The sequence below is a fragment of the Desulfovibrio faecalis genome, from assembly GCF_053570625.1.
The window spans coordinates 977126-1091257 of record NZ_JBRBQR010000001.1 but is presented as its reverse complement, the minus strand read 5'-3'; the positions used below and the strand labels follow the sequence as shown (position 1 = coordinate 1091257).

104 protein-coding genes, 3 tRNA genes and 1 pseudogene (1 of these 108 running past the window's edge) are annotated in these 114132 nt (G+C 55.5%); 33 read left to right on the top strand and 75 right to left on the bottom strand.

The window, feature by feature from the left end; all coding sequences use genetic code 11:
- Positions 1–227 precede the first annotated feature (227 nt).
- The 5 genes from ACUZ79_RS04835 to ACUZ79_RS04815 form a co-directional block, all read right to left on the bottom strand.
- The gene (locus ACUZ79_RS04835; protein ID WP_240823862.1) at positions 228–755 is read right to left on the bottom strand and encodes a serine/threonine protein phosphatase; all 528 of its coding nucleotides are present in this window, start codon (positions 753–755) and stop codon (positions 228–230) included.
- Entirely contained in the window at positions 756–1739 is a 984-nt protein-coding gene (glpX, locus tag ACUZ79_RS04830) for a class II fructose-bisphosphatase (protein WP_449250866.1), read from the bottom strand. It abuts the gene before it with no gap.
- Positions 1740–1889: 150 nt separating this feature from the next.
- Entirely contained in the window at positions 1890–3569 is a 1680-nt protein-coding gene (locus ACUZ79_RS04825; RefSeq protein ID WP_240823860.1) for an NAD+ synthase, read from the bottom strand.
- 18 nt (positions 3570–3587) lie between these two features.
- Complete coding sequence (locus ACUZ79_RS04820; protein ID WP_240823859.1) at positions 3588–5462, bottom strand: UbiD family decarboxylase; 1875 nt, start codon at positions 5460–5462, stop codon at positions 3588–3590.
- Positions 5459–5989 (bottom strand): NUDIX domain-containing protein, encoded by a 531-nt coding sequence (locus ACUZ79_RS04815; protein ID WP_240823858.1) that lies wholly within the window; start codon positions 5987–5989, stop codon positions 5459–5461. Before ACUZ79_RS04815 ends, ACUZ79_RS04820 begins: the two co-directional genes overlap by 4 nt.
- Before the next feature lie 156 nt (positions 5990–6145).
- Between ACUZ79_RS04815 and ACUZ79_RS04810 the strand changes: the two genes are divergently transcribed.
- A complete protein-coding gene (locus ACUZ79_RS04810; RefSeq protein ID WP_449250865.1) occupies positions 6146–6685 on the top strand; it encodes a MarR family winged helix-turn-helix transcriptional regulator in 540 nt (179 codons plus the stop codon).
- A gap of 75 nt (positions 6686–6760) precedes the next feature.
- Positions 6761–7408, top strand: coding sequence for a class I SAM-dependent methyltransferase (locus ACUZ79_RS04805; protein ID WP_449250864.1), 648 nt, complete (start codon positions 6761–6763; stop codon positions 7406–7408).
- 12 nt (positions 7409–7420) lie between these two features.
- Here ACUZ79_RS04805 and ACUZ79_RS04800 read toward each other — a convergent pair whose 3' ends face one another.
- Positions 7421–8173 (bottom strand): L-threonylcarbamoyladenylate synthase, encoded by a 753-nt coding sequence (locus ACUZ79_RS04800; protein ID WP_449250863.1) that lies wholly within the window; start codon positions 8171–8173, stop codon positions 7421–7423.
- Here ACUZ79_RS04800 and ACUZ79_RS04795 point away from each other — a divergent pair.
- Positions 8172–8645 carry a 23S rRNA (pseudouridine(1915)-N(3))-methyltransferase RlmH gene (locus ACUZ79_RS04795; protein ID WP_240823854.1) on the top strand — a complete coding sequence of 158 codons (474 nt, stop codon included), beginning with the start codon at positions 8172–8174 and terminating at the stop codon, positions 8643–8645. The two genes, ACUZ79_RS04800 and ACUZ79_RS04795, sit on opposite strands and share 2 nt — an antisense overlap.
- Before the next feature lie 182 nt (positions 8646–8827).
- Here the strand turns inward: ACUZ79_RS04795 and ACUZ79_RS04790 are convergent, their stop codons facing one another.
- Both ACUZ79_RS04790 and ACUZ79_RS04785 read right to left on the bottom strand, forming a co-directional pair.
- On the bottom strand, positions 8828–11317 hold the full coding sequence (locus tag ACUZ79_RS04790) for an STT3 domain-containing protein (protein ID WP_449250862.1): 2490 nt from the start codon (positions 11315–11317) through the stop codon (positions 8828–8830).
- Positions 11318–11460: 143 nt separating this feature from the next.
- Entirely contained in the window at positions 11461–12156 is a 696-nt protein-coding gene (locus ACUZ79_RS04785) for a 16S rRNA (guanine(527)-N(7))-methyltransferase RsmG (protein ID WP_449252164.1), read from the bottom strand.
- 205 nt (positions 12157–12361) lie between these two features.
- On the opposite strand from ACUZ79_RS04785, the gene ACUZ79_RS04780 reads away from it, so the two are divergent.
- The 5 genes from ACUZ79_RS04780 to ruvC all read left to right on the top strand — a co-directional run bounded on the left by ACUZ79_RS04780 (position 12362) and on the right by ruvC (position 17572).
- Complete coding sequence (locus ACUZ79_RS04780) at positions 12362–13303, top strand: ACP S-malonyltransferase (RefSeq protein ID WP_449250861.1); 942 nt, start codon at positions 12362–12364, stop codon at positions 13301–13303.
- Positions 13304–13495: 192 nt separating this feature from the next.
- Positions 13496–15151, top strand: coding sequence for an arginine--tRNA ligase (gene argS, locus ACUZ79_RS04775; RefSeq protein ID WP_449250860.1), 1656 nt, complete (start codon positions 13496–13498; stop codon positions 15149–15151).
- A gap of 235 nt (positions 15152–15386) precedes the next feature.
- Positions 15387–16250, top strand: a complete 864-nt coding sequence (locus tag ACUZ79_RS04770) for an SPOR domain-containing protein (RefSeq protein WP_449250859.1) — start codon at positions 15387–15389, stop codon at positions 16248–16250.
- Between the two features lie 8 nt (positions 16251–16258).
- Positions 16259–17062: an MlaE family ABC transporter permease gene (locus ACUZ79_RS04765; RefSeq protein WP_276612824.1), complete on the top strand. Its 804-nt coding sequence runs from the start codon at positions 16259–16261 to the stop codon at positions 17060–17062.
- Between the two features lie 6 nt (positions 17063–17068).
- On the top strand, positions 17069–17572 hold the full coding sequence (ruvC, locus tag ACUZ79_RS04760; protein ID WP_240823848.1) for a crossover junction endodeoxyribonuclease RuvC: 504 nt from the start codon (positions 17069–17071) through the stop codon (positions 17570–17572).
- 75 nt (positions 17573–17647) lie between these two features.
- On the opposite strand, the gene ACUZ79_RS04755 is transcribed toward ruvC, so the two are convergent.
- Positions 17648–18247, bottom strand: coding sequence for a flavodoxin family protein (locus tag ACUZ79_RS04755; protein ID WP_449250858.1), 600 nt, complete (start codon positions 18245–18247; stop codon positions 17648–17650).
- Positions 18248–18381: 134 nt separating this feature from the next.
- On the opposite strand from ACUZ79_RS04755, the gene ACUZ79_RS04750 reads away from it, so the two are divergent.
- Positions 18382–18777, top strand: a complete 396-nt coding sequence (locus ACUZ79_RS04750) for a winged helix-turn-helix transcriptional regulator (RefSeq protein WP_449250857.1) — start codon at positions 18382–18384, stop codon at positions 18775–18777.
- Positions 18778–18850: 73 nt separating this feature from the next.
- Here ACUZ79_RS04750 and ACUZ79_RS04745 read toward each other — a convergent pair whose 3' ends face one another.
- On the bottom strand, positions 18851–19447 hold the full coding sequence (locus tag ACUZ79_RS04745; RefSeq protein WP_449250856.1) for a peptidylprolyl isomerase: 597 nt from the start codon (positions 19445–19447) through the stop codon (positions 18851–18853).
- A 348-nt stretch (positions 19448–19795) separates the two neighbouring features.
- Between ACUZ79_RS04745 and ACUZ79_RS04740 the strand changes: the two genes are divergently transcribed.
- The 3 genes from ACUZ79_RS04740 to murJ all read left to right on the top strand — a co-directional run bounded on the left by ACUZ79_RS04740 (position 19796) and on the right by murJ (position 24732).
- Positions 19796–20500 (top strand): Bax inhibitor-1/YccA family protein, encoded by a 705-nt coding sequence (locus tag ACUZ79_RS04740; protein ID WP_240823845.1) that lies wholly within the window; start codon positions 19796–19798, stop codon positions 20498–20500.
- A 90-nt stretch (positions 20501–20590) separates the two neighbouring features.
- Entirely contained in the window at positions 20591–23116 is a 2526-nt protein-coding gene (gene rnr, locus ACUZ79_RS04735) for a ribonuclease R (protein WP_449250855.1), read from the top strand.
- On the top strand, positions 23116–24732 hold the full coding sequence (gene murJ / locus ACUZ79_RS04730; RefSeq protein WP_449250854.1) for a murein biosynthesis integral membrane protein MurJ: 1617 nt from the start codon (positions 23116–23118) through the stop codon (positions 24730–24732). Before rnr ends, murJ begins: the two co-directional genes overlap by 1 nt.
- Before the next feature lie 158 nt (positions 24733–24890).
- Here the strand turns inward: murJ and ACUZ79_RS04725 are convergent, their stop codons facing one another.
- The 5 genes from ACUZ79_RS04725 to ACUZ79_RS04705 form a co-directional block, all read right to left on the bottom strand.
- On the bottom strand, positions 24891–25688 hold the full coding sequence (locus ACUZ79_RS04725; RefSeq protein WP_449250853.1) for a hypothetical protein: 798 nt from the start codon (positions 25686–25688) through the stop codon (positions 24891–24893).
- A 49-nt stretch (positions 25689–25737) separates the two neighbouring features.
- Positions 25738–26244: a metal-dependent hydrolase gene (locus tag ACUZ79_RS04720; protein ID WP_240823841.1), complete on the bottom strand. Its 507-nt coding sequence runs from the start codon at positions 26242–26244 to the stop codon at positions 25738–25740.
- Positions 26245–26446: 202 nt separating this feature from the next.
- Complete coding sequence (locus ACUZ79_RS04715) at positions 26447–28732, bottom strand: vitamin B12-dependent ribonucleotide reductase (protein ID WP_449250852.1); 2286 nt, start codon at positions 28730–28732, stop codon at positions 26447–26449.
- Positions 28733–29250: 518 nt separating this feature from the next.
- A complete protein-coding gene (locus ACUZ79_RS04710) occupies positions 29251–31716 on the bottom strand; it encodes a small ribosomal subunit Rsm22 family protein (protein WP_449250851.1) in 2466 nt (821 codons plus the stop codon).
- Positions 31717–33540, bottom strand: coding sequence for an ASKHA domain-containing protein (locus ACUZ79_RS04705; protein WP_449250850.1), 1824 nt, complete (start codon positions 33538–33540; stop codon positions 31717–31719). It lies immediately after the preceding gene.
- A gap of 187 nt (positions 33541–33727) precedes the next feature.
- Between ACUZ79_RS04705 and fliM the strand changes: the two genes are divergently transcribed.
- Complete coding sequence (gene fliM, locus ACUZ79_RS04700) at positions 33728–34708, top strand: flagellar motor switch protein FliM (RefSeq protein WP_022657872.1); 981 nt, start codon at positions 33728–33730, stop codon at positions 34706–34708.
- A 192-nt stretch (positions 34709–34900) separates the two neighbouring features.
- Here fliM and gmhB read toward each other — a convergent pair whose 3' ends face one another.
- From gmhB to ACUZ79_RS04685, 3 genes are all read right to left on the bottom strand, one after another.
- Positions 34901–35593: a D-glycero-beta-D-manno-heptose 1,7-bisphosphate 7-phosphatase gene (gene gmhB / locus ACUZ79_RS04695; protein ID WP_449250849.1), complete on the bottom strand. Its 693-nt coding sequence runs from the start codon at positions 35591–35593 to the stop codon at positions 34901–34903.
- Between the two features lie 210 nt (positions 35594–35803).
- The gene (locus ACUZ79_RS04690; protein WP_240823836.1) at positions 35804–36205 is read right to left on the bottom strand and encodes a MucR family transcriptional regulator; all 402 of its coding nucleotides are present in this window, start codon (positions 36203–36205) and stop codon (positions 35804–35806) included.
- Between the two features lie 59 nt (positions 36206–36264).
- Entirely contained in the window at positions 36265–37500 is a 1236-nt protein-coding gene (locus ACUZ79_RS04685; protein WP_096152604.1) for an ISL3 family transposase, read from the bottom strand.
- Positions 37501–38522: 1022 nt separating this feature from the next.
- On the opposite strand from ACUZ79_RS04685, the pseudogene ACUZ79_RS04680 reads away from it, so the two are divergent.
- Both ACUZ79_RS04680 and ACUZ79_RS04675 read left to right on the top strand, forming a co-directional pair.
- Positions 38523–38822: pseudogene (locus tag ACUZ79_RS04680) on the top strand (potassium channel family protein); the annotation flags it as partial.
- 51 nt (positions 38823–38873) lie between these two features.
- Entirely contained in the window at positions 38874–39566 is a 693-nt protein-coding gene (locus ACUZ79_RS04675; RefSeq protein WP_240823835.1) for a potassium channel family protein, read from the top strand.
- A gap of 66 nt (positions 39567–39632) precedes the next feature.
- Here the strand turns inward: ACUZ79_RS04675 and ACUZ79_RS04670 are convergent, their stop codons facing one another.
- The gene (locus tag ACUZ79_RS04670) at positions 39633–40028 is read right to left on the bottom strand and encodes a methyl-accepting chemotaxis protein (RefSeq protein WP_449250848.1); all 396 of its coding nucleotides are present in this window, start codon (positions 40026–40028) and stop codon (positions 39633–39635) included.
- Between the two features lie 763 nt (positions 40029–40791).
- Here ACUZ79_RS04670 and ACUZ79_RS04665 point away from each other — a divergent pair.
- Complete coding sequence (locus ACUZ79_RS04665) at positions 40792–41403, top strand: RICIN domain-containing protein (RefSeq protein WP_449250847.1); 612 nt, start codon at positions 40792–40794, stop codon at positions 41401–41403.
- Between the two features lie 152 nt (positions 41404–41555).
- The gene (locus ACUZ79_RS04660) at positions 41556–42428 is read left to right on the top strand and encodes a radical SAM protein (protein ID WP_449250846.1); all 873 of its coding nucleotides are present in this window, start codon (positions 41556–41558) and stop codon (positions 42426–42428) included.
- 86 nt (positions 42429–42514) lie between these two features.
- Here ACUZ79_RS04660 and ACUZ79_RS04655 read toward each other — a convergent pair whose 3' ends face one another.
- Positions 42515–44281, bottom strand: coding sequence for a methyl-accepting chemotaxis protein (locus tag ACUZ79_RS04655; RefSeq protein WP_449250845.1), 1767 nt, complete (start codon positions 44279–44281; stop codon positions 42515–42517).
- 748 nt (positions 44282–45029) lie between these two features.
- On the opposite strand from ACUZ79_RS04655, the gene ACUZ79_RS04650 reads away from it, so the two are divergent.
- The 3 genes from ACUZ79_RS04650 (at position 45030) to ACUZ79_RS04640 (ending at position 46008) form a co-directional block, all read left to right on the top strand.
- Positions 45030–45203 (top strand): transposase, encoded by a 174-nt coding sequence (locus ACUZ79_RS04650; protein ID WP_449250844.1) that lies wholly within the window; start codon positions 45030–45032, stop codon positions 45201–45203.
- 116 nt (positions 45204–45319) lie between these two features.
- Positions 45320–45898: an IS3 family transposase gene (locus tag ACUZ79_RS04645; protein ID WP_449250843.1), complete on the top strand. Its 579-nt coding sequence runs from the start codon at positions 45320–45322 to the stop codon at positions 45896–45898.
- Positions 45862–46008, top strand: coding sequence for an integrase core domain-containing protein (locus ACUZ79_RS04640; protein WP_449252163.1), 147 nt, complete (start codon positions 45862–45864; stop codon positions 46006–46008). The genes ACUZ79_RS04645 and ACUZ79_RS04640 overlap by 37 nt, the downstream gene beginning before the upstream one ends.
- Positions 46009–46014: 6 nt before the next feature.
- Here the strand turns inward: ACUZ79_RS04640 and ACUZ79_RS04635 are convergent, their stop codons facing one another.
- Together ACUZ79_RS04635 and ACUZ79_RS04630 are read right to left on the bottom strand one after the other, a co-directional pair.
- Positions 46015–47250, bottom strand: a complete 1236-nt coding sequence (locus tag ACUZ79_RS04635) for an ISL3 family transposase (RefSeq protein ID WP_096152604.1) — start codon at positions 47248–47250, stop codon at positions 46015–46017.
- Positions 47251–47336: 86 nt separating this feature from the next.
- Positions 47337–47792, bottom strand: coding sequence for a hypothetical protein (locus tag ACUZ79_RS04630; protein WP_449250842.1), 456 nt, complete (start codon positions 47790–47792; stop codon positions 47337–47339).
- 182 nt (positions 47793–47974) lie between these two features.
- Between ACUZ79_RS04630 and ACUZ79_RS04625 the strand changes: the two genes are divergently transcribed.
- Both ACUZ79_RS04625 and ACUZ79_RS04620 read left to right on the top strand, forming a co-directional pair.
- Positions 47975–49210: an ISL3 family transposase gene (locus ACUZ79_RS04625; protein ID WP_096152604.1), complete on the top strand. Its 1236-nt coding sequence runs from the start codon at positions 47975–47977 to the stop codon at positions 49208–49210.
- Between the two features lie 43 nt (positions 49211–49253).
- Positions 49254–50474: a diguanylate cyclase domain-containing protein gene (locus ACUZ79_RS04620; protein WP_449252162.1), complete on the top strand. Its 1221-nt coding sequence runs from the start codon at positions 49254–49256 to the stop codon at positions 50472–50474.
- A 255-nt stretch (positions 50475–50729) separates the two neighbouring features.
- Here ACUZ79_RS04620 and ACUZ79_RS04615 read toward each other — a convergent pair whose 3' ends face one another.
- Together ACUZ79_RS04615 and ACUZ79_RS04610 are read right to left on the bottom strand one after the other, a co-directional pair.
- Entirely contained in the window at positions 50730–52808 is a 2079-nt protein-coding gene (locus tag ACUZ79_RS04615) for a methyl-accepting chemotaxis protein (RefSeq protein WP_449250841.1), read from the bottom strand.
- Positions 52809–52944: 136 nt separating this feature from the next.
- Positions 52945–54180: an ISL3 family transposase gene (locus tag ACUZ79_RS04610; protein ID WP_096152604.1), complete on the bottom strand. Its 1236-nt coding sequence runs from the start codon at positions 54178–54180 to the stop codon at positions 52945–52947.
- A 95-nt stretch (positions 54181–54275) separates the two neighbouring features.
- Between ACUZ79_RS04610 and ACUZ79_RS04605 the strand changes: the two genes are divergently transcribed.
- On the top strand, positions 54276–55133 hold the full coding sequence (locus ACUZ79_RS04605) for a GGDEF domain-containing protein (protein ID WP_449250840.1): 858 nt from the start codon (positions 54276–54278) through the stop codon (positions 55131–55133).
- Between the two features lie 330 nt (positions 55134–55463).
- On the opposite strand, the gene ACUZ79_RS04600 is transcribed toward ACUZ79_RS04605, so the two are convergent.
- The 11 genes from ACUZ79_RS04600 to ACUZ79_RS04550 form a co-directional block, all read right to left on the bottom strand.
- Positions 55464–55688, bottom strand: coding sequence for a hypothetical protein (locus ACUZ79_RS04600; protein WP_449250839.1), 225 nt, complete (start codon positions 55686–55688; stop codon positions 55464–55466).
- 17 nt (positions 55689–55705) lie between these two features.
- Positions 55706–56785, bottom strand: coding sequence for a tyrosine-type recombinase/integrase (locus ACUZ79_RS04595; protein WP_449250838.1), 1080 nt, complete (start codon positions 56783–56785; stop codon positions 55706–55708).
- Positions 56786–56986: 201 nt separating this feature from the next.
- The gene (locus tag ACUZ79_RS04590; RefSeq protein ID WP_449250837.1) at positions 56987–57547 is read right to left on the bottom strand and encodes a tyrosine-type recombinase/integrase; all 561 of its coding nucleotides are present in this window, start codon (positions 57545–57547) and stop codon (positions 56987–56989) included.
- Positions 57548–57782: 235 nt separating this feature from the next.
- A complete protein-coding gene (locus ACUZ79_RS04585) occupies positions 57783–58196 on the bottom strand; it encodes a hypothetical protein (protein WP_449250836.1) in 414 nt (137 codons plus the stop codon).
- Positions 58197–58856: 660 nt separating this feature from the next.
- Positions 58857–60593, bottom strand: a complete 1737-nt coding sequence (locus ACUZ79_RS04580) for a hypothetical protein (protein ID WP_449250835.1) — start codon at positions 60591–60593, stop codon at positions 58857–58859.
- Between the two features lie 226 nt (positions 60594–60819).
- The gene (locus tag ACUZ79_RS04575; RefSeq protein WP_449250834.1) at positions 60820–61722 is read right to left on the bottom strand and encodes a hypothetical protein; all 903 of its coding nucleotides are present in this window, start codon (positions 61720–61722) and stop codon (positions 60820–60822) included.
- Positions 61719–62507: a hypothetical protein gene (locus ACUZ79_RS04570; protein WP_449250833.1), complete on the bottom strand. Its 789-nt coding sequence runs from the start codon at positions 62505–62507 to the stop codon at positions 61719–61721. The genes ACUZ79_RS04575 and ACUZ79_RS04570 overlap by 4 nt, the downstream gene beginning before the upstream one ends.
- A gap of 270 nt (positions 62508–62777) precedes the next feature.
- Positions 62778–63716, bottom strand: a complete 939-nt coding sequence (locus ACUZ79_RS04565) for a hypothetical protein (RefSeq protein ID WP_449250832.1) — start codon at positions 63714–63716, stop codon at positions 62778–62780.
- Positions 63717–64305: 589 nt separating this feature from the next.
- Complete coding sequence (locus tag ACUZ79_RS04560; protein WP_449250831.1) at positions 64306–64701, bottom strand: DUF6573 family protein; 396 nt, start codon at positions 64699–64701, stop codon at positions 64306–64308.
- Between the two features lie 250 nt (positions 64702–64951).
- Complete coding sequence (locus ACUZ79_RS04555) at positions 64952–65344, bottom strand: DUF6573 family protein (protein ID WP_449250830.1); 393 nt, start codon at positions 65342–65344, stop codon at positions 64952–64954.
- Positions 65345–65655: 311 nt separating this feature from the next.
- The gene (locus ACUZ79_RS04550; RefSeq protein ID WP_449250829.1) at positions 65656–65868 is read right to left on the bottom strand and encodes a hypothetical protein; all 213 of its coding nucleotides are present in this window, start codon (positions 65866–65868) and stop codon (positions 65656–65658) included.
- Positions 65869–65972: 104 nt separating this feature from the next.
- On the opposite strand from ACUZ79_RS04550, the gene ACUZ79_RS04545 reads away from it, so the two are divergent.
- Positions 65973–66212 carry a hypothetical protein gene (locus ACUZ79_RS04545; protein WP_449250828.1) on the top strand — a complete coding sequence of 80 codons (240 nt, stop codon included), beginning with the start codon at positions 65973–65975 and terminating at the stop codon, positions 66210–66212.
- Positions 66213–66224: 12 nt separating this feature from the next.
- On the opposite strand, the gene ACUZ79_RS04540 is transcribed toward ACUZ79_RS04545, so the two are convergent.
- The 7 genes from ACUZ79_RS04540 to ACUZ79_RS04510 form a co-directional block, all read right to left on the bottom strand.
- Positions 66225–67004, bottom strand: a complete 780-nt coding sequence (locus ACUZ79_RS04540; RefSeq protein WP_449250827.1) for a hypothetical protein — start codon at positions 67002–67004, stop codon at positions 66225–66227.
- 113 nt (positions 67005–67117) lie between these two features.
- The gene (locus ACUZ79_RS04535; protein WP_449250826.1) at positions 67118–67465 is read right to left on the bottom strand and encodes a hypothetical protein; all 348 of its coding nucleotides are present in this window, start codon (positions 67463–67465) and stop codon (positions 67118–67120) included.
- Positions 67466–67535: 70 nt separating this feature from the next.
- A complete protein-coding gene (locus ACUZ79_RS04530; protein ID WP_449250825.1) occupies positions 67536–70634 on the bottom strand; it encodes an HsdR family type I site-specific deoxyribonuclease in 3099 nt (1032 codons plus the stop codon).
- 70 nt (positions 70635–70704) lie between these two features.
- On the bottom strand, positions 70705–71913 hold the full coding sequence (locus ACUZ79_RS04525) for a restriction endonuclease subunit S (protein ID WP_449250824.1): 1209 nt from the start codon (positions 71911–71913) through the stop codon (positions 70705–70707).
- Entirely contained in the window at positions 71910–73469 is a 1560-nt protein-coding gene (locus tag ACUZ79_RS04520; RefSeq protein ID WP_449250823.1) for a type I restriction-modification system subunit M, read from the bottom strand. The genes ACUZ79_RS04525 and ACUZ79_RS04520 overlap by 4 nt, the downstream gene beginning before the upstream one ends.
- A 447-nt stretch (positions 73470–73916) precedes the next feature.
- Positions 73917–73993 (bottom strand) — tRNA-Pro (locus ACUZ79_RS04515).
- A gap of 36 nt (positions 73994–74029) precedes the next feature.
- Positions 74030–74105, bottom strand: a tRNA-His gene (locus ACUZ79_RS04510).
- Between the two features lie 229 nt (positions 74106–74334).
- On the opposite strand from ACUZ79_RS04510, the gene murA reads away from it, so the two are divergent.
- Both murA and ACUZ79_RS04500 read left to right on the top strand, forming a co-directional pair.
- The gene (gene murA, locus ACUZ79_RS04505; protein WP_192112350.1) at positions 74335–75585 is read left to right on the top strand and encodes a UDP-N-acetylglucosamine 1-carboxyvinyltransferase; all 1251 of its coding nucleotides are present in this window, start codon (positions 74335–74337) and stop codon (positions 75583–75585) included.
- A 106-nt stretch (positions 75586–75691) separates the two neighbouring features.
- On the top strand, positions 75692–76384 hold the full coding sequence (locus ACUZ79_RS04500) for a BON domain-containing protein (protein ID WP_449250822.1): 693 nt from the start codon (positions 75692–75694) through the stop codon (positions 76382–76384).
- 140 nt (positions 76385–76524) lie between these two features.
- On the opposite strand, the gene ACUZ79_RS04495 is transcribed toward ACUZ79_RS04500, so the two are convergent.
- Genes ACUZ79_RS04495 through ACUZ79_RS04480 form a run of 4 tightly spaced genes read right to left on the bottom strand, consistent with a single transcriptional unit; the run spans position 76525 to position 79733 of the window.
- The gene (locus tag ACUZ79_RS04495; RefSeq protein ID WP_449250821.1) at positions 76525–77034 is read right to left on the bottom strand and encodes a translation initiation factor 2; all 510 of its coding nucleotides are present in this window, start codon (positions 77032–77034) and stop codon (positions 76525–76527) included.
- Between the two features lie 58 nt (positions 77035–77092).
- Positions 77093–77596 (bottom strand): cob(I)yrinic acid a,c-diamide adenosyltransferase, encoded by a 504-nt coding sequence (locus ACUZ79_RS04490; RefSeq protein WP_449250820.1) that lies wholly within the window; start codon positions 77594–77596, stop codon positions 77093–77095.
- Complete coding sequence (gene amrS / locus ACUZ79_RS04485) at positions 77596–78600, bottom strand: AmmeMemoRadiSam system radical SAM enzyme (RefSeq protein WP_240823762.1); 1005 nt, start codon at positions 78598–78600, stop codon at positions 77596–77598. The genes ACUZ79_RS04490 and amrS overlap by 1 nt, the downstream gene beginning before the upstream one ends.
- 2 nt (positions 78601–78602) lie before the next feature.
- On the bottom strand, positions 78603–79733 hold the full coding sequence (locus ACUZ79_RS04480; RefSeq protein WP_449250819.1) for a hypothetical protein: 1131 nt from the start codon (positions 79731–79733) through the stop codon (positions 78603–78605).
- A 143-nt stretch (positions 79734–79876) separates the two neighbouring features.
- On the opposite strand from ACUZ79_RS04480, the gene purM reads away from it, so the two are divergent.
- Both purM and ACUZ79_RS04470 read left to right on the top strand, forming a co-directional pair.
- Entirely contained in the window at positions 79877–80935 is a 1059-nt protein-coding gene (purM, locus tag ACUZ79_RS04475) for a phosphoribosylformylglycinamidine cyclo-ligase (protein ID WP_449250818.1), read from the top strand.
- 163 nt (positions 80936–81098) lie between these two features.
- Positions 81099–81563 (top strand): YccF domain-containing protein, encoded by a 465-nt coding sequence (locus tag ACUZ79_RS04470; protein ID WP_449250817.1) that lies wholly within the window; start codon positions 81099–81101, stop codon positions 81561–81563.
- A gap of 56 nt (positions 81564–81619) precedes the next feature.
- On the opposite strand, the gene ACUZ79_RS04465 is transcribed toward ACUZ79_RS04470, so the two are convergent.
- Positions 81620–82219 (bottom strand): TetR/AcrR family transcriptional regulator, encoded by a 600-nt coding sequence (locus tag ACUZ79_RS04465; protein WP_449250816.1) that lies wholly within the window; start codon positions 82217–82219, stop codon positions 81620–81622.
- A gap of 120 nt (positions 82220–82339) precedes the next feature.
- Here ACUZ79_RS04465 and ACUZ79_RS04460 point away from each other — a divergent pair, with 120 nt between their 5' ends.
- Entirely contained in the window at positions 82340–83116 is a 777-nt protein-coding gene (locus ACUZ79_RS04460; protein ID WP_240823757.1) for a MipA/OmpV family protein, read from the top strand.
- Positions 83117–83223: 107 nt separating this feature from the next.
- Here ACUZ79_RS04460 and ACUZ79_RS04455 read toward each other — a convergent pair whose 3' ends face one another.
- From ACUZ79_RS04455 to ACUZ79_RS04420, 8 genes are all read right to left on the bottom strand, one after another.
- Positions 83224–83940: a DUF134 domain-containing protein gene (locus tag ACUZ79_RS04455; RefSeq protein ID WP_240823756.1), complete on the bottom strand. Its 717-nt coding sequence runs from the start codon at positions 83938–83940 to the stop codon at positions 83224–83226.
- Positions 83941–84210: 270 nt separating this feature from the next.
- Complete coding sequence (locus ACUZ79_RS04450) at positions 84211–84576, bottom strand: response regulator receiver protein (RefSeq protein ID WP_449250815.1); 366 nt, start codon at positions 84574–84576, stop codon at positions 84211–84213.
- Positions 84577–84582: 6 nt separating this feature from the next.
- A complete protein-coding gene (locus ACUZ79_RS04445) occupies positions 84583–84960 on the bottom strand; it encodes a NifB/NifX family molybdenum-iron cluster-binding protein (protein WP_192112333.1) in 378 nt (125 codons plus the stop codon).
- A 12-nt stretch (positions 84961–84972) separates the two neighbouring features.
- Complete coding sequence (locus ACUZ79_RS04440) at positions 84973–85896, bottom strand: ATP-binding protein (protein ID WP_240823754.1); 924 nt, start codon at positions 85894–85896, stop codon at positions 84973–84975.
- Positions 85889–86794, bottom strand: coding sequence for a nucleotide-binding protein (locus tag ACUZ79_RS04435; protein WP_449250814.1), 906 nt, complete (start codon positions 86792–86794; stop codon positions 85889–85891). Before ACUZ79_RS04435 ends, ACUZ79_RS04440 begins: the two co-directional genes overlap by 8 nt.
- Positions 86795–86800: 6 nt before the next feature.
- Positions 86801–87151, bottom strand: a complete 351-nt coding sequence (locus tag ACUZ79_RS04430; RefSeq protein WP_215647979.1) for a NifB/NifX family molybdenum-iron cluster-binding protein — start codon at positions 87149–87151, stop codon at positions 86801–86803.
- A 144-nt stretch (positions 87152–87295) separates the two neighbouring features.
- Positions 87296–88372 carry an NAD(P)H-dependent amine dehydrogenase family protein gene (locus ACUZ79_RS04425; protein WP_449250813.1) on the bottom strand — a complete coding sequence of 359 codons (1077 nt, stop codon included), beginning with the start codon at positions 88370–88372 and terminating at the stop codon, positions 87296–87298.
- Positions 88373–88471: 99 nt separating this feature from the next.
- Positions 88472–89425 carry a DMT family transporter gene (locus ACUZ79_RS04420; protein WP_449250812.1) on the bottom strand — a complete coding sequence of 318 codons (954 nt, stop codon included), beginning with the start codon at positions 89423–89425 and terminating at the stop codon, positions 88472–88474.
- A 122-nt stretch (positions 89426–89547) separates the two neighbouring features.
- On the opposite strand from ACUZ79_RS04420, the gene ACUZ79_RS04415 reads away from it, so the two are divergent.
- Positions 89548–90453 carry a LysR family transcriptional regulator gene (locus tag ACUZ79_RS04415; RefSeq protein WP_449250811.1) on the top strand — a complete coding sequence of 302 codons (906 nt, stop codon included), beginning with the start codon at positions 89548–89550 and terminating at the stop codon, positions 90451–90453.
- Between the two features lie 228 nt (positions 90454–90681).
- On the opposite strand, the gene ACUZ79_RS04410 is transcribed toward ACUZ79_RS04415, so the two are convergent.
- From ACUZ79_RS04410 to ACUZ79_RS04345, 14 genes are all read right to left on the bottom strand, one after another.
- Positions 90682–91851 (bottom strand): phosphoglycerate kinase, encoded by a 1170-nt coding sequence (locus ACUZ79_RS04410; protein ID WP_449250809.1) that lies wholly within the window; start codon positions 91849–91851, stop codon positions 90682–90684.
- 44 nt (positions 91852–91895) lie between these two features.
- Positions 91896–93902, bottom strand: coding sequence for a transketolase (tkt, locus tag ACUZ79_RS04405; RefSeq protein ID WP_449250808.1), 2007 nt, complete (start codon positions 93900–93902; stop codon positions 91896–91898).
- A gap of 11 nt (positions 93903–93913) precedes the next feature.
- Entirely contained in the window at positions 93914–94633 is a 720-nt protein-coding gene (rpe, locus tag ACUZ79_RS04400; RefSeq protein ID WP_449250807.1) for a ribulose-phosphate 3-epimerase, read from the bottom strand.
- A gap of 105 nt (positions 94634–94738) precedes the next feature.
- Positions 94739–95092, bottom strand: coding sequence for a MerR family transcriptional regulator (locus ACUZ79_RS04395; RefSeq protein WP_192112323.1), 354 nt, complete (start codon positions 95090–95092; stop codon positions 94739–94741).
- Positions 95093–95170: 78 nt separating this feature from the next.
- On the bottom strand, positions 95171–97579 hold the full coding sequence (gene pheT / locus ACUZ79_RS04390; protein WP_240823745.1) for a phenylalanine--tRNA ligase subunit beta: 2409 nt from the start codon (positions 97577–97579) through the stop codon (positions 95171–95173).
- Between the two features lie 30 nt (positions 97580–97609).
- Complete coding sequence (locus ACUZ79_RS04385) at positions 97610–98047, bottom strand: translation initiation factor IF-2 (RefSeq protein ID WP_449250806.1); 438 nt, start codon at positions 98045–98047, stop codon at positions 97610–97612.
- A 6-nt stretch (positions 98048–98053) separates the two neighbouring features.
- The gene (gene pheS, locus ACUZ79_RS04380; RefSeq protein WP_298992093.1) at positions 98054–99091 is read right to left on the bottom strand and encodes a phenylalanine--tRNA ligase subunit alpha; all 1038 of its coding nucleotides are present in this window, start codon (positions 99089–99091) and stop codon (positions 98054–98056) included.
- Positions 99092–99418: 327 nt separating this feature from the next.
- Positions 99419–99772 carry a 50S ribosomal protein L20 gene (gene rplT / locus ACUZ79_RS04375; RefSeq protein WP_240823742.1) on the bottom strand — a complete coding sequence of 118 codons (354 nt, stop codon included), beginning with the start codon at positions 99770–99772 and terminating at the stop codon, positions 99419–99421.
- Positions 99773–100090: 318 nt separating this feature from the next.
- The gene (rpmI, locus tag ACUZ79_RS04370; protein ID WP_022657789.1) at positions 100091–100288 is read right to left on the bottom strand and encodes a 50S ribosomal protein L35; all 198 of its coding nucleotides are present in this window, start codon (positions 100286–100288) and stop codon (positions 100091–100093) included.
- Positions 100289–100409: 121 nt separating this feature from the next.
- Positions 100410–100946, bottom strand: a complete 537-nt coding sequence (gene infC, locus ACUZ79_RS04365) for a translation initiation factor IF-3 (protein ID WP_022657788.1) — start codon at positions 100944–100946, stop codon at positions 100410–100412.
- A gap of 1 nt (position 100947) precedes the next feature.
- Complete coding sequence (gene thrS, locus ACUZ79_RS04360) at positions 100948–102879, bottom strand: threonine--tRNA ligase (RefSeq protein WP_449250805.1); 1932 nt, start codon at positions 102877–102879, stop codon at positions 100948–100950.
- Between the two features lie 162 nt (positions 102880–103041).
- Positions 103042–103118: transfer RNA gene (locus ACUZ79_RS04355), tRNA-Val, on the bottom strand.
- A gap of 185 nt (positions 103119–103303) precedes the next feature.
- Positions 103304–104671 carry a methylenetetrahydrofolate--tRNA-(uracil(54)-C(5))-methyltransferase (FADH(2)-oxidizing) TrmFO gene (gene trmFO / locus ACUZ79_RS04350; protein ID WP_449250804.1) on the bottom strand — a complete coding sequence of 456 codons (1368 nt, stop codon included), beginning with the start codon at positions 104669–104671 and terminating at the stop codon, positions 103304–103306.
- Positions 104672–104844: 173 nt separating this feature from the next.
- Positions 104845–105111 carry a CD3324 family protein gene (locus tag ACUZ79_RS04345; RefSeq protein WP_240823739.1) on the bottom strand — a complete coding sequence of 89 codons (267 nt, stop codon included), beginning with the start codon at positions 105109–105111 and terminating at the stop codon, positions 104845–104847.
- 296 nt (positions 105112–105407) lie between these two features.
- On the opposite strand from ACUZ79_RS04345, the gene dut reads away from it, so the two are divergent.
- The 3 genes from dut (at position 105408) to ACUZ79_RS04330 (ending at position 107504) form a co-directional block, all read left to right on the top strand.
- A complete protein-coding gene (gene dut / locus ACUZ79_RS04340; RefSeq protein ID WP_449252161.1) occupies positions 105408–105878 on the top strand; it encodes a dUTP diphosphatase in 471 nt (156 codons plus the stop codon).
- Positions 105879–105952: 74 nt separating this feature from the next.
- Positions 105953–107152 (top strand): acetylornithine/succinylornithine family transaminase, encoded by a 1200-nt coding sequence (locus tag ACUZ79_RS04335; RefSeq protein ID WP_449250803.1) that lies wholly within the window; start codon positions 105953–105955, stop codon positions 107150–107152.
- A 130-nt stretch (positions 107153–107282) separates the two neighbouring features.
- Positions 107283–107504, top strand: coding sequence for a TraR/DksA family transcriptional regulator (locus ACUZ79_RS04330; protein ID WP_022657782.1), 222 nt, complete (start codon positions 107283–107285; stop codon positions 107502–107504).
- A gap of 408 nt (positions 107505–107912) precedes the next feature.
- On the opposite strand, the gene ACUZ79_RS04325 is transcribed toward ACUZ79_RS04330, so the two are convergent.
- The 6 genes from ACUZ79_RS04325 to mnmE form a co-directional block, all read right to left on the bottom strand.
- Positions 107913–108917, bottom strand: coding sequence for an inorganic phosphate transporter (locus tag ACUZ79_RS04325; protein ID WP_215647968.1), 1005 nt, complete (start codon positions 108915–108917; stop codon positions 107913–107915).
- Positions 108910–109539, bottom strand: coding sequence for a DUF47 domain-containing protein (locus tag ACUZ79_RS04320; protein WP_240823737.1), 630 nt, complete (start codon positions 109537–109539; stop codon positions 108910–108912). Before ACUZ79_RS04320 ends, ACUZ79_RS04325 begins: the two co-directional genes overlap by 8 nt.
- A gap of 374 nt (positions 109540–109913) precedes the next feature.
- Complete coding sequence (locus ACUZ79_RS04315; protein ID WP_449250802.1) at positions 109914–111020, bottom strand: pseudouridine synthase; 1107 nt, start codon at positions 111018–111020, stop codon at positions 109914–109916.
- The gene (locus tag ACUZ79_RS04310; RefSeq protein ID WP_449250801.1) at positions 111017–112216 is read right to left on the bottom strand and encodes a GAK system CofD-like protein; all 1200 of its coding nucleotides are present in this window, start codon (positions 112214–112216) and stop codon (positions 111017–111019) included. Before ACUZ79_RS04310 ends, ACUZ79_RS04315 begins: the two co-directional genes overlap by 4 nt.
- Entirely contained in the window at positions 112213–112872 is a 660-nt protein-coding gene (locus ACUZ79_RS04305) for a 3'-5' exonuclease (protein ID WP_240823734.1), read from the bottom strand. The genes ACUZ79_RS04310 and ACUZ79_RS04305 overlap by 4 nt, the downstream gene beginning before the upstream one ends.
- A 3-nt stretch (positions 112873–112875) precedes the next feature.
- On the bottom strand, positions 112876–114132 hold the 3' portion of the coding sequence (mnmE, locus tag ACUZ79_RS04300; protein WP_449250800.1) for a tRNA uridine-5-carboxymethylaminomethyl(34) synthesis GTPase MnmE. The gene runs 156 nt beyond the window's last position; 1257 of the gene's 1413 nt are visible here — the last part of the coding sequence; its start codon lies off the right edge, out of view; the stop codon is at positions 112876–112878.

The window sequence follows — 114132 nt, the reverse complement described above, 5'->3', positions numbered from 1 at the left end:
ACGAGGGGCCTTTTTCTTTGCATGATGGTTCAAACGCTCCCAATACGGGGGCATACACCAGCGAATGTCCCATCGTGCGGAACGTTTCAGCTTCGCCGCTTTGCCTTCGGTTACAGACAGTGAGGCTGCGGCTCTCAGCCGCAAATAAAAAAGGCCCCGGAATCAACCGGAGCCTTTCATCTATCATTTGTTTGCGCCCGCACAGCGGGCATGGCGCGGAACGCGCCCTATTTGTTTATGGGCGGCACATCGCCACCAGCTTTGAGCATGGTGCCAAGGTGACGCCGGGCAAGGGCAAGCTCGCCTTCTGAAACTTCGGGCATATCCTTGGAGCGCGCGCCGCTCATGTCGTTGCCTTCTTCCACGATGGAAAGAGCGGCTGCCATGCGGCCCATGACGCAGAAAAAGCGCACCGGGTTCCAGTTATGCGCCTGCACCCAGGCAGCGGCATTGGGCGAATAGAGAAAATCCGCCTTGTTGTTGCGCATGATGGGGTGGGCCTCTTCATTGTTGCCCTTGGCCCAGGCCCGGAACTGCGGCAGAAGTTCAAGAAAGTCCAGCAGTTCCTTGTCCGTTACTGGAGGCTGTTTTTCATACACATTAACGCTTGCGCTGGAACTTGGGGCAGGCTGCTCCGCCTTTTTCTTGGCAGCAGGAGCCTGTGCGGCCTCGGCCATGCCGGGGGCAACAACCGTCAGCGGCAGGGCCAGCACCAGTGCCGCAAAAACACCGCAAAGAGATGAAATTTTATTCATTCAATACCGAACCGCGCTAAATTTCGAGAGTCTGTCCATATTATGGTAAGACTCCACATATCGCAGGGTGCCGGTTTTGCCGCGCAAAACCAGCGAATGGGTAACAGCGTACTTGGCACTGTAACGCACGCCTCTCAAAAAATCACCGCCGGAGATACCCGTGGCGGCAAAGAAGCAGTCATCGCTGCGCACCAGATCATGCACCGTGAGCACCTCGCGCGCGTCAATGCCCGCTTCGGTGATGGCTTCTTTTTCCACATACGACTGGGGATCCAGACGGGCCAGAATCTGCCCGCCCATGCCCTTGATGGCGCAGGCAGACAACACGCCCTCGGGGGTGCCGCCCGTACCCATCATGATATCAACCTCGGAACGGGGATCAACAGCCATGAGCGCGCCAGCCACGTCGCCGTCGGTTTGCAGCTGAATGCGCGCGCCAGCCTGGCGGATTTCCGTAATAAGCTTTTCGTGCCGGGGCTTGTCGAGCACAAAGACCACAAGATCCTGAACGCTCTTGCCCATGGCCTTGGCCACGTTGGCCAGATTGACCTTTACCGGCGCATCAAGGTCAACCACATCGCGGGCCTCGCGGGGCACCACCAGCTTCTGCATGTAGTAGCTGGGGCCGGGGTTGAACATGCTGCCGCTCTGCGCAACACCCACCACCGAAATGGCGTTGGGGCGGCCATAGGCCAGCAGATTGGTGCCTTCCACAGGATCAACGGCCACGTCAAGGCTGGGGCCGCAGCCCTTGCCGACCTTTTCGCCGTTAAAGAGCATGGGGGCATTGTCTTTTTCGCCCTCGCCGATAATGACCTTGCCATCAATACTGAGGGTGGCGAAGCTGACGCGCATGGCGTCAACGGCGGCGCCGTCACCGGCTTCCTTGTCTCCCCGACCGAGCCAGCGGGCCGATGCAAGGGCCGCAGCCTCGGTAATGCGAACAATATCCAGAGCCAGATTTTTCTCCGGTGCTTCCGCCATGATATCCTCCACTCAGATCAGCGTTGTGCAACACACTGCTCTTACCCCAGTGCGTTGCGGGCTTCAAGAAAAAACCCCCGCCCTTCGGGGCGGGCCATACGGCAACTCTTTTGCCGCACAGCCCTTTCCCATACATCTTTTTTATACAGCCTATTTATTGGGCAGGCTGAAACGCCCGGCAACGGGCGTCTGCCAGCCGCCGCCAAAGGGCATGCGGCTCATGTAGAGCGACAAAGGCTCCTGACGGCGCTTGAATTCAGCCCTGAACAGCTTGTCGCGCACTTCCATACGCGCAGCCGAAAGCGGGCCGGATTCCGCCTCCGCAGGCTGCAACAGATCTTCAAGAATCGGATCCAGATCCTCATAGGGCAACAGGCTGTCCGAATCTTTCTGACCGGGACGCAGCTCCGCAGAAGGAGCCTTGGTGAAAATTTCATCGGGGATGATCTCTGCCCCGCGATGGGCGTTGTACCAGCGACCAACAGCGTACACCTGGGTCTTGGTTAGATCGCCGATCACGGCCAGCGCGCCCACGGAATCGCCGTACAGAGTGCAGTAGCCCATTGCCCCCTCGCTCTTGTTACCCGTATTGAGCACAAGGGCGTTGGCCCTGTTGGCCAGCGAGGTAATGAGCGTGCCGCGTATGCGGGCCTGCACGTTTTCAAAGGTCACGTCGCCGGGCTTTTCTTCAAAAAGGTCAAGGCCGGGCTTGAGCGCGGTGGCAAAAGCATCCATGAGCGGGCCGATGGGCAGGGTCACGGTGGTGATGCCCAGATTTTCCGCCAGCTTTGCGGCGTCCGTCAACGAACCCTCGCTGCTGTGGGGCGAGGGCAGGAGCACGCCGGTGACGTTTTGCGCGCCAAGGGCCTCCACCGCCACGCTGCACACCAGGGCGGAATCCATACCGCCGGAAATGGCTACGATGCCCTTCTCCACCCCGCACTTGCGCACAAAATCCCGTGTGCCGAGCACAAGGGCGCGCCAGTAATCTTGTTCAACGCAGGCGGCCAGCGGTTCCGGGGCTTTAACAGCACCCTGCCCGCGCGCGGTATCCACCACAAGCACGTCTTCCTCAAAGGCCTTGCCCCGGGCAAGCAGCTGCCCGGTGGGATCAAAAACAAGACTCTGCCCGTTGTACACGCGGCTGTCGTTGCCGCCCACCATGTTCACCGAAAACATATGCACATGATGCCGCGCCGCCACGTGCGAAAGCAGGTGTTCGTCCGTTTCCTGCGCGCCCACGCTGAAGGGCGCCGCCGCCATGTGCACAAGCGCGTCCACGCCGCGCTGCACCAGTTCCATCAGCGGATTATGACCGCTGGCGTAACGGGTTTTCCAGAACGAAGCGTCTTCGCTCTGGGCATCTTCGCACAAAACAACGCCGATGCGCCAGCCGCCCATGGTGACAATGCCGCACGAAATGCCACGGTCAAAATAGCGGGCGTCCTCATCTGTGGATTCGGCCACGCTGTTCTGCCCCTGATTCTGATACACCTTGCGCGAAACAACCTGCCAGCCGCCTTTTTCAACCAACACTGCCGCGTTGGAAAGCAGGCCCGAGGCATACACGCTGGGCACAGGCGCACCCACCAGCACGGCAGGGCCATCCTTGAGTTCAGCGGCCATGATATCCAGAGCCTTGAGGCAACCCGCCGCAAAACCCTGAGCGCAGAGGTAGTGGCCGGGGGCCACGCCGCAAAGCGCCAGCTCCGGCGTAACGCACAGGTTCGCCCCTGCTGCGCCTGCCTGACGGGCGGTGCTGATGATACGTTCCAGATTTCCGGCCACGTCGCCGGTAACGGTATTGCACTGCAATAGGGCGATTTTCATGCCGATGCCTCCCCCAGGTTACAAGTAGTTATGTAAGGGGCCGCCCGGCGCTGCCAGGGCTTCCACCTTGCGTATGACCGCCGGTTCCTCTTCCAGTGGGGGGGCATGGAAGGGCTTTAGGCGTGCGTCGATGACCAGCGGCGCTCCGCACGACCAGTGCCTGGCCCGTGTGGCGGCTTGAGCGCCATACACGTCTGTGGCCGGGTCTGACCGGGTGAAGGCCACCCACAAAAAATTATCCAGATTCACTGCGCAAAAGTCCGCATCATCCACCACTATCACAAGCGGGAATGCCTCGCGCCCCGGCCACTGGGCCAGAGCCTGCGCAAGCGCTTCCATCTGCGGGTCGGGCTGACTGCGGTCAAGGGCATGCCTCAGCCCGCCAATGGCAACAAGGCCGGGGCCGCACACGCGCACCGGGCCAAACCCATCCGGCAGGGTCGGCAGGTCTGCGGCGGGGCCGGAAAGTTCGCTGCCAAGCTCGCGCCTCTTTTTACCGGCAGAGGCCCACACAAGTTTGGAGCCTTCGTTAAGCGCGCTTCCCGTGTAGTCCAGTGTATCATTGGTGCTGCGAGTGATGAAGTGCAGATCGCGTGAAAAATCAGCCCGCTCCAGCAAATGCCGCAAAAATGCGGGCACATCGCGGGCGGTGAGGCCCGGCGCGTCTTCATGCGCCACAAGAAAAACATACTTTGCCAGAGCCGTCTGGGTGGTTCCAAGCAGGTGCAGGCCCGCAGTGATCAGCTCGCGCGGGCGACGCTCGTCCTCATAGGGCGTATAGCGTTCGCTGCCCACGGCCAGCAGCAGCGGATGCACCCCGGCTGCGTCCACGGCATGCACATCGCACACTCCCTGAAAAACCTGCGGCACCAGCGGCCCGGTGAGTTCGTGGATAAAGTCGCCAAAGACCGTATCTTCCTGCGGAGGGCGGCCCACGGCGGTAAAGGGCCAGATGGCCCCTTTGCGGTGGTGGACGGCATCGACCTTGAGCACCGGGAAATCATGCGCAAGGCTATAGTAACCCACATGATCGCCAAAGGGGCCTTCGGGCTTGCACTGGGGCATCACGTGCCCGCTGATGCAAAAATCCGCCTGCGCGAGCACTGGCAGGGGCAGACCGGGCACTGCGGCCATCTCTGTGCTCCTGCCGCCGAGCAATCCGGCAAAGCGCAGTTCAGAAAGCCCTTCGGGCAAGGGCATGACCGCAGCCACGGTGAGGCTGGGCGGCCCGCCCACATAAATATGCACAGGCAGAGGTTTGCCCATTTCCAGCGCACGGGCGTGGTGCGCCCCTATGCCCCGATGTATCTGGTAGTGCAGGCCTACTTCATCCGCCGCGTACTCGTTGCCGCCAAGCTGCACCCGGTACATGCCGAGGTTGGAGGCGTCCGCGCCGGGCTTGGCGGGGTCTTCGCTGTACACCAGAGGCAGGGTAATGAAGGGGCCGCCGTCCATGGGCCAGCAGACAAGCTGGGGCAGGTCGGCCAGCTTGCACTGGCATTCCAGCACCGGGGCCGCTGCCGCCGCCTGTTCCGCGCGCACCCGGCTCACGCTCGGCAGCATGTTCAGCAGGCCGGGCACAGCCTTGAGCGACTGCAAGGGGTGCTTCATGGCTGCTGCGGGGTCGGCCTTGGCGGTCAGCACAGCCTCCACCGCAGGCAGGCTGCGACGAAAAATAAAATGCAGGCGCTCACGCGTGCCAAAAAGATTGGAGAGCATGGGAAAGGGCGTGCCCTTGACCCGCGTAAACAGCAGGGCCGGAGCCTTGGCACGAAAGGCGCGCCGCTGGATGGCGGCCAGTTCCAGATGCGGATCTACCTCGGCCTCAATGCGCACCAGATGCCCATTGGCCTCAAGGTCGGCCACGCATTCCTGAAGATTGCGATAACTCATGAATGCGTCCCTTCCCCGCAGGTTCCGGCGGCTCCGTCAGCCGCGTCAAATGATGGTTGTATGCCGGCAAGCGAACGCTTGCCAGCCAGCATGGCCTTGAAATCTGCCAGAATCTGCGCATGGTCAAAGACCAGCGGCTGCGGCAGGGCATCCAGAGGATAATACGCCGCATGGGCCGCATCGTCCCCGGCGCACAAGGCTTCGGGATTGCGCGGCCTGCCTGTGAAAGCCACGGTCAGCGTGTGCTGGCGGGGGTCGCGGTCAGGCCTGGAATACACGCCCAAAAGCCCGGTCAGCTCCACATCCAGCCCGGTTTCTTCACGCATTTCGCGCACTGCGGCGGTTTCCGCGCATTCGCCCTCTTCAATAAAACCGCCCGGCAGGGCAAAGCCCACGGGTTCATTGGCGCGTCTGATGATGACCACCCCGCGATCTGGCGAATGGATAACCACATCCGCCGTGGGCGTGGGGTTTTTATAGCTGGAATACGACTTGCCGCAATGCGGGCAGACAACCTGGCGTTTCATGCGTTCTCCGTATGGTTCGCGCCATTGCGCGCAACTGCCGCATACTAAGCCAGCATGCCCCGCGCCGCAAGCGCGGGAAACAAATGCCGCTGTGCAGCGATTTGCCGCCTTCGAACGGCGATTGACAAAAAAGTATGGATGCCATACTAAAACCCCATGAAAAATGACTGCCATAAAAAAACCGCCGTTGAACTGCGTATCCAGAAATCCATGATCAAAACACTGGGGCATGCTGCCGCCCATTCTACGCGCAGCGCGTCAGTCAGCATCTCGCTGCTGGGCATAGTGACCAGGTTTTATGAGCTTGAGAGGCAGTGCAGCAAATTCGGCACCGATGTGGATATCCACCTGGCGGAAATCCACACGATCATGGCCATCCATAACAATGAAGGCATCCATGTGGGTGGATTGGCCGAGCAACTGGGCGTCACCAAGGGCAGCGTTTCTGAGTTGTTGCGCAGGCTGGAGCGCAAGGGACTGGCCTACAAGGCCAAGGATCCGCTGAAACTGACCCGCCTCAATGTGTTTTTGACGGAAAAGGGCAAGGCAGCACATAAACAGCACATGGATTTTCATTCTCAGCTTGATTGCATGGTGGACGATGCCATGGGGACACGCAAACAGGATGAAGTCGCCGATATTGCTGATTTTCTCGAAAAACTCCTTGCGAAGCTGAACTCGGTGGAGGTCAAATAGGCTTTTTCAGGTCGCCAATGTTTGGCATCCATACATTATACAGGTCGACCTAATTGGGGTCACATGCGAGGTATTATGAACACTGACAAGGGTACTGCTTTTAACGGTCTTGTTTCTGGACAGAGCTACGATATTTTTGCCCGATTGTTCGGGCTGAATGCGTCTTTTTATGAGGCGGCGGTCAAGGGTTTGGCGCTTGGCCCGGGAATGTCGGCTCTGGATCTTGGCTGCGGCACAGGTTCCCTGACTTTTGCGCTTGCCGCGCAATCCTCGCCCCAATGCCGCATCCATGGCCTTGACCTTGCCGAAAACCAGATCGCCCGCGCACAATATCGCCAGAAAGAGTATCCCAACAACATTCATTTCAGCGTAGCGTCCATGGACGAAGCGTGCTTTCCTGACGGCACGTTCAGCATCATCATGACCGCCATGGCGCTGCATGAGGCAAATCCCCAAGCGCGGCGCACTGCCATTGCCAATGCCGCGCGAATGCTTGCCCCTGATGGCATTTTTCTGCTGGTGGATATCGCCCGCCCACGGCTGCGGGGCCTGGGCCTCTTGCTCTATCCCTTTGTCATGACTTCGCCAAAACATAAGGACGCCCTGACTGAAGCTTATGCTGAAATCTGCGCCGCGTACGGCCTGTCCCGGCGTGAAGACGGGTATTTGAATTCTCTTGTGCGCAGACAGGTTTTTGTAAAAAACGCGGCCTCCGCCGCGTAGTCCGGCAGGAGGTCACTCCAGAGCAAAACCCGCAGCTTCAAGGGCTGCGGCGCTCACAGCACCGGCCCGCACTATCCGCAGCCGCCCTGCCCCGCCATCCCCGCCGCTCAGAGGCTCCACCACGGTGGACGGCAAGCCGCCAGCAGGCGGCGGCCCGCCAAGCGCCAAAGGCAGGGAAACGTCTGCTTTTATAGCCTGCGCCGCGCACCCCGCAGGGCAGGGCATGCCCTGCGCCATGCGGCGCAAGGCTTCCAGCAGGGCCGGATCAAGTTCGTCTGGGGAGCATACGGATGCACCGCCGCTGAGGTTGGCGCTGCTTGCCGTAAGCGCGCCGCCGGCCTGCTCCGCCAGTTGCGCAGCCAGTGGATGGGGTGTCACGCGCACCGCCGCAAGGCCTTGCCCGTTGACCAGCGCCGGGGGCAGACAGGAACGCGCGGGCAGCAAAACCGTGAGCGGGCCGGGCCAGAAGGCCAAAAGCCCCTTGGGCATGGCGGCAAGTTCCGCCACAGAGTCCACCTGCGCCGCATGCGCCGCCAGCAGGGGCAAGGGCTTGTGGACGGGCCGATGCTTCAACTGATACACCCTTGCCACGGCTTCCGCATTGGCGGCAAGGCAGCCCAGCCCGTAGAACGTCTCTGTTGGAAACACGAGCACGCCGCCGTTACGCAAAAAAAGCGCCGCAGCCGCAAGCTCCATTCCGGCATCCGGGCCGCTACCGCATTCAGACGCGCCATCCGCCATATTTAACGAAACATGAGAAGACATGACTGGCAAACCCTTGAAATACATAAGTGTGGGCAAACTGAAAACGCCGTTCTGGAAGGATGCCGCAGCCCACTACACCACGCGCATCACTCGCTGGCGCAAGCTGGACATAACCGAAGTGCGCGACGGCGATTCCGCCCTGCCGCAGGATCAGCGCAACGCCCTTGAAGGACGCCGCATCATTGAGGCCCTCGACCCGCAGGACATCGCGCTCGTTCTTGACGAACGCGGCCAGCACCTCACCTCGCCCCAACTGGCAGATATGCTGCGCCAGATGGATCACGAGGCCCGAGGCAGAGCCTGCTTTATCGTGGGTGGCGCATGGGGGCTGGATGAAGCTGTGCGTCAGCGCGCCAGCCGCTGCATCAGCCTTTCGCACATGACCCTGCCGCACGAGCTGGCCCGCGTGGTGCTGCTTGAGCAGCTTTACCGGGCTGAATGCATCTTGCGCAAGGTTCCGTACCACCACTAGAGGTCTGTCTCTAACTGCTTCTTTTGTCCAACTGGCTGCGTCAAAAGGTTATTTTTACTCCAGTCATGTACCGTAAGAGTACACTTCTTTCGCAAAAACAACCTTTTTCCTTGCCCTTGGCGCAAAATCATCCAGTTAGACTGCCCTTGATTGCACATGCGGCGGTCCGCAAGCGCAACCGCCTACAGAACCTCGTAAATTCTGGCAAACACGTTGTCGTACACCAGCTTGAAATAGGGCGAAACGCGCGGATCCTGCGGGTCGCCAACCAAAAGCTGCACCATCAGCGAATTGTACAAGCCCGCATCCATGGCAAGCTTTTCGTCCGTTACGCGGTTGAAAAGAAAGTTGATGTTGCGGCGCTTGGAAAGAAATTCGTGCTGCTCCTCGGGCGTTGCCGAGGGGTGCGCGTCAAACCAGTCCTGTATATAGTTGCGGCGCGTCACGCCAGTCTCTTCAAACACGCTGATGGACGAGGCATAAATGGCGCTGCTGTTGCCCTCAAGCCGCACCTCGCCCGAATCGAGCTTGTAGGCAAGGGCCTGCGGCACGATGGAAAGCGCCCCGCCTTCGCCAGTACGGGTAACAAAATTCCAGTTGCCGAAGTTGCTTATCCAGAAGCCAAGCCGCAGCATTTCAAAGCTCACCACCACATAGAGCCGCCCCTTGTTTTCAATGAGCGGGGTTTCGGGCGAGCGCAGCCTGTCCATGAGAGCCTGCGCGGCTTCACCATCCAGACCTTCAAACACGTTGCCCGGCTCGTTGCCGCACTGGGCCGTGTAGCGGATGATCTGGCGCGCAAAACGCGGATTGTCTGTGGCAAAAACAGCTGCGGGCAGATAGAGGGACGGCCCTGCATGCTGCGCGCCATCAGCGATGGTCTGCCGCTGGGCAAAGTGGTTGGCGGCATAGCCCCAATCCCACCACAGCCAGAGCATGGCGTCGGGCGGGGTCATGGCCTTGGCGCGAGAGAGGGCTTCTGCATGACGGCGGTTGATGATTGGCCCCTGCGACATGGCGGGGATCATATCTGCAAAGGGCGCTACCAGCAGAGCCAACAGCACGCCGCTGGTCAGGATGCCCGCCACAGCGCCGCGCAGATCCACGCGCAGCAGCCTTTGCAGCAGCCAGTAAAAAGGCAGGGTCAGGCCAATGGCCATGATGGGCGCGCCAAACATGACCATGCGCCCCCCCATCTTGACGCTCAGGATGCCCAGCCCTGCCAGCGGCAGCAAAAAGAGCGCGCCCGGCCTGCGTATGACCACCAGGGCAAAACCCAGCAGGCCAAGCACCGCAGCTTCCATCCAGGGATGGAAGTAGGGAAAAATCTCGATGATGCCCAAATCCTGCACTTCAATAATGGACTGCGCCACCGAGGGATATTCCAGCGAAAGCCCGCCGCCGGTGCTTTTCACATCGCCCGTATGTTTCACATAGGCATTGATGTGGTTCACAATGGACGTAAGAATTTCGCCCTGAAGCATCAAAAAGCCCACGCCCGCCAGCAGAAGAGCCAGCAGCCAGGGGCGGCACAGCAGACGGCGCAGGCGGTAGCCTGTCCTTGTGCCCGCAGCCAGCAGCAATAAACTGAAACTGAGGCCCCACGGCCCCGCCAGCGTAGGCAGGGCGTAGGCCATGCTGCCCAGAAGCAGCAGGGCGCGCCGCCCGCGCGGGGCCATCACCATGCTCATAAAGGCCAACAAGGCCACATTGTAGCGGATCAGGTACGGAAAAACAGAATGCCATTCCTGCGTCCACCACGAAACGACGCCGGAACAGCCAAGCAGCACAACCCATTGCCAGCGCAGGGGATTGCCCATGTGCTCCGCCTGTTTGAGGCGCGGCGTCCAGTGGCCCTCGGGCTGATTGCGGGAAAAAAGGCGGCGCAGATTCATCACGCCGGAAGTCATGGAAAGGCGGCGCAGCACCATGCCCGGCAGCAGCATATAGCGCATGGCCCAACTGGCCGGGGCAAGGGTCATGAGCAGGGGGAAGAACAGGGTTACGAGGTCGGTATCGTAAAATCCCAGCAGGGTGCGGGCCAGAAAGCCCGGCGCAATGGACGTGAGTATGCCTGCGGCAACGCCAGCTTCAATGCTGCCCAGCGCCCACACCCAGGCAAAGGCGATAACAGCCACAAAGCTTGCCAGCAATGCAGGGAACCAGAAGGCCACGGCAGCGGGGGAAGTGCCTACAAGGTCGGACATGGCCTTGAGCATCACAGCCATGGGATGCCCCACGGCAAGGCCGAAATCTTCCGCCCCGGCCACCCATGTATAGGCATCGTGCGTGGCCAGAAGCCACTCGTTGCCAAGGCGGTATTCCGGATTTTGCCAGCAGGGCCATTCCAGCATGCGCAGGGCAAAGGCAAGGGCAAGCGTCACCAGCCCCCAGAACAGCCCCCGCGCCCAATAACGCGCAGAAGGCAGCGAACGTTTGCCGTTGTGCAGCCCTGCGCCGCCAGTGGGCAACAGGGCTCCCCCATGTGTAGGATGGGAGGGGGCGTGCTGCTCCGTACAAGCGGGTTCCGCAGCAGGCAGCGTTTCCGATTCGGGGTGCGGCTGCTCGGTGCGCCGGGTTTCGTCTGCATCGTTTCCGGCAGGCGCGGTGCTGGCAGAGGCATGTGCTGCGGGGTGCATGGCGTTCTCCGTAAGGATCATGGTCCTGTTCATACTGGCATGCAGATGGCGGCAAAAGTCCTGTACGGCGGCTCTTTGGGCCAGTCACGCGCATAACAAGGTCTGCGCGGTTCGCCACAGAGCTTTCGGCAAGATTGGCGGGCCAATCCTCGCCAGAACATTCAGGTAAAAGTGCTCTAGCCAGCCCGATGCGTTGCGGCATCATAGGTCAGCCGCTCGGCCTCTGCGCTGGGGGCAAGCGCCCAGAACCAGCGCCCGTGCCCGCCAACAACATAGGAGAGCTGCTCCACCAGACGCCAGGGCGCTGGCAATTCGCTGGGGGCTGGCTCAAGCGCCAGCACGACCAGAACTCCGTTATCGTGCAGCCTGGGGCTGGCGAGGTCAAGCAGTTGCCGCCAGGGCATGAAGGCGCGGCTCAGGATGCAGTCCGCCTTATAATACTGACCCTGAAAAAAATGTTCCACCGGCCCTCTGAAAATATGGGTGGAGGGCAACTGAAGGCGAGAAAGTACACTGGAGATGAACAGGGCGCGTTTTTCGCGCACTTCTATCATATAGTATGCGCCGCGCGTCCAGGCCATGCGTAAGGGAATGCCCGGCAGGCCAGCGCCCGCGCCAAGATCCCAGCACAGGGGAGCTTCGGGCAGATTGAGCTTGTCCAGAAACCCGGCCAGATGAAAACTGTCCACCGCCAGCCGGGTAAGCATATCCTGCCATGTGTGCGGGCCGACCAGATTCATGGCCTTGTTCCACTGGCAGAGCATTTCAAGATATTCCGCCAGCGGCTCCAGAGCCGATTGCGGCACTTCCGCGCCCGAGGCCGCAGCCAGACGCGCCAATTCTTTTCTGTCAACCGATTGTCGCTGCATGATCCTTTCCTGCGCTTGTTCGCCCGTTGCGGGCCTTTCCGGCGTTTCTGCCGGGTTCACTGTCATATCCCCGCAGACCGGGACTTGCAAGCCCTGCGCCGATAACGTAAAAAAGAGGGCTTGCGCGCAATGCGCACCCTAAACGAACCCAAGGCCGCAAGGCCACGCCAATGCGCGCACGTGCGCGCCACTGGAGGATAAACCCCGCATGACACAAGCCGTTTTGCTCTTTCCCGGCCAGGGCTCGCAAGAGTCGGGCATGGGCCGCGATCTGGCCGAGGCTTCTTCTGACGCCATGAACCTCTGGAAGCAGGCCGAGCGCATCAGTGGCCTGCCCCTGCGCGAAATTTACTGGGAAGGCGATGATGCCGCCATGAGCGACACCCGCGCCCTTCAGCCCGCCCTCACCGTGGTGAACCTGAACCTCTGGAGCGCGGTTGCCGCGCGCGCCAACGTGTGCGGCGCAGCCGGGCACAGTCTTGGCGAGTTCAGCGCCATGGCCGCCGCTGGCGTGCTTTCTGCCGAGAGCGCTCTTGAGCTTACAGCCCTGCGCGGCCGCCTCATGGCCGAGGCCGATCCCGACGGCAAGGGCGGCATGGCCGCTCTGCTCAAGCTGGATCAGCCCGCCATTGAAGAAATTGTGGCAGAAACCGTTGCCCAGTGCGGCGAACTTTTACTGGTGGCCAACTACAACACCCCCGGCCAGCTTGTTATCAGCGGTGCCAAGGCCGCCGTGGCCCTGGCCTGCCAGAAGGCCAAGGAACGCAAGGGCCGTGGCCTCGAACTCAAGGTCAGCGGCGCGTTCCACAGCCCCATGATGGCCGAGGCCAACAAAGAACTCACCCCTCTGCTGCGCAAGGCCGTGTGGAGCAAGCCCAAGTTCCCCGTATATTGCAATGCCCACGGCAAAGCCGTGACAGATGGCGAAAGCGCCCGCGAAAGCCTGCTTGTGCAGATGACGTCCTCCGTGCAGTGGATAGACACAGTGCGCAACCAGTATGCCGACGGCGCGCGCCGCTGGCTGGAGCTTGGCCCCAAGGCCGTGCTCGGCAAGATGGTAGCCCCCTGCCTCGCAGGAACCGCCACAGCAGAAGATCTTGCCATTGAGCTCGTTAACAACGCCGAAACAGCGGCGGCCTTTGCAGGATAGATTTTTGCGGAGGAAGGCCTTTCATGCGGAAGGCCTTCCCCGCCTTGCCTGAAACTTTTTCTTCATGCGCCCCCGTGCGGTATTGCCGCAACCGGCCTGCGCATGAACCTGAAACGGGGTTCCCGGCGGCAGTGCCCCGGGCCGCCCGAGGCGTAAAGCCGCAACCGTTGCACAATAAAGGACACCAGCACTATGCGCGCCATTGACACCCTGCGCACGGCCCTCAAGGCCATTATTGAAGAAGAAGGCCTTGCCTGGCCCGTCAAAACCGTTATTGAACCGCCCCGCGACCCCAAGCACGGCGATCTTTCCGTCAACTCCGCCATGCTGCTCGCCAAGGAAGCCAAGGCCAATCCCCGCGAGCTGGCGCAGAAATTCGCCCAGAAGCTTGTGGAGCGTTGCCCAGAGGTGTCCCATGCCGAAGCCGCCGGCCCCGGATTCTGCAATGTGACCTTCACGCAGGATTTCTGGCGCGCCACCGTGGCCGACATTGAAGCTGCGGGCAAGGAATACGGCAAGAGCACGGGCGGCGCAGGTAAAAAGGTGCTGCTGGAATATGTTTCCGCCAACCCCACTGGTCCCCTGCATGTGGGGCATGGGCGCGGCGCTGCCGTGGGCGACAGCCTTGCCCGCCTGCTGCGCGTGGCTGGTTATGACGTTAACACCGAGTATTACATCAACGATGCCGGTCGTCAGATGCGCCTGCTGGGTCTTTCTGTGTGGCTGCGCGCCAAGGAACTGGCCGGAAAGCCCGTCACCTGGCCCGAAGACTACTACAAGGGCGACTATATTATCGACATCGCCCGCGAAATGCTGGATGCCAACCCCGCCCTCGTGGAGCTGCCCGATGCCGAAGGCCAGGACGTGTGCTACGACAAGGCCATGAACGACATTCTGAACGGCATCAAGGACGACCTCAACGAATTCCGCGTGGAGCACCAGCGCTGGTTCTCTGAAAAAACCCTTGTGGAAGGCGGAGCCGTTGCTGCGGCTTTTGACGCGCTGGATTCCGCCGGGTATACATATGAGAAAGACAATGCCTACTGGTTCGCCACCGAGAATCTGGGCGACGACAAAAACCGCGTGCTGCGCAAGTCGGACGGCAGCCTGACCTACTTTGCCTCCGACATCGCCTACCATCACGACAAATTCCAGCGCGGCTACGACTGGCTCATTGATATCTGGGGTGCGGATCACCACGGCTACATCCCCCGCATGCGCGCGGCCATCACGGCCATGGGCAAAACGCAGGACAGCTTTGACGTGGTGCTTATCCAGCTGGTGAACCTGCTGCGCGAGGGCCAGCCCGTGAGCATGTCCACCCGCGCGGGCACCTTTGAAACCCTGGCTGATGTCATCAAGGAAGTGGGCGTTGACGCGGCGCGCTTCATGTTTCTTTCGCGCAAGAGCGACAGCCCGCTGGACTTTGACCTTGAGCTTGCCAAGCAGCGCAGCCTCGACAACCCGGTGTACTATGTACAGTACGCCCACGCGCGCATCTGCGCCGTGCTGCGCCGGGCTGAGGAACGCGGCTTCGTGCTGCCCCCCAAGGCCGATGCAGAGCTGCTGCACGGGCTTGATACGCCCGAAGACATGGCCCTGCTGCGCAAGGCCGCCACGTTTGAAGACATGCTGGCCTCCGCCGCCAAATCGCTTGGCGTGCACCACGTGAGCACCTACCTCACGGAACTGGCCGGGCAGCTGCACAGCTACTATGCCAAGCATCAGGTGCTGCTGGCCGATGACGCGCCCCGCACCCTGGCCCGCCTTGCCCTGCTGCGTTCCATCGGTCAGGTGCTGCGCAATGGTCTGGACGTGCTTGGCGTGAGCGCCCCGGAAAGCATGTAACATTTGTATAAACTGGATTTTGAGTGGGATTACTCCTGCGGGGTCACTCCCACAGAAGCATCCCCGCTGCTCGCATAAACGTTGAATATTCGGCGTGCGACAAATCTGCTTTGTGCCTGTTGCCGTTAAGGCGCGTTTTGGACGAGGCATTGCGTGTGCTCTGCCTGCCCCGGACACGACGCGCCTTAACGGTCAAGCCAAGCCCCGCAGCTCAGCGCACGACGGAGGATAATGAATGGCCGCCCCCTTACGTAAACCCCGCAAATCCGTTGTTTCCCAGCCGTCGGGCGAGAAGCGCCGCTTTGTTATCCGCCTTTCGGGGCCAATGCTTACGCTGCTGGGCGTAATCCTCGCGGTTGCCGTGGGCTGGTCATTTTTTATGGGATTCATGGTCGGACGCGGGCAAAATCCTGAAACGCGCGTGGAGCAGATGACCAGCATGATCTCCAAGGACGCGCCCAAGGCCAAGCCCGCCCCGGAGGCCCCCGCGCCTGACGCGGCAGCTCCGGCGGCGCAGGCCGAAACCGCCGATGCCCAGAATCCGGCCACCGGCGCTGAGGTAAATCAGGCTACGCCCGCAGGCGCGCCCCAGCCCGGCAAACCGGGGCAGGATCAAAAGGGGCAAAAAGCAGCCGCCCAGGCCCCGCAGGGCAAACAGGGCCAGCAATCCCCGCAGGGAGCCTATCCCTTTGCGCAACCTTCGGGCAACAGTCTGGCGGCCTGGGGCATCAAGCCCGGCGCCAACCAGAATGCACAGGGCCAGAGCGCTCAAGCCAACGGACAGGCCAGCGCACAAACCGGCGCGCAGGCAGCAAAGCCCGCCCCAGCCAAGACAGGCCCGCAGTTTGATTATGTATATCAGGTAGCTGCATTCAAATCTGACGAAGATGCAGACAAGCTGCGCACACGTCTGGAAGGCAAGGGCCTGCGCACTCGCACCCAGAAAAACGGCAAGCTCGTGCTGGTTATGGTCAGCATTCGCGGCACGGAAGACGATGCCTTCAACCTGCGTGAAGACCTGCGCCACATGAAGCTGGGCGTCCCCATTCAGGTTTCGCAAAAACCTGTTTCAAGCAAACCGCAAAAATCAGGGCGGTGAGGCAAAAAATGACCGCAACCGAAACTTTCGGCGATTTTCTGCGCAAGATAGGCCGCCCCTGCCTGAACGGCATAGACGCTCTTGGCAACACGGCCCTGTTCATGCTTGAAGGGCTGGCCCAGATATTTACCAGCGCCAAGATTTTTCCGCGCACCATGCAGCAGCTCTTTGTCATCGGCTCCAAGTCGCTCTTTCTTATCATGCTGATCGGCGTGTTCTGCGGCATGGTGCTGGGGCTTCAGGGCTACTATACCCTGGTGAAATTCGGCTCGGTGGGCATGCTTGGCTCTGCCGTGTCGCTGACGCTCATTCGCGAGCTTGGGCCGGTACTCACGGCCATCATGCTCACGGGCCGGGCCGGGTCTTCCATGACGGCAGAAATCGGCGTCATGCGCATTACCGACCAGATCGACGCTCTGGACGTCATGGATATCAATTCCATGGGCTATCTGGTCAGCCCGCGCCTGCTGGCATCGCTCATCGCCTTTCCGCTGCTGACGGCGGTATTTGACGTTATCGGCATCATCGGCGGCTATCTTACGGGCGTGCTCATGCTGGGCATCAACGAGGGCGCGTATTTTTACCGCATCACAAGCTCAGTAACGGCAACGGATGTGAACGGCGGCTTTATCAAGGCCGTGCTCTTTGGCCTGCTTGTGACCACCATCTGCTGCCGCCAGGGCTATTACACCAACAAGAGGCGCGACAGCGTTGGCCCGGAGGCCGTGGGCAACGCCACCACCTCCGCCGTGGTTATTTCCTGCGTGCTGATTCTTGCGGCTGACTACATTGTTACCTCATTCTTGCTTTAACGGGCCATGCAGTCTGTAACAGTCATCGGCATCGACCCCGGCTCCCAGCGCACGGGCTGGGGCGTGGTGCGCGAGGTTTCGGGCGTGCTGCAACTGGTGGACTGCGGCGTTGTTCGCACGGCCTCGGCAGGAAAGGAATTTTCTGACCGCCTCGCCCGCATCTACCATGAGCTTTCGGGAATTTTGGCCCGCCTCAAGCCGGAAGAAGCCGCCATCGAGCAGGTCTTTACCGCCAAGAACGCGGCTTCGGCCCTCAAGCTTGGGCAGGCGCGGGGCGTTGCCGTGGCCGCCTGCGCGGCGCACGGCCTCACCATCAGCGATTACGAACCGACCCTTGTCAAAAAATCCCTTGTGGGAACGGGCCGGGCAGAGAAGGAGCAGGTGGCCTTTATGGTGCAGCGCCTGCTCAACGTCAAAAACGCCAACTGGGCGCTGGATACCTCCGACGCGCTGGCTGTGGCCGTATGCCACCTCACCGTGCGCCGCTTTGCCGCCCTGGCGGGCAAATAGAGACTGCCAAAATCGTATTTCAACATTTTTCTCTGCCCGCCTGATTTCCTCTCGCCCATGCGCTGGGCCTGCCGTCTACGCAGCGGGGTATTCCGCCATATGCGGGATTACTGCCTTGCCCAGCCAGTCAATGGCCCGGCCCAGATGCCGCATATTTTCAATGGCAAAGGCATCCTTTGCCGCATCCCCCTCCGCATGGCCGAAGCCCATGTTCCAGTAGGTTGAACCGGGAACCAGCATCTTGGACATCAAAAACATATGGTTGATGCTGTCATAGGCGTGGGTTGCTCCGGCACGACCGGCAGCTACAACAGCCGCGCCAATCTTGCCCTGAAAGAGCCCGCCGTTCACATAGGCCACGTAGCCTGCCCGGTCTACCAGCGCTTTCAGCTCCGCCGACATGTCCGTGAAATAACAGGGCGTACCCAGGATCATGGCGTCCGCTGCCTGCATTTTTTGCAGCAGCTCGTTGAGCATATCATTGTCAAAAACACAGCGTCCGTTTCTCAGCTCCGCGCATTTGCCGCAGCCACGACAGCCCTGAATCTTCTTGCCGCCCAACTGCACACTTTCCACGTCCCAGCCAGCCTCGCGCAGAGGCGCAAGCGCTTCATGCAGCAAAAGAGCCGTATTGCCGTTTTTTCTGGGGCTTCCGTTTATGGCCAGTACCTTCATGATGCTTCTCCTGAATGCCAGATTTTCACCTATACTATGCCTAATCTGCAAAAGTTGAAGTACTGACAAAAAATTCATATAATGACGTCAATAACAGGTACTAACAAATAGTATAGCTTTGAACAGGAAAGCGTATGGACACTCCCGACTCTTGCCCACCCGTACAGGGCAATTACCGTTGCCATTTTGAACTGACCTTGCAGCTCATTGGCGGCAAGTGGAAATTACTGGTTATTTATTTTCTTTCATTGCAGGAAGTTATCCGTTTCAGCCAGTTGCGGCGATCCCTGCCGGAAATCAGCGAGCGGATGCTGGTACGCCAGTTGCGCGAACTGGAAGAAGACGGCCTTGTGCACCGCAAGGTCTACGGCACGGTGCCGCCGCGTGTGGATTATTCGCTTACGCCGTTGGGCTTGTCGCTTGTGCCCATTATGGAATCGCTCAAGACCTGGGGCAACATGTATGAAAAAAGCCGCAGCCCGGCTGAACCAGACCACGGCGATGCCAAGAGTGCTGACGCTGATATATAAAAAACGGAGGGCTCAACGAACCCTCCGTCTGCACACGGGCGGCAGCGCCGCCGCATGATCATTCTTTTATGCTTTATTCCACGATCACGGCCTTCTTGATAATCACGCTTTCCATGGGCACGTCGTCGTAGTAGCCCTTTTTGCCGGTCTGCACGGCGGCGATCTTGTCCACCACTTCCTGGCCCTTGATGACCTTGCCAAACACGGCATAGCCCCAGCCCTGCGGCGTCTGGCTCTTGAAGTCGAGGAAGTCGTTATCCTTGGTATTGATAAAGAATTGCGAAGACGCCGAATGCGGCTCGCTGGTGCGGGCCATGGCGATGGTGTACTTTTTGTTCTTGAGGCCGTTGTCCGCTTCATTGCGGATGGAGGCGCGGGCAGATTTCTGCTTCAGGTCGGGGGTAAAGCCGCCACCCTGGATCATGAAGTTTTTGATAACGCGATGAAACACCGTGCCGTCATAAAAACCGGATTTGACGTACTGCACAAAGTTGGCCGTGCTGATGGGCGCTTTGCGGGCATCAAGGCGTACAACAATGTCGCCGAGGCTGGTTTCAAGCTTCACAGCCGGATCAGGATCGGCAGCCTGGGCCTGCCCTGCCAGAGCGAGCATGCCACCGAGGCAAAGAGTCAGCATAACTACACGAAAAAAAACACGAATTGATTTCATGGATTACTCCTCGCAATATGATGTGCCGGGTCAGCCCCGGCAGGCCGCAAGGTAGCACGCTGCTGTACACGCAGCAAGGGCGACTGACCAGGCGACAGCAGACCGGACTACATCAGACCGGAATGCGCGGGGCCAGACTACACCGGGCGCACGGCAACCGCCCCCTTGTCAGCACCACATGGCACAGCCCCAACGCCGAACTTTCCCCTTCCGGCCCTTGCTAAATGCCGCTGGCGTTATTATACTTGCAGGCAGAAGACAAACTTCAAGCCCGCCCGACGGCACTGCGGCACGGAGCCGTAGCCGCCGAACGGACTGAGCGCCTTCAACTGCTTTTCGGAGGATATAATGTCATACAGCCGCAGTGTTGCTCAAAGCTCCGCTACCAGCGTTGCTTCCCTTTACATGCGTCAGGTTTATCAGTGGATGACAGCCGGTCTGGCGGTGACCACTGTCGTGGCCTACGCCGTTGCCAGTTCGCCTGCCGTGCAGGCGGCCATCTTTGGCAACACCATAGTGCTTATTCTCATGCTGGTGGCCCAGTTCGGTCTTGTCATCGCCCTTTCGGCGGCGGTTCACAAAATGTCCGGCGGCACGGCCACGGGTCTGTTTCTGCTGTATTCCGCCGTTACGGGCGCGACGCTTTCGTCCATCTTTGTGGTGTACCCCATTGCGTCCATCGCCAACGCGTTTCTGGTAACCACCGGCACCTTCCTTGCCATGTCGGTCTACGGCACTGTCACCAAGCGCGACCTTACGTCCATGGGCAGCTTTTTGTTCATGGGCCTCATAGGCATTATCATTGCCTCGCTGGTGAACATCTTCCTCAAGAGCAGCATGATGGACTTCATCATCAGCTGCGTTGGCGTACTTATCTTCACGGGCCTGACCGCCTATGACACGCAGAAGCTGCGCCAGTTCGGCGAAAACGCCCCCATGGAAGACGGTACCGCCGTGCGCCGTGGCGCCATCCTTGGCGCGCTGACGCTCTACCTCGACTTCATCAACCTTTTCCTCATGATGCTGCGCCTGTTCGGCGGCAACCGCGAGTGATGCGGCACTGCGCCAACGCAGCCTGAAATTTGAGCGATCGGGGGCGAAAGGCCAGGCCTTTTGCCCCCTTCTTTCGCACTACGGAACCCTATGAAAAAGAAAAAATCCCAACGCGGAGCGCCCGGCGCTTCCGCCCATACCCCTGGCTTTCCCTCCCGCGAGGAACTGCTGGAGGCCTTTTCCGCCCAGTCGCGCCCCCTGCGCGTGGACGGCCTTTTGCGTGTGCTGGGCCTCGCCCGCCGCGCCAAGGGCGACCTTGAAGCCGCACTGACAACGCTGGCCGAGCAGGGCCGCCTGTTGCGCTTGCGCGGCGGCCTGTGGGCGCGCCCCGAAGCCCTCAAGCATATTACAGGCCGTTTCAGTTCGCTGCGCGACGGTGGGGGCTTTGTTACGCCCATGCGTCCGGTTGCCGAGGGAGAAAACAACCGAGACAGCCATCTGGAATTTACCGGCGCGCGCGATGTATATATCCCCGCTGCCCTGACCGGCGAAGCCTGGCATCAGGATATCGTGCGCGTGGCGCTCTCCCCCGGTGCATCGCGCGGTCCATCCCCCGAAGGGCGCATCACTGAGGTTGTGGAGCGCGGCCTCAAGGAAATCCCCGCCCATGCCGCCCACCGCACAGGGCATACACTTTTCTGCCGCCCGGCGGACGCGCGCCTCTCCGTCAATTTCAGCGTGGAGCTGGCTGCTGGCGAAACGCCTCCCGAGCCTGGCACGCTGGTATTGCTGGCCCCGGTGCAGCGCCTAGCCTCCGACCTGTGGACAGCCCGCATTGTGGGCGACTACGGACGCGAGGACGATGTGGCCGTACAGGAGGAACTGGTCAAGCTCAACCACGAAGTTCCACGCGACTTTCCTGCCGGGGTGCTGGCTGAAGTCCAGCACCTGCCCAGCGGCCCCACGCCTGAAGACATGCACGACCGCGAAGACCTGCGCGGCCTGCCGCTTGTGACCATTGACGGCGCGGATGCCCGTGATTTTGACGACGCCGTGGAAGTTGAAGACCGCCCCGGCGGCGGCTGGCTGCTGCGCGTGGCCATTGCCGATGTGAGCCACTATGTGCGCCCGCGCGGCAACGGCAGCACGGGGGCGCTGGATGCCGAGGCGCTCGCGCGCGGCAACTCATGGTATTTCCCCAAATCCGTGGAACCCATGCTGCCGGAGGCCCTTTCCAACGGACTGTGCAGCCTGCGCCCGGACGAAGACCGCCTCGCCATGCTGGCGGAAATTCCATTTTCCGCACAAGGCAAACCCGGCAAACCGCGCTTTGCGCAGGTTGTCATGCGCTCTGCGGCGCGGCTGACCTATGACCAGGTCAAGGCCTGCATGCTTGACAACGATGCTGCAGCCCTTGCCGCCCTGCGCGAAAACCCGCGCGGCGAAGAAGTCATCACCATGTTGCAGAGGGCCTTTGCCCTGTACGCGGCCCTGCGCGATGCCCGCCGCCAGCGTGGCAGCCTTGATTTTGATCTGCCCGAGGCAGACAGCCGCCTGGACGAAGCCGGGCGCGTGGTCTGGATGGGGCACCGCCAGCGGCACGATGCACACCGCCTCATTGAGGAATTCATGATCGCGGCTAACGAAGCCGTGGCGCGCCACCTGCGCGATGTGGGCATGCCCTTTCTCTACCGCGTGCATCCCCTGCCCGATCCGGAACGGCTGGAAAGCCTTTTTGACACCCTCGCAGGCGTAGGTATGGAAGACCTGCCCCCCCGCCCGGACGCAGCAGCCATGCAGGGCATTCTTGCCCGCGTGCAGGGTACGGATCAGGAATTTCTGGTCAACCGCCTCTGCCTGAGGGCCATGCCACAGGCGCGCTATCAGCCTTTCAACGAGGGGCATTTTGGCCTTGCCTCTCAGGCATACTGCCACTTTACCTCGCCCATCCGCCGCTATGCGGATCTGCTGACCCACCGGGCGCTCAAAACTGCGCTGGGCATCGGCGTGGGCGCGCTGCCCGCTGGGCAGAAGCTGCTGCGCATCAGCGACCAGATCAACAGGCGTGAACGCGCGGCCATGGCTTGCGAACGTGAAATGGATCGCCGCCTGGGTTGCCTTGCCCTGCTGCCCCGCGTGGGCGAACACTTCAAGGGCATGGTGGCAGGGGTCACGGACTTTGGCATTTTTGTGGAACTGGCCGACATGCCTGTGGAAGGTATGATCCGCATTGATGACCTCGGCGATGACTGGTACGACTTTGATCCCCGCACCATGAGCCTTGTGGGCCAGCGCTCCGGCGTCATGTGGCGCATGGGCCAGAGCCTTGAGGTCGCGCTGGCGGAAGTGAATCTGGGACGGCTTGAAATCCGCCTCATGCCGCTGGAACTGCCCAAGGCCGCGCAGGGCAACTGGCGCGGCAGGGGCAAAACATCCCGCAAGCCCGCTCACAAGGGCGGCGCAAAACCGGGGAGTGCAAGCCGCCCCGGCGGTTCGCGTTCTGGCTGGAAGATCACCTCGCCCGGTGACGAATCCAGCAAGGGCGGGGGCAAGGGACACCGCAACTCGGGCGGGCCAAAGCGTGGGCGCAAGGCTGGAGGCCAGGGCAAAGGCGGCAGCGGCTCGGGCGCGCGTGGGCGCACCACAGGCAACAACAGCAAAAAACGGGGCCGCTGATGGCCTTGCTTTCCGCACAGCAGCGTATGGGCGCAGCCGCGCTCATACTGGCGGCCAGCACTGTTCTTTCGCGCCTTATGGGTCTTGCGCGCGACAAGATCATTTCGTGGCAGTTCGGCGCAGGCGGCGAATCCGATATGTATTTTGCCGCCTTTGTGGTGCCGGACATCATCAATTATCTGCTGGCTGGCGGCTTTATGTCCATCACAATCATCCCCCTGCTGACCCGCAGGTTTCAGGAGGATGAGGCGGATGCATGGCGCTTTTTTTCCTGCGTTTTCTGTTGGATGGCGACTGCCTCCACCCTTCTGACCCTTGGCGGCATGGCCCTTGCGCCCTGGCTGGCGCAGGCGGTGGCCCCCGGCTTTACGCCGGAGCAGTGGGCGCGGCTGGCCTTTTTTATGCGCATCATTCTGCCCGCCCAGATATTCTTTCTATGTGGGGCATGCGTCACGGCCCTGCTGTTCATGCGGCGTCAGTTCCGCGTGCCAGCGCTGGCCCCGCTGATCTATAACGGGGCCATCATTGCCGTGGGCCTGCTGTTGCCCTGGCTGGCAACCACGCAGACTGTGCAGGCCGCTCTGCCAGCAGGCCTGCTGGCCCACATGGACGGCATGACCGGCTATTGCGTGGGCGTGACCCTTGGCGCGGCCCTTGGCACCTTTGTACTGCCTCTGCGGGTGGCGTCCCAGCAGGGCCTGCGCCTGCACATGGAATGGCGGCACCCACTCATGGGCAAATTTCTGCTCACGGCCCTGCCCCTCATGCTGGGGCAGACCATCATGATGCTGGACGAACAGTTTTTGCGGGTCTTTGGCAGTCTGGCGGGCGATGGCGCTGTGAGCCTGCTCAACTACGCACGGCGTATCACTCAGGTTCCTGTGGGGTTGGTAGGTCAGGCCGCAGCGGTGGCATCCTATCCCTTTTTGGTGGCGCTGCTGGCGCAGGGCGACACCGAGCGCTTCAACACCACCCTGCGCACGGCCCTTCGGGCCAGCGTTGCCCTTATCATTCCTTGCGCGTTCTGCATGGCGGCCACAAGCTGGCCAATCCTTGGCGTTATTTTTCAGGGCGGACGCTTCAGCCTCGCAGACACGCTGGCTACCCTGCCGCTCACGCGCATCATGCTGGCCGCCACGCCCTTCTGGATTATCTACATGGTGCTGGTGCGAGCCTACTACGCCCACGGCGACACCATCACCCCGGCTGTGACCGGCAGCATCATGACGGCGCTGTGCATACCCATGTATTACTGGTGGGCTGTTCCCAACGGGGCGTGGGCTATCGCGGCCCTTTCGGGCCTGAGCGTGAGCCTCTACGTGCTCTGGCTGGTAGGCATATGGATTCGCCGCCACGGCAGCGGGGCCTTTACTGGCCTGACAGGGCTGGCAGCGCGGGTAATTTTTTGCAGTCTGCCCGCCACGGCTGCGGGCTGGTGGGTCTCTGAGGTCTGCATGCGCTCGTTTACGCTGCCCCCCATACTCAAGGCCTGCGTGGTGCTGATGCTGGGCAGTTGCGCCTTTGCGGCCCTGTTTCTGCCCCTTGCATGGCAGACCGCGCCCGAAGCTCTGGAACCCGTACTGCAAAGGCTGCGGCGCAGACGCGGCACAGCCTGATTCTGCGGGATAAACCAAGCTTGAAATGTTCGGGGGAGAGCCATCACCCCCTAAACGTTTACTGGCTGCGCAAGCATTCTCGCGCAACTGACCTAGGCCAGAGTACGGTATCCTCAGCCACAGTAAAAGTTTCTTCCATTATCAGACTGCCCTCAGGCCTATGACCCTGCCGCTGTACCAGCGGCATGCCTTTGCTGCAACCTTTGCTCCAGCAGGGAAACCGACGCGCTCGCCAGCAGTGCCGCAACGGGCGCAAGGACGTAGCACAGCCACAGGGGCAGATGCTCAACCCCTGTCATCACCACCACCGCAAAGGCAATACAGCCAAACCACCCAGCCATGATGCCACGAAAAATACTTACCACGGCCCCAACCCCCAGCATAGCATGGGCAAAGGGCACGATGGAACAGATCATGACGGGGAAAAACATAAGTACGCCGCTCCAGCCAGGGCCAAGCCAGTGGGCGGCTTCCGTTACGGCAAAAACCAGCCCCGCCCCGCAGGCCATCTGCACGGGAATCCGCACATAGGCCGTCATGGCGTGGCCGGGCCTGCACGCCACCGCGACCTTCGGCAGACAGGCAAGTACCAGCAAGGGAGAGAGCAGAGAGAGCGCCACTGCCCAGAAATGCGTAAACGGCAGGTGCAGCACAACCCATCCCCCGCCGAAGAATCCGCACAGGGCTGCGGGCAGGCATACAAACCAGGGCATGCCCCAGACAGCCAGACGGGGATAGATGAGCGCGGTTGTCGTGCAGGCCAGCACTCCAAGCAGGGTATTGAATGATGCTGCTGCGGAAAAGGCCGCGCCCTGCTCCAGCGTGAGGAAAAAGGAAAGCGGGCCGGAGATGAGCGGCAAGCCAGCAATGACGCCGCCCACAAATGAACCCCAGCGGCGGGCCACCAGCAGGCACATGAGGATAAGCAGTGGTGTGAGAAAAATTTTGACCAGCATCTATGCCGCCCTGTGAATGCAAAGAGTCAGCGCCGTGGGAGCCGCCGGATCAGAACCAGCTTCCGTGCCCCAGTTTGCGGGTCAGGCGCAGCAGGTCTTCATGAAAGAACAGCCACGTTGCGCCCGCCACGCAGGCCAGAAAACAGTATTCACCAAGGCTGCCTGTGGAGCACAGCTTGAGCGACAGCTTGTTCTGGCGCGAAAAAGGCGTCAGCGGCACCCCTGAGGGGGTCAGCATATCCAGCAGCACATGGCTCAGCCCGCCAAAACCCAGGCCGAGCAGGGCATCTCTGCCCAAAGAACCAAGGCTGGCAGGCGACAGGGCAAAAGCCGCCACGCAAACCGCCATCCACCAGCCGAACCAGTGCGTTGTGCCCCGGTGGATGGCGTTGAATACTTTTTGTCGGCCCCTGCGGGTGGGGGCGAGGCCAGCAATGCGCTGATCCAGCACATCGGGCAGCACCGCGCCCGCGCAAGCCGCCGCCACGCCCTCCCAGGGAAGATGCAGCGCCAGCGCCGCCGCCACAGCCGTGGCCTGATGCGTAATCCATTTCATGGTGTAAACCGCTTATGAAATAACAGTGCGGGGAAGCGCCTCTTGTACAAAAGAGCGCCCTCCCCCGCAAGGATATTACTGATCTGTTTGCTGACCGCCCCGAGCCGCCGGGCGCAGTGGACGCGGATTTTTATGAAACCGCTCCGCCCCGCCTTGACCAGGAGACCCTGCAAAACATCTTGCCGTCAGTCAGTTCCAATCATTACCCGCAACGCGAAAAACCGCAGCCGGGGCAGATGAGGCAGCCTTCCTGAAATACCAGCGCTTCGCCGCATTCAGGGCAGTTCTGGGCTTGCAGGTCGTTGACGTCGCCGATGTGTTCGTCCTTGAGATAGCGCTTTTCCAGCACCCAGGCGATGGCATCGGGGATGGAAAGCAGCAGCCCCTTGCCCCGAAATACGGGGTGCTCGCCGCCGATACCCTTGATCTGGGCCACAACATCGCGCACGTGCACGCCGGAGCGCAAGGCCAGGGACACCAAACGGCCAATGGCCTCGGCCTTGGCCGTGATGGAGCGGCCAGATTTGCCGATTGTGGCAAAAACCTCAAAGGGCTGGCCGTCAACCTCATTGACGGTGAGGTACATCACGCCAAGCCCGGTGGGCACCTTCTGCGTGAAGCCCCACACAATGTCGGGCCGCTTGCGCACGCCAGCCCCGACCTGAACAGCTGACGGGCCAGACTGGGCAGCCTCGGCACCGCTTTCGCCGTCCATTTTCTTTTGCCCTTCGCCCGTGGCCAGCACCTGAATACTTTTGCAGCCGTCACGGTAGACAGTCACGCCCTTGCAGCCTTCCTGATAGGCCAGCCAGTAAATATCAAAAATATCCTGTTCCGTTGCGCTGTTGGTCAGGTTCACGGTTTTGGACACGGCATTATCGGTATGGCGCTGAAAGGCCGCCTGCATGCGCAAATGCCACACAGGGGCTATATCCATAGCCGTAACAAAGACCTTGCGCAGCTTGGCGGGCAGGTAGTCCATTTCCTGAATGGAACCCTTGGCAACCACCGCATCCATAAGCTCGTGGCTGAACAGCCCGGCATCGGCAAGGGCCGCCTCAAAGTGAGGGTTCACTTCCACAAGACGCTCGCCGTCAAGGATGTTGCGGGTAAAGCACAGGGCAAACAGAGGCTCCACGCCGGAGGAGCAGCCAGCGATGATGGAAAGCGTCCCCGTGGGCGCAATGGTGGTTACCGTGGCGTTGCGGTAGGGGCCAAGCTTCTTTTTGGCATACACGGACGTAGCGTAGGCAGGGAAGGCCCCGCGTTCCACAGCCAGCTGGGCCGAGGCCTTGTGCCCCTCCTCCTGAATAAAGGCCATGATGCGCTCGCCAAGTTCAAGGCCCTGCTGCGAATCATAGGCCATTTCAAGCTGATAGAGCAGGTCGGCAAAGCCCATGACGCCAAGGCCGATCTTGCGGTTCCTGCGCACGGTTTCGGTGATGCTGTCCAGCGGGAAGCGTGAGGCATCAATGACATTGTCGAGAAAGCGCACAGACAGATGCACCACGCGCTTAAGCTCGGCCCAGTCAATGCAATCGCGGGCAGGGTCAGCCGCATCGTTGTGACCGGGAATGTAAAAGCACGAAAGGTTGATGGAACCCAGATTGCAAGCTTCGTAGGGCAGCAGAGGCTGCTCGCCGCAGGGGTTGGTAGATTCTATCTCGCCCTGGTCGGGTGTGGGATTGTCCCGGTTGATGCGGTCAAGGAACACAATACCCGGATCGCCCGACTGCCAGGCCTTTTTGACCAGCAGCTCAAAAATCTCCCGCGCGCGCAGGCGGTTGATAACTTCGCCGGAATTGGGGGCCACAAGGTCGTAATGCTCGTCGTTTTCCACGGCGCGCATGAATACTTCTGTCAGGCCCACGGAAAGGTTGAAGTTATTGAATTCGCCCTCTTTTTCCTTGGCGCGGATAAATTCAAGAATGTCGGGGTGATCAACACGCAGAATGCCCATATTGGCCCCGCGCCGAGTGCCGCCCTGCTTCACCTGTTCTGTGGCAGTGTTGAAGATGCGCAGAAAGGACACCGGGCCGGAGGCAACGCCCCCGGTGGAGCCTACGCGGCTATCCTTGGGGCGCAGGCGCGAAAAAGAAAATCCCGTGCCGCCGCCAGACTTGTGGATCATGGCCGCGTATTTGACCGCATCAAAAATTTCTTCAATGGAGTCGCCCACCGGCAGCACAAAACAGGCCGAAAGCTGCCCCAGGTCAGTACCCGCATTCATGAGCGTGGGAGAATTGGGCAAAAATTTCCAGCTGGTCATGAGGTCATAAAAATCGCGCGCCAGCACGTCGTCCTTGCAGGTGGACTGGCTGTACTTGGCTTCTTCGGCGGCAATGGAGGATGCCACACGCCAGAAAAGGTCACGCGGGGTTTCTACCTGCTTGCCAGTCAGATCCTTGCGCAGATAGCGCTTTTGCAGAACAACTTCCGTGTTGGGCTTCAACTGTGGCTGCGGCAAATTCTTGGGCATTGTGAGCATGAAAAAACAGCCTCTTATTTAAGGTATGCAGCCGTCAGGGCGGCTCCGAAGTTTCCAGATAACTAACCGCAAAACAGAAGCCGCAGCATGGCGGCTCAGATACGGCGTTTTATGATTAAGAGTTGAGTATACACGGAACGGATGTAAATAAAAGCCCCCGGAAAGCCGCTTATCCCCATTAACACATTAAATTATTTGTATAAATTAATAATAAAAATAACCAATAGCAACAAAAAACTTTAGACGCATACACCCGCTCACCCGTTTTCTAGCCAGTGGCGCGGATATGCGGGGCAAGTTTTTTTAAGCAAAATATTGTGCGGGTAACCCAGCCGGAGGAGGTGGAAAAGGCCCAGAGCCTCAAGGGGAACCTACGAACAGTTCGGGCCAAAAATTTCGCGAAGGGTGTAGAGATAGTGGGTCATGCACAGAGGGGGGGGTAAAAGCCCCCCCTGAATTTTACAACTAAAAAAAGTGGTGCGGCACAGACAAAAACATCTGTGCCGAAGCCATATACCCTAGGGTTTGTTGCGACGCGGGCCTGAAGGCTTGCCTGCACGATTGTTGCCAGGTCGCTTGCCGCCCGAACGGTTGTCCGAAGAGCCTCCACGGTCCTTTCTGTCCTGCCCGCCCGGTCTTTCCTGACGGTTATTGCGATCTTGGCGCCTCTGCTGATTGGGCCGATCAGGCCTGTCCGAGCGCTCAGAGCGATCTGAACGATTTGAACGGTCTGGCTGACCCTGCCGATCCTGACGGCCTTTCCAGTCCGGACGGTCGTCCCGACCACGGCGGTCATCCCTGCCTGAACGGTCATCGCGGCGCGGCCTGTCGTCACGACCTGACCGGTCATCACGCTGAGGGCGGTCATTGCCCTGAGGCCGGGGCGGACGTCCGCCCTGCCCCCTGCGGTCGTCCCCCTGATTGCGGTCGCCCTGCGGAGCGCGGGGCGGACGGTCTGGATAGCCCTTTCCTGCGGGTCTGCCACCATCGCGGGTGCCATCACGGCTTCCATCCCTGCCGTCTTCCCTATTGTCCCTGCGGTATGGCGCGGGCCTGCGACCGTTTTCATCATCACCGGGGCGGCGTTCAGACCGGGGGGCTCCGCCCTGCTGCGCCGGGGGGCTCACCTGCAAGGCGCCACTTTTACGGTCGCGTGGTGCGCCAGCAGCAATGGAAACAGTCAGTTCATCACCAGAGGCCAGAGATTCGGCATTTTCCAGCAGCAGTATCCCCTTGCCAGAGCAGGCGTAGCGTGCCCTGCCCGCCAGACCCGGCACCATAAAGGGGGCAGAAAGCACCCTGGCGGCCAGAGAACCGGACATTTGCGCTTCTGCCTCGGGCATGGCGGCAAGCAACAGGGGGGAGAGGCTCAGGCCGCTTTTGCCAAGGCCCGAAGCCTGCGACAGGTCTTCAAGCCACAGCGGCGCGCCTTCGCTGCCAAAGGTAAAGTGGCACCATGTGCGCCCGCCCTGACCACGCAGCAGCGGGCAATCAGCCTGATGCGTACAGGGCGCAAGGGCAGTCAGCCCGCCGTCAACAGCAAGCTGGCGCAAGCGCATGATGGTGGAGCCGCCAAGGCGTGTGCCGGGTTCCACAAGCAGCAGGGAAGGCCCAACAGGGGCAGGGCCGCGCGAATCCGCATGGTCAAAGAGCGGCGACAGGGATTCAAGGAAGCTGTCGAGCCTATCCTCGCGGCAGCCTTCGGGCTTTTCGCCATCGGCCTCGCCCGCAGCGGGATTGCCGTCAATATCCATGCCCTCGGCATCCAGCGAATCAAATTCGTCCTCGTCTTCTATGGCGCTTGCGCCGCGTGAACGCTTTTTGCCAAAACGCAGTTCGTTGAGCACGTTGGCGGCGCTGACCAGCCACGGGCGGGCACGCCCGCCAGAAAGCAACGGGGTGGCCTGCCGCACGACCTGATCAAGAGGTGCGCGGGCCACGCGCACAGGCCATACGGGCTGGCCCGTCAGCTCGCCCAGAACTTCCATAAGGGTTTTGCCCAGTTCAAGCGGCTGCGACGAGGTATCCAGAGCCAGCACCCGCACAGGGGCGCTGCGCCATTCAGGCCTTGCCAGCCAGAGGGCCAGGGGCAGAGTCAGAGGGCCTGAGCCCACATCCACCAGCAGAGCCTCGCCACCCTCCGGAGCCACTGTGCGGGGGTCGGCCAGGGGCAGACTTGCCAGCAGACGCGTAAGGCGCACGAGATTCCAGGGCAGAAAATAATACAGATAGGCGCTGATGGAGGCCGGGGAACTCCAGTACGGACGCGCCAACCCGGCACGTTCTGTGGTCAGAAGGCGCGAGAGTTGGGCCACGTCGTCGGGCAACGAGCGCTTGTGCCCCGCATTGAGCGGCCACACCTTGGTCAGGGCTTCGGGCAGCATATCCAGAATACGCTGGGTTTCAGCCGAAAGCGGCGGAAACAGCGCCCTGGCGGCAGGCCATGCCCCCAATTCAAAAGAACGCGCTACAGGGCGCTGATTCTGGCGCTCGAAGTTGCGCTGCCCGGAAGGAGCAACGTCCCTGTCGCCCTCGCGCTTTTCAGGCCGGAATGCAGGTCTGCCGTAGCGGTCCCTGGGTGCATTGGGCGAACGTCCGTCCTGACGGCGATCGTCACGGCGATCTGCGGGGCGGTCAGTCGGACGCCGGTCATCACGGCGATTGTCGCGGGGGTCTTCTCTCCGCCCATCACGCCGTGCATCCTGCCCTCTGGAGGGGCGGCTGCCAGGCCGACTATTGGGACGACTGCCCGGCCTGTCGTCACGGCGGTCAGAAGCACGCCCGTCCCGGCGGTTATCACGGCGGTCGTCCTGACGGCCAGAGTTACGGTCATCGCGTCCGGCAAATCTGCCGTCCGCGCCATCGCGCCGCACGGGCCTGTCGCCAGCTCTGCGCGGTGTCTGGCGGCGAGGCTGACTGTTGCCCTCGCCGGAACGGCGGCTACGCCGATCGGAATCGTTAAAAGAATCGTCTTTCGCGGACATTTATACTCCAAAGCGCATACGGCGCAGATAATCGGTGTGAAAATTCGGTTCGTCTACAAGGGGAAGCACCACGGCCTCGCTGCACAAGCGGGCCAAAGGCGGAATTTTATTGTTGTGCAGCGCAAGCAGCGCGGCTCCGTCCAGCGCAGTATTGCCCACAGCGCGGATGCGCGGGGCAAGAGCAGCGGGAACAAAGCCCAGTGTTTCAAGGTCGTCCGGCCTGACATATTCGCCCAGCGTACCAGCCAGACACAATGCCGCGACCTTGCCGGCAGGAATATCCGCCGCCCGCAGCAACGCATCCAGCGCCAGCGCAAAGGCGGCCTTGACCTGCAGCAGGGCCTCCACATCAGCGGCGGCAAGCCACAGGCCATGCGGCAGGCGCAGGCGCGCGCCTGACTTGGCTAGGCCGGATTCCGTAGGAACTTCTGCCGCATTGGGCTGCTCCAGCCCGGCAGACAGCTTGCGCGCCAGCGGCATGACCGGATTTGCCACAAACTGTCCGTCATTGCGCAGGACACCCGCGCGCAGCAGCAAGGCCAGCAGGGACAAGTATCCTGTGGCGCTTATGCCGCACGCAACAGCTCCCGCAGAAGCAACTCCAGCGCCAGCCGCAGAACCTGCTGCAAGCCCCGCAGGGTTCTGCCCCGCGTTAACGCTCTGGCAGGCAGGGCACGGGCAAGCAGCGCCCGGAGCAACATAATGACGCGCCGCATCTGCGGTATCTTCTGCATCCGTGGACGCGCCTTCATAAAACTGCGCGGCAAGCCCCATGGGAGTGAGCGTAAAGCCCGTTACCACACCGGGGCCAGCAAGTTGGCCGCATTCAGGCCCAATACCTTCCAGAGCCGGGCCAAGGGGTACGCTGGTCAGCCACAACTGTCCAGTCTCGGTTACCAGGGCAAGTTCGCCGTTGGTGCCAAGATCTGCCAGCACAAAGGGCCGGGGAACGTCCGCCTCCAGCAGGGCGGCCAGCCCCGCGCTCACGTCGCCGCCCACAAAGGGCGCGGGCAGGGGCGGGACATAGAGAGGTGGAAAATCCGGCAGCGCAAGTGTTTCATCGCCGCTGTGCGTCAGCCTGTACGGCGCTGCGCACAGGCCCTCCACATCGCGATCAAGAAAAATATCGGTCATGGCAGTGTTGGCAGCCAGACACAACCGCACTACCCGCCCCGCGCCCGACTGCGCCAGCGAATCCATGATGTCCAGCAGTTGCCGCCGGGCAAGCCCGGCCAGCACAGCGCGCCCTTCTGGCGCGCGCGCCACGGCAAGGCGCGACATGACATCCGCCCCGGCTCCAGCCTGAGAATTGAGCGCGCGGCCCTCAGCCACTGCCCGGCCCTTCATATCAAGCGCCCGCCAGCAGAGGGATGTGGTGCCAAGATCAACAGCCAGCGCCAAATCCGGCGGCGTTATGCCGTGGCCGGGCAAATGCCCTGTCGCTTGCGCTCCCGTAGGCAGAACAAGATTCTCCGGCGGCAACTCAAGATCAAGCGCGGCAGCGCCCCCCGCCGCAGCCATTTCTGGGTCGGGCACCTGACGGCGGCAGGCCAGACGCCAGCCAGCCTCCAGTAGCGGGGCGGAAAAAACGTCCTGCTCCGCAGGCAGGCATGGCGGCGCATGGCGCACAAAACGCACGCGGCAGCGCCCGCAACGCCCAAGCCCGCCGCACAGGGGCAAGGGGCGCACCTGCCCAGAAAGCCAGATGGCCTGCGAAAGGCTTTGCCCCGGCCTTGCGGCAATGGTTACAACTGGCGCGGCTGGAGCAACGCCGTCCCTGTCTGCAAAGGCATGGTCACTGGCCGAAAAAAGACGTACAAACATCCTTTGAGATTGCCTGACAGGCCCTGGAAAGGCAAGCATGGCGCACTCCCTGCCGTGCGGCGGCTGATCTGGCAAAAGGTGCTGTACTGCTTGTCAAACTGGCCTTTATCTTGCATATTCCAACTGCGTGGTCGTGTGCGGAAAAACACGCCGCAACACACATTTTCACGACTGTTCCGAGGCTGGTATGAATAAAGTTCTGGCGCAAGACGAAGTTGATGCCCTGCTGCGCGGGCTTTCCGGCGGGGAAATCGAAAACGAAACGGAAACGCAGGAAGACGATTCCGGTATTGTGTCCTTTGACCTTGCCAATCAGGATCGTATCATCCGTGGGCGCATGCCCGTACTTGAAATCGTTAATGACCGCTTTTCACGGCTTTGCACCAACGCCCTTTCCAACTCTGTGCGCAAGCGCGTGGAGCTGAACCCCATATCCATTGATATGACCAAGTTCGGCGAGTTTATGCGCTCGCTGCCGGTACCCACCTCCATCAATATTTTCAAAATGGATCCCCTGCGCGGCAATGCCATCATGGTTGTTGATTCGCGTCTGGTATTTGCCCTGGTGGAAAACGTGTTTGGCGGCGCCGGCTCCCAGCCCAAGGTTGAGGGCCGCGAATTCACGCGCATTGAACAGGCCGTGGTGGACAAGATTGTCAAAATCGCGCTGGAAAACATGGAAGAATCCTGGCGGCCAGTGCATGACGTAAAGCTTGAGCTTGTGCGCAGCGAAATCAATCCGCAGTTCGCCGCCATTGTGCCCCCCAGCGATGTTGTGGTGGTCATCACCTTTGAAGTCGAGCTGGATACGGCGCTCGGCTCCATGATCATCTGCCTGCCCTACGCCACCATTGAACCCATTCGTTCCAAACTGCATGCAAGCTTTCAGACCGAACGCCTCGAAGTTGACCACGCATGGGTGGCGCGCCTTAAAGAGCGCCTGCTGGAAACTCCGGTGGAGATGAAGGTGCATTTTGGCCGCACCACCATCACGGGCAACCAGTTGCTGCGCATGCAGGTGGGCGACATTATCGTGCTGGATACCGATCACGAAGACATGCTCAACTGCACGGTCGCCGGAGTGACCAAGTATCAGGGCCTGCCCGGCACCATCAAGGCCATGAAGGCCTTTCAGATTATCAAGGAAAACGAGCCGCAATACACCTGATGCGATCAGCCGCACGGCAAAGGCGGGCGCACGGCTGCCTGTCACACTGACGCCGCTCCCCCCACGCATTAAAATTTCACGCAAAGCCCCCTGCCTGAAGGACCTGCACCTAACGCAGATTCTGTCAGACGGGGGGCTTGGGCATCTACAGGCACGGCAGGGCAAAATTTCAGACCTGCCTGCACATAAAAATTATCCTTTGCCAGCCCCGCCCTCACAGCCAGAACCGCAACTGCTGCCGAGGAGACCTGAGCCATCGGAACCCAGATTTCCTCCACAATGCGCGCCACAGCCGCCAGGCAGACGGGAGAGCCTGTGCGCCCGCATTTCAGGTGCCAAAATATGCACCCCGGCGGCGGGCAGATGCGGCACAACCTTGACGCCTTCCGGCACGGGAACGTTATCTTCGTACGCGCCCACCGGGGGGCGCAATAGCACGCAGCTGCACCCAGCGGCCAGCCCGGCCTGCATATCGCGCACACGGTCGCCAATCATCCAGGAGCGCGCAAGATCAATATTCAGATCGGCAGCGGCTTGCAGGATGAGGCCCGGCTCTGGCTTGCGGCAGTTGCAAGGGCCAGTAACCTCCGGCAGATGGGGGCAATAGTACCAAGCGTCGATAACGGCGTTGTGCGCCGCCAGATCTTCACTAACCCATGCTTCCAGAGCGTGCAGATCGTCCTCGCTGAACATGCCGCGCGCCAGCCCCGACTGGTTGCTCACTACCACAAGCAGATACCCTACGGCATGAAAGCGCCTGAGGGTTTCAACCACGCCAGGCAGCCACTGCCAGTCTTCTTTGCGGTGAATATAGCCAGTATCGTGGTTCAGGGTGCCGTCGCGATCCAGAAAAATGGCACGACGCGGCGCTTCTGCAGTGCTCATGAAAGCCCTTGCCCTTTCCGGGGTTACCCGGCAGTTTGGTATGATGCAATCCTTGGTAATTTTACGCCAAACCCAAAAAAATTGCAAAAAATGCCTGCAAAAACCAAGCGACGCCCCAAACAGAAGCGACCCACAAGTGGGCCGCTTCTTTCCCCTGCCCTGCAAGGCGGGGAATGCAAAAACAAGACTGCTGACAGACAGACCGCAGAATTACTTCTTGGCGGTCATCCTCCGTTCCCACAGCTTCATGTCGTTCATTTTCTTGCGGCGCTCGCGTTGCAAGGCCTTGCAGGCAAGAGGAGTACCCTTTTTAAAGCCCCACTTTTCAAGATATTCCTCTGTGGAGAGGCCGTGTGTAGCCAGGTGACGTTTAGTCAAAATCTTGAAGCTCTTACCACACTCAAGGCATGTGACGCTCTTTTCCTTGATCGACTTTCTGGCTTCAAGAACAGCCCCATCAAAGTCGGGCTCGCAAGTGGCTTCGCCCATGGCAACAGCCCTGATACTGCCAGCAACCTTTTGGACAAAGGCCGTAATTTCTTCCGCGCTCATAACCCTGACGCCAGCCTGAGCCTTGGAAATTTCCAAAGCACCCTTCAAAAAATCGTCCATCTTCACTCCGCGATATATTAAGTTAAAGGTTCTTCCGGGTTTTCCGTGGGTAACCCCTGTCAGGAACTGGCCGGGTAGAGGTTTAGACCGCCACAGAAGAAGTAGATGGCTGTCTTGAAATGCTCCCGGTTCCTATAACCGCAAGCCTTCCTCTTGATGGCCATGATCTTGCTGTTGAGGCCCTCGGCCACGCCGTTGGTGATCCTGTGGCGGCAGAAGGTCAGGATGTTCTCAAGATGTCTCTGAATCAGTCCGCCCACTTTGCGCATTGGGGCAAGATCTGACCTGTTCACCCAGACCAGCCATCGCTTCACAAAACGTCTGGCCCATCCCGTGCTCAGGTACTTCCAGACGTCGTTCAGGCTTTCCTTCATGGCCCAGGCCTTGGCCACCTTGAGGTTCGCTGTCTTCAAGGCCTCCAGGGCTGGCCGGTGTTTGTCCGGCAGATTCTCCTCCCGGTATAGCCAGAGGAATTTCGTGCCCTTGAGTCGATGGTCATCCTGACTTGTGAGTTCGCGGTGCTCTTGCTTGCGTACCCGGTCCACAGCCTCGCCTACGTGTTTCATGACGTGGAACCGATCGTGAACGATTTTCCCCGCCGCGTCCGGCACATGTTTGAGCGTAGCTTTAAAATAGGGCTCCCACATGTCCATGGCCACGGCCTTGATCCGCTCCAACTGCGCCTTGGTGAACTGAAGGTAGTACCCCTCAAGGCTTTCGGCCTTACGCTCGTCGGCCACATACTCCACCGTGCTGCCGATCAGATCACAAACCACGGTCACATAGTCGTGCCCCTTGCGGAATGCCTTCTCGTCAACGCCAAGATACCGCGAGGGATTCGATTGCTTGCGCTCCCGGCCCCGGCGCACCGCCCTTTCCATGACACCCCATGCTTCGTCCCAGGTGATGCGCAGGATGCGCCGCGCTCCTGTTACGGTGGCGCACTCGGTCAGCACGTCGATGATCAATCGCTCCATCAATATGGTGAAACGTGCCTTGGACTCGGCCCAAGGCACGTTGACCTGAAGGACGCCATGCTCGGGGCAGTCCACTCGGGGAATCCGAGCATGCAGGAACGTCTTGAACTGGCACGTGTCCAGATGGCGCCAGACACGAGGCTCGGCATGGTCGCGGCAAGCCAGCTCTCGACCACAAGTAGGGCAAAACCAGCGAACACCAGGACCATGCTCCACGCGGATGTCTACCCGACCTTCCGCCGTGTCCAGTTCAACAGCCTCAACAAACCAGGGCTCGGTCAGCCCGAGAATCCGAAAATATAGGTCCGTATCCTTCATTGGTGCCCTCCGGGAAGGACATTAGCAGATCAGCTACCCACGGAAAACCCGGAAGAGCCAAGTTAAAAAACTTTTGAACTATAAAGATTCAGCACCAACACTATTTCGATAAAGCAATTTGTGTCAACCCAATAAACGAAAAATGGCACCACAATCAAACCGGGGCGCTTGAAGCGTAAGGAGGGCAATATAAATAGCGTCTAGAGAATATGCCCATCCATATTTAGGGGTGCGCCCGAGCTTCAACCACCATTTATCGCACATTACTACTGTAAAAATAAAAAATAGCCCCAAATGGCTGCCATAACACAAATAAACTCCCATTTTTTTACAATCCATGACAAGCAAAGAAATGAATAAATTAAACAAAACTACATTAATGTACATAGATATAATATATAAACTAAAAATCACACCAAAAATCAGCCAGTTAAAAGCATGGTGCTCCCAATTGATATAATTCAATTTAATTTTTTTTAATAAAATAATTATCGTAAATAAATATAAAACAATTCAAAACAAAAATGTAACATGCAAAAATCGTATTTAATTATCCATTTTATTCACAAACTGGCAAACATCAAAGCCTTTAGATATTAAATCAAACTATTTCGCTATCTAATTCTACAGAGAACCGATTTGTCAAAAAAAATCACCCTCGAAAAAGTTTCAACAACTTTCTGGTTAACAGCCAAAAATATCAGCATATTAAATCTATTAGCGAAAAATCATCATTCTTTTTTTGCGTTATTAATCACAACAAAAGAGCTCACTATAAAAAAATTTCTATCCGCAAACCTAGCACTCCAAACAATTTTTCAGAAATACGCTATACTGGGCTTTTCCTGGACATTTCATGAAAGGATAAAAATATTTCAAATCTGCTCCATATTTTGTTGAATTCTGGAGGATTCGCTCGTAAATCACTTAGCACAACCAGCAAATCAAACATACTTGCCGCGATGGCGTGATTGCATTTGCGACAGCAAGCTGCTCAGCAAGATGCGCTTGGCTGCTCACCAATGGAGCAAGGATTGAAAAAGAAGCTCTACATAAGATTATTGCGCGCCAGACAGCGCATGGGCATATTCTGGCCGTTAATGATTAACGGCACCGTACTCTTTATTATATTTATACTTGGCAGCCTTGGGTATAAATATATTGAAGGATGGTCGCTATTTGACGGTTTTTACATGGTGCTTATCACCCTTTCAACAATTGGATTCGGCGAAATACACCCCCTGAGCGAGCAGGGAAAACTGCTTACCAGTGCTGTCATTATTTCTGGCGTAGTCTATTTTGCGCTTCTCATTGGTTATTTTGTACAATTGGCTTCAGAAGGGCGCGTTTTTCAAATGATGCGGAGGCGCAGAGTGGACAAGGCAATTGCGGCACTTTCGGGCCATTGCGTTTTGTGCGGTTTCGGTTTGGTGGGCCGGGTAGTGGCCGCTGAACTGGCAGCGGACGGCGTTGACGTGGTTGTGGTTGAAACCGATGACAAAAAGGCAGAAGAAATCGAGAGCGCGGGCTATTTTCTTGTGCTTGGCGATGCAACATCAGACAGCGTGATGATGCGTGTTGGGCTCGACAGGGCAAAGGCTCTTGTGGCTTCCATGTCCAACGACCCCGCCAACGTGTACGTGGTGCTCTCTGCCCGGGCCATGAACCCCGATCTCTACATTGTTTCACGCGCCAGCGACAACCGCCACATCAGCAAGCTCAAAACCGCAGGGGCCAACCGCGTCATACTGCCGCACATGATCGGCGGACAGTCCATCGCCCAGGCCATCCAGCGGCCCCTGGTGGAATCCTTCATGCACCGCAGCAACACAAACGATGAAGTGCTGCTCGATGAATTTCTGGTTTCGGACACATCGCCCCTTGTGGGCAAAAGCTTGGCGGAAGCCGCCCTGACCAGATCGCATGATGTTATCATCCTCGCCATAAAAGGCCAGGGCAGCCCCATTTTGCAAAAAACCAGGGCTGACACGGTAGTTCAGGCGGGTGATGTGCTGCTTGTGGCTGGATCAAAAATCCATCTGCAAGGTCTCAATGAAATGATGTAGCACCCCATATCCCGTGCAGGGGCAGAAGACCGCGCACGCTGAGCGGCCTTCTGCCAGAATATCTCACTATCCCTGACTTTTCATGTCGCGGATAAGCCCCTGAAGTACCTGCGACTGCTCCGCCAGATCCGCCACGGCCTTTGCCGCCTGCTCCATGGCCTGCGCTGTTTCTGACGAGATTGTGGCAACCTGTTCTACCGAATGATTGATTTCCTCGCTGGCTGCCGACTGCTGTTCGCTGGCCGTGGCTATGGACTGCACCTGATCGTTGACCATATGCACGTGCTCCAGAATCTGCTTCAGCGAGTCACCGGAACGGATTGAAAGTTGTGTGGCTTCTTCGATGGATTCTGCTGACTTATCCACATTATCAATATTCTTTTTTGTGCCTTCCTGAATACCGCTGATGGCCTGCCCCACTTCCTGGGTCGCGGACATGGTTTTTTCTGCAAGCTTGCGCACTTCGTCGGCATATTGTTGATAACACTCATGATCTGGCCGATACCTTCTGCCTGCTAGCCCAGAGCGTTTATGTCTTCCATTCCCTTGCTATGCGCACACGGCTCGACAGTTCATCCGCCCACGACTGGATTGCTTAATCTGGTCAGACAGCTCTTCAAATGCAGAGAAGACTATTTCAACAACGCCTTCGAATTGCCGGGCGGTCTGCAACATGTCTTGAGTCTTTGCGAGTTCCATCTGCTACCGTGCGGCTTCCGCCTCAGAGTGGCCTGATGGGCTCGTTCAGATTCTTCTCTGGATTCCTGACTCTTTTGATCGGCCTCTGCTAATTTTCTCCTGAGGGTTGCAATAATTTGCTTCATGGCGCCCAAAACAACATACAATTACACTTTATAACATGGCATCGTACCATGCCCTCATATTTATTATAAAGAATTTAACATTATCTAGACTATCCAACGACAAATTGACAAATATTTATTCTACAATTTTACATAATAAAAAGTAAACTATTTTTGATTAAAACAAAATTTTTAATCAAATTGATCATGGCATTACAAAATAACTTGTGCTGCCATCATCACAGACAGTACACTCTGTTTGTAGCTGCAACAAATAGCTAGACCCACCAATTAAAACTGAGTTAAAAACCCAATAGATATTTGCAGCCCCCACTGCTGGTCATTATATGATCTGCCCACTTGCCCTCTTCCCTGTCAAAGGCAGCCACACACAACAGCACCTTGCCCAGTAATGAGACCCTATGAAGAACACGCAGAAAGCCATAAAAAAAGCTTCAGGCATGGCCGCATACTCCAGGCTGATTATTCTACTGACCTTGTGCCTTATTATTCCGCAAACCGCCCTTGCCGCTATAATTGCGGATGGCGACTACCTTGTTCAGATGGCAGACAGCAATCTGGCAGTAGTTTCCAGCGGCATGACAGTGAGAGAGCGGGTTACACTTGGGCAGAACGAACAGGCGGGCATATGGCGCTTTGAGCACCTTGGCAACGACTTCTACAAAATTATTGCACCCAAGCTGGCAATGGTGTTGGATTCATCTGAAAGCAAAAAATACAATGGCGTTCCCATCATCATATTCCCTTGGCACGGCGGCAGAAATCAGCGTTGGAAGGTCATTGCAAAGGAAGAATTTTACACTCTCACCAATCAAGAAACCAGCCTCGCCCTTGACTTAAAAGGCAATGCGCAACGCGCGGGCACGGTTTTTCAGGGGTATGCCGAGACCACCTCGCGGGGACAACTTTTTCGTCTGACTCCAGTGGACAGACAGAACCCACCAGCAACGGTACGCGACAGCAATGAAAAACCGCTTGCCAAATCCTTCAGCAACGGCCCTGCGGGGCAATAGATGAGCCCAAAAGACGAACTCTGCGGCACTCGCCCGCCACACAAGCGAAGAAAAAGCCGACAGATGGGATAGCTGGCGCATATGGTAAGAACTGCGCGACGCGTCAAGACAATAACAGCTGCGTTGCACAGCAGTCAGACGGAAACAAACAGATGCATTTTGTGAAAGCAAAGGGAATTTTATCCGCTAAAAACGGCATGAATATCTATCGCGGATGTTCGCATGGATGTATTTACTGCGATTCGCGCAGCGCCTGCTATGGCATGGAGCATGAATTTGAAGATATAGAAGTAAAGGAAAACGCCATAGAGCTGCTTGATAACGCCCTTCAGCGCAAACGCAAAAAGTGCATGATTGGCACAGGCTCCATGACAGATCCATACATTCCGGCAGAAATGGAAATCGGAAATGTCAGAAAGGCCTTGTCGCTGATACATGAGCATGGCTTTGGCTTTACCGTGATCACAAAGTCAGATCGGATACTGCGCGATCTCGACCTGTTGCAAAAAATTCATGAAAAGACCAAATGCGTTGTTCAGATAACCCTGACCACACACAATGAAGATTTGTGCAAAAAACTGGAACCGAACGTAAGCACCACAAAGGAGCGCTTTAACGTGCTGCTTCGCTTGCGCGATGCAGGGATACCGACTGTGGTATGGCTTTGCCCCATACTCCCCTTCATCAATGATACAAAAGAAAATATCGCGGGGATTCTGGAGTACTGCGCCGAGGCAAATGTGCGCGGCATCATTAATTTTGGCATGGGAATGACCCTTCGCCAGGGGAACCGGCAATACTTCTATAGCCAGCTTGATCGGCACTTTCCCGGAATGAAGGAAAAATACATCCGGGCCTATGGCACGCAATACATACTGAGCAGTCCAAACAACAAATACCTGATGGACTTTTTCCGCCATTACTGTTTGCAGCATGGCATCATGCATGAGCCTGAGCCGATTTTTCAATACATGAATACTCTTGAAGAAAAGCAGGCCCACAGGCAACTGAGCCTCTTCGGGTGACGTAAAGTCCACATAGAACCAGATCATCAAACAAAAAGACCGCCCATTCCTGAGCGGCCTATTGAATACACGGGCTGAGGGGGGGGTTATCCCTTCTTCATTTCAACTATGAGGCGCTGTAATGCTTGGGACTGCTGCGCAAGGTCAGCCACAGCCCTTGATGCCTGATCCATTGCCTGAGCAGTTTCAGACGAAATGGTTGCTACCTGTTCCACAGAATGATTGATCTCTTCGCTTGCTGCGGATTGCTGCTCACTAGCCGTTGCAATGGACTGAACCTGGTCGTTGACCATGTTGACAAATTTCAGAATCTGCTTGAGCGATTCACCAGACGTGACTGAAAGCCTTGCGGCTTCTTCAATGGACACACCAGCCACCTCCACGTTGTGGATATTCTTGCGCGTACCTTCCTGAATACCTGTGATAGCCTGCCCCACCTCTTGGGTAGCGGTCATGGTCTTTTCAGCAAGCTTGCGCACTTCATCGGCAACCACAGCAAATCCACGCCCGGCATCACCTGCGCGAGCGGCTTCGATGGCGGCGTTCAGAGCCAGCAGGTTTGTTTGATCAGCAATATCGGCAATCACACCCATAATCTGCCCGATACCTTCGGCCTGCTTACCCAAAGCATCCATGTCTTCCTTAATGGCAATGGATTGGGAGTGAACAGATTCAATACTTTTAACGGCATCAGTGACAATTTTAGAGCCTTCCTGGGCCTGCTGCCGCGCCTGATGAGAAATGTCAGCAGCCTGTTGGGCATTGCGTGCAACTTCCAGAACTGTGGCGTTCATTTCTTCCATGGCGGTTGCAGTTTCGCGCACACGGCTAGACTGTTCATCTGCCCCACGACTGGATTGTTCAATTTGCGTGGAAAGTTCTTCTGAAGCAGAGGATACGACCTGAACAACCCCCTCAAGCTGCTGCGCAGCCTGAAGCATGCCCTCGGCCTTGGCGCGTTCAGCTTGCTTTCTGGCTTCTTCAGCTTCCACCGTCGCTTTTTGGGCTCGCTCTGATTCTTCCTTGGCCTCGAGGCTATTTTGATCGGCTTCGGCAATCTTTGACTTCAGCGTGGCAACCATCTGCTTCATGGCCCCAAACACGCCAATCTCTGACCGGCGGGGATTAAACTCCGCGTTCAAGTTTCCACCGGCAATATCAAGTGCAAGATCAGAAAGGGAAGCAGGCTCGTCGCCAAGCTGACGCAGCATATTTCGTGCGAGAAAATACCCTGCGCACAGCCCTACAAGCACCGACATGGCAATGCCTGCCACTGTAATCCAAAACGCCTGCTGGTACATGGCCGCACTGGAATCATTAAGACGTTTGGCAGTATTGATTTTGGACTCGACGGAGATCTGAATTGCTTGAGCGAGTATGCGCAGCTTGTCGTTACCAAGCGTTGAGGAAATTTTTTGCGCTTCCTTATTAGCATCGGGGTCAAGACTTTTACCAAGATCAACCACTCGATCATGAACTGTGCGCCATTCCTTTGCAGAAGTGGTGATGCTTCCAAGCAATTCATAGCCGCGCGGTGTAACGAAATAGTTTGGCAGATCCTGCAAAATACTGTCGAACTCTTTGCATTCCCCATTCAGTATTTGCAAATATTTTTCTATATCTTGTTGATCATCACTGATAATTAGATTTTTCTCATCACCTACAATGCGCAAAACTGTAATATTTAAAGCACGTACCTGATCTAAACCCTTCATATGCACATTGTATAACGTGTTTAAATCAAACGTAAGTTTTTGCAAACTTTTTACTGCGTATCCACCAATTGCAACTGGGAATAGCGAGAGCAGCAAACACAAACCAAAAAGTTTTTGCATTGTAGAAATTTTTCCCATAACATTCCCTCCGTCATGCTCATTAAAACATCTATTCAGAAATTTAGAACCATGCATATTTCATCAATAATATATCGGAGGATTTTAATAAATATTTATGCTGGTCATAAAATTTTTTCTCATAAAACATCATGATGAGATTCATACAAACAAACAGTTAACCATTAAAATTCGTGAACTTCATAGACACATTTAATTTAAAAAATATAATTTTACATTATTTACCACAAAATCATCAATCAAGGTCCAAAAAAATTGCACAACCTATCCAATATTCGCACACATCAGAAGGTTCGAATTTAAAAAAATTCTGCAAATCGCCACTTTGAGCGACCCAATTCAACGCAGAAAAGGGATAGTCAGACTTGCGTCTGACTATCCCTTTAACTTGGATAAATGGTCGGAGCGAAAGGATTCGAACCTTCGATTTCCTACTCCCAAAAAATCAACATAATTTATAATAATTACAAATACTTAGACATCATTTATACGCTCATACAAGTTCATGTGGCTCGCACCAATCACGCCACATACAGATTGGTGTTTTTGGCGTATCTTTTGGTTTTTTAGTGAATAGTTTGGTGTAGTTGGTGTACACTTTGGCGTTTTTGGCGTTCTTTTCATGGAACATCAACTGCATCATTTTGGGCGTTAAAAACTGCTAACCAGCGTTCATACAAAAAAATTGCCCCTCCCCCCGAAAAGTATGCCATTGAAAAGTTAGTGTTCCTGACATAGGAGCACAAAAATGAAACGTAGCAGATTCACCGAAGAGCAGATTATTGGGACCTTGCGGCAAGCCGTGGCTGGCGTTCGTGTTGTCGATTTTTGCCGTCAGCATGGCATTTCGGATGCGACCTTTTATAAATTGCGCAGCAAGTTCGGTGGGATGAACATCTCTGACGCCAAGCGGTTGCGCTAGTTGGAGGAAGAGAACGCTCGGCTGAAACGACTTGTAGGTGAACAAGCGCTTGATATCGTCGTCCTGAAGGACGTGATCTCAAAAAACTTTTGAAGCCCGAAGCCAACAGGGAAGCCGTGCATCACATTCAGACTGCGCATGGCTACTCAGAACGGCGGGCTTGCCGAGTGATTCAGTTTAATCGCTGTTCAGCCAGACGGGCACCATCTGAGGACCGTGATCTTCTTTTGCGGACTCGGATGCGAGAACTGGCAAATGACCGACGGCGTTTCGGTTCTCCGCGCTTGCATGAATTATTGCGCCGGGAAGAGCTGGTGCAGAACCACAAACGGACAGAAAGAATTTACCAGGAAGAAAATCTTTCACTGCGCACCCGCAAGAGAGTGAAGCGCCCAAGCCATGCCCGTATTGTCCAGGCTGGCCCTGATGGCCCAGATGAGCAATGGGCGATGGATTTTGTAAGTGACTCCCTTATGGGGGGACGGCGCATCCGGATTTTGGCAATTGCCGATCTATGGGATCGTTCAAGTCCCGCGCTCGAAGTGGACATGTCGTTGCCTGGAGTTCGAGTTGTGCGTGTTCTTGAAAGACTACGCCTTCAAGGTCGGCTGCCACAGCGTATCAAGGTTGATAATGGCCGGAATTTAGCGGTAACGCCCTGGATACATGGGCTTTTGAGCATGGAGTACAAATAGAGTTTACTCGTCCGGGGAAGCCTACGGATAATGGGCACATTGAAAGCTTTAACGGAAAATTCCGGGATGAGTGTTTAAATCAGAGGTTCTTCCGGGTTTTCCGTGGGTAACCCCTGTCAGGAACTGGCCGGGTAGAGGTTTAGACCGCCACAGAAGAAGTAGATGGCTGTCTTGAAATGCTCCCGGTTCCTATAACCGCAAGCCTTCCTCTTGATGGCCATGATCTTGCTGTTGAGGCCCTCGGCCACGCCGTTGGTGATCCTGTGGCGGCAGAAGGTCAGGATGTTCTCAAGATGTCTCTGAATCAGTCCGCCCACTTTGCGCATTGGGGCAAGATCTGACCTGTTCACCCAGACCAGCCATCGCTTCACAAAACGTCTGGCCCATCCCGTGCTCAGGTACTTCCAGACGTCGTTCAGGCTTTCCTTCATGGCCCAGGCCTTGGCCACCTTGAGGTTCGCTGTCTTCAAGGCCTCCAGGGCTGGCCGGTGTTTGTCCGGCAGATTCTCCTCCCGGTATAGCCAGAGGAATTTCGTGCCCTTGAGTCGATGGTCATCCTGACTTGTGAGTTCGCGGTGCTCTTGCTTGCGTACCCGGTCCACAGCCTCGCCTACGTGTTTCATGACGTGGAACCGATCGTGAACGATTTTCCCCGCCGCGTCCGGCACATGTTTGAGCGTAGCTTTAAAATAGGGCTCCCACATGTCCATGGCCACGGCCTTGATCCGCTCCAACTGCGCCTTGGTGAACTGAAGGTAGTACCCCTCAAGGCTTTCGGCCTTACGCTCGTCGGCCACATACTCCACCGTGCTGCCGATCAGATCACAAACCACGGTCACATAGTCGTGCCCCTTGCGGAATGCCTTCTCGTCAACGCCAAGATACCGCGAGGGATTCGATTGCTTGCGCTCCCGGCCCCGGCGCACCGCCCTTTCCATGACACCCCATGCTTCGTCCCAGGTGATGCGCAGGATGCGCCGCGCTCCTGTTACGGTGGCGCACTCGGTCAGCACGTCGATGATCAATCGCTCCATCAATATGGTGAAACGTGCCTTGGACTCGGCCCAAGGCACGTTGACCTGAAGGACGCCATGCTCGGGGCAGTCCACTCGGGGAATCCGAGCATGCAGGAACGTCTTGAACTGGCACGTGTCCAGATGGCGCCAGACACGAGGCTCGGCATGGTCGCGGCAAGCCAGCTCTCGACCACAAGTAGGGCAAAACCAGCGAACACCAGGACCATGCTCCACGCGGATGTCTACCCGACCTTCCGCCGTGTCCAGTTCAACAGCCTCAACAAACCAGGGCTCGGTCAGCCCGAGAATCCGAAAATATAGGTCCGTATCCTTCATTGGTGCCCTCCGGGAAGGACATTAGCAGATCAGCTACCCACGGAAAACCCGGAAGAGCCTAAAAAGTTAACATGAGGTGGAGCCTGCTAGTCGCATGTTTTTGCGATAGCTTCTCCTATCTTTCCTGAAACTTGCTGGAACTTTACAAAAAAATGTTCCTGAATCCAGTCCCATTGGGAATAAGATGCCAGTTTTTGTGTTACAGAATCATGAAGTGCACGCGCTTCAGAATGTTCCCCCCCCTCTGATAGGAGCGTGCATGTGCTGAGGCCGCACGCAAGCATGAAGTTTAAAACAGCTCTCCATTCACTCGCCTGTGCATCGAAGAGTGAGCAGCGCAATTTGTAACGAACACCGGAAAGAAGTCGCCATGTGTTCAGCCAAGTTGCTCGTGGGTCTGGCATGGCAGCATACAATAGAGCTATTCTCTGATGCCGTACGTCAGGAAAGTCTGAATGCTCACTGGTGTACACCCCTGCTTCGCTGAAAGAAATCAGTCGTTCAAAAAAAATTAAATATTCTTTCGCAGATGTTATAGTCAATTCGGATGTCCTCTCTATCAATGCTAGAAGTAATGTGATGTGGACATCAGCTTTTGCAGGGGATAGGATGCCAGTTTGGAAAAAAAAGGCAGCTTGAGCAATAGCGTCTTTATCGTCAATTCCGGCTCTTCCGGGTTTTCCGTGGGTAGCTGATCTGCTAATGTCCTTCCCGGAGGGCACCAATGAAGGATACGGACCTATATTTTCGGATTCTCGGGCTGACCGAGCCCTGGTTTGTTGAGGCTGTTGAACTGGACACGGCGGAAGGTCGGGTAGACATCCGCGTGGAGCATGGTCCTGGTGTTCGCTGGTTTTGCCCTACTTGTGGTCGAGAGCTGGCTTGCCGCGACCATGCCGAGCCTCGTGTCTGGCGCCATCTGGACACGTGCCAGTTCAAGACGTTCCTGCATGCTCGGATTCCCCGAGTGGACTGCCCCGAGCATGGCGTCCTTCAGGTCAACGTGCCTTGGGCCGAGTCCAAGGCACGTTTCACCATATTGATGGAGCGATTGATCATCGACGTGCTGACCGAGTGCGCCACCGTAACAGGAGCGCGGCGCATCCTGCGCATCACCTGGGACGAAGCATGGGGTGTCATGGAAAGGGCGGTGCGCCGGGGCCGGGAGCGCAAGCAATCGAATCCCTCGCGGTATCTTGGCGTTGACGAGAAGGCATTCCGCAAGGGGCACGACTATGTGACCGTGGTTTGTGATCTGATCGGCAGCACGGTGGAGTATGTGGCCGACGAGCGTAAGGCCGAAAGCCTTGAGGGGTACTACCTTCAGTTCACCAAGGCGCAGTTGGAGCGGATCAAGGCCGTGGCCATGGACATGTGGGAGCCCTATTTTAAAGCTACGCTCAAACATGTGCCGGACGCGGCGGGGAAAATCGTTCACGATCGGTTCCACGTCATGAAACACGTAGGCGAGGCTGTGGACCGGGTACGCAAGCAAGAGCACCGCGAACTCACAAGTCAGGATGACCATCGACTCAAGGGCACGAAATTCCTCTGGCTATACCGGGAGGAGAATCTGCCGGACAAACACCGGCCAGCCCTGGAGGCCTTGAAGACAGCGAACCTCAAGGTGGCCAAGGCCTGGGCCATGAAGGAAAGCCTGAACGACGTCTGGAAGTACCTGAGCACGGGATGGGCCAGACGTTTTGTGAAGCGATGGCTGGTCTGGGTGAACAGGTCAGATCTTGCCCCAATGCGCAAAGTGGGCGGACTGATTCAGAGACATCTTGAGAACATCCTGACCTTCTGCCGCCACAGGATCACCAACGGCGTGGCCGAGGGCCTCAACAGCAAGATCATGGCCATCAAGAGGAAGGCTTGCGGTTATAGGAACCGGGAGCATTTCAAGACAGCCATCTACTTCTTCTGTGGCGGTCTAAACCTCTACCCGGCCAGTTCCTGACAGGGGTTACCCACGGAAAACCCGGAAGAACCACCAAAAATATCTGGATACGTTAATAGACAATCTACCTGATCTGATTTGGTTCAAGGATGCGCGTGGCAGTCACCTAAAGGTTAATCATAGTTTCTGCCAGGCGGTAAATAAGACCAAGTCCCAGATTGAAGGTCGAGGACATTATTATGTTTGGGACCTCGATCCAGATGAATATGCAAATGGAGAATATGTTTGTCTGGAGTCTGAAGAAATTGTTCTCAATAAAAAGGAAACATGCCTTTTTGATGAAACAGTGAAATGTGGCACGGAACTTCGTAAGTTTAAAACCTTTAAATCGCCTATTTTTGATGCCGATGGCACAGTTATAGGCACAGTCGGATTCGCGCATGACGTTACTGACTTACAAAACTTGATAGTGGAATTGAATATTCTGATTGAAAGTTTGCCCTTTGCCGTTTTGGTGACTGACAAAAACAGAAACATCACTACTGCCAATCAGAGATTTGTTGATACCTTCATGCAGGATCGTGAAGAGCTAGTTGGGAAAAATGCTGATTTTCTTATGAATGTCACGAAAACTTTGTTCAAAAGTAAAAGGTGGATCATCGAAAGAGACGAAGAAGGAATTTTGCTTCTATCCGAAAAAAGTGTTTTGAGAGTTCACGAAGAAAAACTTTTAGATGTATTTCGCGTATTGGCTGGATACATCTATCTCTATATGGATATAACCTTAGAGCAACAACGCAAGAATACGTTGCTTATCGATGCAAACACCGATTACTTGACTAAGTTGAATAACAGGCGAAGTCTCCAGGACTTCATGCGAAAAACACCCTGTTTACCAAATACGGTGCTCTTTTTGGCTGATCTAGATAACTTTAAGGAGGTAAATGACCGGCTTGGCCATCCTGAGGGGGACAAGGTGCTCGTGGCTTTTTCAAATTTACTTAAGCAGCTATTTTCTTCTGAAAACCTGTTCCGCCTTGGTGGTGATGAGTTCGGTATACTTCTCCACCATATCGAAGACAAAAAAACTCTCAAAAATTATGCAGAACAACTTCTCTCTGATTTTAAAGAAAAGGTTGCAACTAGATTTTCAGATGTAAAAATTTCTTTAAGCATCGGTATTGCAATAAATTCTTGTCAGTCAAGCGACTTTGGCACGTTGTTTAAAAGAGCGGATATGGCCCTTTATGAATCAAAAAAATCTGGGAAGAATGCTTTTACTTTCTGGGATGGATATGGGGACATATCCTCAGAGGGCATATAACACGAACCTGAAATAAGTGGATCAACAACGCGATTTCTCCGAATGAATGTTCGACTCGGATAACCGTAATGGCGGCTTTGTTGATTATTTCCTGCATAATGACCTCCAAGATTAAGCAGATACACAGAACAAGTTGGCTCAAACATCCCCATACGTCTCTGGCGCTAGTTTTTTGAAGGTGGCTAGCCTAGCAGCAATAAATGAAAGGGCCGCCCATTTCTGAGCGGCCTTGTAAAAGAACGGGGATTGAGAGGGTTATCCGTTCTTCATCTCGACAATAAGTTTCTGCAATGTTTGGGACTGCTGCGCAAGCTCAGCTACTGCACTAGAGGCCTGCTCCATTGCCTGAGCCGTTTCAGCAGAAATAGTGGCTACCTGTTCCACAGAACGGTTGATTTCTTCGCTGACAGCTGATTGTTGTTCACTGGCTGTGGCAATCGATTGCACCTGATCATTTACCATATGGACAAATTCCAGAATGTGCTTGAGCGATTCGCCAGACTGAGCTGAAAGCTTTGCAGCCTCTTCAATAGATACACCAGCCTGCTCCACGTTTTGGATATTCTTGCGTGTGCCCTGCTGAATTCCTGTAATGGCTTGCCCCACTTCCTGGGTAGCCGTCATGGTCTTTTCAGCAAGCTTGCGCACCTCATCGGCAACCACAGCAAAACCACGTCCGGCATCACCTGCGCGGGCAGCTTCAATGGCTGCGTTCAGAGCCAGCAAGTTTGTTTGATCGGCGATATCGGCAATCACTCCCATGATCTGCCCAATACCTTCTGCCTGCTTGCCCAAGACATCCATGTCTTCCTTGATAGCAATAGACTGGGCGTGAACGGCCTCTATGCTCTTAACGGCATCTGTGACAATTTTAGAGCCTTCCTGTGCCTGCTGGCGGGCCTGATTTGAAATATCTGCGGCTTGCTGCGCGTTTTTGGCTACTTCCAGCACGGTGGCGTTCATTTCTTCCATAGCGGTGGCGGTTTCGCGTACACGACCCGATTGTTCATCGGCACCACGGCTGGATTGCTCAATCTGTGCTGAGAGTTCTTCAGATGCTGACGTTAGAATCTCTACAACACCTTCAATGTGGTTAGCAGCAGCAATCATTCCCTCTGCCTTAGCATTTTCAGCTCCCTGTCGTGCCTCTTCAGCCGCTTGCATTGCTAGAAAAGCTTTCTCAGATTGCTCAGCCGCTTTCGCGCTATTTTCTTCAGCTTCTTGTATCTTCGACTTCAAATTCTGAATCATGGACGCCAGCGAATCTTTAAGACTACCAAGTTCATGAGAAAATTTTTCTACAATCTTTGTGTTCAAATCACCGCCTGCAACGCTTTTAGCGTATGCAATCAAATGATTGATCGGGCTAGTTATCGAACGCGCCAAATAAATTGCAGAACTAAGAGCTAAAAGGAGTGCAAATCCGACCGACAAGTATACTTTCAGTAGCGTATTTGATATTTCTTCTTGAATAGTGTGTAAGTTGCCAACAGCAGACTCTACCTCTTTATTCCGAACAAGGTACATGTCATCAATTGTTTTTGTTATTGTAGCAAAGAAGTCTTTCCCATTTATTCCATAATTTCCTTCTTTTGATTTCGAAAGTACGGTGTTGAACCCCTGGTTGACTCTTGCCCAAGATTCTGACTTCCTGCTTTCATCAAGCAAGGATTTTGCTACAGGTTCAAGAACCATCGCCTTTGAGTCGAGGTTCGCGTCAATATTCGCCTTGAATGTAATCAAACGCGTGAAAAGTTCATCGTCAATCGGTTTATCCGCTGTCAGTATGCCAGACACTGTCGCCCGCAATTTGCCTGCGTTTTCCTTAGCAGTTTCTAGGATTATTATGCTGGTTAAGATCTTGCCAAAGCCGCGCGTGGTCTTCGAATTTGCGATGTACGTTTCGGATGTCATTAGTTGAGCAATTAATCTCCCGTAAGCGTCCACGACTTCTTTCGCTGAGCTTTTTTTGTTGGCAATCGATCGAATCTTTTCTATTTCAGAGGTTGACTCAGACAGGATATTTCTAATCTGATTGTCGACAGCAGCACTCTTAAGCGAATTTAATACAGGTTGAATTTTTAAGTCAGAAGATTTTCGTTGGACATTCATTTCGTCCTGTGAACCGCCCGACAGGAATACGGATGTCCTCCCGCGTTCTATTTGCAATTCATGTATCAAGTCAGAAATAGCTATCATCAATTTTGTGTTACCAGCCATATCGTCAACTATTTTCGATTCTTTGATGTTAACATTGATAAACATCATACTTAGTATAAAAAAGGCTAGCAAAGGAATGGTCACAAGGACGATCAGCTTGTGCGAGATTTTCATAAAAGCCCACTTCATTAACATTGTTCATAATTGGCAACGGGCCAAAATATCTGCTTTTTCCTATGTAGACACGATTCTTAGGGTTATCCGTTCTTCATTTCAACGGTTCTTCCGGGTTTTCCGTGGGTAACCCCTGTCAGGAACTGGCCGGGTAGAGGTTTAGACCGCCACAGAAGAAGTAGATGGCTGTCTTGAAATGCTCCCGGTTCCTATAACCGCAAGCCTTCCTCTTGATGGCCATGATCTTGCTGTTGAGGCCCTCGGCCACGCCGTTGGTGATCCTGTGGCGGCAGAAGGTCAGGATGTTCTCAAGATGTCTCTGAATCAGTCCGCCCACTTTGCGCATTGGGGCAAGATCTGACCTGTTCACCCAGACCAGCCATCGCTTCACAAAACGTCTGGCCCATCCCGTGCTCAGGTACTTCCAGACGTCGTTCAGGCTTTCCTTCATGGCCCAGGCCTTGGCCACCTTGAGGTTCGCTGTCTTCAAGGCCTCCAGGGCTGGCCGGTGTTTGTCCGGCAGATTCTCCTCCCGGTATAGCCAGAGGAATTTCGTGCCCTTGAGTCGATGGTCATCCTGACTTGTGAGTTCGCGGTGCTCTTGCTTGCGTACCCGGTCCACAGCCTCGCCTACGTGTTTCATGACGTGGAACCGATCGTGAACGATTTTCCCCGCCGCGTCCGGCACATGTTTGAGCGTAGCTTTAAAATAGGGCTCCCACATGTCCATGGCCACGGCCTTGATCCGCTCCAACTGCGCCTTGGTGAACTGAAGGTAGTACCCCTCAAGGCTTTCGGCCTTACGCTCGTCGGCCACATACTCCACCGTGCTGCCGATCAGATCACAAACCACGGTCACATAGTCGTGCCCCTTGCGGAATGCCTTCTCGTCAACGCCAAGATACCGCGAGGGATTCGATTGCTTGCGCTCCCGGCCCCGGCGCACCGCCCTTTCCATGACACCCCATGCTTCGTCCCAGGTGATGCGCAGGATGCGCCGCGCTCCTGTTACGGTGGCGCACTCGGTCAGCACGTCGATGATCAATCGCTCCATCAATATGGTGAAACGTGCCTTGGACTCGGCCCAAGGCACGTTGACCTGAAGGACGCCATGCTCGGGGCAGTCCACTCGGGGAATCCGAGCATGCAGGAACGTCTTGAACTGGCACGTGTCCAGATGGCGCCAGACACGAGGCTCGGCATGGTCGCGGCAAGCCAGCTCTCGACCACAAGTAGGGCAAAACCAGCGAACACCAGGACCATGCTCCACGCGGATGTCTACCCGACCTTCCGCCGTGTCCAGTTCAACAGCCTCAACAAACCAGGGCTCGGTCAGCCCGAGAATCCGAAAATATAGGTCCGTATCCTTCATTGGTGCCCTCCGGGAAGGACATTAGCAGATCAGCTACCCACGGAAAACCCGGAAGAGCCATCAATTCAAACGGGGTTCGGGTTCTTGGCGTTAGTGTGCCCATAAATGACGGCAAGTGGCACATTGCCATTGAAAGGCCATATAGAAGCATTCTAGGTAGAATGGACTCCTTTTTATTGCTGTTTGCTTTTGGCTTATTGCTAAGCATTGCAATGCTCTTTCCACTTATAAAAAAATATATTTCTACAGTTGTAAAACCGATTGAAACAATATCAACTTTTTCAACAGAATTTTCACACAACATATCAAATGCCGGTTGCCCATATATAAATACAAACAACATGCCACAAGAAATAGTTTTGTTATACCATAATTTCTGCGAGATGGCAAAGAAACTGTCCTTATATGTTCAGGAACTGAAAGACAGCAGCCTGACCGACCCCCTAACGGGCCTTGCAAACAGACGCTGCCTTGAAAAGGATGGGTGCAAACTTATTGAAATCTGCCGTCGCAGCGGCGTTACCTGTTGCTGCCTGGAACTGGATCTGGACCATTTCAAACACGTCAACGACACCTATGGGCATCAGACTGGCGATGTGGCCCTGCAAACTGTCAGCACCATCTTGAAAAACAATACCCGAACCTCTGACATATGCGCCCGCTTTGGTGGGGAAGAATTCATAATACTCGCACCCTCAACCACGGCAGAGGCAGCCATGTGCCTTGCCGAAAAAATTCGTGCAGAGGTAGAAAAAACACCAATTGCGTACGGTGCTTTTACGTTTAATATTACTGTGAGCATTGGCATTGCAGAGATTCCTCAAGAAAACTATTCATGCAGTTCTGCTATGGAAGAAGGCATTCGCGCCGCAGACTGTGCAATGTATACGGCAAAAAAGACAGGCAGAAATCGGGTAGTGCAATGGAGTGGTGAGCAGTGCGACACGGCATAAACTTATGAGTGCAGGAAATTCCACACCAAATCACGCACCAATCGCCCCCATGTCCGCAAGCGTTTGTATCGTTGATGCAATTTTTTAACTTGTGGCCATGTGGCGCTATAAATTTTATTATATATCGGATAGTTACAGTAATTTTCTCAGAAATTCTACCACACGCCACTTTTGGCGATCCCATTCAACGCAAGAAAGGGATAGTCGGGTTTTCACCTAACTATCCCTTTTTCTTGGGTATTTGGTCGGAGCGACTGGATTCGAACCAGCGGCCCCCTGCTCCCAAAAAGTCAACCTTATTTATAATCATTACAGATACTTATACATTATTTATACGCTCATACAAGTTCGTGTGGCTCGCACCAATCTCGCCACATACACTTTGGCGTTTTTGGCGTAAAGTTTGGTGTTTTTGGTGAACACTTTGGCGTATTTGGTGTACACTTTGGTGTTTTTGGCGTTCTTTTCATGGAACACCAGCTGCATCATTTTTGGCGTAAAAAACTGCGATTGAATTTTCAAAAAAAAGCCCTGAGCATAATCGCCCAGGGCCATCTATCGATCAGCGTCTTCTATGCAGAAGGTTGCGCAGATGGTGATTGCCCAAGAGGCGGCAGATCCGGCAGTAAGGTCACAGCCCGTTCCTTCTCGCCCTCAAGGTATTGATAATATACATTCGCGGTCATAGTCACGCTGGAATGGCCCAGGAGCTTTGACACAGCGGCAAGGTCAGCTCCATTGGAGAGCATATATGTGGCAAACATATGGCGCAGGTCATACATCCTCACCGAATGCTGAATGCCAGCCCTGCGACAAGCCATTCTGAACGCTTTTTGAATCCGATTAACCCGCTTGCCACGGTATTCGATTATGAAGTCTGTCTGACTAATTGCCCGCATCTCCCGCAACCGCTCAAGGAAAGCATCTTTTACCGGGATGGTCCGGAAGGTTTCGGTTTTCCTGCCGAAAACCTTTACCTGCTTCCGCTCCCAGTCTACATCGGACCAGCGCAGCGAAAGAAGCTCAGAATCGCCAGAGCGAACGCCAAGATTGAAACAGACCTCGACGGCCCACCGAACATGGTCATCGGCATGTTCCATAATTTTGGAAACATCTTCTAGCGTGATCTGAAACTGCCTCGGCGGCTCCTTCGTCTTGTGCCACTGTGCCATGGGATTTTGCGCCATCAAACCATTTGCCACAGCAAAATTGAAAATGGTCCTCAGAAAGCAGCAGTAGCGATTTATACTTGCCTGTGAGCGTACTGCACCAGTTCTGCCACTTGGAATTGACCTCATGTGGTTTATGAAAGGCACGATGCCGTCCGTGTAGTTGATTAAATCCAACGGCATTGACGGGCCAAAATGCTTGTACAAAAGGCTTTTTGCCATATAGTTTATGTTGCTGATATGAGACTGACTTTTCCCTTGCGCCCGCAGATGATCCAAATACGCATCCACCGCCTGCCGCAATACTGGGCCAAGGGGTTGCTGCACAACTGGGGCTATCGCGCGGGATTTCATGGCCTCGTCAAAAGCTTTTGCTGACGCCTCAGCTTCCGGCCCACGCCCAAAAGAACGTTCCTTCCGCTTGCCATCAGCGCCTTTAAAGACAACGATAAAACGACCATCATCACGTTGGTGAACACTCATTTCTCACCTCAAAAATTATTGACAAAAGTTTACCACCATTTCGGAGGGTTGAAGAGAACATAGCACCCCCATGAAAATATGGCAAACTTTATCTATTTGTTTTCAAATGGTTACAGACATTCATACACAGCTTCATCATGCTACGTACTCCCTCAATCAAGCCTCAATACACGAAGGTACTGAAGCCCTGAAAATATTTTTTCAAATTGCATTGAGCAGCACTTCCTCGACTTCCTCGGCTTGGATGCCCAAGTACCTTCGCGTAACGGCAGGGTTGGAATGGTTCATCCGCTTCGCCAGTAGCTCCCATGAAACCCCGTAGAGCTTGCGCTGCTGATAGCACCAAGTCTTACGCAGGGTATGCGCTCCATAGTTGCCGGCCAGATTGATTTCATCGCACCAGCCCTGAACCAAATGCGTCACAGCATACGTACTCAGTGGGTAATTCCAGCCTTTCCGGCTTTTAAAGAGGTATTCGCGGGGAACGCGTTTCTTGTGAAAGGCCAGATATCGCTGTACAGCATCATAAATTTCTTGATTAATGATGAGCACATTTTCCTTTTTAGTTTTCTTTTCCATCACAGTTATACGATCTCCAACTACAGCATTTTCAACATCACTAACACGCAATGCCAAAATATCTTGAACTCGTAACCCTGCGTTAATGCCCATTATAAAGAGCAACATGTTTCTTGGATTTGATGACAACAATCGCTTGATACGCTTGATATCCTTCAAATCAGTAATCGGCTGTACTTTCATGATTATGTACTCCAATCTACGTTTCGTTATGTAAAGCCCATAAATTTGGACTTACATTTTGGGGGAGAAATAGGACTACCCTTGGAACCACCTATAACAAGCTGAATTTATTCGATTTTAGCCCGTCAAACATTTGAATGTCCGTTTCTGGTACAAATCGGTCGTTCCTTTTATAAGCAATTCCGCTTGCTTAAAATGAAAAAGCCACCCCATTTTCAGAGGTGGCTCATTGCGATTACTCGCTAAGCTCAGTAGAAGCATCTTGCGAAACTGGTTTCGTTTCCAATCCGAGATGGATCAGGATAATCCTGTTCCCTTCCACAATGACATCAAACTCGGTTTCAGGCTTCAGGGGCATCCCCTTGAAGTCGATGTTTGTCATTCGCAGTCTTATCTCACCACGGGCGTTTACAAATGCCTTGCGGCGGTTCTTGTCATACAGCCCCGGTACTTCATAAAATTCCTTGTCCGTTGCAATCAGCTTCAAAATGTGATGTTTCAGAATCTGTTTGTGACCAATATCCATTGCCAGCATGATTTCAGAAGCGGTTTTTCCGTTCCGAATCAAATCTCGCAGAACATTGGCATCATACTTTGATTCTTGTTTCTTAACCTTATCACCAGTTGAATCAGATGATTTCTTACTCATACAATCCTCCATTAAGTCTATTTTAATGAAGAATATCTATATATTTAAGCAATAAAAAAGAGTGCGTGAACACTCTTTGTTAAATTCTACTCTTAAGTATTGTAACTATAATCTCTATCACAATTTTCCTGAACAACTTTGAATTTCTTGCTAGGAATTGTAGCTTCCACAACTGCATTGCAATATTCAACTTAACCTCCAAATAAGCAAAAGCAGCAGCCAATTTCACTTGACTACTGCCCTTGCCGTTTAATTTAATATTAAATTTTGATATCTATATTTATTGAATCAAAATGAAATCTACTTTAATTGTATCTTGATGAATTATGCATTTTATCCCTCTCTCCAAAATAATTATTTCTTTAAGTTAATTTAATAATATCATTATAAATGGAATTTACTTGGAATTTCTTGAACATACCTGATCACCTGTAACTTAAGCTTGAACGGCACGAATACCACCACTAATTTTTAAAAATAATTTAATTATTATATTTTATAAAAAATTATAAATTATAATTAATAAGTTTTTTTAAAATTTACTGGTGTTCAAGCTCCAGTTACATGGATCAAGCTCTACCAATCACATCACCTAAAATAAAATGATTATTGTAGTAATTAAAAGAATATTTTATTAAAGAAAAGGAGATATCAAACCCATCAAAACAGATCAGTTGGGATGCCCAAGCTAAGCGTTTGAGCCGCTTTAATCTTGGGAAATACCTCTGAAACATACGTTGGATCAATTTTTAAGCGTTCAAGATCGTAATTCAAAATCAGTGATGTGCGATCCACTACAGATGCAAGATTAACGGCAATATACTGGTGTCCGTTCAACTTCTTAGTTCCACAAAGAATTAATAAACCCGCGTTATAAAGTAATGGTGCATTATTCTTAATCAATTTGGCAAAATTCGCTGAATTAATAGGGTAATTACTTGTATCATCTGAAGTAGCCAAAAGATAATTAAACAATTCACTCATTGTAAATGCACAAACTTGGTGAGTTTCCATCAACGAAAGTAAATCGTTGAGAGGATCTGACCGCTTAACCATTTCAGTAGATTCAGAAGTTTTTAAAGCTTCCAAAAACTGCCGATAAATATTACTCGAAAAACCAATTGCTTCAAAATACGCCTGTCCAATCAAATCAAAATCAGCATGGCGTTTAATACCTAAAGGCTGGAACTTTTGATAATTCTTCAATATCGTACAAGCAAGATTGCACAATTCACCACGAACATATGGCAAAAGCAATTCTAACTCTGATTTAATTTCAAGTTCTGACTTCAAAACCTGCTTAGGTTCGATTTTAATGAACGCGCAACGAGCTTTAAAATCTTGATTAAGCCTAGGAATTGTTACAGATGTCAAAATTAATGGACATTTCATAGAAATTTCAATCGTTTCAGTATCAGAATAATTTCTCTTTTTTGTGTAAGATCCGCTTGAATATGAAAGACAAAATTGATCAGAAATTGAGTTACTTAACGATGAAAAATTGTCAAAAAATACAATACCTGAACGATCAAGCGTGAGTGCCAGTTCAAGCGCATTATTATGAAGGAATTCGCCAACATTGGGATCAAAAACTGCTTTTAATGCACTGGCAAGAGTAGTTTTGCCACTCCCAGCTGGGCCGTGCAAATAAAGAATTGGGGTAGAAACTTCTGCAAAAAGGTAGCTGACCAATGTCATTAAAATCCAGTGCCGTTCAACACCAGAAGTAATGCCAAACAAATCAAGGAACATTTCGCAAGAGCTGATTCCAGATGATGAGAATTCGATCTTTTCAATCGGCTTGGTTTTCTCATTGCACACTAACAGAACGTCACCTGGGGAACCAATTCTTACAGAATCAGTATTAATAATTACACAATTTCTATTCTGAAAACCTAAATTCCAAACAAGCTCACCATTAATAACTCCAAAACGTGTTATACTCTGGATTGGTGAAGAATTGTTTTTTGCATAACTCTTTATCACAATTAAAATTGATTTTAAGTTCATCATACTTATTGGGCCAGCTGGATCAGACATGTAACTTTCTAAAATGAATGCTTCAAAATCACCACTCGAAATATCCAGATATTTCTCGATTCCAGATTCTACAACTTTTGCATAATATACTGAATTCTTATAATTGAAATATTTAAGAGTCTTTAAATATGTGATAGCTTTAACCTGAATATTTTCTTTCTTTTTAGACTTTTTCTGCGGCTTTTCTTCAACTTTAACGGCAGGTGGTTTTACATTTAAGAAAGGATTTGCGCCTTGTGATTGCACCTCACTTTGCAAATCATCATCTATTGGAGCTTCCTTTTCAATACAATCAGGGAACAGTTCTTCAGCAGTATAACGTACTTCCTCTAAATTAACTTCTTCATCATCACGCATGATACTTCTCCATTTGTTAGGATTAACGGAACATCTTGCATGAACAAAATATTTACAGATATGATTTTATCATACAAGATTGCATTTAACAAATAATAATTTTATATTTGTACAAAATTTCTGTACAATACAGATGCAGGGCTACATAGTTTAGGCGGCATAGAACCGCAGGACAGGGCTTGATTAGCTACAAAACCCTGTCCTACCTGCAATAAATAGTTTTTAATTACCAAACATCGAATTGAATTGGCCTATCTTTTTGCCGTTGCGTGATAACTTCTTCACGTAACTTCAAATACAAAGCATTCAACATTACCAATTTTGAAGTATCAGCTGCAACATCATTCAAGTCAAATCCAATTTCATAAGCAATAAAATTTTCATATTCATCTCTTAAAGATTTATTATTAAGATTATTATAATAATCACTATTCGGAACTCCATTCTTATTGTGTGAACTGAATGACAATGTAACTTCTTTTTGTTGAATTTCAGAAAAGAATATTGCACGACCACTTGCTGCCCATCTGATAAATGAAGAGCAATCGCACGACCACGCATTTGAATCTTTCAATTTAGCATAGCTTCCAATTCCCAACAAATGAACCCTTTTCCCAACAGCATTAAATCTATCAACTATCATATTTATACTTTTTGAAGACAACCTATTAACTACTTGTGCGCTTATTGCTATTAAATCATACTTTGACTTCAAATAAAATTCTATTTCTTCATCATCTTTAGAATGCATTACTGGAATTGGCATAAATCCCATCTCTTCAAGCCTATTCTGAAAAGATAAATTTACAAATAACCTATCATTGCTTTTGTAATCTGGATCAAAGTTCGCATACAAATCAAATACACCGCTCAATGAATCAATCGATAAGGCATACTTGTTGAAGCATTCTTCAACATCATACAAATCTGACCTGTTGAACAATTCAAAAGTGCCGCTATCTAAAAATAATGAATTTGTAATTCCCTTCATCGCACTCCAAAGAGTAGCATCTATCCCCTGATTATTCCTAAATACAAATGGCTGAAGTACATTCAACTTCAAGTTATCTCGAATATTATAAAGATCAAGTATAATTTGTGGTGCAATTGACGATAGATAAATTCTCATTTCAATTCCCTTATAAGAATATCAACAAATTCTTCGAATTCATTCTTATTAATTTCATTACCCAATTTATAATCGCCATCATTTTCACTATCCACCTTGTCATACAACATCTCCAAACTACAAATAAGATCTATCAATCCAGAATTATCAATAAATTCTGTATTCTCATCTTGCGAGAGAATACTCTGAATATCACAGTTCATTTTTTCAATATTCTGCTGCAATCTTGGATTTAGAACAGCTTTTTTAGACAGAGCTACATTTTGAGTTTGGTTTGCAAAAATAGACTGTAATGTCTTTGTTTGATTTTTGCTCAACTTGAGACGATCAATATTTGCTTTCGTCAGCAAACTTGCGACTCCAGCTTTTGCAAACAGAGCGACAGCATTTTCAGAAACTCCGTTGATGCCATTGCACTTTAAAACATGGTTCAGAATCACAGCTTTGGTAGCATCATCTGGGCTTTCAGTTTCGAATGGCTTCAAAAATACTGAGATATTTTTACCCGTTGGAAGTGCATCAGCAATCTTCAGCAGATTTTCAAAACCAAGCCAATGGCATTCTTGTGGAGGATTCATTCGAGCAATTTGCATGATTTCAACACAAGCCAGCATCGACAATCCGCTTTTCCTGACAGCTTCTTGAAATTCAAGCATATTTTTCGACTTGAGATCCAGCAGCACACTTCCCAAGCGGATTTTGAGCCGCACGTCTTCTTCGTTGTGTCGCCGCTCCATGCTTCGCATCTCATCAGATAACATGCTCAAATTATTAAAATTTTCCACTTTCTACACCAACTTTTTAGAATTATCAAAAAATAACGGATACTTAGAACGCAAATCAGAAATATTTGAACTATTTTCCATAACCATCTGAAAAATCAGAATAAATCTTAAAAGATGGCTGTTTGCGCTCACGCCGAGCCACATCTGTATTATATTTTTACGAAGATTTCGAAAATAAAATGGGCCGTACAACTACGACCCATTCTTTTTTACCAATTCCAGGCTGTAACCGATTTGCAAGAGCGGGATTCCCCCATACGCGTTTATGATTTAAGCCGCTTCTCCTGGAACTGCCTTTAAGCTTTCGATTAAGTTTTCGAGGACATGGATTGCGCTGTCGACTTGCTCCTTAGACGGCTTGGAGAGCTTGGGCTTTGTATTTTCAAGCCAACCTGCCAATTCTTCGACCTTGCGCGTAAATGTCGTGAACTGGGGTTTACAACCACCAATTCCCTGCCTGCTCATTTTTTCCGCAGGATTTGCTTGCGGATCGCCTTCGGTAATGATCGCATTATCATTTTCACTCGAGATTTCGGCAACTTGAGTTTTTTCATCAGCCGAATTGGCTGATTCTGTGACAGTTGCTGTCAGCGCAGCCCATTTCTTTTTGAATGTTGTAATATTTATCAAATGGTTAAGATTAATGATGTTTCCGTACCTACTCAGGAGTTCAGCAAGATTCATTTCAATTTTTGCCTCGCGGCAGACAAAATTTCTAATCAAGCACAGCTGGTACACTTGACTGATCCCAAGCTGGGCGTAGTCCTGAGCATCAAGAGTTTGTGCGAGCAGCATATATTTGCCCATCGTTGACATGCCGCAACAACATTCGGTGCAAATTTTGGACAGTTGGGCAGTCCATGTGCCATGCGCAAGCATACCCTTCAGCTTATTTGCGGCCTCACCCGCTGCAATCGCTGACAACAGGCCAGAGATACTCGACTGGACAACCGCATTATGAGCGTTTACAATAAATGCGCTCAGTTTTTCCTTGTCATCGCCAGCACTAGTAAGTGCTTTATTCAATTCAGTTTTCTTGCTTGCAATGTCGTCACGAAATTTGTTTTGATTGGCATGGCAGTTCTGCAACCACTCCGGCTGCACAACACCATCAGCATACTGCTCGGATTGACCGGCAGGGTTGATGACCTCAGAGGATATATCGGCAAAACCACTATCATTAGTGCTGGTTAATGCTAAAGCTGTCATTCTGATCTCCATTCGCGATTCAAGTTCGTTTCACTGAGATTCAAAATCCTCAAGCGTTGAGGATTTTAAAACTGCCCTAGGCCATGACATTCGCATCGGGGACAATTCGAGAACCCCAAAGCGGTCAAAGCAGGCTTAAAACGCGGTTTATTGACCGCTACGCAAAATGAAGGAGATGAGATGGAACTTGGGCAGGAATGCGGTAAACCCGCAGCTCACAAGAAAACAATCTCACCAGTCCACAATTTGGAACCCTTCTCCGCTAAAAAAAAGCCCGCTTGATAAATTTCAAAATAGTTAAAAATCAAATCAAAACTATCAATTGAATATCAAGTGGATCATATGCGGAGCGAAGATCGCTCTCAAAATGTGGGGTTGGCTGAGTTTTTTCTTGGAGCCTCCTTGCCCTCAAAGCGAGAGGGGGAATTGATTACTTTGACTGAATCAGACAATATCAGCTTACTACAGCGACATTCCCTGTATACGACTTAACATTTACGCATCATGCTGCAACAAGTCAATGCTACACTGCCTCAATCAAGCATTTTTTTCAATAAAAGGCCGGAAAACATTCCGACCTTGAGTTATATCAATCATCTTCGGGAAGCATAATAGTAAGCACTGGCTCACCAGAATCACCAGGGCCAATAACCGCGAGGACTTTCACCGTTCGACTGATGTTACGTTCTGCTGGCGCCATAGCAAAGCTCACATCGTAATAGATGCGATCCGTATTTGGGCGCAGCTTTATTTTGAACAGCAGCAGCATCAACACATCTCGCAGCCGTGCTTCCGTAGTTTGCCCCTCGGCAATCAAGGCTTCACTGGCCTGGATGAATTGATCAAACAAGTTTGCCGTAACCGCCACAGGAACTTTGAAGCCCATCGCCTCAGCTGTGTCAGTAACGTCAATCAAGACACCATCCGCAATAGCCTGTGCACGTGTGTAGGCGTAGATGATATTCCAATCAGATAGATCACTCACAATATACCTCCTTATGGTTTTAAGGGGGTATATCTCTCTGAACATTGGGAAAAATCACTCTGCGGATTCAGACCATACGCGACTGCTTATTGGCCGTTTACAGAGGCGAAATCGACCATTGGGCCATATTTTAATTCTAAAGGGGGATTTTTCCCAAACCTAGCCCAACCTGTAGCCCAAGGGGGGAAATTTCAGAAGTTTTCAAAAATAAAAAGCCGCATCCAACCGATACGGCTAACTTTTTTAATACCTAATCATCTTCGGGAAGCATGATCGTCAATACAGGCTCACCAGAATCACCAGGGCCAATTGCAGCGATAACTTGCACGAGTCGAGGTTCAATGCCATCTCCCAATTCCATGTCGAAGCTCACGTTGAATGTGATTCGGTCTGTGTGAGGCCGTGCCATGATCTTCAGCAGTAATATTACCAGCAGATCGATCATACGCGATTCGGATGTTTGTCCAGATTCAACCAATTTTGCACTTGGCAGAATGAAGCCGTTGAAAAGCGTTGCTGTAACCGCCACTGGGACGATGAATCCAAAATCACTTACAAAGTCTGATACATCTACCAGAACACCATCATTAAGAGCTTTTTGCCTAGTGTAACAACAAATAAGCTGCCAGTCTTTACAATCCATTAGAATACCTCCAAATAGATTTTTGATGAAATATCTATTTGAAAGTGTTAAATATAAAGTACACATACGCATAAACATGACCTGGCCACTTGCCATATAAAAACGAACATTGGGCCATATTTCGATTTTAAAGCGAATTTTTCCAAATCCTAGCCCAACCTGTATCCCAGAGAAAAAATCTCAGGAGGGCTTAAATATGGCCCAGGAAAAGTGCTTGGGGAAGATTTTGGGGATGGGAATTTGGATGGGCCTGGGAATTTCCAAAAGAAAAATCCCATTCGCATGGGATTTTGTTAATAGCTCAATATTCGCTACTTCTTGAATGGATCAGTGGTCGCTCTAACCAGGTAATATGCGGTAAGAATTTTGCTATCATCAGCACTGCTCGCGAATGCTTTCAAATACTTACGCGCTTGTTCTGGGGTTATGCCCCTTACCTCTTCAGTCAAAAATTCATTCAAGGTCATTCTCAATGCCGCAGCCACTTCCTGAATAGCTGCCAAGTGAGTTTCTGTAATTTCCATTCTGCAATTCCTCCCATACATAATATAGTAAATAGCTATATTTTTATGTAGATGCAGAATTTACCTTTAACAGATAATTTACAAAACATTTATGGAGATTTACTATGGACCAGAATAATAATCTTGTGCCGCTAAATGATAAGATTACCGATGATTGTATTCCAGCATCATTGATATTTCAAGATGAAGCTGCCTATTGCTTACAAGATACATTTAAGCTTACCAAAGCAATACTAAAATGCCAGTTGGACATTTTTGATCAGATTGGTTCGATTTTAGCTGAGCTTCAGGAACAGGCGAGGCAGGAGGCAGAGGAAGGTGGGAATGAGGTTGAGGAGGGTTGATTATTCTGGGCGCTATGATTCATCCTCGTCTTTAACCATCTCTGGACGAAAAGACTTTAACAATGAACGCGCCAACATTTCAGCAGATGTCCTTTGCTCATCTGATAATCCATCATCAAATTTTTGCCTCTCAGCCAATTCTATTGGGAGGCCGAGTTGCACTGCAATATATGCCCACATATATGCATCTTTAGAGCTATATGAATTCAATTTTTTTTCTAAAATTGAATTCAGACATTCAACTTGCTTAAAATTTTTCTCTATTGCGGTAGCAATTCTATATTCAAGAGAACTTTCTCCCGCTGTCATTTCAAAATCAACAATATCTAATATGCTTTTTACAGGTGGCTCTTGGTTTCCCAATGCATCACTAAAAAATATTATTACTTCTGCCTGCTTTCCTTGCAAACTATTTAGTATACCACCAAATTGTCCCCAATTAATTATCCGCTTTCCACGTGGAGGAAGGTAGGGAATCCCTGTAATGAAAGGCCCTTCGGAAAAAATCTTAGCTTTTGTCTTTCCACCAGAAGAAATCCCCCAAGCATTATACATTAGATTTGAGGGAATTTCAAACTTAACATTATAGGCTGGTGCTGATCCTATATTTTCGATTACAAGCTGCAAAGCCTGTGAATCATCCTTACGCAATCGTGGATAAACAGCAACATAAGGCTTCCATTGCGCTTCGAGCGATTTTTTCGTTGCCCTCGCCATTAACCATGTTGCATATGCCATAAAACATGTTGCACCCGTCATTAAGACATTCGCTATTAATGCCCAGTCTTCCATTATTCCCCCCTATATTTGCCCTTCACAAAATCTGGCTGCAGTAATGAACCTCACAATCTCAGGCTTTTTATATTCATATGAATTAAAAAAAACTACAATTTTAACAGATATCATCAATACTCTTCCGCTATCGGTTGTTTCTTTCCAATATCAACCACAATCTCATGCACCTTCACATGGAACCACTGCTTAAATAACCGTAGATCCATTTTCTTGGGCCATGCCTCTTCATCAGTGTACCACCCCGCAAGCTCCTCCTCGAAGATGACCTTGAAATTTTTCTTGATCAGCTTCTCCGGATCGTCACCATCTTCTGAGGCATCTACAAGGTACACTTGCGAGTTCGACAGAATGTCTTCATCGGATATTTCTGCGGCCTTGGCATCGGTGCTTTGAACCCATTTGATAAACGGCTCTTTGGGAATAACCGTAATGGCGGCTTTGTTGATTATGTCCAGCATGGGTTGGCCTCCAAATTTAAGCAGATGAGCAGAACCTGTTGGTTTGAGTAGTATCAGACCGAAAGTGTAATCAAATCTGACCGCCTACGCCCTTGAATTTTTCCACAAAGGCCGCGATGCGCTGAAAAACCCCTTGCTTTTTTGTGAGGTACTGCGGGTTCAGCGGGCTCATCTTAGGCAGAATGTCGTTCAATTCCGTACCGTTTTCACTGGCAAATTCCCGCTTCAGTGAGGTGGTGATATACCGCTTTGCGGCCTCTTCATTCAGATTTTCGCCAGTGATCAGCTCTTGCGCTTCACGCTGCTGTTCTGCTCTGGCATAGGCAAAGAAGGCATCAATCACACTGGCCTTGTCGCCAAGCTGATCCAGATCGGTGTGGTTGATAAAGTCAACCAGCAGGCTCTCTTTAGCGCGGTTGCCTAGGCTGGCACGGATTACGCGGCGCACGTCTTCAACTAATACAGCCTTGTCCTTGCTCTTTTTGTTCTTTTCAAAGATCAGTTCCAGAATGTAATCCAGATTGATTTCCTGCGATTTGAGTAGATCCACTTCAAAGACCACATCATCCCAATCAATGGTTGAAGTGTCTTTGTCCTTGGCGGATTTTTCGCAGCGCAGCCAGTCGCGCACATCGTTGTAGGTCGAGCGATAATCCTGAATCTTTCGTTCAGGGGGCATGGTGATGGCTTGCAGGGCGTCCAGGTCTTCATCCGTGAGGTAGTGCGTGACCTTGAACGCCTCAAGCACCACAGGGTCGTTTGTGTCGATAGTTTGCAGGGCCTTGAGGCTGGCAAACTCATCATAGTTTTGCAGCACGTTTTCTACACGCAGATACTCGCCAAACAATTTGGCAAAGGCCTTTTTATCCGACTCTTTTTCAATGGCCGAGGGATAGGGAAAACGCTGCTCAAGCTCCTTCACCACATCCACAAAGCCACGCCGCGCCTCCCCTGTGAGCGCATCGGTAAAGCCCTCCATGTACTCTTTGTAGCTTTTTTCGAGCACCACATTCTTGGTATTTTTGTCGCCAAACAGGGTGATCGCGTCTATGGTTGCCTGCTCCAGATCGCGGAAGGTAACAATATTGCCAAAGGTTTTGGTGGCGTTAAAAATACGGTTGGTGCGGGAATAGGCTTGCATGAGGCCATGATAGCGCAGATTTTTATCCACAAACAGGGTGTTGAGCGTGGGAGCGTCAAAGCCAGTCAGGAACATGCCCACCACAATGAGCAGGTCAACCTCCTGATTTTTTACGCGCAAGGCAAGATCACGGTAGTAATTCTGGAAGGCACTACTCTCTACGCTAAAGTTGGTTTTAAACAGCGCGTTGTAGTCGGCAATAGCCGCGCCCAGAAATTCCTTAGCGCTACTATTCATGGCAGAAACGTCAAAGCTTTCATCCTGAATATCGCCCACTGCATCCTGTTCTTCATTAGCGGCAAAGGAGAAGATGGTAGCCACTTTCAGCTTATTTTCGCTATTGCTCTGCACGGCCTTGAACGATTCGTAATACAGCTTGGCGGCATCTACGCTGCTAACGGCAAACATGGCGTTAAAGCCTTTACCTCCAACCTGAAAACGGTGGGTCTTTTGCCGAAAGTTGTTCAGAATGTACTGGCTTACCTCGCGTATGCGCTCTGGGTGCAGCAGGGCCTGTCGGTTCTCTGCCGCGCTGAGTTTAGCTTCATCAATCTCGGTTTCAATAGCCTTGAACTGTGGGCGCACATCGTTGTAGTCCACCTTGAACTTGAGCACCTTTTCATCACGGATGGCATCGGTGATAACATAGGAATGCAACTCACGGCCAAACACGCTGGCGGTGGTTTCTGCACCTAAGGCATTCTGTGGAAAAATCGGCGTTCCCGTAAAACCGAACTGGATGTATTTTTTAAACTTCTTTTTCAGATTCTTTTGCGCCTCACCAAACTGACTGCGATGGCATTCGTCAAAAATAAAGACCACCTGTCTGCTGTAGATGGGCAGGTCGGCCTCGCTTTTCATAAGATTGTTGAGCTTCTGGATGGTGGTGACAATGATTTTGTTGTCGTCCTTGTCCAGATTGCGCTTCAATCCTGCTGTACTCTCCGAGCCGTTGACGCTGTCGGGCGAAAAACGCTGGTATTCCTTCATGGTCTGGTAATCCAGATCCTTGCGGTCAACCACAAAAAAGACCTTGTCGATGCAATCAAGCTCGGTGGCAAGTCTTGCTGCCTTGAAGCTGGTAAGAGTTTTGCCAGAGCCTGTTGTGTGCCAGATAAAGCCGCCGCTTTCGGGCTTGTTCCATCGTTTAGCCTGATGGGCGTTGTTGATCTTCCACAATATGCGCTCTGTAGCCGCAATCTGGTAGGGGCGCATGACAAGCAGGGTATTGCTGACATCAAACACAGAATAGTGCAGCAGCACGCTGAGCAGGGTGTTCTTTTGAAAAAACGTGGCAGTAAAGTCTTTTAGATCTTTGATAAGGCTGTTGTCGGCTTTGGCCCAGTTCATGGTAAAGTCAAAGCTGTTTTTGTTGCGCTGCGTGGTGTTGGCAAAATAGCGCGTATCTGTGCCGTTGGAGATCACAAACAGTTGCAGATATTTGAACAGGGAGAGATCGCTATTGAAGCTCTCTTTGCTGTAGCGGTGTACCTGATTGAATGCTTCACGAATGGCTACGCCACGCTTTTTCAGCTCTACCTGCACCAGGGGCAGGCCGTTGACCAAAATTGTTACATCATAGCGGTTGGCGTGGCTGCCGACCTGTTCAAACTGGCTGATAACCTGCACCTTGTTGCGGGCGAGGATTTTCTTGTCCAGCAGATAGATGTTCTGGATGCGCCCATCATCAAAAACAAAGTCGTGAATGTAGTCGTCATGGATCTTGCGGATTTTGTCGATAATAGTGTCACTGGGCTTGTTCAGCCATGTATTCACAAACCGCCGCCACTCGCTGTCTGAAAACCGCACGTTGTTGAGGGCCTGTAACTGATCGCGCACGTTAGTCAGCAATTTCTCCTGTGTGGTCAGGTCAGGTGCGTATTCGTAGCCCTGATTTTGCAAGTCCTGAATAAGCTCCCGCTCAAGGTCGCTTTCTGTCTGGTAATTTTGCGCTGCCTGCCAAGCCCTCTCGTACTTGTCGAGCACGATAAAGTTGTTGGATTCTGCGATGGGTGTATAGTCTTTCATCTGTATCCTTCACGCTGGCAGGTCGTCTTTGTGCTGATTCTGGCCCAGATCCTTTATCACCCGGTATGGGTTATGCCACCCCTTGCGGCTTGGGAAAGCTGAACAGCATGTCGCGGTAATATTCATACTGCTTTTGACGCAGCTCGATTTCGCGAGGCAGGCCCTCACTGATGGAGTTGGTTAAGGCATCAAACTTGTCGAGGATAGCGACGATACGGGCTTGCTCAGCGAGGGATTTTTTAGGGTCGTTTGAGTATGGAATGGGTATTAAGAGCTTCTCCATGATAACCTTGGAACTTAGATTCGGTTGTGCCCCACCCCCGGCCAAAACGTAGATTTCTTCAGTCTTAGTAAGCAAAAAATGATATAAGTAGCGACAATTTAGAAGATTTTTATTAGGCATAAACTTTCCTACGCGCTGATTTAGGTAGGCAGTATTGCTGTTATCAAAATAACCGATCTTGCCAGTGGTTGCCCCTGACATTGCGATTAGAACATCACCGCTCCTTATCGCGTAGTTTTGTGTATTTTCTTTATAATCACTTGGGTTGAAGAACTTAACATCTGTTAAGTCAACATTTGGGCCGTTTATGTTGGTGATTCTTACAATGGGCAGCCCGGTTTTTCGGAACAGGTTACTTTTAAAAGCGAATCCGTTCTTGAAGTCGCAAACCTCCCCCAGCGTCATCCATTCCACCTCACCTTCTTCAAAGCTCAGCAACTGATCGCGGTAGTAGGTGTACTGCTTTTTGCGGGCGGTCAGTTCTGCGGTCAGTTCTGCGGTCAGTTCTGTAAAGGCGTCCAGAATACGGACAATTTCCGCCTGAATTTCGAGCGATTTTTGGGGGTTGTTGGGGCAGGGGATGGGGACTGAAATTTTTTCAAGAACTGTTTTTGATAGTCTTGGAACACTTGCCCGACGAACTTGGCTTAATATTTTCTGCTGTTGCGTTACTAGGTAGTAGTATAAAAACTTATTAATAAATTCAGGAGCATCAAGGAAGTGGACATCATCAGCAGCCCAAAATTCAACCGCGCTATATCCGATTTCTCCTGCCGCACCAGCACAAATAATAAAAGTAGTCTCTGCACGAACATTGCTTTCATGATAATAACCAAGAGGAGTTGTGCTGTTTTGGTACACAGCGTAATCCCCTGTGGTTTCTAGCTGGCTTTTTACGAGTCTCCTACCCCGTTGAACTTTGGCCACTTCCCCCAACTTCTTCCACTCCACCTCTACGCCGTCCAGCAGCTTTTCCAGAAAGTTTGCGTGGCTCATGATTCCAGCCCTTCGCCTTCTATCTCGACCACAATAGCGTCAATGTCTTTGCGTAACTGGTCTATTCTGGCCACCGTGGTTTTAAGCTCGGCATTGACCTGAACGATATTTACGACCTCGCGGGTATCCTTGGCTTCCACATAGCTGTTTACCGACAGGTTATAATCGTTAGCGGCAATGACCTCATACGGTACCGATTTGGCAAAGTGCTCAACATCCGCCTTGCTATCGAAGACCTGCATGATCTGTTCAATATGCTCATCACGAAGCACGTTGTTGTTGGTTATCTTGTCGAACAGGCCGCTGGCATCGATAAACTGGGTTTTGGTGTACTTTTTGTTCTTGGCTAGCACCAGAATGTTGACGGCAATGCTGGTGCCATAAAACAGATTGGGCGCAAGGGAGATGACGCTTTCCACATAGTTGTTGGATACCAGATACTGCCGGATTTGCTTTTCTGCGCCGCCCCGGTAAAAAATACCCGGAAAGCAGACAATGGCAGCGCGGCCCTTGCTAGAAAGGTAGCTGAGCGAGTGTAGCACAAAAGCAAAGTCGGCCTTGGACTTAGGCGCGAGCACACCTGCCGGAGCAAAGCGAATGTCGTTGATCAGGGTGGGATCGTCAGCACCGATCCACTTCACTGAGTAGGGCGGGTTAGAAACAATCGCGTCAAAGGGTTTTTCATCATCAAAGTATGGGTCGAGAAGGGTATTACCGAGCTGGATGTCAAACTTGTCGTAGTTGACGTTGTGCAGAAACATGTTCATGCGCGCCAAGTTGTAAGTGGTATGGTTGATCTCCTGCCCGAAAAAGCCTTCTTCAATGATGTGTTCGTCAAACTGTTTTTTGGCTTGCAGCAGGAGGGAGCCAGAACCACAAGCCGGGTCGTAGATCTTATTCACGCTGGTTTGCTTGTGCAGGGCCAGCCGCGCAATGAGTTTTGACACATGCTGCGGGGTGAAAAACTCACCGCCGGATTTACCCGCGTTGGCGGCGTAGTTGGAGATAAGAAATTCGTAGGCATCGCCAAACAGATCAATGTGATTGTCTTCAAAATCACCAAAGTTCAAACCAGCTACGCCGTTGAGTACTGCTGCAAGACGGGTGTTTCTGTCCTTTACCGTATTGCCCAAGCGGTTACTGGTGGTGTCGAAATCTGCAAACAAGCCCTTTATGTCCTGCTCTGAGGGGTAGCCAGCAGCAGAATTTTCAATAGCGGTAAAGATTGCGGCAAGACCAGTGTTGAGATTCTCATTGGTATTGGCCTTGGCTACTACATTGGCAAAAAGCTGGCTGGGGTAGATAAAGTAGCCCTTGGCCTTGATAGCATCTTCCTTGATGGCTGCCAGATTTTCATTTTTGTCGTCCAAAGCGGTGTAGTCGATGCTTGCATCACCACCCTGCATATAGCTGGCAAAATTTTCGCTGATAAAGCGGTAGAACAGGGCACCAAGCACATATTGCTTGAAATCCCATCCATCGACAGCACCGCGCACATCGTTGGCGATTTGCCATATCTGGCGTTGCAGTTCAGCGCGTTGTTGGGAGCTCGTCACAGTATATACCTTTCACGGTAAGAATTTTTACAGAATAAAAGTGGGTTCACTTCTTCGGACCAGTCAACGGCAACATTAAGGTGGACAGTTTCATGGGCTAGCTGCCTTTCTAGGGCAATCTAGAGGGGAACTTTCTCTAGCTTGATGACTTAGATATCTCACCGACTTTCTTCCGTCAAAGGATTGTCGGGGCTGGTTAAGACGTCAAACCATAAGAGTAGGGAATAACACCAAATCACGCACCAATCGCCCTCATGTCCGCAAGCGTTTGTATCGTTGATGTAACTTTTTAACTTGTGGCCATGTGGCGCGATATTTTTAAATATATATCATATAGTTACAGTAATTTTCTGAGAAATTCTGCCACACGCCACTTTTGGCGATCCCATCACACGCAAGAAAGGGATAGTCGGACTTTCGTCTAACTATCCCTTTTATTTGGATATATGGTCGGAGCGACTGGATTCGAACCAGCGACTTCCTGCTCCCAAAGCAGGTGCGCTACCAGGCTGCGCCACGCTCCGAAAAAAAACCCGCGCCGTTGCGGCGCGGGAAAATTGTGGGGCGAAAGATGGGACTTGAACCCACGGCCACCTGGGCCACAACCAGGTGCTCTACCTACTGAGCTACTTCCGCCACGGGAAAATTCTTATAAGCAGGTTATTTTAGTTTGGCAAGTATTTTTTCAGCCTAGCTTCATCTGGATTTTATCTAGAAAAGTATCTACACTTGCAACCGCTGCTTGGCTTAGCGGCAAAAATCCGCCAGCCATGCCACTTGCCCGCCTCGCAAGCCAAGATATCGCGTCTAAAATTCAGGCGCTGACGGCACGTCAGGCGTCAAACATTTTTTTCGGGGACACTCCATGGACAAACTGGTTATTGAAGGCGGCGTTCCGCTTACTGGCGGCATTGAGGTCAGCGGTTCCAAAAATGCGGCCTTGCCCATTCTTTTTGCCTGCATTCTGCTGTCAGAGCCGGTCACAATCACCAATGTGCCCAACCTGCGTGATATACATACCACCATCAAGCTCCTGAACATGTTGGGCTGCACCTGCGAATACAACGATCATCGGGTACAGGTGCAGCCCGGCAATTTACTGCCGGAAGCTCCATATGATCTGGTGCGCACCATGCGCGCCTCTGTTCTGTGCCTTGGCCCGCTGCTGGCCCGCATTGGTCAGGCGCGCGTAGCCCTGCCCGGCGGTTGCGCCATTGGCGCACGCCCCGTAGACCAGCATCTCAAAGGGCTGGAGCAGATGGGCGCCAGCTTTCAGCTTGAAGAAGGCTATATCATTGGTCGTTGCCGCCAGCTCAAGGGCGCGCACATATCTTTTGACATGCCCACAGTGGGCGGCACGGAAAATCTGCTCATGGCCGCAGCCCTTGCAGATGGCGAAACTGTACTCGAAAACGCCGCCCGCGAGCCAGAAATTGTTGACCTCGCAAACTTTTTGCGGGCCTGCGGCGCAAAAATCGAGGGGCACGGCACATCCGTTATCCGCATTCAGGGCGTTACCTCCTTGCACGATGGGGAATACCCCGTCATGCCCGACCGCATTGAGGCGGGAACCTTCCTCGTGGCTGCTGGCATCACTGGCGGCGAACTGATGTTGCGCAACTGCCCTTTCAAAGATCTTGAAGCCGTTATTCTCAAACTGCGCAGCATGGGCATGGAGATCACCAACACCCCCGAGGGTGTGCTGGCGCGTTGCGCTGGCCCCTTGCGCGGCACGGATGTAAAAACCCAACCCTACCCGGGCTTTCCCACAGACATGCAGGCCCAGCTTATGGCGCTCATGTGCCTTGCCGAAGGGGCCAGTGTTGTGGAAGAAAGCATTTTTGAAAACCGCTTCATGCACGTGCTTGAGCTCATGCGCATGGGCGCGCAGATCAAGGTTTCCGGCCACACGGCCATGGTGCGCGGCGTGCAGAAGCTCACCGGCGCGCCAGTGATGGCATCCGACCTCCGCGCCAGCGCCTCGCTGGTTCTGGCAGGCCTGGCGGCCAAGGGTGTTACCGAAGTACGGCGCATCTACCACCTCGACCGTGGCTATGAGAGCATCGAGCACAAGCTGAACGCCGTTGGGGCGCGTATCCGCCGCGAAAAAGAATAAAAAACTTCGCTCCTTTTGCAGGCAGCCTCCATGGCACTCCTGCAAAGGCGAGCTGATCGACTACGTTAAGACGATTCGCCCGCAACGCGGGGTTCAGGAGGATTCCATGAAACGACTGGCGCTTCTACTGCTGCTGTTTTGCGTCACGCTGCTGAACGGCTGCGCATACACCGGCTATTCCATCTATGACGACCAGCGCCTGATGGGCACCATGTCGGACGACAAGGAACTCTCTGCCAAAATCAAGACTGCCCTGCTTGACGAAAGCTTCTCTGGCGGCTGGTCTGTTGCGGTATACAGTTTTTACGGCCATGTTTTCCTTGTGGGTGAAATACCCGACACAATGCAGGGCAAGGCTGTGACCATAGCCAACCGCTACAAACCCCGCTCGGTCACGACCCACTGGTTCACCCCCGCCACCAGCGACTCCAGCAATTTTGTGCTGGCCACCAAGCTGCGCAAAGACCTTATTGCCACCAAGGGGCTTTCTTCCACCCGTATAGATACGGAGGTAAATTCCGGGCGTGTGGTGCTGCTTGGCGTGGTGAGGGATGATGCGGAAAAGCAGCTCGCCATCCAGGCCGCGCGCGGTGTTGGTGGTGTGACGGGCGTAACAAGCTACCTCATGCTGCCCCAAAAGGCGGGCCAGCTTGATAATATGCAGCCAGAACACGCCACAGGCGTGAGCCCCATGGACGGCAGCATGGAACCCTCCGGCAGCCCAAGCATCACCCCGGTTTCCAGCGGCGCGAACAGCCCCGGCGGTTCTGGCGATGTGGAGTCGCGCGAGCTGCCGTAGCTACCGAAACTTAATATGGCATAAATCAAAAAGCCGCCTCCCCTGCAAAATTTTCTTGCAGGGGAGGCGGCTTAACATTTGCGCAACAGCCCTTCAGATTTGAGGCACTTTTACCAGAGCCTGGCTAGAGTTCATCAGGCTCAGAGCTCGCTCCCCCGCGCCCGCAATTTCTCGCCCATGCGGCGTAAAACCGGGTTCGACTCGGCCTCAAAATCTTTCCAGTCGGCATCGGCGTAGGCCAGCAAGGCGGCCACAACGTCCAGCGCTTCTTCCACGCTGTCAACCCAGCCGCTGACAGCCCCGTGCAGCATCAGCCCCGGCCCTTCCAGCGGGCCGCGAATACCCAGCACAGGAACTCCAGCCCCGGCGGCCAGCCCCACCTCCACCCCGGCGTCCTGCCCGGAAGCGCCGTAATAAATGACCATATCCGCTGTCAGACAGGCATTGTGGCAAAAGGCGTAGACCTCGCCGCCGTCACGGTCGGTGTCCATCCAGATGCGCCGCTCGGCGGGGGTCAACCCTGGCGGCGGTACGGCTTTGTCTGTCCAGTCCAGCATGCGACAACCCATGCCCCGCAGTTCGCGCCCCAGAAGGCGCACTCCGTGCTTGTGCTTGAAAGACCCGGCCACATAGATGGTCAACACAGACATATACCCGAATTCCTTTTGCAAATACCGGCAAACACACCCAGAAAGGCAACCACAGAGGCTAAAATTCTATGCCCGGAGCTGCTTTGACGCCAGTGCGCCAAGGATGCTTGATTTCGGTCATGGAGGTCACAAGGTCTGCCGCATCCACGAGCCATTCTGGCGCACTGCGGCCAGACAGCACGAGATGACAATCCCTGGCGCGTGCCAGCGCCATGAGTTCTTCCAGCTCCTGCTGCCCAAGTATCCCGGCGCTCAGGGCATACAGGGTTTCATCCAGCACCAGCATGTCTGCCTGCTCGAGCTGCTCACGCGCCCAGCCAAACACCCGCAGGGCGGCCTCACGGTGCGCGGGGCGCTCTGCATCGGTACGCAAAAAGCCCAGCCCTCCGGCAAAAAAGCGTTCTCCCAGCAGCTTGGCAAGCATGGCCTGCTCGCCCGCCTGACCATCGCGCTTCATAAACTGCCCAAAGGCCACAACCATATTCTGCCCCAGGGCACGCACGGTCTGCCCCACGCAGGCGCTGGTTTTTCCTTTGCCGTCACCTGTATACACAAGAATCATTATTTCCAGACTCCCGGGATCTGCACGCCGCACTTGGGGCACTTGCCTTCTGCACCCCGCACGCGCGTGTCGTATCCGTTCCGTTCAATAACCAGCGCATTGCATTCCGGGCAAAACGTATTGCTGCCCAAGGGGCTACGCGTGTTTCCTATATAAACATAATTCAGACCGGCCTCGCGCCCGATGCGCCAACAGGCCTCAAGTGTTGCCAGCGGCGTGTCCGGGTGGTCGATCATCAGATGCGCGCCGTGAAAACCTGTCACATGCCAAGGAGTATCCGGCCCCAGCTCGTCACGGATAAAGGCCGCAAGCGCTTCCATTTCCGCCTGACCATCATTGAGGCCGGGAATAACCAGGGTTGTGACCTCAAGCCACCAGCCAAGTTTTTTGATGGCCTTCAGATTTTCCAGCACAGGCTGAAGATGCCCGCCGCAATATTTGTGGTAAAAGGCTTCGCTGAACGACTTCAGATCCACATTGGCGGCGCAGATGCACCGACTCAGGGCCGCCAGGCAATCCTTGGACATATAGCCGTTGGTCACAAGCACACTGCGTATGCCTTTCTTGGCCGCCATGCCTGCGGTTTCGTAAAGCAATTCAAAAAAAACCGTGGGTTCGTTGTAGGTAAAGGCCATGGTCTGGGCGCGGTTGGCCTGAGCCAGGGCCAGCAGATCTTCTGGCGCAGCGCGCTTGCCGGGCACAATGCCGCTTTCCGGCACGTGGGCTATGTTGTTGTTCTGGCAAAAATGGCAGGAAAAGTTGCATCCGGCGCTACCCACAGAAAAAATCTTGCTACCGGGCAAAAAATGGTAAAGAGGTTTTTTTTCAATGGGATCCATGGCAGCAGCGGTAACGACCTTGCTGACCAGAGAAACCATTTCTCCCCGCATGTTGACGCGCACCCCGCAAATGCCCTTGGCCCCTTTGCGCAGGCGGCAACGGTGAGCGCACAGACGACATACAACAGTGCCGTCAGGCTGAGAATCCCAAAGCGCGGCAAGCATGCTCAACGCCTCTCCCTTCCATCACGGCCCCAGTCGGCGCCGCGCGGGTCATACTGTGAATCGCCCTGATTGCCGGGGCGCGGGTTATACCTGTCGTCTCCCCGCTGGTCATGGCTGTTGTCGCGTGGCCTGTTGGGGCCGTTGTAGCCACCGTCGCGCGAATCATACGGATCGCGGCGCGGGCCATCGTAACGTCCATCGTGCGGCCTGTCATCATATCGGCGATTATCATACTGCCGATCGTCATAGCGCCGATCATCGTAACGCCTGTCGTCATGCCGGCTGTCGTCATGGCGATGCCTGTTATGGTCTGGTTGCGGCGCGGGCTGCCAGATGACCGAAGGCATGTTCTGCTGCCCCGGCCACGAAGGCCCGCCGGGTCTGGGCATGGAACCATACGGATTGGGCCCCCAATGGTTGCCATCGGGGTAAATCTGCGGAGCCACAAAAAAAGTGCCGTAGTTCTGCTGATCCGGGGGAGCGGGCGGCACTACAGAGGTGATGATGTCGCCAGTCTGCGGATCGCGGTACTGGGTCGCGATGCCTCTGTCGTTGAAATTTTCACCCTGGAGCTGCCCTGTGCCCGAAACAACGCTGCCGCTCTGCCCCTGCCAGCCGGGTGCTGGCGCAGGATAAGGCGCATAGCCAGGCCCATAACCCGGCGCATACTCGGGAGCAAAGCCGGGGGCAGGCGCTGGCGGCGGCACGACGGCAGGATTTGGCACAGGGGCCGCAGAGGGAACAGGAGCGGGGGCAGGAGCATCCGCTGGCCCCGGCAGGGAACCAAAAGAGGAATAGGGAGCCATGCCCCCTGCACCGGGCCAAGGGGTCGGCTGCCCAGGGGCGGCAGACTGCAAATCGGGTGACGGCCCAGCCGCCTGTTGGCCTGGCTGTTGATTTGGCGGCTGCCCCGGTTGCGGGCCAGACTGCGGCGCAGCTGGTTTCTCTACAGATGGCCGGGCTGGCGCAACAGGAGGTTCTGGCTGAGCAGGCTGAACCGCCTGCACCGGGCCAAGCTTCACGCCAGTGACAGGCGCGCGGTATTCCGCAGCGCCATCCACAGCAAGGGACGCGCCGGAACAAACGAATGTCAGTACGGCGCAGAAAATATACAATCCGGCATATCTACGCATGGCACGCTCCTTACCCCTCCGATTTTATTCTAGCAGTGGCGCGCAAGCCGGTCTATGAAAAAACTCGCGGCTACGGCCTCAAAAAGTCGCTTGGGGTTTGAAAGAACCTGTGGTATGTAGCGCAGATTCAAAGGAGGCAACGGATGTCCAGCGACCGCGCAAAAGCCTACACTCAGGCAGGCGTTGATATTGAGGCGGGAAACGCTCTCGTTTCACGCATCAAAGGCATGGTTCAGAGCACGCAGACCAGAGGCGTCATTTCCGATATTGGCGGCTTCGGCGGCCTGTTCCGGCCTGACCTCAACGGCATGACCGAACCTGTGCTTGTTTCTTCCACCGATGGCGTGGGAACCAAGCTCAAACTGGCTTTTGCCTGCAACAAGCACGATACTGTGGGCATCGACCTTGTGGCCATGAGTGTCAACGACATTCTGGTTCAAGGTGCCAACCCCCTGTTTTTTCTTGACTACTTTGCAACCGGCAAACTTAACGTAGAAACCGCCCAGACCGTCATTGGCGGCGTGGCCGAAGGTTGCCGCCAGTCCGGATGCGCCCTGCTTGGCGGTGAAACCGCCGAAATGCCCGACATGTACGCACCAGGCGAGTATGACCTTGCCGGTTTTTGCGTGGGCATTGTAGATAATGCCAAGCTCATTGACGGCTCCGGCATTCAGGTGGGCGACAAGATCATCGGCATCGCCTCCTCTGGCCTGCACTCCAACGGCTTTTCCTTGGCCCGCAAGGTGCTTGACCAGAGCGGCCTTTCCCTCACCGATCCCTTCCCCGGCGGGGATGGAGCCAGCGTTGGCGATGTGCTGCTGACGCCCACCACCATCTACGTGGAAGCGGTGCGCTCCCTGCTGCGGGACATGAACGTCAAGGGCATGGCCCACATCACCGGCGGCGGCTTTTACGACAACATTCCCCGCGTACTGCCCGCCCAGGTGGAAGCACGCATTCATTTTGGCAGCTGGCAGATGGCCCCCGTCTTCAACTGGCTCAAGGAAGCGGGCAACCTCAGCTGGCCGGAAATTCTGCAAATATTCAACGGCGGCATCGGCTATGTGCTGGTGGTTCCTGCCGATCAGGCCGAAGAAGCAATCAACCGCATTCAGGCCTTCAAGCTGCGGGCATGGTGCATAGGCGAAATAGCCCGCCGTTCCAAGGATGACGAACAGGAACAGGTCATCATCAACTTCTAGGGCATAGTCATTATTTATCTGCTCTAGCCCAGATTATAAAGGGCCGCCCGGCATCACCGGGCGGCCCTTTCGTTTCAAACTGCTTTTCTTTTTCGCATTGCGTTGACATACTCAGCGATCACTGGCCGCACGGATACCGCACGGCCCACTTCAGGAGGATATCATGAACAGCGCCATCAGTTGCCTTGGAAACGCCATCTGGTTTTTGTGCGGCGGCATTGTCATGGGCCTTGTGTGGTGGCTATACGGAGTGCTCTGCTTTATTTCCATCGTGGGCATTCCCTGGGGCAGGGCATGCTTTGTCATGGGCAACTTCGCCTTCTTCCCCTTTGGCAAAATGCCCGTTGCGCGCGATGTGCTCACCGGCAGGCAGGATGTGGGCACCGGCCCGTGGGGCACGGTGGGCAACATCATATGGCTTGTGTTGGCTGGCGTGTGGATTGCCCTGGGGCATCTGGTTTCCGCCGTCATGTGCGCGGTGACCATAATAGGCATTCCTTTTGCTTGGCAGCACGTCAAACTTGCTGCGCTGGCCCTCTGTCCCATCGGCAAGACCATTGTACCCGCGCCCCTGGCCGATGCTGCCGAACGCGCAGCAGCAGAACGAGGCTTCCGCGACGGGCGCTAGTAAAGATCGCTTTGCCGCATCACCACGTGATCAAAAATCGCGGAGCTGGCGCAGCTTCAGTCAGCGGATTCGCAGGCGAACAGTTCCGCCAGTTGCTTTGCATAAAATTTATTCATGTACTCAATGTCAATCCGGGGCGAATCCGCTCCGCGCAGCAGATTAACGACCATTGACGCCCCCATGATCTGCGCCAGTATCAGCTCTGCCCGCGTGGCGGCATGCTCACCGGGCAGCAGCTCCATAATGTCCTGGCGGATGTTGTCGTAGGTTTTTGCCATCACGTCCGAGACATTGGGGTCCAGTGCAGAAAGGGCCGTGATGCGAAAATCTGTGGCCCACGCGCTCTGCGCACCGCCAGAGAGAATGCTGCCCATGGCCAAACTGGTTTTTTCCATAGGCGGCACATCCGGCAGGGCCTCAATGCCTTCTGAATTCAAAATGGACGCCACTTCAAGAAAAAGATTCCTTTTTGAGCCGAAATAGCGGCTGATAAGTGCCGGGTTTACCCCGGCCGCTGCGCCGATTTCCCGTATCCCCACATTGCCGTAGTTGGCTTTGGCAAAGAGCCTTCGCGCCGCCTGCAAAAGACGGTTTCTTGTTTCTGCGGCATTGCGTTTGCGCTGCGAGCCAGTGACTGGTTTACGTTCAGGAGCCATTGCTATCCCCTATGGTTGCTGCGGCTTGACACCGTTGGTTTCATGAGGCTACTTTTGAGTAATCAATTGATTACAGATTTTCCATAAAAAGTGCAATGCCTTTGTTGCACGGGAGGGTTCATGAAAATACGGGGATTGTCGTGCTTTGCGGCATTAACCATCCTTCTTTTAACGGCTTTTTCTGCCATTGCGGAAGAAGGCAAAACCGACAGCAACAGATGGGGATTCAACCTTGGCATTGGCGGCACTGTTTCCACCTCGGAATACAAGGGAGTGGAAAGGCTGGGTACGGCCCTGCCCTTGCTGGGATATGAAGGCGAGTATCTGTATTTGCGGGGATTGAGCGGCGGCGTGCACCTGTTCAAGAACGAATACCATGAGGTCAACGTGCAGCTTTCGTATCTGCCGCAGCATTTTTATGCTTCATGGAGCGACAACTCGGGCATGAAAAAACTTGATGACCGCTATGCCTCGGCAATGGCCGGCATCAACTACCGCTTGCGCACAGAACTGGGCGTGCTGGCCGCCACTCTTTCCACTGATGCGCTGGGCGTGAACAAGGGCGTGATGGCTGACGCCTCCTATTCCTACCCCATCCGCTTTGCCAATATGTCGCTTATCCCCACGGCTGGCGTGCAGTGGACCGATGTGAACTACAATGACTATTATTACGGAGTGAGCAAGAGCGAGGCCCGAGCCAGCGGCCTGAGCAACTACTCGCCGGAATCAGCCCTCTCGCCTTATGCCGAACTGACCTTGCGGGTCGGCCTTACAGAAAGCTGGAGCGCCTTTGTGAGTGGAAAAAGCCAGTTTTTGGGACAGGAAATAACCGACAGCCCCATGGTTGAACGCAACAACAAGTATTCGTTGAGCGGGGGCTTTCTTTACGCATTCTAAAGCAGTAGGCATTACCAGTTTTCCCGGAGGCTTGCCGCCGGGTTATCAACAGGGGCGCTTTCTGAACGGGCGGAAATGTGCGGGCCTTTGCCGCGACCTGCACTGCTCTACCGTTCAGAAGCGCAACCGCCCTGACAAAGATGCCCGGGGCCGAAAGGAACAAGCCTGCCCGCAGCAAAGGCGTTAAGACAGTCTGCCACTGTGGGCAGATTGGCATTGTAATACACGGCGATACCTGCCTCCTGCAAAGCCCGCAGGGGCCTCATGCCCATGCCGCCCGCGAGCAGAGCGCCAACGCCAAGACGCAGCAGGGCCTGTACAGGCCCGGCGCAATCCCCGCCCTGATGCATGGGATTGGGCTGAATGCTGACCGCCCCGATATTGCCGTCTTCCACCCTGGCAAGGGTATAGAACTGACATCGGCCAAAATGCGCGTTGGGCGCAGCATCCAGGCCGCCAGGGGCAATGCTTGGCACAGCCACCACCAGCCCGCCCGGCATGGCATCCTCGCTTGCTACCCCCTCGGCAGTCGCATCCACAGCGCACACCCCGCCCTCAATGCGCAGGGCCTGCCCCTGCACAAGAGCCTGAGCCACGCTGCGGCGCGCGCGCCGCAAAAGCCTGCCAAAGGTATGCCGCGAAACACCCATGCGGGCTGCGGCGGCATCCATGTTCAGGTCTTCAAAATCAGCCAGCCGCAGGGCTTCCAGGCCATCCAGCGACAGCACAACCTCTTCAAGTTCGTGCAGGGGAATACCGTTGGGCTTGAAACATCTGTTTTTTGGCAGGGCGCTTACGCGCCTGCAATGGCAAGGTCTTGGCATAATTTCCCAGTAATATGGTTTTATTTGAGAATAAGCCAATGCCACGCCTCGCGCAAGTGGCGCAAGCCGTGACCGTGCACATCCGCCGCTCTGCGCATGACCGGGCCAAAACCGGGAGGGGTAAACCCGGTTCAGGCCCGGCCATGCTTCCCTGGGCCGGAGGCTGCTTGCGCGCAGGCAGCGCGCGCCCAAGGCGCCGTGCAAACCAAGGGTACGGGCAATGGTTTGCGGGAACAATAAAACCTGCCGCGCATGGCGGCTCTCATTTTATCAGGCCTGAAGCTCTGTCAGCAGGCGCGTCACACGGCGGGCATCGTCTGCGGTTGGCATTGTCGGCAGCGAGGCAAGAATACCCAGACCTTCCATGATGTCATGAAAGACATCCTCGGGCATTTCGCTGACAACCGCCGTATGCACCAGCGCGTCCACGCGCATGATGCCGATGACATCCTGCTTCGCCTGTTCCTGCGAGGCGGAATCCAGCACCACCAGCGCCGGGGCCTGCTTTTGCACGCTGCGTTTGCAGGCATCGGCATCAGCAACCGTGGTTACGGCGCAGCCCTGACGTTCAAGCTCCGCCACAAAGGCGGCAAAAGCTGCGGGCCGCCCTGTCTGCAACAGAATGGAGCGCTTCATAACGGTTTAATGCCCGCCGCCGCAGGTATGCTCGGGGGTGAATTCCGTCAGTTTGCCCTGGCAAAATGCCTGTACGGCCATGCCCACGGTGGGCTGGTTGCCTGCAAAGTACACGCTGATGCCCATCTGGTTGAAGCCCATGAGGGGGCGCATGCCCATACCGCCAGCCAGAAGAGCATTGACGCCGTGGGAAGCCAGATACTGCACAGGGGCCATGCACCCGCCCTGCTGATGGGGGATGGATTCAAGGGTGGACTGAGCGGCGACCTGACCATTTTCCAGCTCCACGATGGTGTAAATATCGCAATGTCCAAAATGCATACCCATACCGGAATCCATGCCGCCGGGCATTTGCGAAGGAATTGCCAGAATAGTCTTGCTCATGATGCTTTCCTTTTACAGGTGGTTTATGCCGCCTTGCCGCCCAGGCTGCGATGCCAGGGAGCACACGCGCTCCCAGGCTGCAGCCAGAGTTTCGGCAAGGGGTTGGGTAAGGATTGAAATTTCTTCGGTCAGCGCCTGCCGCCGCACCATGGCCTGCGTGACCAGCGGGCTGAAGGGCAACTCGCCCACCACATGGTGCCCGCCCTCTGCCGCCACTGCGTGTATGCGGGCTACCTCTTCCGCGTTCAGGTCGGCCTTGTTGATGAGCACCGCCACGGGGATGCGGAAATGCGCGCACAGCTCCGCCACGCGGGCAAAATCATGCCGCCCCGAGGGCGTGGGTTCCACCACAGCTACGGCCAGAGCCGCGCCGGAAAGGGAGCTGATCACAGGGCAGCCCACACCCGGCGAACCGTCGCAAAGCACAAGGTCTGCGCCCATCTTGGTCGCCTTGTCGCGAGCCTGACGTTTGAGCAGGGCCACAAGCCTGCCGGAATTTTCCTGCCCGGGGTCAAGCTGCGCATGCACAAAGGGGCCAAAACGGGTATCGCTGACATACCACGCGCCACAAGTCCGTTCAGGAAACTCCACAGCGTGCGCCGGGCAAAGTTTGTGGCACACGCCGCAGCCTTCGCAACCCAGTTCGTCTATGGAGTAGAGGCCATCTTCAAGCCGCACTGCGTCAAAACGGCACAGCTCGGCGCAACGTCCACAGGCTGTGCACAGATCAGGATTGATGCGGGCCGTATTGCCGGAAATAAAAACTTCCTCCTGCTGCACCTGCGGGTCCAGCAGAATGTGCATGTCCGGCACGTCCACATCCAGGTCGCAGAGTACGGCCTTTTGCCCCTGTGCATGGGCCAGTGCGGCAAATGCGGCGCATACGGTGGTTTTACCCGTACCGCCCTTGCCGCTGATAACAACTATCTCACGCATGGCTGGCCCCCTTGGCAAACTCCCGCAGTTTGACGGCAAGTTCTGCAAAGCGCTGACGCCACTCCTGACCGGTCACGCCCTGCGCTTGCGTGGGCGGCAAGCCGTGGGCGTAAGCGAGGGCGGCCTCGCGCTGGAAGGGCAGTTCTGCCAATATGGGCAGTTTTGCCCCCGCGCACCATGCGCGCAGTTCATCCTCGCAATCGGCGTTGCCTTCCATGCCCACGCGGTTCATCACCACGGCAACGGGACGCCCCAACTGCGCAAAGGCCGCGTGCGCCAGCTTGAAATCATAAAAGCCAAAGGGGGTTGGTTCCGCCACCAGCAGTACGGCATCCGCGCCGCGAGCCGCCGTCATGGCCGGGCAGCTCACGCCGGGGGGAGCGTCCATGAGTACGTCAGATGGATGCCCCGCAAGCAATTCTGCCAGCTTGCGCTCCTGAGCACGCAGGAGGGGCGGAGTCATGGCCTCGCCCACGCGGGTACGGCCCATCAGAAAGGGGCGTGTTTTGCTGCCAGCGGGCACACAACCCTGCAGCAGGGCGCCAAGCTCCCGCTGCGCCACGCGCAGCGCCTGTTCCGGGCACACCTCAAAACAGCCGCCGCAGCCGTGGCACATATCCTGAAAATACATGGGCTTTGCACCCATCATGGCAATGGCCCCGTAGGAACACATGGGGCGGCATGCGCCGCAGCCCGTGCATTTTTCCTCCACCAGTTCCGGCACTTCAAGATATACCGGCTCAGGCTCCGCGAGACTTGGGTGCAGCAAAAGGTGCAGATTGGGCGCTTCCACGTCCGCGTCCACAAGCAACAAGTCGCGCTCCCACTGTCCGGCAAGGCAGGCGGTCACGGTGGTCTTTCCCGCGCCGCCTTTGCCGCTGGCAATCACAATACGCATACGAGCCTACTTGTTGGGAGCCGTGGCCGGGCTGACCGAGCCATCGGCAAGACAGCGTACGGCTTCGCCCACGCTGCGGTTGTCCATGTCCTGATACACGTCGAGGCCAGCCGCCTTGAGGGCCGTAAAAGCCTTGGGCCCCACATAGCCGCTCATGACGGCCTGCACACCCAGACCAGCCAGCCGCTCAGCAGTCTGAATGCCAGCACCCTGCGCCGCCGCCTGCGATGCGCCGTTGTCCACATAATCTGCCTGCATGGTGTCCATATCCACGATCACAAATCCGCCAGCCCTGCCGAACCGTGGATCAACCTGCGATTCCAGCCCCGGCCCTTCGCTTGAAACGGCTACTTTCATGGCTACTCCCTTGCTCGTTATTTTTGCTCAAATGAGCATAATCCTGTACGCAAAAATGTCAACACCATAAAGAATCCGCCGCACCAACTTTTGCTGATACGGCGGACATGCCGCCCACAAGGCGGCCCGGGGGGGATGTAGAAACTACTTGTGCACGTAATGATCCAGAGGCTTTACCCTGTAGCTGTTGACCGGCATAAGGTCAGTGGTCACGTAGCCCGGCGCGGCGTTAATAAGGTCGGGTATGCGATTGACGATGGTGGCGCAGGTCAGTTCCACCGTGGCGGGACGGGTAATGACCACCTGCGTATCCGGCTCGCCCATGAGCGTCCAGTCGTTGCGGTCAACCTCGCCGGGCGCGTAAACCTTGCCCACGCATTCGCTCTCTATGACGATGCCCTCAGCCGTTTCCGTGGTCACCACGGCAGACATGCCCGTGGCGTGTCCGGCAGGGATGGTCATGCCCAGCGTTTCAGAGCGCAACTCAGCGCTGTGGGTCTGGGGCACGCACTTCTGCACCTGGCTTTTGACGGTAAGGCCCAGACGCTCCGCCAGCCAACCGTTGACGTTCCACATATAGGAGGGCAAAAACTCGCCGCGCTCGATCAACTGCTGACGTTCGGCGGGCGAAATGGCGTCTGCCGAGGCAATTTCCTTCTCAAAGGCGGGCAGGTCAAGCCCCGCGCCGTGAACCTTGGCAAGGGCGATGCCGTAGTCTTCCACATTGTAGCTGGAGCTGCCCTTGATCTTGCTGATGGTGTGCATGGCCCCGGCCAGGGTGGCGATCAGGTTGCCCCAGAACACGTCCTGATAGCCGGAACCGCAAACCGTGCAGCCCGTTTTTTTCGCCATTGCGTCCACCTCGCGAGTGATGGTGGGCGAAGAATTCATGGGAAAGATGGCTTCCTCATTGGTGGTGATGGCGTTGACGCCATTTCTGGCGCAGACCATGAGGGCATCCACGATATCGCGCATGAGGCTCATGGTGGTGATAATGCAGGCATCGGGCTTGAGCGCGGCCAGCACTTTGTCGGCCTCGTCAGCGTGGTGCACCACAACGCCCCGCTCCGGCCCGCCGATGATGGCGCTGATGTCCCGGCCGATCACTGCGGGGTTCACGTCAAAGGCAGCTACGATTTCCGCCCCTTTTTCATATACGTAGCGCATGGAATACTTGGACATCTTTCCGCAACCATACTGGGCAATCCGCAATTTGCTCATGAGCTTCCTCCTGGTTTGGAATGTGCAACCTGAAATACGCTTTCAGTTCCACCATACGCGCCGCTTGTGAAAAAACAAGCATGTCACGGATTGAAAAAATTAGCGCTTTTCCAACCTCACGCCCAAAGCCACGCCAAGGCCCGTCACAATGGCGGCAGCACCCGCCACATCAGCGGGCAGGATGGGCACGCCCAGCAACAGTGCCGAAAGGGCCAGCCCGCTCAGAGGATTGAGCATGTTATACGCAGCCGCAGAGGACGCCCCCTGCGTGCGGATGAGCAACAACCACAGGGCCATGCCCAGCAGGCTCACCACAGCAAGCCAGACAAGCGCCAGCAGGGCCGGAATGGGAACCGCAAGAGGCGTCACACTGCTCTGCATGGCCACAGGGGCAAAACAGAGCATGGCGCAGACTGACATCCAGAAATTGACGGGCAGCAGCGGCATGTTGCTGTACTTGCCGCGAAAGAGCACCGCACCTACGGAAAATGCCACGGTTGCCCCGGCAGCCAGCAGCAGCCCCTGAACGGCCCCGCCCTCAAGCTTGCCCACGCCCACCATGAGCACAATGCCAGCGAGCGACAGCCCAAAGCCCAGCAGCTTTGCCGCGCTGAACGATTCCAGCCCGCGCGCAACGCCAAGCATAAGAGTGACAAAGGGCGAGCAGGACACAATGACCACAACCCAGGGAGGCGAGACCAGTTGCAGGGCGGAGAAACTCAGCCCCAGATAGGCCACGTTGTTCAGCAGGCCGAGCACAAATCCAGCCCGCAGCGCCTTGCCCGCCTGCGGCCCCCACAGGCTTTTGCCGCACAAGAGGCCAAGCACAAAAACGGTGCCCACAAAACGGTAAAACAGGCTTACGAATGGCCCCATTTCCGTCACCACAATCTTGCCCGCCACAAAGGCCGAGCTCCAGATAATGCTAAAGCACACGCCCGCAGCCACGTGTCGCCAGTTCAGACCTTTTTGGGCCGTGTTTGCCGCGCTTCCATTTCCCAATTCTGGCTCGCTCGCTTTCAGCGGCCTTTCCACACTTGCTGATTTTTCCATTTTTCACCCCTACCCCTTGCGGCAATATAATTGCGTCCACAGTAGGCGGGGGCTTGATAATTTGTAAAATTTATTTTTATCATAAACAAATCAGTTCAACTTATTTTAGGTGGTCAGCAGTTATGGAATTCCCGGCAGACACGCGGAGCATTACCCTTGAGCATATGCGGGCTTTTATTGCCGTGGGCCATTGCCGCAGCTTTCAGAAAGCCGGGGAGCAGCTCTGCCGCAGCCAGTCGGCGGTGACGCAGTCTGTCAAAAAGCTGGAGGCGCACCTCAACTGTACACTGGTGGAGCGTGGCAACGGGCACACCTTTGGCCTCACCACGGCGGGGCAACGCATTTTGCCGGAATTGGAAGATATTCTACAGCGCTTTGACGCGGTCCTGCGCGCAGCCCGGCAACCTGAATTGCGGGGACGCATCACGGTGGGTATCCCGCCAAGCTTCAGCACGGTGGAATTGCAGGCAGCCGTGGCCCGCCTGCTGGCCCTGAACCCTGACCTTCAGATCGGCGTCATCTCGGCCATGTCTGCGGACATTGACCGCATGCTGGCGGACGGCAGCCTGGATGTGGCCCTGATCAACCAATACCGCTTTGACAGCAGCCACGCGCCCGAGGGCATATTCGAGGTATTGGCGCAACAGCCTCTGCACTGGGCAAGCGGCGGGCACATGGAGCTTGCGCCGACCGTGCCCGTGCCGCTTGCTACCTACAGCGAGGGCAGCCCCTGGCGCTCCGCCACGCTGGAAGCCCTCAATACCGCAGGCAGAAGCTATGATTTTGCCTATGTAAGCGCCTCGTACGAAAGCCTGTGCAGCTCGGTGCTGGCGGGTTTTGGCATAACCGCCCTGCCCGACTGGGATATGGACGGACGCTTTGTCATCCTTGACGGCACGTGCGACCTGCCGCCTCTGCCGCAGGTGCGAACAGTGCTTAAAACAGCCGCGACCAGCCCGGTGCTGCAGCAGTTTTGCGACTTCATCATGCAACTGCCATTTTTTAAAAACCTGCGCCCTCAAGCCTGAGCGCCGCACGCAAAAAGCCCCCGAATCCTGAGATCCGGGGGCCTGAATCAGCTATGAACGCCGCCGCAGAGCGGCATGTACTAGGGTTTGTTAACTCTATGAGCAATTTTGTTCTCTGCCAAGGAAGGAATCCTTTTTATGAAGGGAGTGTACTCCCTTCGGTACTCGACCGAAATAAAAAGGCTTCCTGACGCAGACAGAGGGCAAAAGAGCCATAGTGCACAGGCCCTAGCCTCTGTCTTCCAGCGCCGCCACCGAGGGCAACACCTTGCCTTCCAGCAGTTCCAACGATGCGCCGCCACCTGTGGAGATATAGCCCATCTTTTCGGACAGGCCGTACTTTTCCACCGCAGCCACGGAATCACCGCCGCCCACCACCACAAAGGCCTTGGAATCCGCAAGATAATGAGCCAGTGCCTTGGTGCCTTCGCCAAAGGGATCAGTTTCAAACGCGCCCACAGGGCCGTTCCACACCACAGTGGCAACCTTGGACAGCAACTTTTTGTACTGCGCAATCGTGTCGCGGCCTACGTCCAGAATCATCTGGTCTGCGGGCACATCGCCCACTGCGCGGGTGGTAGCCGCCTGACCGGGAGCCAGTTCCTCGGCGGTCACAACATCCACGGGCAGGGGCAGCTCCCTGTTGAGATTCTTGGCCTGCTCCATGATGCGCTTGGCGTCCGTCACCAGATCTTCCTCGTACAGGGACTTGCCGACCATATACCCGGCAGCCGCAAGGAAAGTATTGGCAATGCCGCCGCCCACAATGAGCACGTCCACTTTTTCCAGCAGATTTTCCAGCAGGGCCAGCTTGGTGGACACCTTGGAGCCGCCGATGATGGCAGCAAGCGGACGGGCGGGATTGTTCAGCACCTTGGCAAAGGCATCCAGCTCCGCCTGGAGCAGCGGCCCGGCGCAGGCAACCTTGGCAACGCGCACCGCACCCTCGGTGGAGGCATGCGCGCGGTGGGCCGCGCCAAAGGCGTCCATCACATATACATCACCCAGGGCGGCAAGTTGCGCGGCCAGGGCGGGGTCGTTCTTTTTCTCGCCCTTGAGAAAACGCACGTTCTCAAGCAGGGTCACGGTGCCGGGAGCCGCCTTGGCTTCTTCCAACGTGGCGGCGAGGGCAACAGGTTTGCCCATCAGCTCGGAAAGGCGGGCGGCCACGGGCTTGAGGGAGAACTGCTCTTCATACTGCCCTTCTGTGGGGCGGCCCAGATGCGAAAGCAGCACCACGCCCGCGCCTTTTTCAAGGGCCGTGGTAATGGTGGGCAGCGAAGCGCGGATGCGCTTGTCGTTGGATACCTGTCCGTCCTTCATGGGCACGTTCAGGTCTTCGCGAATCACAACGGTTTTGCCTGTCAGGTCCAGATCCTGCATTTTTTTGATGGGCATATGCGTTCTCCCTGTAAGAGGATTTGCTTCGTTCTGTCGGTCAGTTACTTCCCAAGCTGCCGGAAGAGGCCTTCCGCCACTTCCAGCACATGCGCCACGGTAAAGCCCAGACGCTCAAAAACGATCTTGGCAGGGGCGGAAGCGCCAAAGCGCTCCATGCCGACCACCGCGCCGTCCAGACCCACATACTTGCGCCAGTAATCCGCAGCGGCGGCTTCAATGGCAATGCGGGCGCGCACGCCACGGGGCAATACGCTTTCCTTGTAGGCCGCGTCCTGCGCGTCAAAAATCTCTGCGCAGGGCATGGAGACTACGCGGGCCTTGCGGCCATCGGCGGTCAGCTGATCAGCGGCCTCAAGGGCAAGCGACACTTCGGAACCAGTGGCTATAAGGATGATCTCGGGAGTGCCTTCGCAGTCGCGCAGCACATAGCCGCCGCGCGCAATGGATTCCACCTGGGCGGCGTCGCGCTGGCAGAAAGGCAGATTCTGGCGCGAGAGCGAAAGCCCGGTGGGCGTGTGGGCGCTTTCAAGGGCGCTGTGCCAGGCCACGGCGGTTTCCACCGTGTCGCAGGGACGCCAGAGGTTGAAATTGGGCATGAGGCGCAGCATGCCGAGCTGTTCCACAGGCTGGTGCGTGGGGCCGTCTTCGCCCACGCCAATGGAGTCGTGCGTCAGCACCCACACGGCGCGGATGCCCATGATGGCTGCCAGTCGCAGGGCGTTCTTGGCTTGGTCGGCAAAAGACATGAACGTGCCCGCGTAGGGGATGAACCCGCCGTGCAGGGCAAAACCGTTCATGATGGCGCTCATACCGAATTCGCGCACGCCGTAGGAAACATAGTTGCCCTTGTGGGTCTGCACGTCCATATGCTCGGAGGCGCTGGTCAACGTACCCACGGAGCCGGTGAGGTCGGCTGAGCCGCCCACAAGTTCGGGCAGGCGGGGCACGAGGCATTCAAGGGTTTTCTTGGAGGCCACGCGCGTTGCCGTTGTTTCAGCCTTGCTCACGGCTTCTTCAACCATGCCCCGCGCAATGGCGGCCCAGTCTTCGGGCAGTTCGCCGCGCATACGGCGGGTAAATTCTGCGGCAAGCTCGGGATTGGCCTTGGCGTAGGCGGCATAGGTATGTTCCCAGGCGGCCTCGGCAGTCTTGCCCTTTTCACGCGCGTCCCATGCGGAATACAGTTCCTGCGGCACTGTAAAGGGCTCTTCGGTCCAGCCCAGAGCCGCGCGGGTGGCTGCAATGCCATCGTCGCCAAGGGGCGAACCGTGGCAGGAGGCGGAATCGGCCTTGGGCGAACCAAAACCAATGTGGGTGCGGCAGATGATCAGGCTGGGACGGCTCTGGTCGGCCTTGGCCTCGGCAATGGCGGCGTCCAGTGCGGCGGCGTCGTGCCCGTTGATGGGGCCGATGACCTGCCAGTGGTAGGCGCGGAAGCGGGCCGCCACGTCTTCGTTGAACCAGCCGTCAATCTTGCCGTCAATGGAAATACCGTTGGAGTCATAAAGGGCAATGAGCTTGCCCAGGCCCCAGGTGCCAGCCAGAGAGCAGGCTTCATGCGAGACGCCTTCCATGAGGCAACCGTCGCCCGTGAACACATAGGTGTGGTGATCCACAACCGTGTGTTCGGGCGTGTTGTAACGGGCGGCCAGCATGCTTTCGGCCAGCGCCATGCCCACGGCGGAAGAAATGCCTTGCCCCAACGGGCCGGTGGTCATTTCAATGCCCAGATCAGGCTCATATTCGGGGTGCCCTGCGGTTTTGGCGCCCCACTGGCGGAAATTGCGCAGTTCCTCCATGGGCAGATCATAGCCCGTGAGGTGCAGCAAGGCATAGAGCAGCATGGAGGCATGGCCGTTGGAAAGCACAAAGCGGTCGCGGTCAAACCAGCGGGGGTTGCTCGGATTGTGCTTGAAACCGTGACGCCACAGGGCTTCGGCCATGTCGGCCATACCCAGCGGTGCGCCGGGGTGACCGGAGCGGGCTTTTTCAATGGCGTCCATGGCAAGGGCGCGGATGGCATTGGCGCACTGTCTGCGGGTGGGCATGACTCTTTCCTCTATTTTTGCGTGATATGGTTGGCGGCGCGGCGTCTCAGGGCATCTTCCGCATGGCGGGGCGTTTTGCCCGCAAGCGGAGCCATAAAGGCGGCAAGCCGTTTGTCGTAAGGTTTATGGCCAAAAAAGGCCGAGCCGGACACAAGGACTTCCGCCCCGGCGTCCACAAGCTGGGCCGTGTTTTCGGGGCATACGCCGCCGTCAATCTGGATGAGCGCCTCGGCCCCGCCGTTGGCGTCAAGCATCTGCCGGGCGGCGCGGATCTTGTCGAATGTGGCGGGGATGAATGCTTGCCCCGAAAAACCGGGGTTTACGCTCATGAGCAGCAGCATGTCCATGTCCGCCGCCAGCCAGCGGGCCGCGCTCACATCCGTGCCGGGGTTGAGGGCAAGCCCCGCCTTGCAGCCCATTGCCCGGATGGCAGTGAGGGTGCGCTGCGGGTGCTTGTCGGCCTCGGCATGGATGACCAGCATGTCTGCCCCGGCCTTGTGGAAGTCGGCAATATAGCGGGCCGGGTCGTTCACCATGAGATGCACGTCAAAAAAAAGCCCGCTGACAGACCGTAGAGCCTTTATCAGCGGGGGACCAAAGGTGATGTTGGGCACAAATGCCCCGTCCATCACGTCCAGATGCAGCCAGGTGACTCCGGCGGCTTCAAGTGCGCCAAGCTCTTCAGCCAGACGGGCAAAATCGGCAGACAGCAATGAGGGCGATAAGATCATGATTATATCGGGGTGAGCGTGTTTGCGGGGGAGGACCACCAACAGAAAGGGTCGCCTCCCCCGCGTCCCTTCCCTGAAATATTCTGTTACGCCAGCAGGCGCAGCCTATTTTTCACTGAGCAGGCGGCGCAGTGAGATCAGTTCCCGCTGGAGCATGCGCATGAAATCCGGGTCCGGCACAGCCGCCACGCGTTCGGGCAGGCTTTCGTCCACAACGGCGCTGCCCGCGAGTACGCGACGCGCGCCTTCAATGGTCATGCCCTGTTCGTGCAGCAACTGCCGGATACGACGCAAGAGGGCCACGTTTTCTTCCGTGTACAGGCGCTGCCCCTTACCGGTGCGCAGCGGCGCCAACTGGGGAAACTCCGTTTCCCAGAAGCGCAACACATGGGTTTTGAGGTCGAGCAGTTCTGCGACCTCACCTATGCGGTAGGTATTGTCGGGCGTGTGGTCCGACATGTCATACCCCTCCTGACACTCTCTGAAAATGTGCCGGAATTGCGCAGGCCCGAAAAAACCGGGCCTGCGCGCACTGTGTTATATCTTTACGCCCAGAGCGCTTACAAGCGACTGTGCCACCTTCTCCCGCTCCTTGTCCACTTCCGTATCCTTGAGGGTACGCTCCGCATGGCGGAACGTGAGCCGGAAGGTCAGATTGCGCACGGGTTCCGCGCCCTGCTCCGTCTTGGGTTCAAAGCAGTCCACCAGGGCCACTTCGTCCAGCAGGGGCAGCTTGAGCCCCTGCACGTGGGCAGTGATGTCGGCCACCTTGAGGCCCGGCCCGGCGGTCACGGTAATGTCGCGCCGCACGGGCGGATACACCGGCAGGGGCGCAAAGCGCACCGTGGCGGCATCGTGCAGTTCGCGCAGGATGTCGAGGTTCATTTCAGCCAGCCACACGTCCTTGCGGGCGTGGTATTCGTCGGCCATGGCGGGTTTGACCCGACCCATGAAGCCCACGGCGCGGCCATCCACAAAGATATTCACGCAGGGCAGCAAAAAGGCATGCTCCTGAGCCAGTTCATAGATGGGCGCGCCAAGATGCAGATAGTGCAGCAGGTTTTCCACCACGCCCTTGAGGTCGGCATAATCCATGTCGCCCTCAGCCTGGGGCCAGGCCGTGTCGTAACGCGCGCCATACAGGAGCACGCCCAGCATGCCCGTTTCGCGGGCGGTGGTTTCAGAGGAGGCGTCAGCTTCAAAGATATTGGCAAGCTCAAACAGCCGCAGCCCCTGCGCTCCCTGAGCAAGGTTATTGCGCAGATCGTACATCAGGCCGGGGGCCAGGGCGGTGCGCAGGGCATCCTGTTCCGCCGAGAGCGGATTCATGATGGAAATACGGCCCTCGCGCGGCATGGCAAGATGGTCCATGTCCTTGTGGCCCACAAAGCTGTAGTTCACGGCTTCGTTGAGGCCGAGGCCAGCGCCCCAGTGCTTGAGGCGCGACCAGAATCCGTAACGCGATTCCGGCTCGCCTGCGCGGTCAAGGTTGCGGGCAATGGCGGGCAACACGGGGGCAATGGTATCCAGCCCGTGCACACGGCCCACTTCTTCGATCAGATCAGCCTCGCGGGTGAGGTCGGGCCTCCAGGAGGGCTGGCTCACGCGCCACACGGGGCTGCTTTCGCCCTTGTCCACATTGCAGCCCATGCCGGTGAGCACTTTTTCGTCAAAGTCCGCGCCAAGCTGTACACCCAGCAGGGAATCGGCTCGCGAGGGGCGAAATTCAATGCTGGCCGCTTTGAAGGGGCGGGGTTCGTTGATGGAAAGCCCGCGCTGCACACGCCCGCCGCTGACGGCGGCCATCATGGCGCAGGCGCGGTCAAGCGCCCACACGGTGCGCTGCTGGTCGATGCCGCGCTCAAAGCGGTAGGACGCCTCGGACGAGAGGCCCAGACGGCGCGATGTTTTGCGGATTGTGGCAGGCTTGAAGACCGCGCTTTCCAGAAACACATTGGTGCTGGCATCGGAAATTTCGCTGTTCAGGCCGCCCATAACGCCAGCAAGAGCCACGGCGCGCGCACCGTCGCGGATACAGAGGTCGGCTGCGGTGAGCGCGCGTTCCTGCCCGTCAAGGGTGGTGAAGGTATCGCCTTCCTGCGCGCGGCGCACCACAATACGCCCGCCTTCCAGCTTGTCCATGTCAAAGGAGTGCAGGGGCTGACCGCATTCAAACAGAATGTAGTTGGTCACGTCCACGATATTGGAAATGGGGCGCACACCCACGGCATGCAGGCGGTGGCGCAGGCGCATGGGCGAAGGCCCGATCTTGACGCCCGTGATGACGCGACCGGAATACAGCCAGCAGTGCTCGGGGTCGTCAATATCAATGGGAACCAGCACTTCCGCGCCAGAGTCCAGCTCCAGCGGCAGCTCGGGTATGGAGAGAGGCAGGTTGCAGGCCAGCGCTGTTTCGCGCGCAAGGCCAAGAACCGATAGGCAGTCGGCGCGGTTGGGCGTGATGGAAATATCCAGCACTTCGCGGTCAAGCTCAAGCTGCTCCACCAGAGGCTTGCCCACCACAAAGCTTTCGGGCAGCACCATGATGCCTGTGTGGTCTTCAGTCAGGCCCAGCTCGCGCTCGGAGCAGATCATGCCAAAGGATGGCGCGCCGCGCAGCTTGGCCTTTTTGATCACCATGCCGTCAGGCATTTTGGTACCCACCAGAGCCACAGGCACTTTCTGGCCCGCAGCCACATTGGGCGCGCCGCAGACGATATCAAGCAGCTCGCCCTGCCCGGCGTCCACCTTGCAGACGTGCAGGTGGTCAGATTCCGGATGATTGTCGCACGAAACCACATGCCCCACCACAATGGAGCTTATGGCATCGTAGGGCCGACTGATATCTTCCAGCTCAAGGCCGAGCATGGTCAGGCGGTCGCCCAGCGCCTCAGCCGTTCCTTCATACGGAGTAAATTCACGCAGCCATGAAAGTGAGAGCAGCATAGTTCGTCCTGTTTCCGCGCCTTGGCGTGGTTATTTGAAACTCCAGGCAGGAGTCTGATTTTGCGGATCGGGCAGTGGGCGCTCGTAGCGCTCGCTCTGGCCCGCGCCCACGCCGTAGGCCCCGGGTCTGGGGCGTTTGGGAGCGGGTTTTTCTTCCGGCTGGCGGTCGTCAATGGTGTTGCCGTAAGCGTCCGTGTAGCCCATGCCGCCCTCTGCCGTGCGCCCTGCGTTCTTGCTGGGCAAGGACTCGATGCGCTTGGGTTCACCAGGCGGGTCCATTCCGGAATGGCGCGGGGTGTAGGCTGAGGCGGCCTGAGCTTCATCCGTCGCCAGCCAGCTCGGGCTGCCGGGCAACAGGGAAGCCGCCGCCAGCAGACCCAGCAATACAAGGCATACGGGCAGAGCCATAAGGCGGCCTGCGCGCATGCGGGCATTGCTGCAATCTATGGGGCTCATGACGCTGGGCATAGTGTCCTACCGGGCAAACTGGCCAAGGAAGCGCACGTCGTTTTCAAAAAACATCCGCAGATCGCCGATGCCGTACTTGAGCATGGTCACGCGTTCCACGCCCATGCCAAAGGCAAAACCGCTGACATCCGCCGGGTAGCCCACGGCTTCAAACACGGCAGGGTCAACCATGCCGCAACCCAGAATTTCAACCCAGCCCGTGGTTTTGCACACACGGCAGGGCGCATCGCCAATGTGGCCCTTGCCTCCGCACATGCAGCAGGAGATGTCCACTTCTGCCGAGGGTTCGGTAAAGGGGAAGAAGCTGGGCCGGAAGCGCACCTGGGTTTCAGCGCCAAAGACCGCGCGTACAAAGGCTGTGAGCGTGCCGCGCAGATGGGCCATGCTGATGCCCTCGCCCACCATGAGGCCTTCGATCTGATGGAACATGGGGGTGTGGGTGAGGTCGCTGTCGCGCCGATACACCTTGCCGGGAGCAATGACGGCCAGAGGAGGCTTGCGCGCCAGCATGGTGCGGGCCTGCACGGGCGAGGTGTGCGTGCGCATGAGCACTTTTTCGGTGACATACAGGGTATCCTGCATGTCGCGGGCGGGATGCTCGGGCGGCATGTTCAGGGCTTCAAAATTGTAGTAGTCGATTTCCACTTCCGGACCGGAAGCCACGTCAAAGCCCAAATTCTGAAAAATCTGGCAGATTTCTTCCGTCACCAGAGTGGTGGGATGCAGGCTGCCGCGCCAGGGCGCGCGACCAGGTACGGAAGGATCGAAACGGCGCAGGGCTTCGGCCTCGCGTCCGGCCTCAAGAGCAGCCTTGCGGGCTTCAAACAGGGCGTTGCAGCGCTCTTTGACGCTGTTGGCGGTCTGGCCCACGGCGGGGCGCTCTGCCGGGGCCAGCGAGGGCAACTGGGCCATGATCTGGGCTATGCGGCCCTTGCGGCCCAGAACATCCACGCGCAAAGCCTCAAGGGCATCCAACGAAGAAGCCTGGCCCAGACCTTTTTCAAGTTCGGGAACCAGGCTTTCCAGTGCAGAAATCAGATCCATAGCGGATATCCCAATGCCGCGCGTCGCGGCTTTTTGTTAAGGGATGCGCAGGAAAACGGAAATGACGGCACCCGCTTTCGGCAGGCCTGGCGGCCCTGCCCTGCGGAACATCCTGCCATTTCTGCGGTCTGCGCATCCTCACGGCATGAATTCGCCCTGCCCGCCGGACAATCCCCGGCGATACAAAAAAATCAAGGCGCGGACGGCGCTTGTGCACCGCCCGCGCCTTATACCATGCAAGGCCCCGCTCCCGCAAGCCGCGCTGCGCTTTAAAAGCCGCAGGCGTCGCTGCCAGGAGGTCTCCCTCCGGCGCGGGGAGCGCCGCTCCTAATTCAGAGCGGCCTTGGCCAGATCGACGATCTTGGCGAAGTCGTCCTTGTGATACACGGCAAGGTCAGCCAGAACCTTGCGGTTCAGTTCAATGCCAGCCTGCTTGAGGCCGTGCATGAAGCGGCTGTAGGAAAGACCGCTCAAACGCGCGCCGGCGTTGATGCGGAGAATCCACAGAGTGCGGAAATCGCGTTTCCTCTGCTTGCGGCCCACATAGGAATACTGCATCGAGCGTTCCACAGCCTCGCGCGCGGTGCGGTACAGACGGCTGCGACCACCACGGAAGCCCTTGGCTGCGCTCAAATATTTTTTATGACGACGATGACTTGCAAGACCTCTCTTCACACGCATATGCGTTGCCTCCTTCTCCCAACTAGGCGGAGGAATGCCCGTTGGGGAGCGTAAAAAACTTCAGGCTCTCAAATGAGAGATACGGATTGAACGTCAGTCGCGGCTCCGCATGCGCCGCCGATGCCGTAGCATCGCGCTGAATTACCTTTTCCCGTCAGAATCTGCTTTACACGCTCACAGCATCTACTGTGATTTGCGCAGAATTTTTACTTGCGGACAAGAAAGCCAAGCGGCGCGCCGAAGCGGAGCATAGCAGTCTATCTGACCGAGGCGCGCCCGCGTAGGCTGCCGCAGTCAGCAAGTAAAAAGACAAGCAAATTAGCCGTTGGGCAGCATCCGGCGCACAGCCTTCTCGTTGGTCTGATCCACGAGGGTGGACTGACCCAAACGCATTTTGCGGCTGGCTGCCTTCTTGGTCAGAATGTGGCGCAGGTTCTGGCGGCGACGCTTGAACTTGCCGCTGCCGGTCTGCGAAAAACGCTTGGCGGCGGAACGCCGGGTTTTGATCTTGGGCATGGCGTACTCCTTAAAAACGTATACACCCGGACGCCGTTTTACGGGCGCACCGAGGGAAGGGCATAATGCCCCAAAGCACCGAACCACGCAAGGGGAAATTCACATCCCCCGCACAGACGGTCTACGACTGTTTTTTGGGCACCAGCATCATCTGCAAGGTGCGGCCTTCGGCACGGGCTTCCTGATCCACCTTGGCGATATCGGCAAGGTCTTGCACAACCCGTTCAAGAATGGCCATGCCGCGATCTTTATGCACAATTTCGCGGCCCCTGAAAAACACCGTAATCTTACAGCGGTCACCCTCTTCAAGAAAACGGCGAATGTGGCGGACCTTGGTTTCGTAATCATGGTCATCGGTTTTGGGACGAACCTTGATTTCCTTAATCTGCACCACGGCCTGCCGCTTTTTGGCTTCCTGCTTCTTTTTCTGCTGTTCGTACTTGAACTTGCCGTAGTCCATTATGCGACAAACGGGCGGTTCAGAAGTGGAAGCCACTTCCACAAGATCCATGCCGGCTTCTTTGGCCCGGTCAATAGCATCGTTGCGTTGCAGAATTCCAAGCTGCTCGCCATCGGCGGCGATCACGCGCACTTCACGGGCGCGGATCATCTCGTTGCGACGCACGCCGTCCTGCGGCATGTCGCGACGGAATCTCATATTAGGCGAAGCTATAGCGCATCCCTCCTTGTTTGAAAGGCTCTTCGGCGTCCGTCCGGATCAGCGCGGCGATTTCCGCTACGGATTTGAGCCCCATATTGTCCCCATTGCGCAGGCGCACATTGGCGCCGCCCGCCTGCACTTCTTTTTCCCCCACCACCAGAATATACGGAACCTTGGCCAGCTGCGCCTCGCGCACCTTGAAACCCAGTTTCTCGTTGCGGGTATCGGCGGTGGCGCGAATGCCCATCGCCTTGAGTTCTTCGCACATCTTGAGGGTGGCTTCATCGCCCGCTTCCGTCACGGTAAGCAGACGGGCCTGCTCAGGCGCAAGCCATGTGGGCAGCGCACCGGCAAAGTTCTCAACGAGAATGCCGATGAACCGCTCAAGCGACCCCATGATAGCCCGGTGCACCATGACCGGACGGTGCTTTTCGCCGTCCTGCCCCACATAGGTGAGGTCAAAACGCTCCGGCAGGGTAAAATCAACCTGTATCGTTGAGCATTGCCATTCACGGCCAATGCAGTCAAGCAGTCGCACGTCAATTTTTGGGCCGTAAAACGCGCCGTCGCCCTCATTGATCTCGTAGGGCAGTCCGGCCTTTTCGACAGCCTTGGTGAGCGCGTTGGTGGCAAGTTCCCACGCTTCGTCCGTGCCGATGCTGCTCTCGGGCCTGGTGGAAACGGCAACCTTGTACTGGAAGCCGAAGAGATTCATGAGATCGCGGATAAGATGGATGACCTCAAGAATTTCACCCTCAAGCTGCTCGGGCGCGCACAGAATATGCGCATCGTCCTGTGTGAACTGGCGCACGCGCAACAGCCCGTGCAGCACGCCGCTCTTTTCGTGGCGGTGCACCACGCCCAGTTCAAAATAGCGCTGGGGCAGATCGCGGTAGCTGTGCAGCTCGTTGCCGTAAATGAGCATATGCGAGATGCAGTTCATGGGCTTGACGCCGTAGGCGTCTTCCTCGATCTGCGTGAAATACATATTTTCGCGGTAATGGTCGTAGTGGCCGGATTTCTGCCATGTTTCCACGCGCAGCAGTTGCGGCCCCTGCACGATTTCGTACCCGCGCTTGAGATGTTCGCGACGCCAGAAATCTTCAAGAATGGTGCGCACCATCATGCCCCTGGGCAGCCAGAAGACCATGCCGGGGGCCACATCTTCCTTGAATGTGAAGAGGCTCAACTCGCGGCCAAGCTTGCGGTGGTCGCGGCGTTTGGCTTCTTCAAGCTGCTTCAGATAGGCGTCCAGAGCTTTCTGGTCGGCAAAGGCCGTGCCATAGATACGCGAGAGCATACGGTTCTTTTCATCACCGCGCCAGTAGGCCCCGGCTACGCTCATGAGCTTTGCCGCCTTGGCAAAACCAGTGTGCGGCACGTGGGGGCCACGGCACAGATCCGTGAAATCTCCGCAGGTATAGAGCGACACCGTGTCGGCATCAATGCTTTCAATCAGCTCGACCTTGTAGGCTTCGCCCATATTGCGGAACACTTCAACAGCTTCCGCCTTGGGCAGCACCTTGCAGGTGAAAGGTTCGCGCGCATCGGCAATACGCTGCATTTCCGCTTCAATAGCGGGGAAATCTTCACTGGAAAAAGGCTTTTCCACGTCAAAGTCGTAGTAAAAGCCGGTATCAATGGAGGGGCCAATAGTGACCTTGGCAGTGGGGAAGAGACGCTTGACCGCCGCCGCCATAACGTGGGCGGTAGAATGGCGGATCATCTGCAGCCCCTCGGGCGAGTCGGCGTACACGGGCGCAAGCTCGATGCAGCCAGCAGGCAGGGGTGCGGAAAGATCCAGCAGAGCGCCGTTATCGGCGCGCGCGGCCACAGCCGCCTTGAACTTTTTGCCGCTCAAGGCTTTTTGCAGGACAGAAGCTACGGAGTCACCGGCTTCCACCATCTGCCCTTCCACACGGACTTCCATGAAAAGCTCCTTACAAAAATACCCGGAGGCACATAAAACAAAGTGGGGAGGTAAACCTCCCCACTGCGCCGAATCCGGTCTTCGGGTCGCATCAAGCGACCTGTGCTATGGGCGGGGCCAAGGCCTTCCGCCGTTTAGGGGAACTATCCCCGAAGAGTCATTTGGTAGGAACGAACAGACTTGAACTGTTGACCCCTTCCGTGTCAAGGAAGTGCTCTAGCCACCTGAGCTACGCTCCTACATGAGGCAAGCGGTTATATAGCTACTCCCCATGCCGCCGTCAACACTTTTTTGACACATTGCCGCAATTTATCTCTGAAACCCTGATAGATGCGCCATGTGCCTGCGTGTGGGCAGCCGGAGAAGCTATTCCAACCACGTGCGCCAAATACCATGACAAAAAACGCGGACCTCTGCAAGCATCTTAAATAATGCCTGCCTCGCGCTGCGCCGCGAGCCACTGGCCGAAAGTTTCCTGCGCGCGGGCGGAATACAAGGCCTTGCGATCTTTTTTACGCGCCCTTTCGCCCAGTTCCGGCACAAGTCCGAAGTGGGCGTTGGAAGGCTGAAAATGCTTTACCGGGGTGCGCAAATGGTTGAGCAGCCCGCCGAGAGCGCTCTCCACAGGCGGGTGCGGCAGTTCAAGGCCACGTGCGCGGGCATTGAGCAGCAGGGCCAGCCACAGGCCGCTGGCGGCTGATTCCACATAGCCCTCCACCCCTGTGATCTGCCCCGCCAGATACACGCCGGGCCGCGCCCGCAGCGACAAATCCGGTGCCAGCACATCAGGCGCGTTCACATAGGTATTGCGGTGCATACTGCCAAAGCGCGCAAACTCCGCATTTTCCATACCCGGCACCAGCCGGAACACGCGGGCCTGCTCGCCCTGGGTCAGCTTGGTCTGGCAGCCCACGAGGTTGCAGGTTTCGCTGTTGGCCTTTTCTGCCCGCAGCTGCAGAATGGCCCAGGGCCTGCGCCCTGTGCGCGGGTCCACAAACCCCACAGGCTTGAGGGGGCCGAAGGTCAGGGTGCGGGGGCCGCGCTCGGCCAAAGCCTCCACGGGCATGCAGCCTTCAAAATGCTTTTCCTGCTCAAATTCGTGGGCAGAGACTTTTTGCGCTTCCAGCAGGGCCGCATAAAAAACATCGTATTCGTCGCGGCTCATGGGGCAATTGAGATAGTCGCCCTCGCCGTCGGCCTCGCCGTTTTCCTGCCCATAGCGGGAGGCGCGAAACACCACGTCCATATTAAGGGAGTGCGTCCACACAATGGGGGCGATTGCGTCATAAAAATAGCAGTGCTTTGCGCCCACGGCGTCTGCGAGCGAGGCGGAAAGCCCCTCCGAGGCCATGGGCCCGGCAGCCAGAACCACTGCCCTGCCCTCGCCCGTAAAGGGCGCGAGCACCGGGTCGTCCAGCGATGCCACCTGATGTTCCACAAGCGTGATATTGGCCTGCGCCGCCACGCGCTCGGTCATGGCGCGGGCAAAAGCCTCGCGGTCAACGGCCAGAGCCTTGCCAGCGGGCACGCGGTGGGCATCGGCCAGTTCCATAAAATCGCTGCCAAGGGCGCGCATTTCAGCCTTGAGCAGGCCCACGCCGGATGTAAGTTCATCTGACCGCAGGGAGTTGGAGCATACAAGCTCAGCCAGATGCTCGCTGATATGGGCAGCCGACCTGTGGCCCGGCTTTTGTTCAAACAGGGTTACGGAGTGACCGGCGCGGGCCAGATGCAGGGCGCATTCGCACCCGGCAAGGCCGCCGCCCACCACGGCTATGGACATAATCTGCATATATTCTCCTTGCCGCGCAGCTTGAAAGAAATCCCGCCTGATGGCAAGCCCGCCCGCTTGTTCATAACAAAAAGCGCCCCGACACGTCAGGGCGCTGAAGACAAACAATACCATTCCTGCGAGATGACCATAGCAGCCGGCACAATCCCGGCCAGCCGCAGGCTCTGTTAGCCTCAGTTCAAGGCCGCAAGAATTTTGTAAACCGCTTTTTCGGAAAGAAAATACCGTTCCGCCAGTTGCGCAACAGACCAGCCCGCCTTGCGCCGGGCAGCCATCTCGTTATTTCTGGCAACACGCAAGGCACGGTTGGGGGCGGTTTCTCCCCAGTGTTTTCTGTTTTCTTCCTTGCGGGGAATGTACAGATATTCCCCGTCAACATATTCCTGTATGGCCCGCAACAAGTGTTGCGGCAGAACTTTAGTCGCTTTTTTATAGCCCATGATGCTTCCTCCCGATGAAATGTCAGGACGGAGCAAGGGCTATTGCCTAAACAATCAAGCTGTTATGCAATAGCCCCTGCTATGCATAACGGGCAGAATCCTGATAAGTATACATCCAATAATCCTGTTGAGTGTTGATAATGCTTTTTCTGTATACACAGCAAAATGCCAAGTCAACAGGGTTGCGCCCCAATCCGGCTCTTGCCCCCAACGAAAAGCTGCGCTAGTAACAACCGATGCACGACGATCACGCACAGCAGCACGCCGCCGAAAAGGCAAACGACCTCCACGAGGGCATGGCCCCCGTGGACATTGCGTTTGTGCGCCCCGGCGCGCGTAAGCTCTACGCTCAGGGGCAGGATGATTTTCTTGCTCCTGCCACCAGCCAGTCGGCAGGTATGGATCTGCGCGCTTGCCTTGATACGCCCGAAGCGCTTATTCCCGCCGGGGGCAGGCTCAAGGTTTGCACGGGCATCAGCGTACAGCCCCGCGCGGCTGGCATTGCCGGTTTTGTTTACTCGCGCAGCGGCCTTGGCGCGCGCGACGGCATAACTGTTGCCCAGGGCGTCGGCATCATCGACCCGGACTATACCGGGGAAATTCTGGTGTTCCTTCTGAACACCTCCGGTCAGGAGCGCCGCATCCAGAACGGCGAGCGCGTGGCCCAGCTCATCTTTCAGTCCTTTGTGCGACCGCGATGGCGTGAAGTAACGGAACTGTCTGCCACAGAACGCGGTTCCGGCGGTTTCGGTCACACAGGGCGCTGATACTCTGCGCTGGCAACCGCCAGCGACTTTCATCCATTCCACCATTCATACGTTCACCGAGAAGGAGTTTGTCCATGTCACAAGCCTTTGCCGCCGTGAAAGCCGGGGAAGAGAGCCTGCTCTGCCGTTCCTACAGCCGTTACCCGCTGGCTATCGTGCGAGGCAAGGGCGCGCGACTCTGGGACGTGGACGGCAAGGAATATGTCGATCTGCTGGCGGGCATTGCCGTAACGGCCCTTGGCCACTGCAATGATGAAATCTGCGCCGCCCTTGAGGCCCAGTCCCACAAGCTCTGGCACGTGAGCAACCTGTTTTATCAGGAAGAACAGCTTGAACTGGCGCGGCTGCTGCTCTCAACAAGCCACCACAGCAAGGCCTTTTTCTGCAACTCCGGCGCGGAAGCCAACGAGGCCTGCATAAAGCTGGCGCGTCGCTACATGCGCAGCGTGAAAAAACGCGATGCCTACGAAATCATCACCCTTGAGGGCTGCTTTCATGGCCGCACGCTCGGATCGCTGGCAGCCACTGGGCGCGAGAGCCTGAGCAATGGCTTTACCCCCCTGCCCGAGGGCTTCAAGCAGGTTCCGGCCAACGACCTCGCAGCGATGGAAGCCGCCATCACCCCCGCCACCGCCGCAGTGCTGGTTGAAGTGGTGCAGGGCGAAGGCGGCATTGTGCCCCTGCCCGCAGACTATCTGCGCGGTGTTGAGGCCCTGTGCCGCAAGCACGACATCCTCTTTATGTGCGATGAAGTGCAGGCTGGCCTGTGCCGTACCGGCAAGTTCTGGGCCTTCCAGACATGCGGCCTCACGCCCGACATCATCAGCATGGCCAAATCGCTCGCCAACGGCCTGCCCATGGGCGCCATGCTGGCTACGGACGAAGTTGCGCAGGGCTTTGAGGCGGGCAGCCACGCCACCACCTTTGGGGGGGGCGCGCTTGTTTCCGCCGTGGCGACCAAGACGGTTGAAATCATGCTGCGCGACAAACTGGCAGAACGCGCCAGCACGTTAGGTGAGCACATGAAGGCCCAGCTGGCCGCTCTCCAGCAGCGCGTTCCCGGCAAAATCCGCGAAGTGCGGGGCATTGGCCTCATGCTGGGCATTGAGCTGACAGTTTCCGGCAAGGAGGTGTGGGAAGAACTGCTGCGCCGGGGCTTCATATGCAACCTGAGCCACGGCGTCACCCTGCGCCTCCTGCCGCCCCTGAACATTGAGCAGGCAGATCTGGACAGCTTTGTGACCACGCTTGAAGACATTTTGAAGGCTTTTTAAAAAAATCGACCCGTCCGGGTCTTTACAGAAGCACGATTGTACACTACATAGGGCTTCCTGAAAATATTCTGTAAAAATTACGGCAACCCCGCTCTGCGGGGTTGCCGCTTGCTTTACACAAGGAGTACTCATGGACGTTTTTGATCAGGCTACCGAGCTGGAGCGCCTTGACCGCGAATCAGCCCTCTTGCGAGCCCGTGCCGCAGTGGATCGAGGCGGCCCGGAATGGATCAACGGCGTAGCCTGCTGCCGTGAATGCGGCGACCCCATCCCCGCCAAGCGCCTTGAAGCCCTGCCCGGTGTTGGCCTGTGCCGCGCCTGCCAGGAAGAACGCGAAGGCAGCCGCGACTAACCTGCACAGGGTGCCCTAACGGCCCAGCCGCTGACGTACCTCGCGGGATGAGGCCTGCGCGGCTCCGACACCCCTATGATATCTGCATCTGCAGCGCGCCCGCATACAGGCGAGCGCGCACTGGTTGCGCTCGGCTTTTGATCCTGCCCAGCGTGACGCCACGCTTTACGGCAATTTTTTCCCCTTCTGCAAGCCCCGCCCTCTCCGCAATCATTGCGCCCCCCCCCCGGCCCCCCTTGTTCTGACCAGAACTGGATGCTCACTGGCTGTATCAGGCAGCCAACTGGATATGGCGCTGCAAATGCTCTGAAATGAAAACCCCTGTCCCGGCAATCGCAGGGACAGGGGTTTTAAATGATTTCTCTCGCAAGGCGGGCCGCCCGGCCCGCGCTTTGCGCCGATGATCGGTCAGTTCCAGATAAAATGCAGCAGCCAGTAAGAAACAAATCCCACGCCGGCAGCGGCGGGCAAGGTGAGCACCCATGCGGTCACCAGATTTGCGGCCACATTCCAGCGCACGGCTGAAAGCCTTTTGGTAGACCCCACACCAAAGATACACGCAGATATGGTGTGCGTGGTGCTGACCGGGGCCCCCATGAGAGAAGCGCCTGTGATGACTAGGGCGGCGGAGCTTTCGGCAGCAAAGCCGTGGACTGGCTCCAGCTTGAAAATACGGTGCCCCATGGTCTTAACAATTTTCCAGCCGCCCACCGCAGTACCAAGGGCCATGGCCCCGGCGCAGGAAAGTTTGACCCACAGGGGCACTTCCACGGTGTCGATCTTGCCAAAAATCATCAGGGCCAAAGTGACAATGCCCATGGTCTTCTGCGCATCGTTGAGGCCGTGGCTGGTAGCCATAAATGCGGCGGAGAGCAGTTGCAAACGCCGGAACGAGGCATTGACCTTGCGCCGGTGTATGTGCCCGCAAATCCAGTAAATGATCCACATGCAGCAAAAACCCACCGCGTAGCCTGCCAGGGGCGAGGCCACAAGGGGGACCAGCACCTTGTCCCAGATGCCTTTGCCGTTCAGCGCGCTAAAGCCAGCATCGGCCACGGCTGCGCCGATAAGTCCGCCAATGAGGGCATGGGAAGACGATGACGGAATGCCGAAATACCAGGTTATACAATTCCAGGTGATGGCCCCCACAAGGGCGGCCAGCACAAGTACGTGGCTCCCCTCCACCACGTGCGGCAAAACAATGCCGCTGCCCAGTGTTTTTGCCACTTCAGTACCAAGCAGCGCCCCGCCCAGATTGAGCAGGGCCGCAGCGCCCACCGCAAAACGCGGCGTCACCACCTTGGTGGAAACCACGGTGGCAATGGCGTTGGCGCAGTCGTGCGCGCCATTGGTGAAGTCGAACACCAGGGCCACCAGCACAATGAGCGCCAGCAGCACGGGGATATCAAACATTTTTCAGCACCGCTTCTTCAATGGTTTCCGCCAGCGCATTGACCTGCTCAAGCAGGATGTTCATGCGCTCATAGGCCTGACTCCACTTGAGCACCCGCATGAGGGCCTTGCTTGTCAGTTCCTGATGTTCGTCCATCAGTTCCGCCAGACCTACGGCCAGCACCATGTCGCATTCGCTGCGCAGGCCTCGGAAAACACGGGTTTTGTGACAGTCGCGCCGATTGGCGAGGCCAGCGAGCATTTCATGTGTCAGATCAAGCATGGCGCTGATGGTGCGCGCCATCTGCAAGGCGGGAAAACGGATTGAGGCAAATTCAAAAATATGCAGCCGCGTGCTCAGGCTGTGCAGGCAGTCCATGCACTCTTCCTGTTCCTGATTGATGCGCAGGATGTCCTCGCGGTCGATGGGCGTGATAAACGTCTGGGAAAGCGCCCGGATGATCTTGCTGTGCAGCAGGTCGGCCTCTTCTTCCAGAAAGGCGATTTCCTTGTGCACGTGATCCATGTTGGAAACGTCTTCCAGCATGTTTACCAGCAGGGCGGACATGCGGCGCAGCAGATCGTTCTGCTCGTTGAGCATGGCAAAGAACGGAGCGGATTTGGGCAGTAGAGCAGGAAACATCCTTTCTCCTTGAACTGGTTGCAAGCGCGGAGCGCCACGAATGGTAGCTGTTTGCGCGGGCATTGCCCGGGCATGCAGCTTCCGGGGGCGAGCTGTTACCACTTCGCCAACCCGTTTGACCCCTTCCGTTTATACCGGGCAGAACTTTGTGCCAAGAGAAAACAGGGCGTCAAATTAAACTTTTCAATGAACAAAAAAGAACTCAAATCATCGCGGTAAGTTATAAGGCCATTTTTTTGCGCATTCCCGCAGCTGACGCGACATTTTTCGGGAAAATCACTCACTGGATTGAGTGCACAATCTATAATCCAGACGGACTCTTCGTGCAACGATTTGCTGCATGGAATGGTGGTAAACGTAACCTGCTGGAGAGGTTAATCGACAAATGTCAGCCACTCCAGAACTTGCCGGGCCGCAGCAACTGGCAAGAAGGACCAGGGCGGCGGCATGACGCAGCTTGCCCCCGGCAGCAGCAGGCAGCCGTGGTGCAGATAGAACATGCCGTGGGATGTTTGAGCTTCAGCTTCTGGATCATTGTCTGCGTAGAGGGGATCGTTCCACAGCGGGTGCCCCACAGCGGCGGCATGCGCTCGGATTTGGTGGCGCGCGCCACGCCGGATGCGGCACCCGACCAGCGTCAGCCCAACGCGGTGAAACTGGGAATCCGTTGCGAGGGCCAGTTGCGGCAGCTCATCCCCTTCAAAATAATGCAGGGGCGTAAAATTCGTCCAGCGCGTGCAGCCAGCATCGCGGTCAAGTACGCGGCTTTTGCTGCGTTTGTCCGTACGCAGGGCAAAAGTCACGGTAAAATCTTCTTCCAGTCGTCCGGCCAAAAGCGCGATATAGCGCTTTTCACAGCGTCCAGCCGCCTCGGCCAGGCGAAATGCCTTCGCCGCCTGCGGGGAAAGCGCCGCGCATACAATGCCAGAAGTGCCGTGATCAAGACGCTGCATCAACTGAGGGGGCACAGCCTCCGCACTCATGTCCGCACCATCTTGTGGGCCAGCCTCAGTGCAGCCCTGCCCTGCCAGCAACTGCGGCAGCATGCTCTCCAGGCTGGGCATGTTGCCGCCTGTTAATGCGGCAGTGTGCAAGCCTACGGGCTTGTAAAAAAAGCAGAACTCGCCCTGCCGCTCCAAAAGACGCGGCAACGTGTCAACATTCGCACCTGCGGGGCAAGCGCCAGTTGCGGGCGCGTCAACACCAGCATTCTGGGTCTGCTGATCTGCTTCCGGCGCGTCTGCCAGCGAGACCACATCCCCCTTGCGCAACCGTTGCGCGGCCTTGCAGGAGCGCCCGTTGACGAGCACCTGCCCACTTTCAATACTGCGCTTACGCCCCCGCAGGCCCATCTGCGGCAGCAGCAGGGTCAGGGCATAGTCCAGCCTCTGGCCAACCATGTCTGCACTGGACGCTTCGAACTGTTTCTCAGTTGCTTGTTGCGCCTCGGCGCAAAATACGGGGGAAGTTTCATTACTCACAGGGTCACCGGACTGCCGGGAACAAGCTCCAGCAGGGCTTTGGCGGTTAATTCCGGCACATGGCGCTGCGGATCATTTTCGTAGACCATGTGTTTTTCTACCAGCCGCACCCCCAGTTGGGCGAGGGCATCACGTTCTTTAGCATCAAGCCCGCCCTCATAGCGACCATTGCGGACATCAACCAGCACTGTCTGCAACAGAGCCTCGGTGGGGGCGTCGGGGGCGTCTTCGCGCAGATGGCGCAAAATCATGGCAGTCTGCCCCGCCACGGTCAGGCCGTGCAGTTCCGCGTCTGTTCCGGTATTGGGAATAAAAATTTTCGGACACTGAACGGCAGCCACGGCACGGCCCACATTCTGGGGCAACAAGTTGGCAAGCACGCTGGTGTAAAAACTGCCCATGGGATAGCAGATGGCTGCCGCCGAACGCAGGTAAGCCACCGAGGCCGGGGCAAGAGGCGGGCGGCAAGGGGTTTGCAGTTTTTCTGCCTGCTCGGCTCCCCGGTCTGGTTCGTGCACGGTGAGGAACAGCCGCCGCACAGCCCCGCTGAGATTTTTAAAGCGGTGCTGCCCCACCACAAGAGAGCCATCTTCCAGTTCCGCCGCCAGATGCAGGCTTTCGCTCACAATGGGCAGTACAACGCCACGCGTTTGCAATAAACGGCTGAGAAAGGCCATGACCGGGCCAAACACCCTCTTGTGGTGCAGGTAGCCGCCGGCCAGAATCAGATTGCCCATGCAGGCGCGGAAGGGGTCGAAATCTTCGGGCATGCGTTGCAGAAAAAAATTGAGATGCAGACGCAGCGCATCTGCAAACAACGGCGGCATCGCCGCCCATACAGGATGCTCCCCGCTGCCCATGGCGCGCAGCTGTTGGCGCAGTTCATGTGGATCGTTGCATTCCGCCGATGGTTCCGGCAGCCTGCTGGCGCAGAATTCCATTACCGAGGCGGGCACAACCGCGCTGTCGGCCAGAGCCAGCAAACGGTTGCGGATGTCACCCACGGCAGGCATGGCGAAGCTGCGGCGCAGGGCCGCAGAACTGCCGCCGGAATCAAAGGGCGTGACGAGATGAACGGAATTGTGGGTGTAGTGGATCAGTTCACGGCTCAGATCGCGCAGAGCCGTACCGCCCGTAAAAAAAACCAGTCTGGGACCAAGCGGAGGAAAGCAGAACAGCGAAGCACTTTCGCTCACACGGCGCTCCCCGCTGCCAAGGCATCGCTGCCCGGCGCAACCTCACAGGTGCTGCGACAGGATGGAATGAGCCCCATTTCGCACATGCGCAAAAAAATCAGCCGTCCGATCCAGGCATCGGTGGCGGCATAGGCAATCTGACGCGGGGTCAGTTCCATGAGGCTCCAGTTTGAACACTGGGAACCTTTGGAAATACGCCAGCCAAAAAAATTGGCCGCAAGGGTGCGCAAACCCTGGCTGGGCAGTTTGTGCGCGCGAGCCACACCGCCAAGATCCACCAGTCCCGCTGGCTCAAAGTCATGCAGGCGGCCAAGGTCACGCATATCATCTCGAATGCCCACACCAGCCTTGACCTGATCAGGGTTTGCCAAAATTTCGACCACATGGGGCCCGAACGGCAAAAAGGCCAACTGCACCAGATACACGGCATTGGCCGTGGCAAGCTGGATCAAAGCCGGAAAATTGCGGCGTCCCTTGCGAAAGGAAGGCCGTGTTTCCGTATCAAATCCAAGCAAATCTGCGGATCGCAGATCCGGCAGCGCGTTTTTCCAGTCCTCCAGGGTGCGAATAACCTGCACCGGCCCCTCGTAATGAAAAAGGGGCATGGCGTTGATTTCTTCGCAACTCAGCCTGCGGCGCAAAACGTCCATATCCATAGGTTACTTACCAATGCAGAATTGGGCAAATATGCTGTTAAGCACTTCTGCCGGGCTGGAAAGCCCGGTCACTTCCCCCAGATGAGCGGCGGCCATATCAAGTCTGACCGCGCAACAATCGTAAGGCTGCCCTGCAACAACATCAGCACGCAGCCCTTCAAGTTCTTTCAAAGCCTTTTCCAGCGCCATGGATTGCCTTGCGTTGGGCGCAAGACCGTCTTCCGGCGCGGCATCCGAACCGCCCCCAAGCAGCACAGATCGCAACATGGTTGCAAGCTCTTCGACATATGTATCGGAAAGTGCGCTCACTGCGCAACAGGTTCGCGCATCAATCCAGCGGGGAGGGAACACTTTTGGCATGCAAAGGTCACATTTGTTCCACACCACAAGCAGGGGCGTGTCGCCCACAGAGTCAAGAACCTCGCGGGCTGCAGCGTCCGGGCAAACCTCTGCCGCAGCGCCTTCCTCGCCCAGCAGCCCGCCATCAAGCACCAGAACAACAAGGTCAGCCTGCGAAACTTTTTCGCGGCTACGCGTTACGCCAAGCTGCTCAACGGTTTCTTCAGCCTGCCGCAGGCCTGCTGTGTCAGTCAGGCGCACGGGCAGGCCGTCAAGATTGCAGGTTTCTTCCAGAAAATCACGCGTTGTGCCGGGTATATCGGTCACAAGTGCCCGCTCGCGCCCAAGCAGAGCGTTGAGAAGGCTGGATTTGCCGGCATTCACCGCGCCAGCCAGCACCACCACGGCGCCCTGCTGCACAATCTGGGCACGCCTGCTCCCGGCCAGCAGCCGCCGCACGGCCAGCATGACCCTATCGAGAACTTCGCAGAGAGCCGCTGGCTCCATGCCTTCAACTTCTTCGTCAGGAAAGTCCACGGCAAGGCACATTTGGGCGCGCAGCATTTCCAGTTCTTCGCGCAGTTCGGCAGTACGCCGACCAAGAACACCTTCCAGACGGTTGAGACCATAGCGCAGGGCTTCGCGCGAGGGGGCGGCAATCAGCTCGGCCACGGCTTCGGCCTGGCTCAGATCCATGCGACCGTTGATAAAGGCGCGACGCGAAAACTCACCGCGTTCTGCCTGCCGCGCCCCGTGGCGCAGCGCGCTTTCGAGCACGGCCTGCACCAGAAAAGGGCCACCATGGCTGTGAATCTCGGCGACGTCTTCGCCCGTAAAGGTGCGCGGCCCTGGCATAAAAACAGCCAGGGCATCATCCAGCGCCTCGCCGTTCCAGTCAAGCACGCGGCCCCTGTGCAAAAG

What these genes read in the sequence shown, in the direction of transcription:
- ACUZ79_RS04535 (WP_449250826.1), bottom strand. Translation starts at nt 67,465, where the DNA reads ATGCTGGACATAATCAACAAAGCCGCCATTACGGTTATTCCCAAAGAG.
- rplT (WP_240823742.1), bottom strand. Translation starts at nt 99,772, where the DNA reads ATGCGTGTGAAGAGAGGTCTTGCAAGTCATCGTCGTCATAAAAAATAT.
- ACUZ79_RS04615 (WP_449250841.1), bottom strand. Translation starts at nt 52,808, where the DNA reads ATGAAAATCTCGCACAAGCTGATCGTCCTTGTGACCATTCCTTTGCTA.
- purM (WP_449250818.1), top strand. Translation starts at nt 79,877, where the DNA reads ATGTCCAGCGACCGCGCAAAAGCCTACACTCAGGCAGGCGTTGATATT.
- ACUZ79_RS04825 (WP_240823860.1), bottom strand. Translation starts at nt 3,569, where the DNA reads ATGAAAATCGCCCTATTGCAGTGCAATACCGTTACCGGCGACGTGGCC.
- ACUZ79_RS04750 (WP_449250857.1), top strand. Translation starts at nt 18,382, where the DNA reads ATGGACACTCCCGACTCTTGCCCACCCGTACAGGGCAATTACCGTTGC.
- gmhB (WP_449250849.1), bottom strand. Translation starts at nt 35,593, where the DNA reads ATGAGCACTGCAGAAGCGCCGCGTCGTGCCATTTTTCTGGATCGCGAC.
- ACUZ79_RS04425 (WP_449250813.1), bottom strand. Translation starts at nt 88,372, where the DNA reads ATGAGCAAATTGCGGATTGCCCAGTATGGTTGCGGAAAGATGTCCAAG.
- ACUZ79_RS04445 (WP_192112333.1), bottom strand. Translation starts at nt 84,960, where the DNA reads ATGAGCAAGACTATTCTGGCAATTCCTTCGCAAATGCCCGGCGGCATG.
- ACUZ79_RS04820 (WP_240823859.1), bottom strand. Translation starts at nt 5,462, where the DNA reads ATGAGTTATCGCAATCTTCAGGAATGCGTGGCCGACCTTGAGGCCAAT.
- ACUZ79_RS04625 (WP_096152604.1), top strand. Translation starts at nt 47,975, where the DNA reads ATGAAGGATACGGACCTATATTTTCGGATTCTCGGGCTGACCGAGCCC.
- ACUZ79_RS04395 (WP_192112323.1), bottom strand. Translation starts at nt 95,092, where the DNA reads ATGTCGGACCACACGCCCGACAATACCTACCGCATAGGTGAGGTCGCA.
- ACUZ79_RS04690 (WP_240823836.1), bottom strand. Translation starts at nt 36,205, where the DNA reads ATGGACGATTTTTTGAAGGGTGCTTTGGAAATTTCCAAGGCTCAGGCT.
- trmFO (WP_449250804.1), bottom strand. Translation starts at nt 104,671, where the DNA reads ATGCAGATTATGTCCATAGCCGTGGTGGGCGGCGGCCTTGCCGGGTGC.
- ACUZ79_RS04790 (WP_449250862.1), bottom strand. Translation starts at nt 11,317, where the DNA reads ATGAACAGGACCATGATCCTTACGGAGAACGCCATGCACCCCGCAGCA.
- murA (WP_192112350.1), top strand. Translation starts at nt 74,335, where the DNA reads ATGGACAAACTGGTTATTGAAGGCGGCGTTCCGCTTACTGGCGGCATT.
- ACUZ79_RS04770 (WP_449250859.1), top strand. Translation starts at nt 15,387, where the DNA reads ATGGCCGCCCCCTTACGTAAACCCCGCAAATCCGTTGTTTCCCAGCCG.
- ACUZ79_RS04805 (WP_449250864.1), top strand. Translation starts at nt 6,761, where the DNA reads ATGAACACTGACAAGGGTACTGCTTTTAACGGTCTTGTTTCTGGACAG.
- ACUZ79_RS04665 (WP_449250847.1), top strand. Translation starts at nt 40,792, where the DNA reads ATGAAGAACACGCAGAAAGCCATAAAAAAAGCTTCAGGCATGGCCGCA.
- ACUZ79_RS04415 (WP_449250811.1), top strand. Translation starts at nt 89,548, where the DNA reads ATGGAATTCCCGGCAGACACGCGGAGCATTACCCTTGAGCATATGCGG.
- ACUZ79_RS04710 (WP_449250851.1), bottom strand. Translation starts at nt 31,716, where the DNA reads ATGTCCGCGAAAGACGATTCTTTTAACGATTCCGATCGGCGTAGCCGC.
- ACUZ79_RS04590 (WP_449250837.1), bottom strand. Translation starts at nt 57,547, where the DNA reads ATGAAAGTACAGCCGATTACTGATTTGAAGGATATCAAGCGTATCAAG.
- ACUZ79_RS04420 (WP_449250812.1), bottom strand. Translation starts at nt 89,425, where the DNA reads ATGGAAAAATCAGCAAGTGTGGAAAGGCCGCTGAAAGCGAGCGAGCCA.
- infC (WP_022657788.1), bottom strand. Translation starts at nt 100,946, where the DNA reads ATGAGATTCCGTCGCGACATGCCGCAGGACGGCGTGCGTCGCAACGAG.
- argS (WP_449250860.1), top strand. Translation starts at nt 13,496, where the DNA reads ATGCGCGCCATTGACACCCTGCGCACGGCCCTCAAGGCCATTATTGAA.
- dut (WP_449252161.1), top strand. Translation starts at nt 105,408, where the DNA reads ATGGCCCCCGTGGACATTGCGTTTGTGCGCCCCGGCGCGCGTAAGCTC.
- ACUZ79_RS04600 (WP_449250839.1), bottom strand. Translation starts at nt 55,688, where the DNA reads ATGGCCCTGGGCGATTATGCTCAGGGCTTTTTTTTGAAAATTCAATCG.
- ACUZ79_RS04565 (WP_449250832.1), bottom strand. Translation starts at nt 63,716, where the DNA reads ATGACAGCTTTAGCATTAACCAGCACTAATGATAGTGGTTTTGCCGAT.
- ACUZ79_RS04385 (WP_449250806.1), bottom strand. Translation starts at nt 98,047, where the DNA reads ATGCCCAGCGTCATGAGCCCCATAGATTGCAGCAATGCCCGCATGCGC.
- ACUZ79_RS04345 (WP_240823739.1), bottom strand. Translation starts at nt 105,111, where the DNA reads ATGGGCTATAAAAAAGCGACTAAAGTTCTGCCGCAACACTTGTTGCGG.
- ruvC (WP_240823848.1), top strand. Translation starts at nt 17,069, where the DNA reads ATGCAGTCTGTAACAGTCATCGGCATCGACCCCGGCTCCCAGCGCACG.
- thrS (WP_449250805.1), bottom strand. Translation starts at nt 102,879, where the DNA reads ATGGAAGTCCGTGTGGAAGGGCAGATGGTGGAAGCCGGTGACTCCGTA.
- ACUZ79_RS04575 (WP_449250834.1), bottom strand. Translation starts at nt 61,722, where the DNA reads ATGAGAATTTATCTATCGTCAATTGCACCACAAATTATACTTGATCTT.
- ACUZ79_RS04545 (WP_449250828.1), top strand. Translation starts at nt 65,973, where the DNA reads ATGGACCAGAATAATAATCTTGTGCCGCTAAATGATAAGATTACCGAT.
- ACUZ79_RS04480 (WP_449250819.1), bottom strand. Translation starts at nt 79,733, where the DNA reads ATGCGTAGATATGCCGGATTGTATATTTTCTGCGCCGTACTGACATTC.
- ACUZ79_RS04650 (WP_449250844.1), top strand. Translation starts at nt 45,030, where the DNA reads ATGAAACGTAGCAGATTCACCGAAGAGCAGATTATTGGGACCTTGCGG.
- tkt (WP_449250808.1), bottom strand. Translation starts at nt 93,902, where the DNA reads ATGCCCACCCGCAGACAGTGCGCCAATGCCATCCGCGCCCTTGCCATG.
- ACUZ79_RS04685 (WP_096152604.1), bottom strand. Translation starts at nt 37,500, where the DNA reads ATGAAGGATACGGACCTATATTTTCGGATTCTCGGGCTGACCGAGCCC.
- ACUZ79_RS04500 (WP_449250822.1), top strand. Translation starts at nt 75,692, where the DNA reads ATGAAACGACTGGCGCTTCTACTGCTGCTGTTTTGCGTCACGCTGCTG.
- fliM (WP_022657872.1), top strand. Translation starts at nt 33,728, where the DNA reads ATGAATAAAGTTCTGGCGCAAGACGAAGTTGATGCCCTGCTGCGCGGG.
- ACUZ79_RS04320 (WP_240823737.1), bottom strand. Translation starts at nt 109,539, where the DNA reads ATGTTTCCTGCTCTACTGCCCAAATCCGCTCCGTTCTTTGCCATGCTC.
- ACUZ79_RS04580 (WP_449250835.1), bottom strand. Translation starts at nt 60,593, where the DNA reads ATGCGTGATGATGAAGAAGTTAATTTAGAGGAAGTACGTTATACTGCT.
- murJ (WP_449250854.1), top strand. Translation starts at nt 23,116, where the DNA reads ATGGCCTTGCTTTCCGCACAGCAGCGTATGGGCGCAGCCGCGCTCATA.
- ACUZ79_RS04465 (WP_449250816.1), bottom strand. Translation starts at nt 82,219, where the DNA reads ATGGCTCCTGAACGTAAACCAGTCACTGGCTCGCAGCGCAAACGCAAT.
- ACUZ79_RS04525 (WP_449250824.1), bottom strand. Translation starts at nt 71,913, where the DNA reads ATGAGCCACGCAAACTTTCTGGAAAAGCTGCTGGACGGCGTAGAGGTG.
- ACUZ79_RS04325 (WP_215647968.1), bottom strand. Translation starts at nt 108,917, where the DNA reads ATGTTTGATATCCCCGTGCTGCTGGCGCTCATTGTGCTGGTGGCCCTG.
- ACUZ79_RS04705 (WP_449250850.1), bottom strand. Translation starts at nt 33,540, where the DNA reads ATGTTTGTACGTCTTTTTTCGGCCAGTGACCATGCCTTTGCAGACAGG.
- rnr (WP_449250855.1), top strand. Translation starts at nt 20,591, where the DNA reads ATGAAAAAGAAAAAATCCCAACGCGGAGCGCCCGGCGCTTCCGCCCAT.
- ACUZ79_RS04715 (WP_449250852.1), bottom strand. Translation starts at nt 28,732, where the DNA reads ATGCTCACAATGCCCAAGAATTTGCCGCAGCCACAGTTGAAGCCCAAC.
- amrS (WP_240823762.1), bottom strand. Translation starts at nt 78,600, where the DNA reads ATGCTTGCCGCGCTTTGGGATTCTCAGCCTGACGGCACTGTTGTATGT.
- ACUZ79_RS04815 (WP_240823858.1), bottom strand. Translation starts at nt 5,989, where the DNA reads ATGAAACGCCAGGTTGTCTGCCCGCATTGCGGCAAGTCGTATTCCAGC.
- ACUZ79_RS04550 (WP_449250829.1), bottom strand. Translation starts at nt 65,868, where the DNA reads ATGGAAATTACAGAAACTCACTTGGCAGCTATTCAGGAAGTGGCTGCG.
- ACUZ79_RS04305 (WP_240823734.1), bottom strand. Translation starts at nt 112,872, where the DNA reads ATGGATATGGACGTTTTGCGCCGCAGGCTGAGTTGCGAAGAAATCAAC.
- ACUZ79_RS04720 (WP_240823841.1), bottom strand. Translation starts at nt 26,244, where the DNA reads ATGAAATGGATTACGCATCAGGCCACGGCTGTGGCGGCGGCGCTGGCG.
- rpe (WP_449250807.1), bottom strand. Translation starts at nt 94,633, where the DNA reads ATGATCTTATCGCCCTCATTGCTGTCTGCCGATTTTGCCCGTCTGGCT.
- ACUZ79_RS04450 (WP_449250815.1), bottom strand. Translation starts at nt 84,576, where the DNA reads ATGAAGCGCTCCATTCTGTTGCAGACAGGGCGGCCCGCAGCTTTTGCC.
- ACUZ79_RS04755 (WP_449250858.1), bottom strand. Translation starts at nt 18,247, where the DNA reads ATGAAGGTACTGGCCATAAACGGAAGCCCCAGAAAAAACGGCAATACG.
- ACUZ79_RS04410 (WP_449250809.1), bottom strand. Translation starts at nt 91,851, where the DNA reads ATGCCCATCAAAAAAATGCAGGATCTGGACCTGACAGGCAAAACCGTT.
- ACUZ79_RS04435 (WP_449250814.1), bottom strand. Translation starts at nt 86,794, where the DNA reads ATGCGTATTGTGATTGCCAGCGGCAAAGGCGGCGCGGGAAAGACCACC.
- ACUZ79_RS04765 (WP_276612824.1), top strand. Translation starts at nt 16,259, where the DNA reads ATGACCGCAACCGAAACTTTCGGCGATTTTCTGCGCAAGATAGGCCGC.
- ACUZ79_RS04460 (WP_240823757.1), top strand. Translation starts at nt 82,340, where the DNA reads ATGAAAATACGGGGATTGTCGTGCTTTGCGGCATTAACCATCCTTCTT.
- glpX (WP_449250866.1), bottom strand. Translation starts at nt 1,739, where the DNA reads ATGGCGGAAGCACCGGAGAAAAATCTGGCTCTGGATATTGTTCGCATT.
- ACUZ79_RS04440 (WP_240823754.1), bottom strand. Translation starts at nt 85,896, where the DNA reads ATGCGTGAGATAGTTGTTATCAGCGGCAAGGGCGGTACGGGTAAAACC.
- ACUZ79_RS04330 (WP_022657782.1), top strand. Translation starts at nt 107,283, where the DNA reads ATGGACGTTTTTGATCAGGCTACCGAGCTGGAGCGCCTTGACCGCGAA.
- ACUZ79_RS04725 (WP_449250853.1), bottom strand. Translation starts at nt 25,688, where the DNA reads ATGCTGGTCAAAATTTTTCTCACACCACTGCTTATCCTCATGTGCCTG.
- ACUZ79_RS04455 (WP_240823756.1), bottom strand. Translation starts at nt 83,940, where the DNA reads ATGCCAAGACCTTGCCATTGCAGGCGCGTAAGCGCCCTGCCAAAAAAC.
- ACUZ79_RS04585 (WP_449250836.1), bottom strand. Translation starts at nt 58,196, where the DNA reads ATGAGTAAGAAATCATCTGATTCAACTGGTGATAAGGTTAAGAAACAA.
- ACUZ79_RS04740 (WP_240823845.1), top strand. Translation starts at nt 19,796, where the DNA reads ATGTCATACAGCCGCAGTGTTGCTCAAAGCTCCGCTACCAGCGTTGCT.
- ACUZ79_RS04800 (WP_449250863.1), bottom strand. Translation starts at nt 8,173, where the DNA reads ATGTCTTCTCATGTTTCGTTAAATATGGCGGATGGCGCGTCTGAATGC.
- ACUZ79_RS04490 (WP_449250820.1), bottom strand. Translation starts at nt 77,596, where the DNA reads ATGATTCTTGTGTATACAGGTGACGGCAAAGGAAAAACCAGCGCCTGC.
- ACUZ79_RS04745 (WP_449250856.1), bottom strand. Translation starts at nt 19,447, where the DNA reads ATGAAATCAATTCGTGTTTTTTTTCGTGTAGTTATGCTGACTCTTTGC.
- rpmI (WP_022657789.1), bottom strand. Translation starts at nt 100,288, where the DNA reads ATGCCCAAGATCAAAACCCGGCGTTCCGCCGCCAAGCGTTTTTCGCAG.
- ACUZ79_RS04810 (WP_449250865.1), top strand. Translation starts at nt 6,146, where the DNA reads ATGAAAAATGACTGCCATAAAAAAACCGCCGTTGAACTGCGTATCCAG.
- ACUZ79_RS04795 (WP_240823854.1), top strand. Translation starts at nt 8,172, where the DNA reads ATGACTGGCAAACCCTTGAAATACATAAGTGTGGGCAAACTGAAAACG.
- ACUZ79_RS04780 (WP_449250861.1), top strand. Translation starts at nt 12,362, where the DNA reads ATGACACAAGCCGTTTTGCTCTTTCCCGGCCAGGGCTCGCAAGAGTCG.
- ACUZ79_RS04655 (WP_449250845.1), bottom strand. Translation starts at nt 44,281, where the DNA reads ATGGGAAAAATTTCTACAATGCAAAAACTTTTTGGTTTGTGTTTGCTG.
- ACUZ79_RS04430 (WP_215647979.1), bottom strand. Translation starts at nt 87,151, where the DNA reads ATGAAAGTAGCCGTTTCAAGCGAAGGGCCGGGGCTGGAATCGCAGGTT.
- ACUZ79_RS04470 (WP_449250817.1), top strand. Translation starts at nt 81,099, where the DNA reads ATGAACAGCGCCATCAGTTGCCTTGGAAACGCCATCTGGTTTTTGTGC.
- ACUZ79_RS04495 (WP_449250821.1), bottom strand. Translation starts at nt 77,034, where the DNA reads ATGTCTGTGTTGACCATCTATGTGGCCGGGTCTTTCAAGCACAAGCAC.
- ACUZ79_RS04540 (WP_449250827.1), bottom strand. Translation starts at nt 67,004, where the DNA reads ATGGAAGACTGGGCATTAATAGCGAATGTCTTAATGACGGGTGCAACA.
- ACUZ79_RS04635 (WP_096152604.1), bottom strand. Translation starts at nt 47,250, where the DNA reads ATGAAGGATACGGACCTATATTTTCGGATTCTCGGGCTGACCGAGCCC.
- ACUZ79_RS04835 (WP_240823862.1), bottom strand. Translation starts at nt 755, where the DNA reads ATGAATAAAATTTCATCTCTTTGCGGTGTTTTTGCGGCACTGGTGCTG.
- pheT (WP_240823745.1), bottom strand. Translation starts at nt 97,579, where the DNA reads ATGCTGCTCTCACTTTCATGGCTGCGTGAATTTACTCCGTATGAAGGA.
- ACUZ79_RS04335 (WP_449250803.1), top strand. Translation starts at nt 105,953, where the DNA reads ATGTCACAAGCCTTTGCCGCCGTGAAAGCCGGGGAAGAGAGCCTGCTC.
- ACUZ79_RS04660 (WP_449250846.1), top strand. Translation starts at nt 41,556, where the DNA reads ATGCATTTTGTGAAAGCAAAGGGAATTTTATCCGCTAAAAACGGCATG.
- ACUZ79_RS04595 (WP_449250838.1), bottom strand. Translation starts at nt 56,785, where the DNA reads ATGAGTGTTCACCAACGTGATGATGGTCGTTTTATCGTTGTCTTTAAA.
- ACUZ79_RS04610 (WP_096152604.1), bottom strand. Translation starts at nt 54,180, where the DNA reads ATGAAGGATACGGACCTATATTTTCGGATTCTCGGGCTGACCGAGCCC.
- ACUZ79_RS04530 (WP_449250825.1), bottom strand. Translation starts at nt 70,634, where the DNA reads ATGAAAGACTATACACCCATCGCAGAATCCAACAACTTTATCGTGCTC.
- pheS (WP_298992093.1), bottom strand. Translation starts at nt 99,091, where the DNA reads ATGGATCTGATTTCTGCACTGGAAAGCCTGGTTCCCGAACTTGAAAAA.
- ACUZ79_RS04555 (WP_449250830.1), bottom strand. Translation starts at nt 65,344, where the DNA reads ATGGATTGTAAAGACTGGCAGCTTATTTGTTGTTACACTAGGCAAAAA.